Below are 115,343 nucleotides of genomic sequence, written 5' to 3' on the forward strand. Positions count from 1 at the left end.
AGAAGTATTCTGGCCACTGATCCTCATCGATGCGCAAATGCCGGACATGGATGGCATTTCGTTGGGCCTTGAGTTATCGGTTTTGCCACAGACGGCCCAGAGCAAGATTATTATGCTTAGCTCAATGAGCCGCCATTTTGACCCCAAAATGCTCAAACGAATCGGCATATCCCACTATTTGCACAAACCCGTCGCCCAGCACGAGTTGCATCAGGCAATTGCAAGCGCCCTTAAACCCGTCCCGATTGTCGAGCCGGTGCAGCCTTCTACCGTTTCACCGAACACCTCGCAGGGACTGCGTGTGTTGCTGGCTGAAGATAATCTGGTGAATCAGAAAGTCGCCAGACGTTTGCTTGAACGCCTGGGACATCACTGTGAAGTGGTTGGCGATGGACAGGCTGCACTTGACCGCTGGCGAGCAGAACGCTGGGACATTCTCTTTATTGATCTGCAGATGCCGGAAATGGATGGAGAAAAGGCGATCCAGCTGTTACGACAAGAGGAAGTATTGCTTGGCCGTCCCCGTCAGCCAGCCATCGTGATGACCGCGCATGCTATGCAGGGCGACAGAGAGCGCTGTCTGGCAATGGGGTTCGATGGCTATCTCGCCAAGCCTGTCAGTCAGGATGCGCTTCATGACGAAATTACCCGCATATATACGCGTGATCAGGAAGGTTTACCTGATGAGGCCCGACTGCTTAAACAGTGCGCCGATGACCCTGCTCTGGTTGAGGAATTACTGTCGCTGTTCAGGGAAGCAATCGAAGAAACCACCGAGACGCTGCGCAAGGCAATGGAAAACAATGATCGTGAGACGTTACGTCGGGCAGCACATAAACTTCGCGGTGAAGCCGTCACACTCGATTTCACCCGCCTGGCGCAGTTACTGCAATACCTTGAGAGTCAGGCCTCATCGCTGGAACAACATGCGCTCAAGTCCCTGCAAAACGACCTGAACGAGGAATTCCGTCGCATCACGTCCTGGCTACAACACAGGAAACAGGAGGACAGCCATGATCCGTAACCTTCTTCTTTTGCTCATCTGCCTCCCACAAGCGCAGGCAATGGATCTACCGGTCACCTGGTCACTTGCGGGAAACTGGCGAGTCCATGATGCGAACGACCGCACCTTCAGGGGCGCGGACGTGCCTGCCAGTGACTGGCGCAGGTTAAAGGTTCCGGCTAACTGGTATAGCGCGGGTTACGATCATCAGGGAGCATTGTGGTATCGACATGAGTTTGATCTTCCTGAATCCGAACCCGGTACCATGGCCACGCTCGTTTTCGACGGTATCGATTACTTTGCTGATGTGACGCTTAATGGAAAGCCATTGACCCACCACGAAGGCTATTTCCAGCGTTTTGCTGTTGATGTCAGCAGCACCCTGCGTCGTCATAACCAGCTCGCCATCCGGGTCGACAGTCCCTATGAAGATCCTCAAAAAGTGTGGCCGTTACATAAAACGCTTATAAAAGGGGTGCTTAATCAGCATGACACCCGACCTGGCGGTGCATGGTCTTTACAGGGACAGGATGCGAACTCTGGCGGTATCTGGGCACCGGTGAAGCTGCATATGAGCCGTGGTGTAACGATTGATGAAGTGATCCTGCGTCCGGACTGGCGTGAAGGACTGGAAAACCCGGCATTATCGGCGGAAATTCGTTACCGGGCCACCACTGCCGGACCTGCTACTGTGCGCCTGACAGCGGTACCCGATAACTTTAACGGCCAGACTTTTCAGCACGATTTTCCGATCACGCTGAATCACGCGACGGGTGAGCAACAGTCCTTGCGCATAACTCTGCCCATGAAAGGAGCAAAGTTATGGTGGCCGGTCGGCACCGGCAAGCCAAATCTGTACCGTGTTCGCGCCTCACTGCGTGACAGCCAGGGGCTGATGGATACCAGGGTCATCCGAACAGGGTTACGCAAACTGGAAGAGCAACCCGATAACAAAGGCTGGCTGATTAATGACAGGCGACTCTTTATAAAGGGAAGCAATTATATCGGTTCACCGTGGTTAGGAACCATGACACGGGAAAAGTATCGTCGGGATTTTGCGCTGGTACAGGCGATGAATGCCAACGCCATTCGCGTCCACGGACACGTAGCCGGCCGTCCGCTTTACGATGTCGCCGATGAAATGGGGCTGATGATCTGGCAGGATGTACCGCTGCAATGGGGATACGATGACAGCGTGGCATTTACGGACAATGCAGTACGTCAGACCCGTGAGATGGTCGAGCAGTTTGGTAATTCCCCGGCCATTATCGTCTGGGGCGGGCACAACGAGCCGCCGTGGAATTCGCCCTGGATGGAAAAGCGGTTCCCCGACTGGAATAAAACACTGAACCGCACGCTGACGCAGAAGGTCGCGGATACGCTGGCTGAAGATACCTCCCGTATTGTGCACCGTTTTTCCGCCGTGGAAGAACACTACTGGGCAGGATGGTATTTTGGTACGCTGCGCGATCTGCTTGCCCCGGCTAAAACCGCAGTGGTGACAGAGTTTGGTGCGCAGGCGCTACCGCAACTTTCAACGCTGAAAACGATTATCCCAGCCAGCTTGTTATGGCCAAAGACGACTGCTGCGGACGATCCGGGCTGGACGTTCTGGAAGTATCATAATTTCCAGCCTTTACAGACATTTAAGTTTGCCGGGATTTCACGCGGTTCGAATATTCAGGAGATGATAGCCAATACGCAACGCTATCAGGCAAAACTGGTCTCCCTGGCTGTAGAGAGCTATCGGCGACAGCGTTATCAACCGGTGACGGCCCTCTTCCATTTCATGTTTGTTGAAACCTGGCCCTCAATTAACTGGGGCGTGGTGGATTATCTGCGCCAGCCGAAAGCGGGTTATTACGCCTTGCAAACAGCCTATCAGCCTGTTCTCCCCTCTATCGAACCCGTTACCGCCACATGGCGTAAGGGAAGTGAGGCGATGGTGCGGCTCTGGGCAATTAATGATACCTGGAATGCCTGTACTGCATGTCAACTGAAGTGGCAGGTATCCCAAAAGGGAGAGGTGCTTGCCAAAGGGAGCGAAACGCTGACCCTGCCGCCTGATTCAGGTCAGATGGTGAAGGAAATAACGGTTACGCCTCAAAATTTTCATAACGTTAAGATCCGTTATCGCATTGAGAATCAAAACGGGAAAACGGTGGGCAGTAATGTCCATGAGGAAAGCATTCAACGTGACGACTGAGGTAAGTTGCCTGGAAACCCATGGTTTTTTGCGAAAACCTCTTATGGAGTTGGGCTGATGCTCCCCTGTACGGAGCACAGCCCTGTTTCACTGGCTTAGCCTCTTTGTTGCCTGCGCGATGGCAAGCAGGCGCTTTACCTCGGCGACTCCATTGTCTGTAAGCCGCGCATCTCCTGCATGATGCTTTACGGGTACGTAAAAAACACCCGGTTGTCGTTCCGGCCCGCTCCGCCCTTCCTGCTTCTCCGGCTGAGGAAAAGATCCCGGTTTACTCCTTCACCACCGCCTCCGTCTTCACCCCTGGCTGTGCGCTTGCCATTTTGCTTCGGCTCAAAAATGCATTCAGCAAAATCGCCCCGAAGGTCGCAGTGCCGATCCCGCCCATGCTGAAGCTGCCGAGCGTCAGGGTAAAATTGCCTGCGCCTAAAACCAGCGTGACCGCGACCATGATAAGGTTGCCGTTCAGCCCCAGGTCGACGTGGTTTTGTACCCAGATGCGGGCACCTGCCACGGCAATCAGCCCAAATACCACAATGGATGCGCCGCCGAGCACCGGGCCGGGAATGGTGTGGATCAGTGCGCCAAATTTAGGTGAGAAGCCCAGCACAATGGCAATAACCGCCGCGGCGACGAAAATCAGCGTGGAGTAAATTTTGGTGACAGCCATAACACCTATGTTTTCTGCATAGGTTGTCACGCCCGTTCCGCCTGCGGAGGCGGACAGCATCGTCGCCAGGCCATCACCGACAAACGCTCGGCCCATGTAGGGATCAAGGTTTTTACCGGTCATACCAGCCACCGCTTTAATATGGCCGAGATTTTCTGCGACAAGGATTACCGCGACCGGCGCGATCATCAGCATGGCATGCGCGCTGAATACCGGCGTCGTAACGGTTGGTGCGCCAAACCAGGTTGCCTGAGCGACCGCGCTAAAATCCACTGGCGTGCCCAGTCCAAGGCCGTTTGTGATGACCATATAAATCAGATAAGCGGCTACCAGCCCCAGTAACAGCAACAGGCGCTGCACCAGACCGCGGGTGAATACGGCTACCGAACCGATGCAAAGCACGGTCATTACGGCCATCCAGCTGTCAAACGAGGAGGCGGAGACGCTGTGAATCGCAATCGGCGCGAGGTTTAGCCCAATCGCCATGACCACGGCACCGGTCACGACGGGCGGCATCAGACGTTCAATCCACCGCGTGCCAACCGCCATTACGATAAAACCGATCACCATATAGAGCAGGCCGCAGGCAATTATCCCGCCAAGGGCCACACCGATATTGGGATTCGCACCCTGACCACTGTAGCCGGTTATCGCGATAACCAGTCCGACGAAGGCGGCACTGGACCCGAGGTAACTCGGTACGCGGCCGCCTACCACCAGGAAGAACAGTAAGGTACCGATCCCCGACATCAGGATGGCCATATTAGCGTCAAAACCCATCAGTAAGGGCATGAGGACCGTGGCGCCAAACATCGCTACCGTATGTTGCAATCCCATAACGATCGTCGTGCCTGACGGCAGCCGTTCATCCGGCGCGATGACGACGCCATCCAGATTGCCTTCTCTTTTACGCCATTGTGGAAACCAGGTATTTGCCATGCACGACCCTTACTAAGTTGAGAGGAGTGAGTTAACAGGCTGTCTGACGCATCAGTGGGTGATAGCGCCGGTCGAAATACACCAGTCCATGGCCGTTGTCGTTGCGCTGAATAGCAACGACTTCACAAAACAAAATATCGTGGGTGCCGACGCTGGTGATCTGCGTAATGTTGCAGTCAAACGACACCAGCGCATCGGTGAGGATCGGCGATCCGGTGGCAAGGCTGGCCCAGTCAGCGGCCGCGAAACGCGCATCCATCGGTGTCTTTCCGCCGAACAGATTGGACAGCGACGCATGACCGTCTGAGAGCGTGTTAACGCACAGCACCTGGTTTTGCGTAAACGCCGCATGGACAGAGGCCGCGCGGTTCAGACATACCAGCAACGTCGGTGGCGTATCGGTCACGCTGCATACCGCAGAGGCGGTAAAACCGGCCCGTCCACCTGCCCCGTCTGTGGTGATGATGTTGACGGCGGAACCCAGGTGCGCCATCGCATCGCGGAACTCTTGCTTTTCAACGGCAGCCTGTTTAGCAGCGGTTGCGGGCTGTGTGGCGTTCAGAGTGGATTGCATGCTCGTGTCCTCATAATGAAACAGGGTGCTTACAGCACGCGGCAGGCGCGGTCAAAGTCAAGACGCGGTGCGCGCGGATACAGTTTGCTGCTGTCGCCGTAACCGATGTTGATGAGAAAGTTGGATTTCCAGCCCGTCTGCGCCAGGAAGGTTTCATCCACTTTCGCATTGTCGAAACCAGACATCGGTCCGGTGTCCAGTCCGAGTGAGCGGCAGGCCATAATCAGATAGGCTGCCTGCAGACTGCTGTTGCGAAATGCCGTATCGTGCGCCAGCTGCGGGCTGGAGGTGAACCACGAACGCGCATCGCCGGAGGGAAACAGTTCGGGCAGTAATTCATAAAACGCAGGATCCCAGGCAATGATCGCCGTCACCGGTGCAGTCAGAGTTTTTTTCAGATTGCCGCTGGACAGCGCCGGTGCCAGTTTCTCTTTGGCTGCCTGACTCTGGATAAACACAATGCGCACCGGGCTGCAGTTTGCAGATGTTGGCCCCATACGCGCCAACGCGTAAATCGTTTCCAGCTGTTCATGGGTCACCGGTTTATCCAGCCAGCCGTTATGGGTGCGGGCGTCGGTGAACAGGGTTGCCAGGGCGCTGGCGGTTAAGGCTTCGGCCATGATATCTCCGTTGAAAAGGGCTCGGACACGATGTCAGCTGCATGAAAGGCATGCCGCCGCAGCCAGTCCAGTAAAATCGGGTTAAACGTATCGGGGTCGGTCACACTCATGGCGTGACCGCCATACTGCATTTGCTGGTGCTCCCCCAGAGGAAGACGGGCAGCGAGATCGGCCGAGCGCTGCCAGGGCACCAGCAAATCGTCTTTACAGCTCAGCGCCAGCGTCGGTGCGATCACCCCGTCGAGCGAGGCGGCCAGGTCAGACGTCATCAGCGCCTGTAAGCGATGCAGCAGATTTTCCATTCCCTGAAAATGCGCCACCTGATGCTGGCGCTCTTCCTGTAATAACGCCTCATGTTCAGAAAGCCAGTCGCCCGGATACAGAAACAGGGGCTGCGCCTGAACATACGCATCCACCCCGCTGTTAAGCAGCAGGTTCTGGCGGACCTCAAAGCAGCGACGCGTCTGGCTGTCGAGCGTTGCCCATCCGTTGATGACCACCAGACTTTGCAGTAAGGCCGGATAACGCAGTGCAAGATGCAGGCCAACGATGCCGCCGAGTGCGTGACCGACCAGATGGCAGCGGCGGATATCCAGCCCATTGAGCATGCCCGCCAGCTCATCGGCCATATCCTCCATGCGGTAACCGGCCGGAACGGTGCCCTGACTCAGGCCCGTGCCGTGCTGGTCATAAATCACCACGCGAAAATACTGTGTCAGTACAGGCAGTTGCGGCTGCCAGAAACTGCCGGAACCGCCCAGCCCTGAAGAGAGCACGACCGTGTCTGCATCGGCATTATCTTTACCTAATACCTTGTAATACATGCTGTTTCCTCAGGGTTATCAGAACAGATGCTGGTAAACCGATTACTTGCCGATGTGGGCAATCGTTGCAATCTCAATCAGGGCATCCGGCTTTACCAGCCCGCACTGAATACAGAAACGCGCGGGTTTTTCACCGGGAAAATACTCGGCGTAGACCTGATTGATTGCCCCGTAATTGGCCCAGTCGGTGATAAAGATGGAATTCATGGTGACGTCCTCCATTGTGCCGCCTGCGGTTTCAATCACGTTTTTGATGATCTCCAGAACGTGACGGGTTTGTGCCGCGGCATCGCCAACGTGCACCACGTTGTTGTCTTTATCAAACGGCAGCGTCCCGGAAACGTACACCACGCCATCGGCGAGCGTGCCCGGAACAAAAGGTGCCAGTGGCACTCCACTGCCAGCGGGAATAATGGCGCTTTTAGGCATCGTTGATTGTCCTTTGTAAAAGCGGTCAGGCCGCGTGTTGTTCAGTTTTGTAGCCAACAGCGTCACAGAACTGACGCACGTTAGAGACCCAGCCAAAAAAGGTTTCAATGTTATAAATTGCGGCTTTCTGTGCGAATTCCGGACCGGCCTGGTGCGTCGCGTCTTCCAGTACGACGCCAAAATATTCCAGGAAAAAGCCATCGCGCAGGGTGGATTCCACGCAGACATTCGTGGCGATGCCGGTAAACACCAGATGATGAATGCCATAGCTGCGCAGCAAACTGTCGAGCTGGGTATTAAAGAAGCCGCTGTAACGGGGTTTGGGCAGCACAATATCGCCCGGCTGCGGCTGAAGCTCATCGACCAGATCGTAATCCCAGTCGCCTTTTGCCAGCAGTTTGCCCATCAGCTCCGGGCGTTTGCGCATGGTTTTTAGCGCATTGGATTTATGGAAGTTCGGCGACCCCGCACCGCCGGCTTCGACATACTGATTATCCCAGCCGTTCTGGAAGAAAATCACTTTGATGCCCGCCGCGCGTGCGGCGGCAATCGCCACTTTAATATTGGCGATCACCGGCGCGGTGGCAGAGACATCAAAGCCCGCCAGATCCAGGTAACCGCCCTGTGACGCATAGGCATTTTGCATATCCACGACAATCAGCGCAGTTTGCTGCGGGGTAAAAGCGATGGCTTCAGGACGGGCTGTGAGGACCGTTTCCTCGCCGGTATTGTGGGGTTCGCGGCGGACCACTGACGGATTCTCAACAACGTTCATTATGCGACCTCTTTCTGCGCAATGCCGATGTGCTGGCGGGTTTTCATTAATGGCTGAATGTAGCGGCCAAAGTTTTCGATGCCCTCAACGAAGTCGTCAAAGGTCAGCAGGACGCCGCCAGCGCCGGGCACGGTGTCGATTTCATCGAGCATTCTGGCGACGCTGGCCCAGGAGCCGACCAGTGTGCCCATATTGATGTTGACCGCTGAGGTGGGATCCGCCATCTGACGGACATTGGTATCGCTGCCGGATTGGGTGTCCTTGCTGCTCTGATCGGTCAGCCACGCGAGCGCCTCGGCGTCAGCCCCGGCTTTATACCGCTCCCATTTGGCGCGCGCGGCCTCATCGGTTTCATCGGCGATGACCATGAACAGCACATAAGAAGATACGTCGCGGTTTTCAGCCTCTGCCGCTTTTTTCATGCGGGCGGCGGTTGGCGCGAAGGCCGTTGGTGTATTGACGCCCTTGCCGAAGCAGAAATTAAAGTCGGCATGTCTGGCAGAAAACGCCATGCCTGCATCACTTTGCCCGGCGCAGATCACTTTCATCTCGCTTTGCGGTCGCGGACTGACGCGGCAGTCGTCCATTTTGAAGAATTCGCCGTCGAGCGTGCAGTGGCCGGTGCCCCACAGATCGCGCAGCACGCTCACGTATTCGGTCAGGTAATCATAGCGGCGGGTAAAATAGTCATCGCCCGGCCACATGCCCATTTGCTCGTACTCGGGTTTTTGCCAGCCGGTGACAACGTTGACACCGAAACGGCCGTTAGAGATGGAATCAATGGTGGCGGCCATGCGCGCGACGATCGCCGGCGGCATCACCAGCGTAGCGGCCGTGGCGTAAAGTTGGATGCGAGAGGTCACGGCGGCCAGTCCGGCCATCAGCGTGAACGACTCCATATTGTGTTCCCAAAATTCGGTTTTACCACCGAAGCCGCGCAGTTTAATCATGGAAAGCGCAAAATCGAAATGGTAGTGCTCCGCTTTTTGCACGATGGTTTTGTTCAGGTCGAAAGTCGGTTTGTACTGCGGTGCAGTTTCTGAAATTAACCAACCGTTGTTGCCGATAGGAATAAAGACACCGATTTTCATCGCTCACCTCGATTAAAAGTAATACGTACCAATACAAGGGCTTACGAAAATCTCTGCGCGGCTTGAGTGCGTCCTGCGGGTTCCGAATTGCACCGTGCTGAAATCTCCAGACGCAAGAGTCTTTGCAAAGCGGGTGCCAGTTTTAAAATAAATAACCTTTTCATAGGGTTGAAAGTTTGAATGGAAGATAACTGGAGCAAACGGTCCGTTTCGGACCCGTTGTTCAAAAATAACTGCACAGATAACAGGCAAGATTGAGCAAAAAGGGTGCAAATCGCTCAACTGTTGATTTCAGAGCGCGTGAATAATGAGCGTTACGATAGTCGCCCCTGCCCCCATTTGTTATCATTCACGCCTTGCTGTTTGTCTCAGGAGATGTTGTGAAGCCATTGGTCGAACACCCGCACGCTGCCGCCGGAGAGCAAAAATCCGTTAGCCCAGGTTCCAAAACCACAACGCGACGCTCGCGGGCGGTTGCTGCCAAACGTGGCGCTATCATGACCGCCGCACTGGAATTTTTTTCACTCTATGGCTTTCACGGCACCCGGCTGGAGCAGGTTGCAGAACGGGCTGACGTCTCGAAAACCAACCTCTTTTATTACTTCCCGACAAAAGAAGCGCTCTATATTGATGTGCTGAAAGGACTGCTGGATATCTGGCTGGCACCGTTAAAGGCCTTACAGCCCGATCAGCATCCACTGGAAGCCATAAGAGAATATATTCGCCTGAAACTCTGTGTGTCCCGCGATCATCCGCAGGCTTCGCGACTTTTTTGCCTGGAGATGGTTCAGGGCGCGCCGTTGCTGAAACAGGAGCTGGGGGGCGGCCTGAAAACCCTGGTAGAAGAGAAATGCGATGTCATTCGGGGCTGGATTAAAGATGAGCGCATTGCCCCCGTCGATCCAATGCAGTTGATTTTTATGCTGTGGGCAACGACGCAGCATTACGCCGATTTTAGCGTGCAGGTTGAGGCAATCACCGGTAAAACGCTCAGCGATCCGGCGTTTTTCGACCAGACGGTAAAAAACCTTCAGCACATCATTACTGAAGGCATTCAGATGCGGGCTTAATCGCCTGTGCGGGGGCGTTTGTACCGACGCCTCAGCGAAAGATTGCCAGAGATTTTGCTCGACGCAGCGTCGGGTGACAGGCAGGGCCGCTCATCTCTGCTGAATGGCTAGCGAAGCCCGATCAAACGTTTCGTTTGAATTAGGTATTCATCAGACTCTGCACGCCTGTGTTGCCCAGTACGCGGCGCAGGAAATCCTGCGTGCGCGCTTCCTGAGGCCGCAGCAGCACCTCATCCGCATGACCCTGCTCTACAATCTGTCCACTGTGCAGGAAACACACGCGATCGGCGACCTCTCTTGCAAACTGCATCTCATGCGTTACCACGATCATGGTCATTCCCTGCTGGGCCAGGTTGCGCATAACCTGCAGCACTTCGCCGACCAGTTCTGGGTCCAGCGCGGATGTCGGCTCATCAAAAAGAATGGCTTTCGGCTGCAGGGCCAGCGTGCGGGCAATCGCTACGCGCTGCTGCTGACCACCGGAAAGCTGCGACGGCCAGGCGGAAACTTTGTCGCCCAGCCCTACTCTTTCCAGCAGCTCTTTGGCCATCTTTTCGGCTTTACTGCGTGTCTCGCCATTGACGTAAATCGGCCCTTCCATCACGTTTTCCAGCACGCTACGGTGAGGAAACAGATTAAAGCGTTGAAAAACCATACCGATCTGGCGACGCAGCGCGTTGATACGTTTGCTTTTACTGTCAACATGCTGATCAAGCACGCGGATGGTGCCGCTTTCATAGGTTTCCAGCCCGTTGATACAGCGCAGCACCGTCGATTTCCCGGAGCCTGAAGGCCCGACCAGGCACACCACTTCGCCCTCTTCGACGCGAAAACTCACCCCTTTCAGCACTTCAACTGCACCAAAGCGCTTATGGACATCAAGAATTTCAATCATCTCATGCTCCTTTTTTCTGGCGATTTTCAAGGTGCCTGGTAAAAGCCAGCAACGGCATGCATAACGTCAGGTAGAGCAACGCCACCAGCGTATACACTGTGGTGTTATCAAAGGTTGAAGCCGCCAGAAGCTGGCCCTGGCGGGTCATTTCGGTAACCGCGATCGTTGACGCCAGCGCTGAGTCTTTCAGCATCATGACCAGGGTATTGCTGTATGGCGGCAGCGCGACATGAAAAGCCTGAGGCAGAATGACGCGTCGCATCGCTTTAAAGAAGCTCATGCCCATAGAGCGCGCCGCCTCAAGCTGACCACGATCCACCGATTCAATACCGGAACGAAAAATCTCGGCCAGGAAGGTTGAAAAGCAAAACGCGATACCGATGACGCTGGCCTGAAAGGATGTCAGGGTAATACCGATATCGGGAAAAACGAAATAGATGTAGAACAGCACCACAATCATCGGCAGTGCGCGAGTGATATTAATGATGACGCTGACGGGCCAGGAAATGATTTTAAAAGGACACATTTTTGCGGCAGCGAAGATCAACCCCAGCGGCGTACTGATGAGCAAGGACAGTAGCGTGATATAAATCGTCATTTCAGCCCCTTGCAAAAGAAAGGGAAGGTAAACATGAATGCTGCTCCAGTCCATTATGCGCTCCCGCCGGTGTTGAGTGTCATGCTTCAAATTCATTTAAATGAATATGTTTATCAGTAAATACTGTCAAACTTTTCATCTGATGACGTCATAGCATTAACTTATTAGTGTAATAAAGTGCATTGAAAGCCCACTGAATGGGGAAATCAAAGGGTTTTGTGTTAATTTGTGAGGCGCAACATTTTTAGAAAAGAAAAGATTGACAGGCAGGAATTTAATTTCATTATAGTGAAATTAATTGTTCACATGTCAATCAGGAGTAAGTGATGTCTCTTCGGTCGCACGTTACCATGGCTTTATTCTCTGTTGCCCTTGGCCTCACTTGCAGTGCACAGGCAGCGCCACTGACGGCAGGTTCTCCGCCTTCCAGCGCGCCTACCACGTTTCTGGATACCAAAACCGGTAAAATTGAAGGCTTCATGCCGGACGTGGCCGCGGAAGTGGCCAAACGTCAGAAGCTTGACATCAACTTTACCGCGGTGCCTTTCTCGACGCTGATTCAGTCTGTAATTGCGGGCAAAATCGATATGATTGTGGCCGGGATGACACCCACGCCAGAGCGCGAAAAACGTATTGCGTTCTCGCAGCCAGTCACTGCGTTTGGACCGGGGCTGGTCGTGCGTGATGACAATAAAAAAGTCTATCGCTCGCAGCAGGATCTGAAAGGCGACATCGTCGGCACCATGGCGGGCACCGATTATACGCAGGCGCTGATTAAGAGCGGTATCGCGAAAGAGGTGAAAGTGTATGACAGTCCGGCAGATATGATGCGCGATCTGTCCCTGGGCCGTATCGCTGCGGGGATGAACGATTACCCGATTATGAAATACCAGGAAAAATCTGGCGCGTACAAAGGTATGCATGTGGTGGACGGTTACAAGCCTGAGCATATCGCACCTATGGCCTTTGGCGTGAAAAAAGGGAACGATAAGCTACTTGCCGATATTAATACTGCCCTGACGGCAATGAAGGCCGACGGCACATTGCAAAAAATCAAAGCGAAGTGGGGAATGCCTTAATCGCGTGTTGATGCACGGAGGCACGCAACCTTAAGGAACATGGTGATGAAAACAGCGTTAATGCACTCAGAGGATCTGAGTGCCGTCGAGATGACGATTGGCTTACGACTAAAGCAGATACGCAAGTCGCGCAATATGACCATAAAGGCACTGGCGGAACAGGCCAATGTGTCGGCGGGAGCCATCAGCCAGATTGAGCGCAATCTGGCTAACCCCACGGTACGGGTGCTTGAGCAACTTCGCGTGGTCCTGAATGTTCCACTGACCGCTTTTCTTGAACAAAATGAAGAGATGCGACCCGGTGCTGAACATTATGTCCGGCGCTGGCGTGAGCGGCCACATTTTGAAGTTGGCAGGCAGGGCATAACCAAGGCGATGTTATCGCCTTCTGGCGAACATGATATTCAGTTTATGTATATCAGCATCCCTCCCCGCACGCGTTCGGAAGAAATGCTGACAGGCATTGGTGAAAAAGCAGGTGTAGTTATGGAAGGCCGTCTCACGCTGGAGGTGAATGGTGAGGCGACCTTCATCGAAGCGGGCGACAGTTTTCAGTTTAAAAGTCATCTTCCGCATAACATTTTTAACGACAGCGACACTGAAGCCCGCGTGTTGTGGATTATGCATATTCCGCCCCGACATCATATTTGAAACAAGGTTAACCCATGCGAATTAAGGTCGATAGCGTCAGTGACAGTTCCGTCTTCCCCACCTCTGTTGATGTTGTTGTGATAGGCGGTGGGATTGTGGGGACGTCAACGGCATATGAACTGGCGAAGCAGGGGGTTTCTGTTGCGCTGTTTGAGAAAGGTGTGATTGCCGGTGAACAGTCAGGCCGAAACTGGGGCTGGGTTCGTCAACAGAACCGTGATTTGCATGAGTTACCAATGGCGATGCGAAGCCTGCAGCGCTGGGATGAGCTGAGTGGTGAAATCGGGATGGATTTGGGCTTCAGGCGCAGCGGTATCCTCTATGGCACGCTAAATGAAGCTGACCTGGCGCGCTGGGAAAAATGGGGACAGCAGGCAAAACAGATTGGCTTTACCAGCCAGTTGCTCTCCGCGCGTGAAGCACAGGAGCGCATTGGGGACAAAACTCCATGGCGAGGCGGTGTATGGTCACCGACAGATGGTCGTGCAGAACCGTCGCAGGCGGTACCGGCCATTGCGAAAGGCGCGCAAAAGCTGGGAGCCAGCATTTTTCAGCGTTGCGCGGTGCGCGCACTGGATATCAGCGCGGGCCGTGTTTCTGGCGTCTGGACAGAACGCGGACTGGTTAAAGCCAGCCGGGTAATTTGCTGCGGCGGTGCGTGGAGTTCGCGTTTCTGCAGACAATATGGCGTAGAACTCCCTGCCGCCAATATTCTGGGTACGGTATTTAAAACAACCGCCGCTCCTGAGGTCGTCAAAGGCTGTCTGAGCACGCCTAATCTTTGCCTTCGCCGCCGTCTGGACGGCAGTTACACCGTTGCCGTTCCGGGCCTTGGCCAGATTGATTTAGCACCGCAGAACATCCGTTATGCTGCGAAGTTTTATCCCATGTTCCGCAGCAAGGTCGCTAAAAAACTGAAAATCCGCCTGAACGGTTCATTCTTTTCTGGTCCTGAAGCGTCTGGAAGCTGGTCGCCCGACAGGCCCTCGCCGTTTGAAAAGATCCGGGTGCTTGATCCCACGCCGGACAAGCGCATCATTCACGATGGCCTGGCCGAGTTGATTCGCGTCTTCCCCGAACTGGAGGGCATCAAAGTCGATTATGCCTGGGCCGGCTGGATTGATACCACACCGGATTTGGTGCCGGTGATTGATCAGGTGAGTCAGCTCCCCGGCATGTTTATTGCCTCAGGCTTTAGTGGCCACGGTTTTGCCATCGGACCCGGTGCGGGACTGATGTGTGCACAGATGTTAACGAATAAGCCCGTTTATACGGACCTGACGCCCTACCGGCTCTCACGCTTCGAGAAAGGTAATGCGATTCGCCAACCGCAAATGATGTAACCGCGCTGATAACAGACAGGCCATGCGAACAGCGCATGGCCGTTATCGAATGCAGCCCGCTCAGGCATGTTTTTCGCGCTGTAGCGCCGCCTGATTTATCCGACGTGAAAACCCCTGCCCGGCCCTACTCAAGCCGCACCTGAATATGGCTGCGGGATTTCGCACAACCCTCCAGACTCAGCGCGGCCTTTTCTGCGTGTCCGTTACTGTGAATCCCGCTTGTGATGCATAGAAAAGTAACGGTTATCAATGCTTTCGCGGAAAAAACTATCGGGATCCACCGCGGCACAAAATCCCTGGTAAACCCGGGCAGGAACGGCCAGCCAGCGCCGGCAACTTCCGTTGCGATATTCAAGCTCGAGCACACCCGAAGTGGGATCGAATCCTGCGCTGCGAAATAAAGAAGAGTTAATATCGTGTCGTTTCATGAAAGATAGTCCGTATCGGTTAAGCCCAGGCCTGCATCATTGCCGCGCTGGCAGAGCGGCAATGTATCACAGACTTCCCCATTGTTGAGCAACCTTCAATGCGCTGACAAATAACAGTTATTGATGACACCGCGCGCTGACATGGCTTTTACCGGATCAAGCCCGTCTTCAGTAAAGGCTGGTCCTGCTAATATACACGAGCAATGTGGCAGTGATTTTTCACCAACCAGAACCACAGCTGAAAGGCGTTGACGACGTCTGACAAGATCGTTGTGCTACCTTATCTGAAACCGTCCCCTCAATTTATCCTCACCAGGGGGATGTAAATAAATATTTCAAACGTAAGCGTTAACGATTTTTAAAATTCTTTTTTGTTGAGTGAGCAGTACCGTAAAAATAAAAACTTTAGGGCTAAAAGAAAGATAAAAGGCAAATGCATCGATTAGGATTTAATGATTTTTTAATAAGAAATAATTTGAGTTAGCGCCCTATTTCCTTCTGGTCACGCCAGGGGGTTTTATTCACAGCAGGTTTCAGCTGCACGACCGTACTTGTCTTGTCAAAGTGCACAGGTTTAGCGACACCGCCAACACGACTGCAATTTAATTTCATGATTAGCAAAGGGTTAATTTGCCCGTTTACGAATACACTCAATAAAAAGACCTAAAAAAAATGACAATCTGTTTTGCTGTTAACATTTTTTTACCAGCTTAACGAAAAATTGATGGTCATGAAATGACCATAAACCGATTTGCAACGACGCGCAAAATCAGAAAAATGCCTGATTAATGCGTTGTATCTTCATGTCTGGTGTCACTTCATCAGGACAAGAAAATGGCAAGCATAAGCTCACTTGGCGCTGGTACTAACCTCGACCTCAACACGTTATATGATAATTTACAGTCAGCTGAAGAAGCGCAGTTGACCCCAATTACCACACAGCAGGCGTCATACAATGCGCAACTGACAGCCTGGGGCGTGGTACAAAGTTCAATGTCAAAATTGCAGACAGCCGCTGCGGCTTTGCAAAACGCATCAAGCATAGCGACCACGAAGGTCACCAGTACGAATACGGCGTTTACCGCCACGCTTGCCAGCAATGCCGCTGCCGGAAACTATTCCGTTGAAGTGGATCAGTTGGCCGCGTCACAGTCACTGCTCTCTAAATCAGCCAGTAGTGAAACAGCGCAGCTTGGCGACAGCAGCATGGCTTCCCGCACGATCACGATCAGCCAGCCTGGACAGAAATCCCCGCTGACCGTGACGTTAAACCAGAACCAGACAAGCCTGACTGCTATTCGTGACGCAATTAACCAGCAACAGGGCAGCGTAAACGCCAGCGTTATTATGGCGAACGACAATACCTATTATTTGTCCCTGACCGCACGTGACAGCGGGACGGCGAATGAAATGACCGTCAGTACCAACGACTCAACGTTGGCACAGTATGTCAATTACAGCAGTGGTGGCAGTAATAATGGTATGACAGAACAGGTTGCCGCTCAGGATGCGCAGATAAAAGTGAATGGTTTATCAATTACCCGCAGCAGCAACATTGTGACGGATGCACCGGAAGGTGTAACCCTGAATTTAAATAAAGTGAATACCGGCTCGCCGGAAACGTTATCCATCGCGTCAGATACATCGCCGATGTCGACAGCAATTCAGACGTATGTGGATGCGTATAATTCGCTGCAAAAGACCATTGCCGATCAAACAAACTATACGCCTGTACAAGCCGGACAGGCGCAGAGTGCTGACAATGGCGATCTGCTCGGTGATAACACGTTAATGAATATTCAGACCAGCCTGCGCAGTCAGTTTTCTGATCCTCAGTCGGGTAATATTCAGGAGCTGTCTCAACTGGGCATTACACAGGATGATAAAGGTGATCTGACCGTGGACAGTACGAAACTGAATAATGCGCTGACGAATCAGCCCGCCGATGTTTTAGCGTTTCTGACCGGCGATGGAAAGACAACCGGCTTTGCGACAGAGGTGACGAATAATCTCAACCAAATGCTGGCGAGTAATGGTACCGTTTCGAACGCCACAACAGGGATTAATACGTCGTTGAAGCAGCTCTCAGATCAATACAATACTGTTAACGACCAAATCACCACGATTATGGCGCAGTATAAAACGGAATTTACCAATCTGAGTACGCTGGTTTCTTCTATGACGCAGACCGGTAACTATCTGGCTGCACAATTCGCAAAAATGTAATAGCCGCCTTATCTTATTACTCTGCAGACAGATATCTTGTAAAAGATATCTGTCTGGTCATTATCTTCCCTTCATCGTTCTGCTTTACTGTTTCTGAATAGCGGTAACGCTTTACCACTCTCTTTCAGAGCTGAGTCATACGTAATACAGGTTTAGATTAATTTCTCCCGTTTCTGTGAAACCAGCAGCAGTGATTGGGCCGTGCTACCCTGCCCACTTGCTTTGCAATGCAATACCGCTCATCCTCTCTGACCACGTTGCGCCAGGACGTAAAACAATTTTCGCATAACTTTCATTATTTCAAAGTGTTACACGGGAGTAATGATATATCTTGGCGGGCTTTTTTAGACAGATTTAATACAGGTTTTCTTATCAATGCATAAACAGGAAGAAAATAAGGCAACCGCCTGGCATCAGGGACTTTTTCTGATATTTAATTATCCGTGCTATTTAATATTAAATGCTGTAACAAAAAGTTTTTAAGGTTAAGGAATTAAGTAATTTGGTTGTATTTGATGTGTGGTAATAATTCTTTTTTACAAGGATACCGCAGGCGTTTCCTTTCGCTTAAAACGGCACTTCTGCTATTCACGAATTAATCTTATCTGGCGTTTTTTAATTAAAGTTCTGTGGTTTCGTTTCGATAATAATAATGCGTAAATCATACGTTCTCCTTAGAAGGAATTTATCATGTCAGTGATTAACACTAACGTTCTGTCGCTCATCACTCAGAATAACCTGGATAAGTCTCAGTCTTCTCTGGGTACCGCTATTGAACGTCTGTCATCGGGCCTGCGTATTAACAGCGCAAAAGATGATGCCGCGGGTGAAGCGATTGCAAACCGTTTTACGTCAAACATCAACGGTCTGACCGTTGCTGCGCGTAACGCGAACGACGGTATTTCATTGTCTCAGACAGCGGAAGGTGCGCTGGATGAGATAAACAACAACCTGCAGCGCGTCCGCGATCTGACCGTTCAGGCGCAGAACAGCTCCAACTCTGCTTCGGATATCGATTCGATTCAGGCTGAAGTTAACCAGCGCATGCAGGAAATCGACCGCGATACCAAGCAGACCGACTTTAACGGACTCAAAGTACTGAACACCGGTTCAGGCAGCACCACCTACAACTTCCAGGTTGGTGCGCAGGATGGCCAAACGATCGGAATTACCATCAGTTCAAGTGACAGTTTTGACCTGGCCGCAGCAGGTAACGCCTCTTCTGGTAATGTGCAAAACACTAGTTCAACAACCGGTCAGACAGTGAATGGTACAGCCCGCAGCACCGCGGCTATCGGCTTTGACGTACTGAAAGGTGCCGTTACCGGTGGATCGGGCGGTACAGCATCTGGCAGCACACCGCTGGCAGATATTGATAAAGCGATTAAAGCCGTTGACAGTCAGCGTAGCCTGTTGGGTGCGTCTCAGAACCGTTTTGAGTCCACCATCAGCAACCTGAACAACACCGTCACCAACCTGACTGCTGCCCGCAGCCGTATTCAGGATGCGGACTACGCGACGGAAGTGTCGAATATGTCACGTGCTCAGATCCTCCAGCAGGCAGGTTCCTCGGTACTGGCGCAGGCCAACCAGGTGCCACAGACGATGCTGTCGTTACTGCGTTAAGAGCCAATTCAGGAACCACGCCTGTTACAGGCGTGGTTCTTATCACTCTGCGGCGGTTTGTCAGCTCACCTTTCGAATGAAGTCGCTAAATGCCGCTAACTGCTTAGCCAGATGCTCTCTTGTACCCTGTTCAATCACCTCTCCGGCCTGCTCATCCACTTTATTCTGGATAACGCCCCCCATGAATTCCGGTTTGTTTAACACCATCGCATCCAGAAAAACCAAAATCTGCCGCAGATGATACTGACAGCGAGCGCCACCGATAGCACCCATTGAACTCGTTTGAATCGCCACGGGCTTACCGGCTAAAGGCTGATTGGGCACGCGAGACAACCAGTCGATGGCATTTTTCAGTCCGCCAGGAACGGAGTAGTTGTATTCAGGGGTCACGATAATGACGCCATCAGCCTGGCGGATCTGTTCAGCCAGCGCCGTGACGGTATCTGGAATGCCTGCTTCCTGCTGGATATCCGCATCATAAAGTGGAATATCCCGGATTGACGGCAGCGCTTCTACCACCACGCCCTGCGGTGCCAGTTGCGGTAGCGCATGCGCAATCATCGCGTTGTACGATCCTTTTCTCAGGCTGCCCAGTAAGGTAACCATTTTTAACGGCTTGTCTGACATTGTCGTTCCTCTTTTCGATGGCTAAGTGCGTTTTCACGCCACGTCTGGAATATACTATGGCGTTTCTGACGGATTAAAAGTGAGTGGTTATGCGGCAATTTTTGTTGGTTTTAACATCAATTTTGGTCGTGGGCTGTGCGCCGGATCATCGCACCCGCACATCAGGCCTCGCCAATCCTGCCTCACAGCATTGTCTGGCCGTTGGCGGAAAAAGCGATATTGTAAAAACGCCAACGGGTGAAGTGGGCTACTGTATCCTGCCTTCGGGTGAACATATCGAGGAATGGACCTTGTACCGCCGTGACGAATCGAAGGGGTAAGCTGTGGTGAATTCTGACCGCTCGGTTATCAGACTGGCGACCCTGCACGATCTGGCCGGAATTACAGCCTTGCTTCAGGCAAACTCGGCCGGACGCGGCGGCACACTGAATGGGGATTTTCCTGCCGATAAAGTTGAAGGGATGCTGCGTCGCGCCGGTGCCAGGACAGTGGTTGCCCAGCGCGATGAGGCGATTACCGGCGTATTATTTAGCGCCATTCCCACTCAGCACGAATCCGAGATGATTAACGCGATGCTTCATGCGTGGCCACCGGGGTGGCACTGTTGGCTCTACGGCCCGGTTTGTATCAGTGAGGCTGAACGGGGAAAGGGATTACTAAAACGCCTTTATCACCACATGTGCCAGTATCAACAGGGCGCACCTGTGTTATTTATTCAGGCGCAAAACAGCCGTTCAATTCAGGCCCATCAACGCCTTGGCATGTACCCGGTGGCACAGTTTGCTATGCAAGATGAAGATTTTTTTGTCTATAGCCATCAGGGTTAGCAACCTCAAAACCGCCGCGCATAGCACAAAAGGAAACCTGCTTCCGATGCAGATTCTACAATGAATCTAAGACATTAACGGGGGAGAACAGGATGACAAAGATCTGTGTCACATGCGGAACCGCCTACTCGCAGATGGAAACAACCCACTGCATAATTTGCGAAGATGAACGTCAGTACGTGCCGGCTTCAGGGCAACAATGGACATCCAGTGAAGCGCTCCATGCCGCGCACAGCAATAAATGGCAGCAACCTGAAACGGGATTGTTTAGCCTGCAGTCTGTGCCTGATTTTGCCATCGGCCAGCGCGCGTTTTTGATTAAAGGACAACAGGGCAACGTGCTGTGGGACTGCATACCTAACCTTGATGCCGCCACCGTCGATATCATTCGTGCGCTGGGCGGTATCGACGCAATTGCGATTTCACATCCCCACTATTACAGCAACATGCAAGACTGGGCAGCAATATTTGATGCGCCATTGTATATCCACGCCAGCGACAGCGAATGGATTGTGCGTGACAGCCCACATCTGCAGTTATGGGATGGCGATGTCCTGACTATTCTCCCTGACATAAGTTTGTTGCGGCTGGGTGGCCACTTCGCGGGCGGCACGGTACTGCACTGGGCAAAAAATGAAGGCATCCTGTTGTCTGGCGATATTATTCAGGTTGCGCCGGGGGCAAATGCTGTGTCCTTCATGTGGAGTTATCCCAACATGCTGCCTTTACCGGCGGACAACATCAGGACAATAACCGAGCGTCTGACCCCCTTTGCCTTTGATCGACTTTATAGTGCGTTTGAAGGGCGCGATATTGCGTCTGACGCGAAGCAGGTGGTGAACCGCTCAGCACAAAAATATATAGACTGCCTGCAGTAAGACAGAGCAGTGACGGACGGTTAAGCGGCCAACGCCATCACCCGCTTAACCCACGTTTTTCATTCGTCGATATACCTCAGACAGGCTTTATGACTCACCCTTACGGCGATGAGGCCGCCTCATCATCTACGCTACGATCCCTGTCAGTGGCGCTATCAACGGATTCATCTGTTGGCCGCATTCAGCAAAAACGACAACGTCATCAACGCCTGCGCGCGGGCCGCATGAGCACCGTCGTTCCGGTCTGTAGCGGCACAGGAACGTCAGGGCGAGTTCAGTTGACTCACCCTTTCGCGCGGGATCAGGGTGCCAGCGATGCACCACTGGTGGCGATAACCTCTTTATACCACCAGAAACTTTTCTTGCGGCTGCGCGCCAGCGTGCCGTTCCCATTGTCATCGCGGTCAACATAAATAAAACCATAGCGCTTGGACAGCTCGGCTCTGGAGGCGCTGACCAGATCGATGGGCCCCCAGCTGGTATAGCCCATCACCTCTACACCGTCATCAATCGCCTCGCGCACCTGTACTAAATGGTCATTAAGGTAGCTGATGCGGTAGTCATCCTGCACTACGCCGTCCGCGTCAGGTTTATCCTTCGCACCCAGGCCGTTTTCCACGATAAACAGCGGTTTCTGATAACGATCCCAGAGCACGTTGAGCAGCGTACGCAGACCGACAGGATCTATCTGCCAGCCCCATTCGGAGCTTGCCAGATGCGGGTTTGGCACCATGCTCAGGATGTTGCTCCGTGCCTGCTGATTTAACGCCTCATCGGTGGTGACACAGCCGCTCATATAGTAGCTGAACGAGATAAAGTCGACCGTTGATGTCAGCGCCTCGCGGTCGGCATCGGTGATGTCAATCTGAATACCGTTGTCACGGAAGAAGCGCAGCATATAGCCCGGGTAGGCACCGCGGCACTGCACGTCACCGAAGAACTGCCAGCTGCGGTTCTCCTGTAGCGCTTCCAGCACGTCTTCTGGCTTGCAGGTCAGCGGGTATACCAGGCCGCCCAACAGCATATTGCCGATTCTGGCATCAGGAATAATGTCATGACAGGCTTTTACCGCCAGCGCGCTGGCGACCAGTTGATGATGGATTGCCTGGTACACTTCGCCTTTATTGCTGGTTTCCGGCAGACCAACGCCAGTCAGCGGCGCGTGCAAGGACATGTTGATCTCGTTGAAAGTCAGCCACAGCTTCACCTTCTCTTTGTAGCGCGCAAACACAGTGCAGGCGTAGCGTTCAAAAAAACCGATAGTCTGACGACTTCCCCAGCCGCCGTACTGCTTTACCAGCGCCCATGGCATTTCATAATGTGACAGCGTGACAAGCGGCTTGATACCGTGTGCGGCCAGTTCGTCAAACAGCATGTCGTAAAAAGCCAGCCCTGCCTCGTTCGGCTGCTGCTCATCACCGTTCGGGAAAATACGCGTCCAGGCAATCGAAACACGCAGGCATTTAAAACCCATTTCAGCAAAGAGTTTGATGTCTTCCGGATAGCGGTGATAGAAGTCGATAGCCACATCCTTGATACTGCTGTCTCCCGCGACGCGCTCTACCACCGGACCAAAAACCCCCTGTGGCTGAACGTCAGAAGTTGACAGCCCTTTTCCATCGTCCAGATAAGCGCCCTCTGTTTGGTTGGCGGCTAACGCCCCACCCCATAAAAAATCATCCGGGAAAGTCTTCATTATGTTCTCCTGTTATTGATGGCTTACGCAGATTAGCGGTACACCGGCATTGGCGAATGTTGCCGTCACGGTCGCTACCTCGCGATATTCGTCGCTGTTGCTGATAATAATCGGGGTCGTCAGGTCGTAACCGGCATCGATAATTGCCTGACGATCAAACTCCAGCAGCAGATCGCCCGGCTGCACGCTGTCACCTACCTTCACGTGAGCGGTAAAGGGGATGCCATTGAGCTTCACGGTGTCGATGCCCACGTGAATCAATACTTCAATGCCGCTGTCGCTGAGCAGGCCAATGGCATGTTTGGTCTGAAAAAGCGAGGCAACAACGCCGGTGAAAGGGGCAACGACGTTGTTATCAGACGGAATGATAGCGGCACCGCTGCCCAGCAGGCCGCTGGCGAAGGTGGTATCCGGCACCTGGTCAAGTGCCAGAACGGTGCCGGTCATCGGCGATAACACCGTGTTTTTGCCTGCTGATGCGTGCCCGTTAGGCGTTGCGCGCGCTGGCATCCCGGCGACCAACGTCAGGCCGCAACTCAGGACCAGTGCCACCATTGTGCCGAAAAGGCCGCCCCACAGCGTGGCATCCACGCCGCCCGGCGGTATCATCTGGGCGAGGGTAAAAATATTGGCAAAGCCAAACGAATAAACGTGGGTATCGCTGAAGCCAACAATAGCTCCACCGACAGCTCCCGCCACGCAGCCAAAGATAAAGGGGCGGCGCAGCGGCAGATTGACACCATAGACCGCGGGTTCGGTAATGCCGAAGATCCCTGCCGTCACGGACGATCCGGCCAGCATTTTTTGACGCGCATCGCGGGTGCGCAGGAAGACCCCTAACGCCGCACCCACCTGACCGAAGACCGCAGGCAGCAGCATCGGCAACATAGAGTCGTGGCCCAGCACCGCCACGTTGTTGATCATCAACGGTACCAGCCCCCAGTGCAGACCAAAGATGACGCAGACCTGCCAGAGCGCGCCCATTGCCGCGCCCGCCAGCCACGGTGCCAGTGCATAGATCCACTGATAACCGTTTGCCAGCATCTGGCTGAGCCAGGTTGCCAGTGGGCCAATCACCAGGAAAGTCAGGGGGACCGTCACGCCCAGGCAAATGAGCGGCGCGAAGAAATTTTTCATCGCGGATGGCAGCAGCTTCGTACTCTGTCTTTCCAGCCAGCAGCTTACCCACGCGGCAAGAATAATCGGGATTACGGACGAGCTGTAGTTAAACCAGGTCACCGGAATGCCGAGAAACGCCTCGGTCACCGCATCCGGCTGCTGGCTGGCGTTGAATGCAGCGATCATGATCGGATGGGTCAGCGCGCCGCCAATGACCATGGTGATAAAAGGATTACCGCCGAACTTTTTCCCAGCGGTGTAGCCCAGCACTAATGGAAAAAAGAAGAACAGCGCGTCGCTGGCGGCGAACCATATTTTATAGGTGCCGCTTTCCGTGGTGAGCCAACCGCAGACCACTGCCAGCGCCAGTAACCCTTTGAGGATACCAGAGGCCGCCAGGACGCCGATAAATGGCGTAAAAATTCCGGAGACAATGTCGATCAGGCGGCCAGATAAGGTGCCCTTGTCGCCCTTTTCCTCCACGACAGGCGCGTCATCAGTCAGCCCGGCCTCGTTGCGCACCGCCTGCCAGACGTCATGGACATGGTTCCCAATGACGACCTGAAATTGGCCGCCGCTTTCTACCACCATAATCACATCCGGGTTGTTCTTCAGCCCCTCGGCATCTGCTTTCTGCTTGTCTCTCAGTTTAAAACGAAGCCGGGTTGCGCAATGCACAAGGCTGATGATGTTCTCTTTTCCGCCAGCGTGGCTGAGAATATCCTTCGCTAAAGCCTGGTATTCCATCTCGTTTTCCTTACATCCGGTGCCTGTAGCCACCTGTTGAATTAAAAAAAAACCTGAGGGCGTCCTTCGTCAGAAGGCCGCACTCAGGTTTTGCCTGCGTAATGCAGTAACAATCCCGTGTTGAGGCTTAACGCCCCTCTTTTCTCACCCGCTCAATATGGAGGGTGAGAAACATGATTTCTTCGGTTGTCAGCTCGCGCTGATAGTTTTTATTCAGGTGCTGAGCGATTTTTCCGGCGCATTTCCAGGCCATGCCGTAATTGTCTTTCACCGCCGCATGCAAAGACACATCGTCATCCTGCACCACCGTGCGGGTCAGCATTCGCTGGGCAAAAAACTTCAGATGAGTAACGAAACGCTGATAGCTGAGCGACTCTTCGTCGTACTCCAGGTGCAGTTGATACTTCACCAGTTGCAGGATCTCCTGCATGATCCTGGTGACATGCATCACTTCAGGCATTTCACTGTCCAACTGGGCCGTAACCAGATGCAGAGCAATAAATCCCGCCTCATCCTCGGCCAAATCGACATGCAGACGTCGGGCAATAATGGCCCTCGCCTCCTGACCCAGCCCAAATTCTCTGGGATAGAGACGTTTAATTTCCCACAGCAACACATTTTTGATTGCCAGCCCTTTCTTTTGCCGTTCAATCGCAAAGTAGCAGTGGTCGGTTAAGGTGATATACAAACTATCCTGCAGCTTTCCCAGCCGTTGTCCTGCCAGCCTGATGATCTGATCACAGGTCGTCATCACCTCAAGTGGGATCTGACTCAGCAGTTCCCCTAGCCGACGCACCAGCACGTCATTCTGCAGCGCAAACACCTTTTCAATCAGTGCGGTTTCCAGCGTGTCCCCTGCGCGCTTCTGAAAGGCCAGCCCACGCCCCATGACAACCTGTTCGGACCCACGCTCATCCAGAGCAACCACCACATTGTTATTAAGAATTTTGGCGATTTTCATCGGAACCCCAGAAACAAAAAAACCTGACATCCGGCAGAAGCCAGAAAATCAGGTTTTGCCTGCTTTTAGCAGTCACAATCCAGTGAGGGAACTCTATCAGTTTCAATTGCAACCTATCCGTATCATGCGTAAAAAACGTGACACATATCGTACTTTTGCTGTGGGGTCAGAAAGTTACCGCGGTTTTCAGCGTGGTGACCCAGGCATCCTGCGTGTGCGATACGCCGCCCGGATGGTGCCAGTACTGTATGCCCGGCTGTAGCTCCAGCCACGACAGAGGACGGAAGCGATAGTAAAACTCCCCGTTCAGGGAATGGCCCGGTACCGGATGATACATCGGATTGTTATGATCACTCAGCCCGCTAAGTGTATTCATATAGCGCTGATTTCGGGCATAGCCAGTGCTCATATCAATCCAGCTGAGACCAAGACCCATCCAGTCTTCCGGTCGTGCGTCAAACAGTCCCCGATAGCGCACTGAGGCGGCATAAACCTGATGAATATAATTGGTACGCTGGTCGGCAAGGCTCATGCTGGCGGAGGCACTTAACCCACGATTCGAATCGTCCTTATGCTGCGTGAGTTGCTGATTCATTCCGGCGTACACAAACCAGGTACGATTGCGTTGTGTATAACCTTCTGGGTCTGTTGCCCCTGCCCCACCCGATCTTCCGTGATAAAGATCCGTTTGTGGCGCATTGGTGAATACCACGCCCAGGTTATACGCTCCGGGAAGATGATTGATCATCGGGCGCGCTTCAATTTCAACCGGAAGTAATATGCCTTTGCTGCCCTTCGTCGACCCGCTCCAGGCATGATGACGGCTGGAGGCATCCGGGTTCTGCTCCATCACTCCCCCCTTTAATGTGAGGGCCGGCGTCACGTTATACGCCAGCGTTGTGCCCCAGGTGTGGACGTTCCAGTTATGCCAGGTGAGCGCGTTAGCCGACTTGCCGCCGCACTGGGAAAGTAGCTGGAAGTCACAGGGAATGATCTGATCGAAGGTCTGGACTTTATTCATCATCCCGATTCGCCAGGTGATGCGGCGATCGTCAAAACTGCGCGCAAAGGTCAGCCAGCCCAAACGGGTAATGGACTGGCCGCCCCAGCTTTCCTGCGTCAGGTCGTTGATATTCACTCGCGGATCCTGCACGCGTCTGGTGGTGAGGTCATCATTGTGGTTACGATTGACGATATTCCCCTCAATTCGTGCATCGGGAATACCTGTCCAGCGCGCCAAATCCTGAGTGAAGGTCAACGCAAACTGATCGATATAAGCCACATGCGAGTCTTGATGGTAGCCCCCGCCAGCATTCCAGCCGATTTCGTTCAGATAACCCAGATTGTAGGTAAAACCGTTATCATTAAGGATGTTACGAATACCCAACATATCGCCCAGCATGGGAGCGGGAGAAGCGTCAAAACCTAATACCGTACCATTCCATTCCTGGCCAACTGATAGCGGTGAAACCAGCAAAAGCGCGAGTACATACTGCTTGTAGCGAGCATTTATCATCTTTCTTTACATCCTGATAAACATACATATGTGAAAATGGGGAATGTTCAGTTTGTTAGGGTGTTGCCTGTTCTTCAGGCCAAAAAAAACCTGAACGCTTAATGGGTTATCCCATATCGCGTTCAGGTTTTGCCTGTCGACCAGTAACAATCCTGAATTCAGTCGCCAAAAACCTTATCATCTGTAAGGTTTTCAGGAAGCATGTATTGGCTACGTATGTGATTCAGGTAGCAGTTTTGTCGGAAGAAACAGTCGTACGCCGAGCAGAATGAGTGCATTACCTGCGCGTATCAAAAGGGGATTTCCGGCAGAACAGCCAGGAAGTGAAAACAGCATCGCCCGCCTGACAGGACGGGCGTGATGTTGCAATGCAGATATAATGAGAAGTCGTTCGTTATTTAACGCGTGTGCGCTTGCGGCACGTTACCGCTTTAGTTTAATTTGCTCAAGTCCCTGTAAAACGTTATTAATATCATCCCCACTCAGATGTTGCACATCCAGTTGGTGATGAAGAGAGGTTAAATCGCCTTTCGAAAAACTGCTCTGCGACAGTTGCTGATGAATCGCTTGCAGAATTTGTTCATCTAACTGATTGATTTGCTTTCTCAACTCAGCCAGATCTTTAGCCGGTGGGACCGACTGAGGTTTGGCCAGCCAGTCCGCCATGTAGCGATACTGAATCGCTTTGCTGGCATCCATTAACGCCTGAAAGAAGACGGTAACAGATTGGGGATCCAGCCCGGCCTGAGCCGATTTTTCCTGCGCTTCTGCCAGCACATCCTTTTCCCTGGTCAGGTCTTCAACCGGCTTGTTATGCACTTTTTTGAACGCTGCGACGTCTTTCATCAGCAGCATTCTTTCATGCAGTGCGCGTGAGAGCAGAGAGACAGGTTGAGATGCTGCAGGCGCAGCAGCAGCGGAGCCGCTAAAAATAAGGGCGGCCAGCAGAAAGGTCATATATTGCATGTTTGGTTAGCCTGTTTCCAAATAGTTGAAAAAGATTAATCATATTAAACGCACCTCTCAATAATGAAGTGTCTGTGAAACATTAGTTAATCTCTGTAATTAACTAATACAAATTATAAACACACTCAGGGTTGAAGGTCATAAATCATTAGAATACATACACTATCATTATGGCCACCCTAACCGCGCCGCTTCAATGTTAATATTTAGTCAACAAGTTGAGCGGATAATCAGTGGAAAATCAATCAACTCACTAATTAAAGCATTGAATATAATTATAAAATTATAAATTTATGGAAGTTTGAAACAGTAAACTTTTTATTCTCATATCGCCATTAAAGATAAAAAACGTCAGACAGAACTCGCCTCTGATTATTCGCAAGCTAATTATCATGAGCTTTATTAATGACGCTTAAAGTTTAAATTTTCCTTTTAAAACAATGGAAATGCATCATCTCCTTATTTGTGAGGATTTATTTCAAAACGTCTTTAAAGTTTTCAACGTGACAGTCGATAAGTTTTATTAAGCAGTAGAAGCCTGTTTCTCGCTGCAAATTATTTCCCTTACCGGCTATCAGGGTGGAATTATGTTTATTACGCGTACGTTTTCCGATATGAAAATGGGGAAAAAGCTGGGGCTCAGTTTTGTTGTGCTGATAGTTGCAACCCTGACCATCGCACTGTTAGCGTTTAAAGGCTTTGAAACCATTAAGGAGAATGCGCAAAAACAGGACATTACTGTCGATTTTGTCAACACACTCGGTGAAGCACGAACCAGCCGGCTGCTTTATCAGTACACGAAAGACGAACACTATGCGCAGGTTAACGCAAAAGCGCTGAACGATTTAACAGCACAGGTAAACAGACTTAAGACGTTTAGCTGGGACAGTCAGGGCGAAAACACACTTACTACTGCCGCAAACGAACTGGAAAACTACAAGACGCACCGCGAGGTTTTTTATAATGCCTCGCAAAAAACGTTTGCTGCCGCCTCCCTCATTCAAAACAATGATCTGCTGGCTGTCGGTCAGCGGCTTGATGGTATCACGATTCCCGCTCAGCCTGAGGCCATGCTTCAGGTGTTGCGCTTAGCATCGATACTGAAAGAGATCGCCGGTGATGTAGAGCGTTTTGTCGACAAACCGACCGAATCCAGTAAAAGTGAAATCAGCGACAACATTTCCACCGTTACCCAGTTGCGCGCGCAGTTGTTCGCGCTGTCTGTCCCGGATATCCAGGCAGTGCTGGCGACGCAGAAAACGGATTTGGCGCAGCTCAGGCAGGCCTTTACTGACTATCTGTCAGCCGTGGCGGTAGAAACAACCGCGTCGAAACAACTGAACATCACCGCCGGAAAACTGAATACGTCCGTTGCGGAGCTTTTTAACTATCAGGCGTCCGAATCCGCAAATGCGTTACACAAAGCGGAAACGCAGATTGCGATTGTCGCCGCGATTTGTGTGCTGCTTAGTCTGCTGATCGCCTGGCGAATAACGCTTTCCATTACGGTTCCGTTGAAAGAAACGCTCAGCGTAGCCAAACGCATAGCGGAAGGCGATTTGACCGCCTCACTGTCCACGGCTCGTCGTGATGAACTGGGGCAATTGATGCAGGCCGTCAGCGTGATGAACGACAGCCTGCAAAACATCATTACCCATGTACGCGACGGCGTGAACGGCGTGGCTCGGGCTTCTTCAGAAATCGCTGCCGGCAATATGGATCTGTCTTCCCGGACCGAGCAACAGTCTGCCGCCGTGGTGCAAACTGCGGCCAGTATGGAAGAGTTAACCTCCACCGTGAAACAGAATGCGGAAAACGCGCATCACGCCAGCCAACTCGCTACTGAGGCTTCTGCCAATGCCGGACGCGGCGGTGAGATCATCCGAAGCGTTGTCACCACCATGCAAGGCATTACGACCAGTTCAGGTAAGATTGGCGAAATTATCAGTGTCATTAACGGTATTTCCTTCCAGACGAATATTCTGGCCCTGAACGCTGCCGTGGAGGCGGCCCGTGCCGGCGAACAAGGGCGTGGTTTTGCCGTTGTCGCTGGCGAAGTCAGAAACCTGGCGCAGCGCAGCGCTGTTGCGGCTAAGGAAATTGAGACGCTGATCCGCGATTCACTGAATCGCGTCAATGAAGGTTCGACCCTGGTGGATCAGGCGGGAACGACAATGGACGAGATCGTGCTGTCGGTGACCCAGGTTAAAGATATTATGAGCGAAATCGCGGCAGCCTCGGACGAGCAGAATCGTGGCATATCGCAGATCGCCCAGGCGATGACAGAGATGGACACCACGACGCAACAAAACGCCGCGCTGGTTGAAGAGTCCTCAGCCGCTGCCAGCTCACTGGAATCACAGGCAGAAGCGCTGGAAAAAACGGTTGCTGTATTCCGGGTACCCAGTAACAAGAAAAGTGTGGTGGCCAGTCAGGGTATATCGTCCGCAGCACCTAAAGTCGTGGTGTCTGCACGCCAGTCCAGCGTAACTGAAGCCAACTGGGAAACGTTCTGATACCGGAAACAGTGACGCCGGCAAGTTGCCGACGTCACTGTGGTTGGCTGAAAAGAGCGGTGCAACACGTATCCTGAACTGATTTTGTTGCCCTGCTTTGTAACGATGCCGGTTCCGGCCATGTCATTTCAGTCGGTTTTTTGCGGCTTAATGCACATACAGAGTAATCCTGCCAGCACCAACATGACGCCGACCATCGCGCCTGTATGAAAAGGCTCAGCGAACAGCGGCAGACTGATTGCCATCAACCAGACCAGTACATAGCTGATGCTCAGCAACGGATAGGCCCGGCTGAGCGGCAGATGGCGCAGTGCCAGGAACCAGCTCACCATCGAACAGGCGTAAGCAGTCAGTCCGCCACACAGAATCAGCAGCGGCAGCCAGTTCACGGGATGCTGCATCAATACGGCCTGCAAACTGGGCAACTGAAGCATCGCCCAGCGCAGCATTAACTGAGCGAGTGTCACCAGCAAAACGCTGCATAAGGCCAGCAAATAACCCTTCATGCGTAGCTCCCTATCAGGGCGACGCCTGCGACAATCAGTACCGTGCCAGCCCATTGCAGAGGCGTCATTTTTTCACGCCAGATAAACCGTGCGGCCAGGGCAACCAGAATAAAGTTAATACTCAGCATCGGGTAGGCCAGGCTTACCGGCAAACGCTGCAGCACCAGCAACCAGGCCACCATCCCCAGCGCTAACATGATAAGACTGGCCAGCAGCCAGCCGGCCAGGTTAGCCCTGTTTGTTTGCCGTGCCGCCTGTTTCTGACAGAGCTGACCTGCGCAGGTGAGTAAACTGGTCAGCAGCACCAATAATAAACTCACGATCAGTTAGCCGCATTGTATTGCAGTAACAGCATCCGACCGTTGCGATAGACCGCATCCGCTGGCGGTAAATCTGTGGGTGTCGCTTCACCGCGTTCCAGCATCATGATCAACGAGACATTGCCCTGCTTACGGTGCGCCTGAAGCCATTGCGGGAAATCCTCGCTGCTGACATAGGCAGACTGGGCATCGGGATAGCTAAGACCATACTGCAGCTCGCCCTTTTGACTGTAGGCAATGATATCGCTGCGTTTCAGCGTCCAGGCGATGGCTGACGACACGCCGGAATTATCACTTAAGATATAGCGGCTGTTCGCCAGGCTGTTTTCAATACTGCGGATGAAGACCTGGGGTTGCTTGGTATTCTCAACGCTTTCCGGAATTGCCGAACCGACACAGAGCGCCAGCGCCAAAGGGCAAAGCGCGGCGGCCAGCCAGTTGCGTTGTGGCGATTTCAGGCTGAAAGCCCCCGCGACAGCCCAGCCCGCAAACGCGATCACGGCCATAATGAGTGCAACCAGCTGATGTGCGCCATAGAGCGGACGATGGCTTAATCCCCAGGGTGCCAGCACGACCAGCAACGTAACCACACAGATCGCGCCAAACAGGATATTGATCCAGGCGTTGACTTTAAAGACGCGCGTGTTCTCACCCACTTTACGCCAGGCATAGTCAGCCATCAGCAGCGCCAGCGGCGCAAAGCAAGGCAGGATATACGTCGGCAGTTTCCCTTTCGCAATGCTGAAAAACACCAAGGGGATCACGACCCAGCTCAACAGATAAACACCACCTGAGGACTGCTGGCGTTGGGTCCAGCCTGAACGCAGTGCGCCCGGTAACAACGCCAGCCAGGGCAGCGCGCCGGCAATCAGCACTGGCAGGTAGTACCAGAAAGGGGCCTTATGCTGTGCGTTGTCTTCGGCAAAACGCTGGATATGCTCAACCCAGAAAAAGTAATGCCAGAAATCAGGTTGCTGCTGCTGAATGGCAATCGCCCAGGGTGCACTGATGGCTGCCGCACTGACAATCGCCAGTGGGCCATAAATAACCAGTTCCCGAAAACGCTGGTTCCAGATCGCCCATGGAAGGATCGCCAGTACAGGAACCGCCAGGGCAAGGAAACCTTTGGTCATAAAGCCCATGCCGCAGGCTAAGCCCAAAATCAGATAACGGAGGATACGTTGCCGCACATTTTGCGCTTCGCTGGCGAACCAGTAGCTGCACATCGCCGCAACCATCCATAACGTAAGCATCGGATCCAGCACGGCATAAGTACCAATACCGTAGACCAGAAGTGAGGTCATAAAGATAACGCTGGCCGTGAGAGCAACGTTACGGCGAGCAAACAGGCGACAACCCAGCCAGTAAATCAGGATGGCGCTCATCAGGGTTGAAAAGACCGAACCAATCCTGACGGCGAAGTTATTGTGACCAAAAATGGCCTGTCCAACAGTATTGAACCAGTAGCCGGCGATGGGTTTTTCGAAATAACGCAGACCGAAGAAGTGCGGCGTAATCCAGTTGCCGTTTTGCAGCATTTCACGGCTGATTTCGGCATAACGCGTTTCATCGGGCTGCCAGAGATTGCGGAACTCCAGAGGAAGTAAATAATAAAGAACGAAAAGTGAAACCAGTAGTACCGTCTTTTTGGTGGCAGTCATGGTGCTTACCTTGTTAAATTCTCACAACCCAACCAGCCTTCCCGGCCAGCAATGTGCCCACGAACAACCTTGCCGACAGGCAATGTATCGAGGTCGTCAGGCAAGAGGTCGCTCAGCGGGCAAAATTGTATTCCCTGCTCGCGGGCACGCTGTAACAACGTATCGAACGCATTGAGTTGACTGATACCTTCGACTTCAGCATGGATGGTATACACCGGGGTGCCCTTATCGGCGTGGATCTGTTCCAGGATGTAATCGTTGAACCGTTCAGCACTCAGCGTGGGACCGACCACTTCGTCCCAGGTGGGTAACGTCACGGGGATCTGTACCGTACCCGGCTCGCCATTTCTCAACAGTGGGCGAAAAGGCGCGGTACCGCGGCAATCGCTGTTGTACGCAAAACCAAATGTTTGCTTGGCCTGAATAACACGACCATCCGCGCGCCAGCCCGCCACGGCGGAACAGGTGACAGGTTTGCCGATAATGGCCTCCAGCGCATCCCGTCCTTTCGCAATCTGCTGAATAAGCTGTTCTTCATTCCAGACGCCTGCCCACGTTTGCCAGGCGAAGTGATCCCAGGCGTGCAGGCCAACTTCATGGTAATCGGCCGTCATGCGGATAATATCGCGCATCCCTGCCCCAATCTGTTTTCCTGGCCAGGCGGTCCCGGCTAACAGGATATCCCAGCCATAAAGCGATGCTGCGCGTGAGCGCAGCATTTTCCACAGAAAGCGCGGCTTCATCAGACGCCATAAATGGCGTCCCATGTTGTCAGGCCCGACACTGAAGAAAAAGGATGACTGGACATCGTGTTTTTTGAAGACCTCAATCAGCGCGGGCACGCCAAGTTTTGTCCCGCGCCAGGTATCGACATCGACACGTAGACCGACTTTCCTCATGCCTTATCGTCCTGAAGCTCAACGGTGCGCAGGAAGAAGTCGAGAGTGTTATCGATGGTCGTATTCATTTGCACTTCAGGTGTCCAGCCCAGCAGGCGTTTTGCATTACGGATCGAAGGCTTACGGTGCTCAACATCCTGATAGCCCTTGCCATAATAGCTGCTGCTTTCCACTTCACGGAAACCGGCAAACGGCGGGAAGCTGGCACGCAGCGGGTGACGCTCAAAGCTCTCCAGCAGACGTTCTGCCAGCTCTTTGATACTCGCTTCGTTGTCTGGATTACCGATGTTAATGATCTGCCCGTCGCAGTTATTGTTTTTGTTTTCAATAATTCTGAACAGGGCTTCAACACCATCACTGATATCTGTAAAGCAGCGCTTCTGACGGCCACCATCAAACAGCTTGATAGGCGAACCTTCCACCAGGTTTAAAATCAACTGGGTAATGGCACGCGAACTTCCGATGCGCGCGGCATTGAGGTTGTCCAGGCGCGGACCCATCCAGTTAAACGGACGGAACAGGGTGAAGCGCAGACCTTCTTTTTCACCGTAAGCCCAGATGACCCGGTCTAACAGCTGCTTGGAAACCGAGTAGATCCAGCGCTGTTTGTTAATCGGACCGACGACCAGGTTCGAGTGGTCTTCATCAAAGTTGCTGTCGGTACACATCCCATACACTTCGGACGTTGACGGGAAAATGATACGTTTGCCGTACTTCACACAGTCGCGAACAATTTTGAGGTTTTCTTCAAAATCCAGCTCAAAGACACGCAGCGGGTTGCGGGTATACTCAATCGGCGTGGCGATAGCGACCAACGGCAGAATGACGTCACATTTTTTAATGTGGTATTCGATCCACTCTGAGTGGATGCTGATATCGCCTTCAACAAACTGGAAGCGCGGATGACCAACAAAGCGGCTGATCGCGTCGGAACCAATATCCAGGCCAAACACTTCGAAGTTGTCGTCCTGCAGCAGGCGCTCGGTCAGATGGTTACCAATAAAGCCGTTAACACCCAGGATCAACACGCGGGTGCGACGCTTCACGGCGGCCACAGCCTGAGAATACAGCAGTGCGCCATTTACCATGCCCAGATGTTGCGCCAGCTGAACACCGTTCATGTAAACGCTGTTCGGGGTTTGCCCCGTCTGGATTTCCAGCGCGCCTTCACCACAAGCCACGACAAAAGGATCGGCTGACAGCACGGTTCCCGGACGAGCGTTGTGCGCGGTCGTTAAAACTTTGGCTTTCCAGACCACAAACTTTGTGGTGCCGGCAAACGCAAACGCGCCCGGCCATGGATCGGTAACGGCACGGACCAGATTATTGATTTGCTTAGCAGGCAGGCTCCAGTTGATGCGACCATCTTCTGGTGTTCTGCGACCCACAACCGTGGCTTCCGCTTCGTTTTGCGGCTTGCCGACGATATTGCCCTGTTTCATCGCGGGCAAGGTGCTTTCCAGCAGCTCACTGGCGCAGTCAACCAGTTTGCGGTGCAGAGTTAACGCGTTGTCTTCTTCAGCAATGGCGATGCGCTGTTGCGCGATGATTTCACCCGCATCGGCTTTTTTCACCATGCGGTGTAAGGTCACACCGGTTTCCGTTTCGCCATTCACCAGCGCCCAGTTTAATGGCGCACGACCGCGGTATTTTGGCAGCAGTGAACCGTGCAGGTTAAAAGCGCCCTGCTTCGCGCAGTTCAGAATGTCGTCACACAACAGGTTGCGGTAGTAGAAGGAGAAAATAACATCAGGTTCTGCTGATTTAATGCGATCGATCCACAGCGGATGGTTAACCTCATCCGGAGCATAAACCGGGATTGAATTTTCAGCCGCAATTCGCGCCACTGAGCCAAAAAAGTGATTTTCTGACGCCGTGTCGGCATGGGTGTAGATGGCGCTGATAGTGAAGCCTGCTTTCAACAGCGCATTAATGCCCGCACAACCCATGTCGTGATAAGCGAAGACGATAGTTTTCATTACTCGGTTTCCTGTACAGAACGGTCTTTCTGAGGATTGATAACACGTTGAATAAAATAGCGTGGACGGGCACGTACATCGTTGTAGATACGACCAATGTATTCACCCAGCAGTCCCATGCCGATAAATTGCGCGCCGATAAAGATAAACAGGACGGCAAACAACATAAAAACACCATCGCCAGCCCAGGCTGCGCCCAGAAACAGCCGCAGCAGAATCAGAATCACGGAGAACGCAAAACCTGCAATCGCAATCAGGCTGCCCAGTACACTTAGCATGCGTAGTGGTGTGGTTGTGAGACAGGTGACAAGGTCGTACATCAGGTTAATCAGGCGCATAAAGCTGTACTTCGAACTGCCGTGTTCACGTTCTGCGTGAGTAACCGGGAGTTCAATCGTACGACGCGCAAAGGTGTTAGCCAGGATCGGGATAAACGTGCTGCGCTCATGGCAGTTAAGCATGGCATCGATAATGTGACGGCGATAAGCCCGCAGCATACAACCGTAATCCCCCATCGATTTACCGGTCACACGTTGGATCATCTGGTTGATGGTGCGTGATGCCTGACGACGGAACCAGCTGTCCTGACGATTCTGGCGTACCGTGCCGACAACGTCATAGCCTTCCTGAGCGGCGGCCACCAGACGGGGAATTTCTTCGGGTGGGTTTTGCAAATCGGCATCCAGCGTGATGATGAGATCGCCGCTGACATTGCTGAATCCCGCCATAATCGCGGAGTGCTGACCATAGTTACGGTTGAGCAAAACGGCGACAATATGACTGCCGGGCAGTGAGGCTGCATCGGCGATCATCGTCGCGGACGCATCCTGGCTGCCGTCGTCGACCAGCAGAATTTCATAGTCCAGGTTCAGGCTCTTACAGGCATCATCGGTACGCTGAATCAATGCCGGTAAGCTTTCCTGCTCATTGTAAACCGGGATGACTACCGATACTTTTTCAATCTTTTTATCGTCGAACATTTAAACCCCAGCCAGTCCACGTAGTGCGCTGATAACGCGTTCAACGTCATCGTCAGTCATGTCGGGAAACAACGGAATGGAACAAATACGCTCGCTGTTCCACTCAGTGGCAGGCAGCGATAAATGCGGATAATGCTCACGGTAATATTTGTGCGTATGCGCTGCACGGAAATGCAGCCCCGTGCCGATGTCCTGCTCTTTCAGCGCCTGCATCAGTGCATCACGGGTCATACCGCACGCCTGCTCATCAACGCGAATAATGAAGAGATGCCAGGCGTGCTGATGCTGCCAGGCGGGCGGAACAAGAGGCTTAAACGGCGTATCTTTAAGGGCATCGAGGTAACGTTGCGCTATCGCCGCGCGACGCTGATTGATTTCGGGGAGCTTCTCCAGCTGAACCAGCGCAATGGCCGCGCTGATATCCGGCAGATTGTATTTAAAGCCCGGCATAATCACTTCTGCCTGCGGCTGACGACCGTGTGTTTGACGATCAAACGCGTCGACGCCCAGACCATGAAACTTCAGGCTGCGAATGCGATCGGCCAGAGCCGCGTCGTCGGTGACGACCAGACCACCTTCTGCGCAGGTCATGTTTTTGATGGCATGGAAGGAAAAAATAGCATTTCCCTGGCCACCCACGTGTTTACCTTTGTAGTGGGTACCGGCCGCATGCGCGGCATCTTCAATGACCGGAATGCCATGGCGTTGGCCGATAGCATAGATCGCGTCCATATCCGCAGGCGCACCCGCATAATGGACAGGGATAATCGCCCTGGTTTTCGGCGTAATCGCCGCTTCGATAGCTTCAGGGGTCACCATCAGATTATCGATATCCACATCGATCATCACCGGCGTCGCACCAAGTAACGTGATGATATTTAATGTAGAAACCCAGGTCAGGGAAGGTGTGATGACTTCATCACCGGCTTTGATGCCCAACGCCATTAACATGACGTGCATACCGGCAGTAGCAGACGTGACGGCAATAGCGTGTTGATTGCCGGTTAACTGGCAAAATGCGCGCTCAAGTTCAGCACACTTCGGCCCGGTCGTAATCCAGCCAGACGCAAAGACCTCACGCACTGCAGACAATTCAGTCTCGCCTAAAGAAGGACGAGAAAACGGAAGAAACGCCATTAAGTAATGTCCTTAAACTGTTTTGCCTTTTTTCCAGAAGAAAGAGGATAAGTTTGAAATATGAAAACAGCCAAAATGTAATCTTATGCTCATTTTTTTCCGTTAAAATCCGCGAAAAGAGGCAAAGTACACTGACCTCTGATCGTGAAGTCAAATATTAGAAAAATATTCACTTCATAACGATGCCAAATGATACGCTCGTAACCTTAACCAAACATTAAACGCTTCATTCAATTCACAAATTGACACGATCTTTATTAGGTTTACCAGATTAATCACATTAAATAAACAGATATGTTTGACAGTTTCATGAAGAGATTACCGCACATTCTGCAAATGCTGCCAGGCGGTATCTACATTGTTGACAGATAGCATTTTCTAAGGGAAAGTCGGAGTTTTGATACACGCGTTGCACTCATAAAGTGACGGTGATCACTTTTCTAACTTTTAGATTTTTTTCTTATGAACAAGGAATTACGCGTCACTACATCGTCAGTTGAACCTGCTGATTCTCGCTTCTGGAATTCGATGGTGCCGGAACTGACTGTCACTGATTTTGCCAGATCCTTTGCGTTTTATGTCGATGAACTGGGGTTTACTGTGAGAATAAGACGCATTCACCCAGACTTCGCTTATCTCTGTTATGGTGAAGCGCAATTAATGATTGAACAGCAGCATGACGCGGGCTGGCACACCGCAGAGATGCAGTATCCTTTGGGACGCGGTATTAACTTCCAGATAGAAGTCTCCAATATTCAGCAGCTTCACACGCGCCTGGTGAAAACGGGCACGCCCTTGTTCCGACCACTTAGCGAAAACGCCTACTATACGGGTGAGAAATATGAACGCCAGCAGGAGTTACTGGTTCAGGATCCAGATGGCTACCTGCTGCGTTTTTGTCAGGTCTTAGACTGAAAAAACATTACAGCGCGACCACCTCGCTGACCTTATGGTGAAAGACATAGGGATCGGAGATCAACCCAAACTGTTCGTCATCCGCATAGGTAACTGCCACCGGGTAATCCTCGCCAGCAAACGCTTTCACTGCCGCCAGATCCCGCCAGTATGTGGCCAGAAAGAAATGCTGCCACTCTCCCTGTGCAACCTGATGAATAAAAGCGCCTGTGTTACCGGGTACCGATTCTGCATGCTGCACGCCCGTCTTCTGTAGATGCGTAAAAAATGCCTCTGCGTGCTGCTGAGGGACACAACCATGCCAGGTTCTGACAATCATCGTTTTCTCCTTTTAATGACGTAATGTCATGGTAACACGCTGTTTTTATAAAAAATTAAGACTGGCAGTGAAAAATAATGTTGTCGGCTGGCACAAATCCGAATTTGTTCTACATTTAGTGGCCCGACCAGGGGAACGACATTCATCACAGCAAAAAACAAAAACGGTAAAAATTATGGAATTGAGCAAGTTTGAGGTCAGAACGGGCCTGTGGCCACACATGCATTTCACGGATATTGAATACGATCACCGTGGCGGAAGTTACGAAATTTATGCCACCGATGTGACCAATCAAACCAAGAGTAAACTGTTTATCTGTCGTACCACGGATGAACAACAGGCGAAGCAACTGGCGGAGCAATTTAAAATCTGGCTGCCCAAAGTTAACAGCAGAAAGCGTAAAGCGACGGCGAAATCCGCACTTACCGGTTACGATCGCGTCGCGTGCCATAAAGGGTAAATACGGATTCATGCTGGCCGCCCCGTAGCAGATGAAGGCTGCTGTGGGGCGGCCTTGCACAGAAGCGATAAATCACGCGACCGATCAGGTTTGCGCCAGACATTACGCGGCGGCGTTATTAAACCGGGCGGTTTTTCATCGTATCAGTCGGACAGCCTTGTATGAACGCCACCTGGCCTGCCCGTAACCACTTGCTGCCCGGCACCATGCCAGTCTTGCCTGAGCAAAACGCTCACCATAAAAGTGACAGTGTCATGTTTTCTGCCCGGCGCTAACGCATCGGCATCGCAGACATTCCCCACACTGAGCAACCCCCGTAATGCCTTAAACGTAAACGTCTGACTCCGCCTGGTCAGCCGTTTGATAACAACATGAAAAAGCGTCTGATGTCCGTTCATTATTTCTGATCGAGCCCTTTTTCATCACGTTTTTTTATTAGGCGTATTGTTTTTCTCTCTGGCATCCTGCGCATTCCCTTCTCTTCCTCCAGCCGACATTAAACTGACCATGTCTTGCCGATTTTTTCAGGTTATTATCGTTTTGCTTAATCACATTAAATGCAGACGACACGGCTGACATGCCAATAGAGCGGTGCGGGCACATACGGGAAATGAGGGAAAAAAAATCAAAGTGGCCCCAATGAAGTCTAAACGTGTACTGATTATCGAAGATGATGCCGATGCAGCCGGCGTACTTGAAGCCTATCTTAAACGTGAAGGCTACACGGTGATGATTGCTGGCGATGGAATGACAGGACTTGACCACGCGCAACGCTGGCAGCCCGATCTCATTCTGCTTGATGTGATGCTGCCCGTCATGAACGGCACGGAAGTTCTGGCGGCCCTTCGACGCAGGGGAAATACACCAGTGATTATGGTGACAGCGATGGGAGATGCCCCCGACAGGATCGGCGCATTACGCTATGGTGCAGATGATTATGTGGTGAAACCCTACCATCCTGGCGAGGTCGTCGCACGTGTTCAGGCCGTTTTACGTCGCACCCAACAAAGTACCGTCCCCGACAACACATTGTGTTGGGCGGGTCTGGAAGTCGATACTGAATCGCTGACAGCGGTAGTAAAAAATGAACAGGGCATTCAGCGGCTCGATCTGACCCCAACGGAGTTTTCGATTCTGGTGACGTTAATGCGCGCCCCAACCCGCCCGTTTAGTCGCTTATTCTTGCTTGAACACTGCCTGCCTGAAAGTGATGCGCTTGAGCGCGTGGTTGATACCCATGTTTATAACCTGCGACGCAAACTGGAAGCCGCAGGCATGTCAGATATTTTACCTGCGGTTCGCAGTGTGGGTTACAGGTTCAGACAACCATGAAACTAAAAACGCACGACTCAATGTGGCGCTGGATCTGCATCCGTATTTTGATAATCGGTCTGGGAAGCGTCATCCTTATCGCGTTTTGCATGTGGCTGCGTTTCGCGCTGCAAATGCTCTGGGTTTACTCTCGCATGCCTGCGGACGTCTGGGCGGAGTTTTCCCGCATACGGTTACACCCGGAGCAGGCACCGGCTCGCTTTCATCAGATTGTCGATCAGTGGTGGGGCGTCGGCTTTTCCGACCCGTCAATCGCCTCGGCTGACTGGCTGACGGTCGCCGTGCTGGTCGCCGTGGTGATTCCGTTCTTTATTGTAATGGGGCTGCGCTTCGCCCGACCGCTGGCGAAACAGTTTAGTCAGCTGGCGAATGCGGCACGCGATGTGGCACAGGGGAAATTCGGCACATCGGTCGGTCAGGTCGACGGCGCGCCACAGGAATTAGTGCGGTTTACGGAAGACTTTAATCTGATGACCCAGCAGTTAGCCCGTTACGAACGCGAACTTAAAGCTTCGCAGGTTGCCATTGCTCATGAACTACGATCGCCACTCACCGCAGCCATTGGCCGCTTACAAGGCATTGTAGACGGCGTATTTGCGCCGGAACCTCAGCAGTTCTCCATGATCATGAAGCAGCTGACGCAGCTGAGCCGCCTGACGGATGAACTGCACTTATTATCGTTAGCGGAAGCTGGCCAGCTTACGCTCAGCCTGAGCCGGTTTAACCTTACCGAACTGTTACGCGAACGTACGGCGTGGCTGGCGCCTCAGGCTGAAGCCGAACAGATGATGATTGAGGTGCAGTCACCCGGCCAACTCTCTTTCACTGGCGATGTCTCCCGGCTGGGCCAGGTGGTAACCATCTTAACGGAAAATGCACTGCGCTATGCCGCAGAGGGGAAACGGTTTTCTGTGACCGCTCATACCTCGCCCGCCGCTGTCACACTGCAGTTTCGTGACTATGGGCCGGGCGTGGATCCTCAGTTTCTGCCTGTCATTTTCGACCGTTTCACCCGGGCAGAATCGTCACGCGCACGGCATTCCGGCGGAAGCGGTCTCGGCATGTCTATTGCGAAGGCTATCGTGGAGGCGCACGGTGGGGAGATATTTGCACGTTTGCCTGCGGACGGCGGACTGCAGATTACGATCGCTTTGCCTTTATCTGACGACGCGCGCTCAATCTGAGTGCGTGCTGGCCTGGACAGGCTTTTTTGTCTGCCTTGACCATTTCTTGATAATTCATCGAAGGTTTCTGGACATAACCCGCTTTAAATGAGCCTGTCTCATTTCAGGAATACGGTTATGACAGATTTTATTCCCGCTTTTGCCCGTCAGGCGCTGCGTCATCTGAGCTTTCCGGGTTATGTGTTACCGTCACTGTTTGTCGTGGCAGGCATGCTTATCCTGTCAGGCTGCCGGGAGGAAGCGCCGCCTGCACGTGAAGCGCCTCGTCCCGTGCGGACAGTACTGGTTCCGCCCTTCTCCAGCGGTGGACTGATGACGCAGACGGGTGAAATTCGTGCCCATGAAGAAATTTCGCTGGCTTTCAGACTGGATGGCCGCGTCATTACCCGCACCACGGACATTGGACAGCATGTGAATGCCGGTCAGGTTCTGGCGACCTTAGACAGTAATGCCGCTCAAAACCAGCTCAGCAGTGCCACTGCCGATCTGGCGAGTGCGCGCGCCTCAGAACATGTTGCCGCACTTACGCTGCGTCGTATGCAGCAGCTGATGCCCGGTGGGGCCATTTCCCGTTCGCAGTTAGACAGTGCAAAAGGTGACTGGCAGGCGGCCGTTTCACGGCGTCAGAGCAGTGAAGCCGCGCTTAAAAATGCCCAGGATAATCTCAACTGGACGCAGCTTACCGCACCGCGCGCCGGTGTCATTACCGCCGTCAATGTCCAGCCGGGTCAGGTGGTAAGCGCCGCGCAGTCCGTAATGACGCTTGCTGCTGATGGCGATCGCGATGCTGTCTTTGACCTTGCTGAACCCTCGCTGGCGGAGTACGCCTCCTCCACGCCCTTCAGCATTACGCTGTTATCGAACCCTGCGATAAAGACACAAGGGCATTTTCGCGATATCAGTCCGCAGGCCGATCCGCAGACCCGCACCTGGCGGCTGCGTGTCATGCTGCCTCAACCGCCGGTCGCTATGGCGTTGGGGTCGACCGTCGTGGGGGCCTTTCCCGGTAAAACCGAACAGGTTGTCACCCTGCCCGCCAGCGCTCTCACGCGTGCCGGTGATCGTCCCGCCGTTTTTGTGGTGAACACCCAGTCCCATCAGCTTTCACTCAGGCCGGTCACGCTGGCGCGCTTCGATGCCCAACATATCTATCTCAGTGCCGGCGTGATACCGGGTGAGCGCGTAGTCACCGCAGGCGTGAAAACGCTCTTGCCGGGAGAGCGGGTACAGCCTGGGGAGGATGAAAAATGAGAAGATCGGCTGAAAGAGCCCGCTTTAATCTCTCTGCCTGGGCGTTAGCACATCAGCAACTGGTGGTGTTTTTCATGCTGTTGGTGATGACGACGGGTGTACTGAGTTACATCGATCTGCCCCGTAATGAAGATCCGGCGTTTACCATCAAAACGGCGGTCGTGTCCGCACAATGGCCCGGTGCCACTGTGGAAGACACGATGCAGTTAGTGACGGATACGCTGGAAAAAAAACTGCAGGAAACACCGTTCCTGGATTTTATCGAGAGTGAAACCCGGGCGGGAAAGGCCGTCATCTTTGTTAACTTGCGTGATGATACGCCGCCGGATCAGGTCCCGACTATCTGGTACCAGATTCGGAAAAAAATGCAGGATATCGCCTCATCGCTTCCACAAGGCGTTCAGGGTCCCGCTGTTAATGACGAATTTGGCGACACCTATGGCACGATTTATGGCTTTACGGCCGATGGCTTCAGTCCGCGAGAACTGCGGGATAAAGTCGATGAGATCCGTCGAAGCCTGATGGATGTGCCAGACATGGGTAAAATTACCCTGCCCGGCGAACAGGAAGAACACATTGTTATCGCGTTTTCGCCACGGCAGTTAGCGGGCATGGGCCTTACGCTTCGGGAGGTAAGTGATGCTCTGGCCGCGCAAAATGCCGTTGCGCCCGCAGGTGTAATACGCACTGATAAAGAAAATATTGCACTTCATGTCAGTGGTGCATTGACCTCGGCTGATAACCTTAAGGCCATTACCTTACATATCGGCCAGCGCTTTATCCCGCTGACCAGTATTGCCACGATAACGCTTCAGCCTGCTGAACCGCCGGCGTCAACCTTCCGGGTCAACGGCGAGCCTGGCATTGGCCTGGCCATCTCCATGGCCCCGACGGGTAATATGCTGAAATTTGGTCAGGCCATTCATGCGCGCATGGAGACGATTGCCGCCCAGCTCCCGCACGGCATCACGATGGTGAAGATCGCTGATCAATCCACCGTTGTTAAAACCGCCGTCAGTGGCTTTGTGCGGGTGCTGGCGGAAGCGGTACTGATCGTTCTGGCAATCTCGTTTTTCTCGCTGGGTTTCCGTGCCGGGCTGGTGGTCGCCGCTGCGATTCCCCTCGTTCTGGCCATGACATTCGTCGGCATGACAGTGGCCGGTATTGGCCTGCAACGCATTTCGCTGGGGGCTCTCATTATTGCGCTGGGTTTACTGGTCGATGATGCCATGATCACGGTTGAAACCATGGTTTCCCGCCTTGAGGCGGGAGACAGCAAAGCGCAGGCCGCAACCTTTGCGTTTAAAACCACCGCTTTTCCTATGCTGACGGGAACGCTGGTGATGATCGCCGGTTTTATTCCGGTCGGTTTTGCGGCCTCCAGCGCCGGTGAATATTGTTACTCCCTTTTTGCAGTCGTGCTGATCTCGCTGCTGTGCTCCTGGGTCGTGGCGATTCTGTTTTCCCCGGTTATCGGCACCTGGCTGTTAACTGAGCAGGTGACAGCCCCATCACCACCTCCCGGGCTGATGGCCCGCTGCTATCGTCGTCTGCTTGATCGGGTTTTACACTACCGCTGGACAACCGTGATAAGCGCCTTGTTATTGCTGGGAATGGGGATTGCAGGCACTACATTGATGCAGGGCGAATTCTTCCCCGCGTCCGATCGTCCCGAGCTGTTAGTGAATCTTTCGCTGGCGGCAAATGCCTCTCAAAGTGAAACGACACGGCGTACCGCACAGCTGGAAACCCTGTTGCGCGCCGATCACGATGTCGATCACTTCTCCAGCTATGTCGGCGCAGGTGCCGTGCGGTTTTATTTGCCCATGGAAGTCTTGCTGGACAATGAAAATGTGGCGCAACTGGTTGTGGTGACTAAGAACCTGGAAGCGCGCGATCGCGTTCGACGCCGCCTGGAGGCGACACTGGCGCGGGATTTCAGCGATCTGACTGCCCGTGTGGCCCCTCTCGAACTGGGCCCACCCGTCGGCTGGCCATTGAAATACCGCGTCACCGGCCCTGACTACAGCAAAGTACGGGACATCGCGGAAAAACTGGCTGCTCAACTTTCGCGTTCGCCGAATACGCGTGAGGTAAATATGACGGCTGGCGAGCCCGAGCGGGAAATCAATGTTGAGGTAAACCAGACTGCTGCACGCGCCGTCGGCGTCTCCTCAGAAAGCATTGCTTCCACACTGAATACTGTCATGTCCGGCAGTACCGTGACCACGGTTCGCGATCATAACCGGCTGATAGATGTGGTTCTGCGCGGCAACGATCGGGAACGACAGGACACAGCCATCTTAGACAGCCTGATGCTCAACACAGCTTCCGGGCAAAAAATTCCGCTTGGGCAGGTCGCCACACTGAAATGGCAGCTCGACGATCCGGTGATTTGGCGACGACAGCGTTTGCCCTATATCACCGTGCAAACCGATATTGCACCTGAGCAACGGGCCGAAACGGTGTCTGATCAACTGAGACCTGGCCTGGATACTCTGCGGGCAACCTTGCCCGCAGGTTACGCCATTGAAGAAGGTGGAACCGTCGCCGAGTCGAATAAAGGTAACAGTTCGGTGTTTGCCGTTTTGCCGGTCACCCTGTGCTGCATGCTTGTGTTATTGATGCTGCAGTTGAAGCGGTTCTCCAGAATGCTGCTTGCGCTGCTGATGGCACCTTTCGGCCTGCCGGGGATTGTCCTGGCAATGTTACCGGGTGGCACGCCGATGGGGTTTGTCGCACTGCTGGGCATCATTGCGCTGGCGGGCATGATTATCCGTAACGCCGTAATCATGATCAGCGAGGTAGACAGCCATGCGCAGGCTGGCATGGCACAGGGTGACGCCATCCGCCATGCCGCACTGCACCGGGCGCGTCCCATCCTGCTCACTGCCTGCGCGGCAATCTTCGGCATGTTACCTATTTCACATCAGGTTTTCTGGGGGCCAATGGCATTCGCGATCATCGGTGGGCTGATCACCGGCACATTGGTCACGCTGACCCTGCTGCCTGCCTCACTCAGCCTGATAATGGCATGGGAAAACCGCGGCGCGCCCCGATCGCGCACATGAGGGCGGCGAATATTGTCACTGGGTTACTGATCGCAGTGCGCAACGGAATGAGGCATACGGTCTTGGTATGGAGGGCATGAATGGCGCACAAGGCCTGCACAGTATCACTAGCGTGCATCGAAAGAGAGAAACGCGTCTTATGCGCCAAAAAGAAGGCTTTTCGCCACGCAAAACGCATATCAATAAGAAAGCGCTGCGATATCGCAGCGCTCGTGTTCTGGGCCTGAAGTGATCAGGCCCAGTGACAGCGCATCAGAAACTTTCCCAGTTAACCTTGTCTGCACCGGTGGCATTCAGTTGCGGTCTTTTTAACACAGGCGATGCATAGCTCACGGCTACAGGGGACGATACTGCCACCTGCGTGACGCTCTCGTTAACTTTGAACGTTGACACCAGTCTCGACAACGTTTCCGCCTGCTCCTGTAAAGATTTGGATGCAGATGAAGCTTCCTCAACCAGGGAGGCGTTCTGCTGCGTGACCTCATCCATCTGGCCGATAGCCTGGTGCACCTGCTCAATGCCTTTGCTTTGCTCGGCTGTAGCAGCGGCAATTTCATTAACCAGATCGGCAACCTGCTGAATAGCATGGCCCACGTTATCGGAGTTACTGCCTACGCTTGTTGCCTGCGTCAGCCCCTGTTCAACCTGCGAAACAGATGTGGTGATTAACTCTTTAATTTCACGAGCCGCGGATGACGAACGTTGTGCCAGATTGCGAACTTCTGATGCCACGACCGCAAAACCACGGCCATGCTCACCCGCACGGGCAGCTTCAACGGCGGCGTTAAGGGCCAGAATATTCGTCTGAAATGCAATACCTTCGATCAGCCCTGTGATATCAGATATTTTGGCTGAGCTACCGCGAATTTCATCCATCGTGGTCAGCATCTGACTCACGGCTTCGCCGTTCTGCCTGGACAGTTTATTGGCGTTATTGGCCAGGTTGCTGGCCTGGACTGCGCCCTCGGCATTTTGCCGTACGGTATCGCTGAGCGTAGCCATACTAACCGATGTCTCTTCCAGCGAGGCGGCCTGTTGCTCAGTGCGAGATGACAAATCTTCGTTGCCAGCCGCAATCTGCGTCGATCCTGTGCTGACGGATTGCGCCGCATGATTGACTGACAGCAGCGTAGTCGATACACGCTTAAGCAGATCATTAAACGCCATAGCCGTTTGACCAATCTCATCCTTTCTCAACACCGGCGCTAAGCGTGTCAGATCCAAATTGCTGCTCACTTCAGCCATGGTATCTTTGATGCTGGTAAGGCTACGTTTAATGCCAACAATAATATTTATTGAGAACGCACCGAGCAGCAAAATAACCAACAGTGATGCACAGGTCATCATCCAGACGGTCTTAGAATAAATCTGATTATTCTGTGCTCTGAGTGCATCACCAATCTGAATGTTCAGCTCAATTTGTTTAGTGAAATCAGACTCCATTTTACGTGCGGCAGCGCCAATGCCATTGTCACTTTGCAGGAGAGAAAGTGACAGTTCATTATTATGGCTACGTGACGCAGCAAGAAAAGCAGGTAACGCGCTGCGGACCGCATCGAGGTTACGATTGGCCCCAACGGTCATTTCTTTATCTTCATCACTGGAAATATCATTCGCCATATAATAATCATTTAATGACTTGATGTTATTAATAATGGTATTAATTTTTTGTTCTGCTTCAGCCTGCTTAGCGCTGTCTGTCGCCGTCTGATGGCGATACAGGGCCAGCCCCAGTTGGTTAGTTGCGCTAATTGACTTATTCAGATCTTTAATGCTGGGAATAGCATTAACCTGAACATATTCAAAGCGCGACTGAAAGCCCGAAATCACAGATAAAGAAACAGCAACAAGCGCACAAAGTGATAAAGCAAGCAAAGAAAATGCCAGCACTAAACGCTGCGTGATTGTCATAGAAAAAACTCCCCCGGATAGGTAAAAACTACAATTATTTTCACAGGCCTTTATCGGAAAATAACTAACCGGCTTTACAACGTAATTTTATTTCCAGAACCTTGAAAAAAAGAAAACAGCGACTATGACGGGATATTTTGTCACTAACAGAAACTATAGGGTTAAATGTGAACAGGTTGTTTCATTAAAATATAAATCCATGATAATAAGCGCATATTGCTACGCACCGCCTGTGCGTTAAAATAGAACGTTCTCCATAATGACAACCGCAGTTCGTGCAGCTAAGGTAGCGGTTTTTACACAGAGATAATGATGGAAAGGTTATTCGTTTATGGCACTTTGCGCCCGGGCCACAGTAATGCCCACATTCTCGACAGGGTCGGAGGCAACTGGCAGGCAGGTTTTGTAAGCGGCATTTTCTATCCTCAGGGGTGCGGGGCAGCCGCAGGCTTTCCTGGTCTGGTGCTGGATAGCCGAGGTCCGCGCGTTGAGGGTTACGTTTTTAGTTCTGATAATCTCTTATCATACTGGCCCATGCTGGACGAATTTGAAGACGGGTACGATCGCCTCAGGACGGAAGTGACCCTTGAAAACGGTGACACTGTCACCGCTTATGTCTATCAACTGCAACCGCAATGCACACCGCCGCGCGCATAAACAGCTAATGCGCGTTTGTCAGCGCTTTACGCCTGAACCACTGCATGGGGCGGGCAAACATTACCAGGTTACCGCTTAAAATCAGTAGCAAGCCGGCCACACTATGACTTTGCCAGGTATAGCCTTCAAAAAGTGTGGAGAACGATAACGCGACCAGAGGGAACATAAGTGTGGTGTAGGCGGCTTTGCCCGCACTTGTGCGTTTGATCAGGGTGAAATAAGCCCAGAAAGCAATGACGGAACCAAACACCGCCAGGTAAAGTAAGGCACCGAGATAAGTGAAGGTCCATTGCGGTGAGAAGCTGGCACCACGAATAATAGCGATAAGGCCCATAACGAGGGCACCATAAAACATGGCCCAGGCGTTGGTGGTCATCGTCTCAAGATGCCGACGCTGATGGCGCAGGCTGATCATATTGCCTAATGAAAAACCAAAGGTACCCAGTGCTGACAGCCCCATTCCCATGAGCGCGGTACTGTTCCAGTCGCTGATATGCAGATCGTGCCAGAACAGGACGACCATGCCGGTTAATCCCAGTGCGGCGGCAAACCAGAAACGGGGGAGTGGGCGCTGGCCAAAGAAAATATAACTGTTTACCGCGTTATAGAGCACGGCCATCGAAAAAATCACCGACTCCAGGCCTGTATTAATGTAAGCCGCAGCCGTGTAAAAACACCAAAAATTAAAGCAAAACACACAGCATCCCTGGATCAGACAAAACAGATGGTCCTGCCATGCCAGGCGGCGCAGGCGTCCCAGCAGCGTTAACAGGATCAGCATAATGACGCTGGCGATGGCAAACCGCCAGAATACCGAAACCGTGACATCTACAGGCCCCTGCTGTAAAAAAATAGCGATCCAGGTTGTTCCCCAAATCACGACCACAATGGCGTAAAGTATTGCGTTCATCGTTATCCCTCTGCCTCAGACTCTCTTCACTGTGACGTAATCGCGAGGGGTCGGCTTTCATCATGTTGCGGTCGGGTTGCAAAATCTTGCGCATTTTAGCGTGATACATCTGGCTACCTGACGTCTGTCATCCTAGACTGGACCTCTGTTTATCAAGCGGAAGCATGCCATGTCTCGCGTTTACGACACCTTTGAAACACTGCGTCAAAAAAAGGCCGTGCTGCGGGAATCGGTGATGCTTAATTCGGGCATCCGACTGGCCGCCTGGCACAACAAACAAGACCGCGTTACCGTTAACAGCAATCATCATACGCTCAGCCTGTATATTGCTGATGGTTATGAGAGTTACCACAAAACGGCAAACGGATGGCGCAACGGCGGCGGACCGAATAAATTTTGCCTGATGCCGCAGCACAGTGAATCGACCTGGGATGTACGCAGCGATCTCTCCTTCGTGCATCTCTACTGCACAGATGAGCACCTGCGAGAGGTCGGTGAAAAGATTTGGGATCGCAGCCCGGCCTCGTTATCCCTTGATGAAAAGATTTTTGCCAGTGATGACACGATTACGGCGTTGTATCGCCAGTTTTTACTTAGCTGCGACTGGCAGCAGCCAGCCAATCAGCTGATGCTGAGCACCGCCAGCACGTTGTTGTTAACCCATCTGATTCAACTCTATTCGTGTGTCCAGTGGCGGCTTCCCTCTGTCACGGGCGGACTTGCTCCCTATGTGTTGCGCAATACCCTGGCGTTTATTGATGCGCACCTGGCTCTGCCCCTTACTCTGAACGTTCTCGCCAGCCAGGCCAGTCTGAGTGAATATCATTTTGCCCGGATGTTTCGTCAGTCACTCGGCGTTGCACCTCACCAGTACGTGATGAAGCGCCGGATGGAAAACGCGCGTCAGATGATCGTATCGACATCATTGTCGTTAACCGAGATTGCACTGGAGAATGGTTTTAACTCACTGAGCCATTTCAGTAACCGGTTTAAGCAGGTGACCGGATCGACGCCGTCGCAGTTACGCATGGCCAGCGGCCCTCAATTGTTGTGAATCGTCTCAGTCATGGACGAAGCACCCCGCGAGTTAACCTAAACCAATCCTCACACATTGGCGGTTCGTGCTTTGACGCATTGTGTAACCTGATTACACTACGTGCAGATTCATTCGGACGCCCTGTGACGGGATAACCTTCGTTTTACCCTTCCGATGAGTAAAACGCTTTCGTGATGGTTTTGCTCGCCCTGGGGCGACAGCAGGCTTCCCGTCGCGATGACTGGCCTTTTGTCCGGTTAATCATGAATCAGACCATAAGGACCACCGTCATGTTTATGTTCAAAAATGCGCTATTCCCGCCTCCCGGATGGACGGCATCCTTGCTGTAAGGCATCCGTAAAGCGTTTTTAAACGCGGAACGGCAATGCGGCACCCCTGCCTTGCACAACGGAACCACACCACTGACGTACTGGCAGACCTCACGCTGTTCCTGTAACGCGCTAACCCCTTTTTGAGTGAGGCGGCTTTACGCCTTTACCGGAAACCGGTGAGCCCCTGCTCTGCCTGAAGCCACGAAACAGACCTGTCCTGCCCCGATTTGTTGCTTTCTGCACAGTAGGGTCAGGCGCTCATCATTAACCAGGGAGGAATACTATGAATCGTTCATCCGAAACCGCGATAACCCTGATCTTTCTTTTTGTCGGCTTTATCGTGATGTCGGCAGGTATTTGGCAAATACTGACGCAGTGAGGGAAGGCAATGCGCAAGTTCACGCTTAACCAGATTTTTATTCAGGTTGTTGCCATAGCGGCCATCCTCATCCTGCTGACGATCGTGATTCGTTAACCACTCAGGACCAGACATTACCTGCGTCTGGTCCGTCAGATACCGGACCCGGTGGGCGCAGCGTAATGCCCACGACGGTGCCTGAGAACCCATTAAATTTTCTGGTCAAACATCCACTTTCGCGGAACACACGTAACCACCCCCCTTAAAACCTTCGCTTTCATAATCTTGCTCAACACCGCGCTATGCCTTATGCGCTACCGTCTGCTGGCAAAGGCTGAACGCCCCTGCAACCTTTTAAAAACCCTTAACAATTCATACTTTCTTTCAACGTCTCAGGGAATAATTATGAATGTATGCCACACTTTTTTTATTGGGGGACTGGCCGTAATCATGACGATGAGTAACGCGATGGCAACGAAAAATACTGAACTGACCGGATACCGTGAAGGCGCAAAGGTGATTGAAGTCCAACCTGTGCGCAACCAGATTGATGCGATCACTGGCGTGGTTTATTCGCAGATTACAACGCTACGATCGGTCAGACCGCTTCACATGTCATTACTGGTGCCCCGCACCGATGCAGTCAAACCCGCAATTGTTTACTTTCCGGGCGGGGGGTTTACCAGTGCCGACCACGAGAAATTTATTCAGATGCGCATGGCGCTGGCAGAAGCGGGCTTTGTTGTGGCCGCAGCTGAATATCGTGTTGTACCGGATACCTTCCCTGCGCCGGTTGTTGACGGGAAAGCGGCCGTACGCTATCTGAGACAGCATGCAGAAACGTACGGTATCGATCCTCATCGTATTGGTGTTTTAGGCGATTCGGCAGGAGGCTGGCTGGCACAAATGCTGGGCATGACAAATGGTCAGACCGCTTTCGATCAGGGTGATTTTACAGAAACATCATCTGACGTCCAGGCCGCCGCCACGATTTACGGTATTTCAGATTTACGCAATATTGGCGAAGGCTTCTCTGAAGAGAATCAACAGGTGCATGCCTCACCGGCCGTCACTGAAGCCCTTTTGATTCATGGACCGGCCTTCCACGATTTTGCAGGCGCGTCTGTCATGGATGATCCTGATAAAGCCCGTCAGGCAAGTCCCATGGGCCATCTTGCGAACCCCAAACCGCCTTTCCTGATTATGCACGGTGACAAAGATTCACTCGTTTCACCGCATCAAAGTGCGCAACTCTTTGATGCGCTTAAAAAGGCAGGTGATCAGGTTGAGTACGTCGTGGTGAAAGGTGCAGAACATGGTGATGAGGTCTGGTATCAACCTGACGTCATCCGCCTGGTTGTGAACTGGTTTTCAGAGGTGCTGCACCCTGATACACGAACAGGCAGCAAGAGCACAGCCAATTTAAACGACAATTTGTAATGCACCAGGCAAACCACTTTATGTGGTTTGCCTGGTCATCAGTCTGCTGACACGTCAGCCATCAGGTCAGCGACAGTCTGTTTTGCCCCTTTGTCCAGTAGATGGAGATAGGACTTAACCACCTGCTGCACAAAACAGGGATTATCGGGCAGCGTGTGGCCGAATATAGCTTCCAGTCCTAACAGCGCTTTTACCCTCGCCTCCCCTTCTACGCTGCCGTCAACGGCGGTTCGTATAGACGCCAATAAAGGATCGCAGATCTCAATCTCTTTTCCCTGGTCATCCTTACCGCTGACATAGCGCATCCATGCGGCAATACCTAATGCAAGCAGATCAAAACGGCTGCCACGCTTGAGGTGCCAGCAAACGGAATGTAACCAACGTTGCGGTAACTTCTGGCTGCCATCCATCGCAATTTGCCAGGTACGATGCTGTAGCGCGTGATTTTCATAGCGTGCAATCAGCCGATCGGCATAATCGATCAAATCAACGTTCTTAACGGTTAGCGTCGGTGCCTGTTCTGTCAACATTAAGCGTCGTGCCGCAAGGCGAAAGTTCGGGTCCTGCATACAGTCATAAATATGCTCATAACCCGCAAGGTTGCCCAGGTAAGCCAGAAATGAATGGCTGCCGTTCAACATACGCAGTTTCATCTCTTCGTAAGGCAGCACGTCTTTGACTAACTCTGCACCGGCTTTTTCCCATGCCGGCCGCCCTGCGACGAAATTATCCTCAATAACCCACTGGCGAAAGGGCTCACAGGCTACCGCGACGGGATCGGCCACCTGAATAAGCGCCGCGATCGCGTCAAGACTCTGCGGATTCATCGCCGGTACGATACGGTCCACCATGGTTGAAGGGAACGTCACCTGCTGTTCAATCCAGTCTGCCAGGTCGTTGTCACGTTGTCGGGCAAAAGCACGCACGACCTGACCGATCACTTTTCCGTTTTCTGGAATATTGTCGCAGGACAACACAGTAAACGCAGGCAGACCAGCAGCCTTGCGACGCGCCAGTGCTTCAACGATGATCCCTGGCGCAGAAAGCGGCTGGTGAGGCTGAGCCAGATCAGCGACAATCTGAGGATGGTCGCGCATCAGCTCGCCCGTTGCCGGTGAATGACAATAGCCTTTCTCAGTAATCGTTAAGGAAACGATGGCAATTTCGGGCTGACACAGGGCGTGAAGTACGGCTTCGGTTCCATCGACCTGAGCGTGAAGCGCCTGCTTCACCACACCAATCACGCGCCCTTCCCAGCCATGAGCCGACATTTCTGCCACGCTGTACAGTAATCCCTGACGTTTCAGATCGGCAATCTGTCGTTCCCCGCCGATGAGATTAACTTCGACGTAGCCCCAGTCGCTGTTATGTTCTGCTGCAAGAACATCGGCATAGACCGCCTGATGAGCCCGATGAAAAGCACCGAATCCAAGATGGACAATACGCGGGACGAGCTTATTCCTGTTCCATTTTGGAACCGTCGCCTTCGCATTCAGTAGGGTAGTTTGCATTTCTTTCTCACCTTATTTTTTATTAGCTGCGTGGACACTGACGTTAAATAACGGCAGCACCAGGAGATCGCCTTGATGTTTTCCTGTGCGGCGCCGTTTGGATCAAGCGCCTGAGAACACCACGGCAAAAGGAAAGTTTTTAAAACAGAATTGGTGCGGGAAGCCTATCGTCAGCGGCAGAATTGTTCCACTACCATACCAGTTATAATTAAAAAATGTGATGAATGGCAATTATGTCTTTGGGTAAAATTGCATTAATTAACAAAGAAAATAAAAATCACAACTTCTTTATAACTATAAATATTGCTGGCACTACAGAAGAATTAACCTTCAAACAGGCTGATACGTATTAGCACGCTGTTTTGCGGTTCGGGTGAATAACCAAAATTTAAAAAAATCCGAAAGATTGCTTTTAAAAAGGGCCAACCTCATCAGGCGTCATGTATAAAAAGACTTAATCGCACCAATGGGTTTAAGAGCACTCGGGTTTGAGGATGAGCTATTTCGCTACGGACAAAACGGAAATCAGGCAGAAACTCAACGCCGTATTTGACTGGCGGGACATTAACGCTGAACGCTTTTTATTCCCCCATCTGGCGTCATTCGACGTGTACGTGGTAAGGCTGTCAGTTATGCCTCTGTGGAGCCGGAGCATTTTGGAAACCAGCCCGATACGGTGCTGTATTGATATTGCACCCGCATGCGATGACAGACACCCGTTTCCCGACGCGTCGCTGTATTAAGGTTATATCGGTTCAGGTGCCTGTTTTATCGCGAAGGTTTGCACAGCCGCCCAGAAGCCGTATGCAGGGCAACGCAATCATGTCACCCTGAGCCTCCCTTCCCGCACAACGCTATGCTTGCGTAATTTGCAGCGCCATATCAATCGAGATAGCCATACTTTCGGGATTCGCTTTACCGGTCCAGGCAATGTTAAAGGCCGTGCCATGATCGGCTGAGGTGCGCAGGAACGGTAAGCCTGCGGTAATGTTTACGCCGTCGTAGAAGCCCAACAACTTGAGCGGAATATGGCCTTGATCATGATACATAGCCACAACAATGTCATACATGCCCTCATTGCATTGCATAAATACGGTGTCCGGCGGGCACGGGCCATAGACGTTTATGCCCTGCGCCTTCATCGCGTCAATCGCCGGTGTCAGCACGCGAATTTCCTCATCTCCGAACAACCCATTTTCACCCGCGTGTGGGTTAACGCCCGCAACCGCAATACGCGGCTGGCTATAACCGACCCGGCGCAAAAACGTATCGGCAATTCTGATTACCGTTTCAACGCGCGCCTGGCTGAGCGTATCCAGGAATGTCCGCAGAGAAATATGCGTGCTGACGTGGATCACTTTGAGTTTATCAGTGTAGAGCACCATCGAATAATCTTTGGTGTCAGTTAATTTTGCCAGTAATTCCGTATGGCCTGGATAATGATGGCCGGCCATATGCAGCGCTTCTTTATTCAGCGGAGCCGTCGCAATCGCTTTCACGTCACCGCGCATCGCCATTTCTGTTGCACGTTTGATGCATCGATAAGCCACATCGCCCGCTTCAGGCTGCACAACCCCACACTGTAGTGCCTCCGGATGTGCCACTTTCTCATCGATAATATGAATAACGCCGGGCATAAAGGTGGCTTCGGACACGTTATTAATGACGTTTAATTCCGCCTGCGGCGTTATGTTCATTGCCAGTATGCGGCGGAACGTTTGTACACAACCGATAACCACAACGGGCGAACCCGCTAACGCGCCCTCGGTTAAGGCCTTAATAATAATTTCAGGACCGATCCCAGCCGGATCGCCCATCGTAATCGCCACAACATTCGTCACTTATTTTCTCCTCAACGACGCTCAAAATTTTTAAAGGGGGAGATTCATTACCCAAACACCGGCTTTCGTTAATACCGCCTGACGTCAGTCACAACCGGATGCATGCCCACCAGGAACATATTCCGCCGCCCTTCTGTGCCGCGTTGCGTCCGGGCCGAGACGGTTGCAGCAGCCCATTTAGCCATCCCTGACGCCTTGTCGCTAAAATCAGCCCAGCGTGCAAACCCGCATTGCCGTCGTTGAGCGATTTCACTCATCCGGTCAACGGTCAGAGATATGGCCCTCTTGTTTTGTCGCCCCATGTCGTCAAAAGCGCCTGAAGATCAGAGCCACAACGCACCTCATCAGTTTTACCCCTCACCTTAATGATTATATTCAATCACATTCGATTATATGTGAGCAAGATCAATTTAATAAAGCGCCATTTTATTTATAAATTTAGCCAGTGAGTGAGCGAAGTTAAGCGGAATGAAGAATTTCAGTCATTTATGGGGAGACAGACGTGGCATTAATTAACAGCACAATATTGAGCGGTTCCGACGCGATAAAGGCACTGACGCCGGTCGTCGCGGACAAACAACACCTGCTGGTTTTAACAGACAAGAACATTGTAAATTTGCCCGCGACCACGCAAATCATGACATTGCTCAGTCAGGATGGCCGTCACGTTAAACTGATCGATGATGTTCCGGCAGAACCCACGCATACCGATGTTGAAGCAGTGCTGTCGCGTACAGCAGGTAAAACGTTTGATTTAGTGGTGGGCATTGGCGGTGGAAGCGTACTGGATGTGGCGAAGCTGCTTTCTGTGTTATGTCACGTTGCGTCACCCTCCCTTAAGGCGCTGCTTGATGGCGGGAAAATTACAGCCCGTTTACCCTCACTGCTTATTCCCTCGACGGCGGGAACGGGTTCGGAAGCAACGCCCAATGCTATTCTGGCTATCCCTGAAAAAAACACCAAATCAGGCATCATTTCCCCTGTGATGCTGCCGGACTATGTCGCGTTAATTCCAGAACTGACCACCAGCATGCCTGCGCATATCGCCTCATCAACGGGCATTGATGCACTGTGCCATTTACTGGAATGTTATACCGCCACCATTTCGAACCCTATGGGTGACAACGTTGCGCTGATGGGCCTGCATAAGCTGTTCCGGAATCTGGAAACATCCGTCACTGAACCGCATAACCTGAACGCGAAGCTGGAAATGCTATGGGCTTCTTATTATGGCGGCGCGGCAATCGCGCACGCCGGCACCCATCTTGTTCATGCGCTTTCGTATCCTCTGGGAGGCACTTATCACCTGCCTCACGGCGTCGCCAATGCCATTCTGCTGGCACCCTGTATGAAAGTGGTGCGCCCGTTTGCCATCGACAAATTTGCCACTGTCTGGGACCTGATTCCGGGCGCCGATATCACATTGACCCCGGAAGAAAAATCGCACGCGCTGGTCGACTATCTCGCCAAATTAGTTAAACGGCTCAATCTGCCGGATAACCTGGAAACATTAGGTGTGCCGTCAGGTGATATTGATGCGCTGAGCGAATCTGCACTCAATGTGAAGCGTTTAATGAACAATTCACCCTGCGCTGTAAGTCATCAGGATGTGGCTGATATTTACCGGACCCTGTTCCCTAAAATTTAACCGCCGAAAGGAGTGGGTAAAGATGAAAAAAATAGAAGGTGTACTTACAGCGATTGTGACGCCTTTTACTCAGGAAGGTGATCTTTATCTTGATGAACTGAAACGCCAGGTTACCCGACAACTCAATGCCGGTAACGGTATTTTTTGCGGCGGCACAAATGGTGAGTTCTTTGTTCTCAACGAAAAAGAAAAGCTTACTGTTACAGAAACCTGTGTTAACGAAGTGTCGGGGCGGGCAAAGGTTGTTGCCCATATTGGTGAGATCTCGACCCGGGACACCCTTCGCCTGGGTAAACAAATTGAAAAGCTGGGCGTGGATGCGGTTTCAGTAATCACGCCCTATTTTGTGCCGTTAAATCAACGCGAACTGATTAACCATTACACGGCAGTTGCGGATGGCCTTTCCGTACCGGTTTTTCTGTACAACATTCCGGCCAGAACAGGCAATACGATTGAACCAGAAACCGCCCGCACCCTTGCTGCCCATCCCAATATCATTGGTGTAAAAGACAGTGCCGGAAGTTATGAAAGCCTGCGCGACTATCTGGACGCGGTAAAAGAATGCGATAACTTTGACGTGCTTAACGGCCCCGATTCACTTATCCATCAAGGCTTTGTTGAAGGGTGCTCTGCCTGTATATCAGGTCTGGCTAACGTTGCACCGCACCAGATAAATGCGATCTGGTCACGCTTTCATGCCGGCGATATTGACGGATCACGTCAGGCGCAGGAACAGGTCACAGGGTTACGCACCGATCTTTATAAGGTCGCCTTTTCACCTGCAGCAGTAAAAAAAGCGCTACAAATTTTAGGCCATAACGTGGGCGAGAGCCGTTATGCCATTCATTTTGACGCTGCGCAGAAAGAGGAAATTCGCAGAATCATTAACCTGTACCTGAAATGATAATAAGAATTTATAAATTTTAAATACCGGGAGCATAAAGCGCTCCCCGAATTTATCTTGCTCTATCTGAGGCTATAATGAAAACATTCAACGCTCAGGACACCCTGATAATTATCGGCATTGTATTGGCATATATTCTTTTTACCACCTGGCTGACATTCCGGTTACGTAGTAAAAACTCGGGCGATTTTATGGAAGGCTCAAGAGCCATGCCAGCCTTTATTGTAGGTATTCTGCTGATGTCAGAATATATCGGTGCAAAATCGACTATCGGCACGGCTCAGGCCGCCTTTGAAGGTGGGATTGCCGCGTCCTGGTCAGTCATTGGCGCCGCTATTGGCTTTCCCCTTTTTGGCATGATTCTGGTAAAACGCATTTATAATACGGGTAAAATTACCATCTCGGGTGCGATTGCTGAAAAGTACGGTAACAGCACCAAAAATATTATTTCACTGATCATGATTTATGCCCTGCTTTTGGTCAATGTGGGAAATTATGTCAGTGGTGCGGCGGCAATCGCCACTGTATTACACGTGACATTGCCGGTTGCCGCTTTTATTACGGCTGTAGTCAGTACGTTCTATTTTGCCTTCGGCGGTTTAAAAGGAATCGCCTGGGTCACCATGCTACACAGCGCGCTGAAATATTTTGGTATCCTGGCTATTCTTTGGTTTGCATTGTCACAAACGGGTGGCCTCAAGCCTATGATCAATGAAATGCCCGCTTATTACTGGACCTGGGACGGTAATATCGGCGCGTCAACCATTGTCGCCTGGCTTATCGGGACGATTGGCTCGATCTTCTGCACCCAGTTTGTCATTCAGGCTATCTCGTCGACCAGAAGTGTGAAGTCGGCGCAGCGCTCGACCTGGATTGCCTTTCTGTTCTGTATGCCGATTGCGTTGGCGATTGCCGTTATCGGTGTGGCAGCCAAATATCTCCACCCCAATATTGACAGCCTGTATGCATTGCCGGTGTTTCTGCAGGATATGAATCCCTGGCTGGCTGGTCTGGTAACGACCTCACTGGTTGCCTCTATATTTGTCAGCGTCAGTACCGTTGCCCTGGCTATCGCGTCGCTGGTGGTGAAGGATTTCTATGTGCCTTATTTCAAACCCACGACAGAGCAGGAATTTAAAACCACGCGCTGGTTGTCGCTGCTGATTGGCTTTCTGCCGCTGATCTTTGTCCTGTTTGTCCCTGAAGTTCTGAAACTGTCCTTTTTTACCCGAGCGATTCGCCTGTCTATTACCGTTGTCGCGGTCATTGCCTTCTATGCCCCGTTCTACAGAAGTACTCGCGGTGCCAATGCCGGCCTGATTGGTGCGTGTGTCGTGACCTCAGTCTGGTATCTGGCAGGCGATCCGTTCGGTATTAATAACATGTATATCGCGCTACTGACGCCCGCATTGATCATGGCGATTGACCATATGATCCCCAGCAAAGCCAGAACCGCAGCGGCTGAACACGCCAGAGCTGCCGCAGGAAAAGGAGAATAAAATGACTGTAACCGTAACGCGCGATGGCATCCTGACGCCATGGGAAAAAGATGACCGCGTACTGACCGCAATGCTGCCTTCGTCATGCCCACAGAACCACGCCGCCAATATTTTACCGCTGCACGATGGTTCCCTGCTCTGCGTCTGGTTTGGCGGCACACAGGAAGGCATAGCCGATATCTCTGTCTGGTGCTCGCGCTTACCTGCAGGCAGCCATATCTGGAGTGAGGCGGTAAAACTGTCTGACGATCCAACCCGTTCTGAGCAGAATCCCGTTCTGTTCCTCGCGCCCGACAACGTGCTGTGGCTGTTGTGGACCGCACAGCTGTCCGGTAATCAGGATACGGCGATTGTCCGCTACCGCCAGTCTGGCGATCTGGGTAAAACCTGGGGGCCCATTGACACGTTACTGGATAAACCTGGCACCTTTATTCGTCAGCCCATCACCGTGCTGGAAAACGGCAACTGGTTACTCCCGGTGTTTTACTGCCGCACACAGCCGGGTGAAAAGTGGGTGGGTAACGACGATATCAGTGCGGTGAAGATTTCATCCGACCAGGGTCAAAGCTGGCGGGATGTGGTTGTGCCGGAAAGCCTGGGGTGCGTGCATATGAATATCACTGCCCTGCAGGATGGTTCGCTGGTTGCCCTTTACCGCAGCCGTTGGGCAGACAATATCTATCTCAGCCGCTCCACCGATGGTGGTGAGAGCTGGTCAGCGCCTGAAGCCACGGTGTTACCTAACAACAATTCGTCAATTCAGGTGACGACGCTGCAAAGTGGCGAACTGGCGCTGGTGTTTAATAGCATGAGTGCAGCCGGGGCAACGGAACGTCGCGCGTCACTCTATGATGAGATCGATGACGGTGACGGCAGAAAGGAGCCAGAAGCAACCGGACGAAGCGCTTTCTGGGGGGCGCCACGCGCCCCAATGACTGTCGCAATTTCCGCCGATGGCGGCAAAACCTGGCCGTGGCAGAAAAACCTGGATGAAGGTGACGGTTACTGTATGACAAACAATTCTCAGGAAAAACTGAACCGTGAGTTTTCCTACCCGAGCATTAAACAGGATGCACAGGGTACCTTACATATCGCGTATACCTATTTCCGCCAGGCGATTAAATATGCGCGCGTCACACCCGACTGGGTGAAGGAGTAAGCAGATGATTATCGGCAATCTGAACGCCCTGCCGCTGGCAGGGTTACCCGAATCCTTACTGGCTCTGCTCCGGTTACCCGACTGTTCTCTTGAAGCACTGGCCGCAAGGGATATCGGTAGATGGCAGCCGGAAAATGCAGCGTGGTTTTGCACGATCCAACAGGCCACCACCCAGGACGCCACGCTGCGTCATACGGAATACCACCATCTTTGGACTGACATTCAGGTGATGCTGGAGGGTGAAGAGGTCATTTATGCTGGCACCCAGTCCATTGCCAGGGCCGGAGATGAAGAGCGCAAACCCGATTTGTATGTCGCGCAGCCAGAACCATTACCGGTTAACATCACTTTGCGTAAGGGAGACTTTGCGGTCTTTTTGCCCGGTGAACCCCATCAGGCCCTGTGTGCCGCAGGCGCGCCAGTAGCCGTTCGTAAAGCCGTCTTTAAGGTACCGAAATCGATGTCAGGAGGTTGAGATGCGTCACGCTATCGTTACAGGCTACAGTTCTGGCATCGGCAAAGCGATTACTCAGGATTTATTGCAAAAGGGCTGGAAAGTTACGGGGCTGAGCCGGACGCAGGGCGAGGCAGCCTTACCCAACCTCAACGGCATCGCCGTTGATCTCACTGATGCCGATCAACTCAGGTCGGCAATCAGCGGGCTTGATACGCCGGATGCGCTGATTCACACCGCAGGAATGATCGTCGCCGCCCCGCTGGGCGAACTGGACGGAGCGGCCAGCAAACGCTTGTGGTCGTTGCACGTTCACGCAGCCGAAGTGCTGATCAATCACTTTGCGCCAACGCTTAAGCCAGGCAGCAGGATCGTCGTTATCGGCAGTCGTACCTCGCGCGGTGCCGCCAATCGCTCGCAGTATGCGGCAACCAAAGCGGCGCTGGTTGGCATGGTCCGCTCATGGGGAATGGAACTGGCTCCTCGGCAGATTACGGTGAATGTTGTCGCTCCCGGCGCAACCGAAACGCCGATGCTGACCAAACCTGAACGGGCCTCATCCGCCCCCATCCTGCCGCCAATGGGACGCCTGATTCAGCCAGAAGAAGTGGCTTCACTGGTGAGTTATTTACTCAGTGAACGCGCTGCTCCCATCACAGGTCAGGAGCTGGTGATATGTGGAGGCGCTTCACTTAAAGCCTGATTCGCCGCGTGGTTAAACCCGCGTTTACCGGCTGGTTTAACCACGGCTGTCGCGCTTATTCCGGTGAAATGACGTGAGCCCTTCCCCTTTTTTATTCACATTACGTCACGGGCTTTGCCCGCATAGCGATCTAAAACTCTTCCGGCTCGCCGGGTAGCGGTTCGGTCAGTTCCTGCCCTTTCACACCCGCGTACGTGATAATCAGCTCAGCAGGACTTTCCAGCGTAAAACCACGATGCGCACTGTTGATGGTTTCATTCAACGCTTCACCAGCCTGAAAAGTTTGCTGCTCACCCGTTTCTTTATCCTCCACCACTAACGTCCCTGAAAGGACAAATGCTGCATTGGGCATCGGATGAGTATGCCAGGGCAAGGCGGTTTGCGCCGGAAGGGTTAAGCGTATGACTGTCAGTTCGGGTTGGCCCTGCGGATAAGCGTCAATATGTTGGCCATTCCATGCCTGGCAACTTTTGAGCAGCGTTACCGCCTTAATTTCTGATGCTGATGCGTTATCGCTGTTTTCACCTGACATCGTTTCTCCTGTTAATGACGCCCCGGGCCGGGCTGAGTGACTTGTTTAAAAATAGCTGATAATTCGCCAGCACACTTAATATCAGCAATTGAAAGGCGGCAGAGACAGCGATAACAGCGCTGATGTTTTTTTATCCCAATCAGAGCATGATGGTTATATCTTATAGCGACGCGTAAGTACGCAATACCGTGAATTTGTATTAGGCTTTCGGCATCAAATACTGACGGGAATCCCTACACATGAAAGGTTTATTGACGGCGCTAATCGCCAGTTCCGTATTATTATTGTCCGCCTGCTCGCCTGATAACGATCATAAAGTGAAAGTGGCTATTAATACGGGTCCTGATGAAGCTATCTGGAAAGAAGTACAGAAAGTAGCCAAAGATAAGTATCAGCTGGATGTTGAAGTGCTGAACTTCAATGATTATGTTTTGCCCAATGAAGCACTGAATAATAAAGAAGTGGATGCGAACGCCTTTCAAAGCCTGCCTTACCTTGAAGAGCAGTCAAAGGAGCGCGGCTATAAATTTGCCGTTGTGGGCAAAACGTTTGTTTTCCCTATCGCTGCCTATTCGCACAAAATTAAAAATATCAGTGAGCTGAAGGATGGCGATACCATTACGATATCAAATGAAGCCACCACGCTTGGACGCAGCCTGCTGCTATTACAGGCTCAGGGGCTGATTAAGCTAAAAGACGGTGTGGGTTATTTACCAACATCGCTGGATATTACCGATAATCCCAAACATCTGAAGCTGGTCGAAGTGGATACACCACAGCTTACCCGCACGCTGGACGACCCAAACGTCACCCTTTCCATTATTAATACCAACTTCTCTGCGCAGGCGGGGTTATCTGCTCATCGCGATGGTTTGTTTATGGAAAGCGCCTCTTCGCCGTACGTTAACGCCCTGGTTTCACGTCAGGACAATAAAGACAGCGATAAGATTCAAAAGCTGAAAGCTGCATTTCAGTCTCCTGAGGTCGCAGCAAAAGCAGAAGACGTTTATAAAGGCGATGCCATTAAAGGTTGGTAAATCCGCTAGCCTGGGGCAAGTCGCGCAGCAGGCGGCCTGTTCCAGGCATAACGTGCCGTCAGGCGGCAGCGCCTTTGGTTTGTGCGGACAGATGCCCGGCCCATAAGCTGGCAATCCACCGGACCCCTTTCGTGGTAAACCGCGCCTGTGAGAAGGTATGCTGATTTTCTGCCGTTCCTGCGTGCAGGGTAAAGTAACCCGCCTGCAGATGGTAATGCTGTGGTGTCAGTGCGCCCTTTTCACGGTACATGATATTGCGGTCAAGCAGAAACTGACGAAAATCCGTTTCTTTCACTTTCAGCATTTTACACAGCTGACGAAAACCGAGCGCGGTGTCCACATTCACGAAATCGTCGAAAAAGGCGGCTTTTGGCGCAGATTCGGCCAGTTGCTTTTCTGCAGCACGGCGCTGTTCAAACTGCTCCGCCCAGGCGCGGGCCGCCTCGGCGGGATTCGTGAAATCAGGGAGATGAATGCGTTCTTCACGCGCCTGCCAGCGATCAAGCGCTTCCGCGGTAAAGCCAGGCGAAAGCCGGGCCACCGCCAGAAGGGAATCGCGTTTATTCAGGTGATATTCCTGGCGCATTTCGCCCTGGTGTTCATAGAGATTGACCAAAAGTGGCTGGGACAGGCGCTGTGCCGTTTCAAGGCTTTTGATTAACCGTTTAACTTCACCATGTGTATTTCCGGTCATTTGAGCAATTTCCCGGCTACTCATTGTGATGGCATGATCCGTTGCGTTGAAAGTTTCTGTCGACATCATCATGGGCTTTACCCCCTAATCATTCCAGACAACACCCAGCGGGCAGTGGAATAATTATACAATTACCTGTTTAAATATCCAGTATTATTTTTAAGCAACATCATAAATGGAATGCGTTACACAATCGAACAGCGATCGCGATACCGGAGGCACGCAAAGCATGGCCCTGTGCTTTTCACCTTGCCAGGGAACCCAGGGCACACGCGGAAGACCGCAAAAGCGAGTGAAAGGTAAGCGCACGGGGTTTACATCGGTTTATACTGTCCGCTATTCATCACTGAATTCAGCCGGATACTGCTGTCCGGCAGCGTGATCGATGTCTTTATGATGTGTGACTGGCAATGGTACGCATCAGAGAATTTATAGTCATTCGGGAAGATGAGCGCGTCTGCCGATCTCTCAGGAACCGGATGTCACGTTGACTGGAGTAAGTTATGCAACCGTTAAGAGTCGCCTTTATCAAGGCAAACTGGCACAGCGAGATTGTTTCTCAAACCCTGGCTGGATTTCAGCAGGAAATGGACAACAGCAGCACGCCCTGTGAAATCAAAACCTGGGATGTGCCTGGCGCCTTCGAAATGCCGTTACTGGCACAACGCCTGGCACAAACTGGTAAGTTCGATGCAATCGTCTGTGCGGCTCTGGTCGTGGATGGTGGCATTTACCGCCACGATTTTGTCGCTCAGGCCGTCGTGAACGGACTCATGCAGGCACAACTGGCGACCAACGTGCCCGTGTTTTCCGTCTCACTGACACCACATAATTTTCAGCCTGCCGATGAATTCATTCGCTTCTACACCGAGCATTTTGTGAAAAAAGGCAAAGAAGCGGCACGCGCAGTCCGTCAAATTCACGCCATTTCACTGTAAACGCACGTGGTTTTGTCTGTTTAACAGTCTGTTTATCACAGCCAGGCGGCGCGCTTATCCAGAGTGCCGCTATTTCAGGAGACAGTATGGAAGCCCCACGCCAGCCTTTACCACCGTTTACCGATGTACAACAGGCCATAACGAAAGTGCGTCTGGCCGAAGATGCCTGGAACAGCCGCGACCCCGAACGCGTTTCACTGGCTTACTCGCCTGACAGCGTCTGGCGAAATCGCGATATCTTCCTGAGCGGACGTAGCGAAATCGTGGCGTTTTTGCGCGAGAAATGGCAGCGAGAAGCCGAGTATCGGCTGATAAAAGAGCTGTGGAGTTTTCACTCAAACCGCATTGCGGTTCGGTTTGCCTATGAATGGCATGACAGCGCGGCAAACTGGTTTCGTTCTTATGGCAATGAAAACTGGGAATTTGACGAGAATGGCTTCATGGTCAGGCGCCACGCCAGCATAAACGATGTGGCGATTGCCGAGAGTCAGCGTTTGTTTCACTGGCCTCAGGGCCGCCGACCGGACGACCATCCTTCACTCAGTGATCTGGGCCTGTAGGCAATTTCCGTGAAACATGTCTGAGATCCACCTGACGCACCTTCTCGCGTCGGGTGAGACAGAAAAGAACAGCACCATATTGTCTGAACCGTTCACCTTCAGGCCGTAAACAGCAGTCCTGACTTTTCCACTACCTGGGCATTTTAGTTCCGGCAAGGCTGTTCACGCCGACAATTCAGGTCAGTCACATCGGACTGACCCTCCCGCCTGATGCCTTAACCTTGTTCCTGCGCAGCGTCGTTTGATTTAGGCTGCTCAACAAAGGTCGCTTTATTGCGCGTCACCGTGTAGGCCACTTTTTTCACGTCGTTAGGTGACGTTGTCACCTCAAGGGGATCAATGGTTACGCGTCCCAGACCAAATAAGGTACGGACGTAACCGCCGACTTCATGTTTACCCGCCGGGACATGCAGGACTTTACTTTCGCCATTCGGCAATTCGCCAGCATCTTTACCATCCACGGTCAGGTAAATATGGGAACCGTCGTCAGCACGCGTAATCACATGAGAGACATCAATCTGCGTTTGTCCTTCGGCAAAGGCGTCAGCAGGATTGGCGGCAGGCTGCTTTTTGGCGCAGCCTGACAAGGCAGTGGCGACCGCGAGTGCGGCAAACAGATAACGATAACGCATTGTGGCTGTGTGACTCCCTGACAAATGAGCACGTTATTTTAGCGATTTCAGAGCATGATGGAAGCCCGCAGGCGCTCGGCATGCTCTGAATTTTGTCAGTAAGCAATGCGAAGGGTAACGAGAAACGGCCTGGCTGAACAGAGGTCGCCTGGCACAAGCGTGCCAGGCCTGATCGCGATCAGCTAAAGACCATTCCGCCATCAACCAGGATAGACTGGCCGGTAATATAATCCGAGTCCGGTCCTGCGAGGAAGGCTACACAGGCGGCCACATCGTCGGGCTCGGATAAACGGCCCAGTGTGATTCTTTTGGCGAAGGCCTCGGTACCATAACCTGCAGGCTGACCTGCGGCTTCGGAAATTTGCCGATCAATTTCTGCCCACATGGGGGTTTTGACAATGCCCGGACAAAAACCGTTTACGGTAATGCCCGCCGGGGCGAGATCCCGGGCTGCCGTTTGGGTCAGACCGCGCACGGCAAACTTACTCGAACTGTATATCGCCAGTTCAGGATTTCCGACGTGGCCAGCCTGGGAGCAGGCATTAATGATCTTTCCGCCGTGCCCCTCCGCTGCAAAGGCTTCAACCGCGGCCTGCATACCCCAAATCACGCCTTTCACGTTGACGTTGTAGACTTTATCAATGATGTCTTCCGTAATGTCCTGAACAGGCGTGGACGGCGCAATCCCGGCATTATTGACAATGACATTAAAGTCGCCCAGCACTTCACGTGCCTGCTCAACCGCGTGAAAAACCTGATCACGCTTTGATACATCAACCTTGATGGCTAATGCACTGCCCTGCGCTTTTTTAATTTTTTCCGCGACCTGAGAAGCGGTATCAAAATTAAAATCCGCTACCGCAACGGCAAAGCCATCTTTCGCCAGGCGTAACGCAATGGCCTCACCAATGCCCTGGCCCGCACCTGTTACCAGCGCCACTCGATTTTTCATCATCATGTCCTCCGTTCCTTCGTGATTAAAGAAGCTGACTCAGATGGAGTTGTCCCATCAAAAGGGGGTTATCCGCATAATCCACCGGTACAGCCACAACCGCCGGCCCCTGCACATCCATTGCTTTACGCAGTGTCGGCTCAAGTTCAGCTGCGCTGGTCACCGCAAACCCCGCGGCGCCAAACGCCTCGGCATAGGCTTTAAAATCAATGGGCCCAAAATTGACACCGGACACACGTTGATATTTTTTCTCTTCCTGCATCGCCACCATGTTGTAGGCATTGTCGACCCAGATAATGTGCAGGATATTGGCGTTGAGCCTGACCGCCGTTTCCAGCTCCATACTGGACTGGAGAAAACCGCCATCCCCTGATACCGACACCACTTTACGTGATGGATCGACGAGCCAGGCACCGATAGCCCAAGGCAGCGCAACGCCCATGGTTTGTTGTCCGTTAGAAATCATGATTTGACGCGCACGGAAGCTGTAGAGGTAGCGGGCAATCCAGATATGAAAACTGCCCATGTCCACGGTAAGACTGACGTCACTGTTGATGATGTCCTGCATCGCCCGGACAATACGCAGGGGATGAAGTGCAAACTGATTCAGACTGGCCCCCTGAAGCGCCAGTAACTGTCGCTGTTGTTGGCGATCGTCCAGTATGCTGGCAGCCTGCTGACTAAGTTGTAAGGGTGAGGTTATCCGTGTCGCCAGCTTGCCCACCGTTGCCGCGATATTCCCCACTAACTCAGCATCAGGTAAATAGCGGTTGTCGGTTTCCGCCGGGACGACATCAATATGAATTAACGTCGCATTACCGGTATTCCACATCGCCGGTTCGTACTCAACCGGGCTGTAGCCAATCGTGATAATCAGATCCGCCTGCTGGAGTAGTTTGTCACCGGCCTGGTTATTGAAAAGACCCACGCGGCCAGCAAAACGGGAAAAGTGCTCCTGACGTATCGCGCCTGCTGCCTGATAGGTGCTGGTAACAGGGATATGGCTGCGGTTTAACAGATCGTGAATGGCCTCGCTGTTCTCAGGCTGGCTTGCCATCAGGCCAAGCAGAATCACCGGATTTTTTGCTTTGGCTATTTCACGACTGACCGCATCAATCATGACGTCGGGTGCCGCCCCCAGGGTGATACCGCCTTTGCTGGCCAGGACTTTGCCCGTCACCGGCTGGTCGACAATATCCTGTGGCAGGCTGACAAACGCACCGCCTCCGCGACCATGCTCCGCATGGCGAAAGGCATTTGACACGCATTCAGCCAGGGCGGAGGGATCGGTCACCTCTACCGCATATTTTGTAACCGGGCGGAACATAGAGACGGTATCCAGGCTTTGGTGGACCTGCTTGGCGCTGTCAGAGCGTTTGACGGCGCCCCCCAGCGCCACAACCGGATCGCCTTCGCTGGTCGCGGTCGCCATACCGGTCACCAGATTGGAGCAACCAGGACCGGAGGTGACCAGCGCCACCCCTGCTTTTCCGGTCAGTCTGCCCACCGCAGCGGCCATAAACGCAGCATTGGCTTCATGCCGCACGGGAATGGTCTGAACAGACGAATCCAGCAATGAATCAAAGACTTTATCGATTTTTGCACCCGGAATACCAAACACATGGCTGACGCCCTGTGCTTCCAGTTGCGCGACAACCAGGTCGGCGCCGCAGGTCCAGAGGGTTGTATCTGAGAGGGTTTTCATATTCAGGCCTCGTTATTAGCTTTCGACAGAACGGATAGCGTCATCCAGGTTTTCGGGCGTCAAATTGGCGTGCAGGAAATCACTGTTTTCCGGCAGGTCAATGACCAGCTTGCTGATGGCGCCAAAGGTCAGCGTGCCCTCTTCAAGCACGTAGTCGAGAATGTGACCGCCTCCGGTTCTGTCGTCGGTGATAAAATGTTCGTGGTACCCGGCGACGTTAATGCCCTGCATGTACTGTGGCGTACGGAACCCGATAAGCTCACCGCTGCGATGAGAAAATTCAAAGATGGGCTGATTGCCGAGCACTTCTGGCATCGAGCGGTATGGGCGGCACTGACACGGAACGGTACGGGTTTGTACCGATGAAAAGTGGCCGCTGACACGTAAGGCACAGAACTGATTGTCTGAGGTGATTTCACTGTCAATTAACTGGTGCAGCTCATGACGTGGAACAGCACGTTCGAAAGTGTGTTTATGCTGAGGCTGGAAGAAGGTCATAACCGCAAAGGGCGTTTTCTGCTCAGGATGGGCAGGACGGGCGCTGCCATCCGCCCGTAACTGATAAACATTGCTGTCGAATGCAATCAATTCTCCGTCGAGCTGGTTGAACGTGCCCAGGCCAAAGTCGCCCTTACGCAGTAAATCTGCAATTCGGGTTTCACCTTCGTAAACACCGCTCAGAAGTGCACTCATCAAAGAGGTTTGATACATAACACTTTCTGGCATATTTTTTTGCAGTTTGTTCACCGTATCTTTAAGTTGATCCTCGCAGGAACAATCAGTTACAAAATTGCTCATTGGATGCCTCATGGGTTAACTGTTAAGCCGTGTTAACATTATGGTGGTCCCGTTTGCCGACAGAATCCAATAGCAAAACCTGTTAACTTTGAGACGTTTTTAATATGGAACTGCGCCATCTACGTTATTTTGTTGCGGTCGCACAGACTCAACACTTCACCCGAGCGGCTGAACTACTGGGCATTTCGCAGCCGCCGCTGAGTCAACAAATTCAGCGCCTGGAGCATGAAATTGGTACCCCGCTGTTGAAGCGGCTGACACGTGGTGTGGAACTGACAGAGGCTGGAAAGACTTTTCTGACAGATGCGATTGAAATTGTTCAGCTGGCCGATTATGCCCTGGAGAAAGCCAGAGGCGTTGCCCGTGGGATGAGCGGAAAAATGTCATTAGGTTTTGCGAGTTCGGTGGCGTTTAATCCTCGTGTGTTCGAAATCATTCGGCACTTTAAAGCCCGCTATCCTGCACTGGAATTAATGACCCGCGAAGAAAACATGTCTTTGCTGATACAGGATCTTCAGGAAGGATTACTGGACGCGGCGTTTATTCGTTTACCCTGTGAAAGCAGTCGGTCATTTAATTTGCGGGTTATTTCGACCGAGCGGATGGTGTTGGCACTGCCTGCCGACCATCATCTGAAACATAAAACGGCCATTGCGCTAAGTGAGTTGGCAGACGAAACGTTGATTATTTTTCCACGTGAAGTTTCGCCCAGTTTGTATGAGCTCATTGTCAGTGCCTGTTTACGGGCAGGTTTTTCATCTTCCTCTTTCCAGCAGGCCCCGCAAATCAGCTCTTCGCTGGGGATGGTCGGCGCGGGCTGCGGGATTGCGCTGATCCCTGAATCCATGATTTGCGTACAGAATCCTCACATTTGCTTTCGTGACATTGCAGAGAATACGCTCTTTACGGATGTCGCTTTTGCCTGGCGGCGTAATAATGCGTCCAAGGCCGTGAACCATTTATTAGCACTCATTCCTGCGCGTTAAACACTCACCGCTCACTCCTTTCGGTGGCAGAAACGAAGCGGGAAAATAAAAGATGCAGTATGAAAAGGGGAAATAACCGCTGCGAATATATCCCCTGATGCGTCACCGGGGCTATTTCATGTTGCCTTTGTGTTTTCACATAAATGAAATTTTCATTCGCATTAGCTGAATTAATGCACCGCGTTGGTGCAAAAAAGTCAATGCCATTTCTAACATTTAATTAACTTTTTGAACCTTCTCAAAGAACTGATAAATGGCTGATTTTTTAGTTTATGCATCTTTTATGCATTTCTTATGCAACCAGCACGGGGACTTTACCCGGTTTATCTGCACTATTATTCACTCTTGTTCAGCGTTAATCGAAATAGCATAGCGATAATGCGTGCCGGGCCGACATCATATTTTTTCTGGCAGTGATAAATTATATAGGCGCTGAAAAGCGTATTGTTTCCACGGCTCAACACAATAAATAACGTCGATAAGAAAGGTTTTGTATGGATAAGTTATCTTACGCGTCTGACAGTAGTACATCCGCCTGGTCTACCTACCTTCAACAAATCGATCGCGTTGCCCCTTATTTGGGCGCTCTCTCTCGCTGGATCGATACGTTACGTCATCCTAAACGTGCCTTAATCGTTGATATTCCTTTGCAAATGGATGACGGTACGATTCGTCATTTCGAGGGTTACCGTGTTCAACATAATCTGTCACGCGGCCCCGGCAAAGGCGGAATCCGCTATCATCCGGATGTTGACCTGAATGAAGTCATGGCACTCTCCGCCTGGATGACCATCAAATGTGCCGCTGTGAACCTGCCTTATGGTGGTGCTAAAGGCGGGATTCGTGTAGATCCCTTCAAATTGTCTGAAGGTGAGCTTGAGCGTTTAACCCGCCGCTATACCAGCGAAATTGGTATCATCATCGGTCCACAAAAAGACATTCCGGCACCCGATGTCGGTACCAACGGTAAAGTTATGGCCTGGATGATGGATACCTACTCCATGAATCTGGGCACCACCGTGACGGGCGTCGTGACAGGTAAACCTATTCACCTGGGTGGATCGCTGGGTCGCGAAAAAGCCACCGGTCGCGGCGTTTTTGTTACAGGTCGCGAAGTGGCGCGCCGTGCCGGTATTGAGATTGAAGGTGCGCGCGTCGCCGTTCAGGGTTTCGGTAACGTTGGCAGTGAAGCGGCACGTCTGTTCAGCCAGGCTGGCGCACGCGTCGTGGTGATTCAGGATCATACCGCTACCCTGTTCAATGCCGACGGTATTGATATGGATGCACTGACGCAATGGCAGGCCGAAAACAAACAGATTGCTGGCTTCAAAGGCGCACAAGTCATTGATAAAGAGGCCTTCTGGCACACGGAAATGGATATTCTCATTCCGGCAGCCCTTGAGGGTCAGATTACCCGTGAACGCGCTGAGACCCTGAGCTGTAAACTGGTACTTGAAGGTGCCAACGGTCCTACCTATCCCGATGCTGACGATGTGCTGGCAAACCGTGGCGTGATTGTGGTCCCAGACGTTATCTGTAACGCCGGCGGTGTGACGGTCAGTTACTTCGAATGGGTGCAGGATATGGCCAGTTTCTTCTGGAGTGAAGACGAGATTAATAAACGGTCTGATAAAATCATGACTGAAGCCATGATTCACGTTTGGGAAAAAGCCAAAGAGAAAGACTGCTCTCTGCGCACCGCAGCCTATATCGTTGCCTGTGAGCGTATTCTGATGGCCCGTAAAGATCGCGGTATCTATCCGGGCTAAGCCAGTAAAAAAACAACCCGCGATGTGCGCGGGTTGTTTTTATTCAGCGGCTTTCACTTAACGGAATTGCTGCACCGTCTGGGCCAGCTGTTGCGCCTGATCTTCAAGCGAACTGGCTGCCGCCGACATTTGTTGCACCAAAGCCGCGTTTTGCTGCGTGGTTCCGTCCATTTCATTTACCGCAATCGTCACCTGACTGATCCCTCGCGCCTGTTCATCTGACGCGGCAACGATTTCGTTGATGATACTTTGTACAGAGGAGACAGCCTGGGTCATTTCATGCATCGTTTTGCCTGCCTCATTGACCAGCGTGACGCCGCTTTGTACCCGGGCACTGGACTCCTCAATAAGCGCGGCAATGTCTTTGACCGCACCGGCACTGCGTTGCGCCAGGTTTCTGACCTCAGAGGCCACTACCGCAAATCCGCGCCCTTGCTCGCCCGCCCTGGCCGCCTCAACGGCTGCGTTGAGCGCCAGGATATTGGTCTGGAAGGCAATGCTGTTGATCATGGTCGTGATATCGCCAATTTTCTTTGAGCTGTCATCAATTTGCGACATGGTCTGTACCACCTGGCCCACCAGGTTTTCGCCCCGGCTGGCAATGGTTGTCGCATTTCCGGTCAGGTGCGTAGCCTGCTGGGCGTTATCCGCGTTCAGGCGAACCGTGGCGCTGATTTGTTCCATGCTGGCTGCTGTCTCTTCCAGTGCTGCCGCTTGTTGTTCGGTGCGCGAGGCTAAATCCAGGTTGCCGCTGGCTATCTCACTGGCCCCCTTTCTGACAGACGCGCTGGCATCTTTAATCTGGCCCACAATGGATTGCAACTGGCTCTGCATGGTGTGCAGGGCGTAAAACAGGCTGGCGTTGTCACCGTGCGCGACCTGAATATCATTGCTCAGTTTGCCTTCCGCAACGGCCAGCGCAATGCGGGCTGCTTCTGCGGGTTCGCCACCAAGCGGGCGCATTACTTTGCGATTAAACAATAACCCCAGTACGGCACCTACCAGCAGGATGCTCACAAGCATTAAACCGATAGCCCAATAGAGCTGGCGGTTCGCGGCGGCCATGACCTGGCTGACAGGTGCGACAATTCCCACATACCAGGGCTTATCGCTGTTGCCTGTCACCACCGGATACCAGGTGTACATGGCTCTTTCACCCAACACCGGATCATCATGTTCGACGATCTGACGGGTAAAATTGTCTTTGTCGCCTTTCCATTCCTTACCAGCGTCATTTTTGACAGGTGACGATACCACTTTGCCACTGTTCGAAAGCAACAGCGCATAACCCGTATCCTGCCAGGGTTTTATCTGGTTCACTTTTTGCTGTAATGACGCAAGCGAAATATCCGATGTGACCACCGCCATGAGCTTGCCTTGATCGATAATGGGTGAGGCAACCGAGGTCAGTAAGGTTGGCACGCCGTTGTACGGGTAGCTGTAGGGCTCTATCAGGGTATCTTTACGCGACTGTTGAGGGACCAGATAATAATCCCCCTGGCCAGGCGTCAAATAGGAGAGCAGCGGATGCATGGCATAGTTGCCGGACTGATCGCGGTCAACAAACCAGGCATAGCGGCCCTGAGGTGGCTGTCCTTTCTGACCAACAAACTCCGCATCGCGACCGTCAAACGCGTCAGGTTCAAAAATCACGGACATAGAGAGATAGTCAGGGTTGGCCCTGAGGGAATACTCCATAATTTTGTCGGCAATTTTCCGGTCATTAACGCCCGCTTTTGGTAAGGCAATCAGGCTTTGGCCAAGGCTGTGTGCCATATCGCGCGCGTAACTCAGCTCTTGCTGAATCTGCAGGCCGCGACTTTGTGCAATCTGTTGAAGATAATTTTCCGCTAAGTTTTTTTGCTCTTTTGCCGATTGCCAGCTCAGGACGCCAATAGTGACGGTAAAACCAAGCGTAATAGTCAGGCCACCGGCAAGCAGCATCTGGGTGCGGGTGGTCAGTGTTTTTTTTGCGGGTTGAGAAGTCATGCGGATTCCCCTGAAATCGATCGGCTTAATTGACTTCCCTGCCAGACAGACGCTTTTATGTTCCTTAAGGATCTATCGGCGCTCAATAAACGAACTTTAATTCTCATGACTCAAGTCAGACCTTAATCACAACGTTCATCATCAGGGGGAAAGCGCATGATTTCGAAAGAGAACACAGAACATTATTTCTGGGGTGAGCAGTGTGAGGGTTGGCATCTGCTTAAAAGACACGATCTGAGCATTATTTATGAGCAGATGCCGCCTGCAACACATGAAATACGGCATTATCATGTGCGATCGCGGCAGTTCTTTTTTGTGCTGGAAGGCCAGCTCAGCCTTGAGGTGGAAGGTGTGGTGCATCATCTGCAGACGCAACAGGGAATTGAAATTCCCCCCGGCGCAAAACATCAGGCTCGCAATATCAGCGATAACAGCGTCACTTTTTTAGTCATTTCTCATCCCACAACGCGTGGCGATCGTCACGATGTCGTCTGAACACCGGGCGGGAAAGTGAAATTTTGGTAACTTATCGCGATGATTTTGACCTGAAACAATAAACGGGCGAAAAAAATATGTCAGTTTGTGCCCTCTTTTTTGGCGGGATTAAAACCGGACTTATTCATGTGGAATCATACTGGCTGGCTTCACAGCTCTGCGCTTTGTTTTGGCTGGCTTGCCAGATATCTCCATCACTACGCTTTTGCCATCACACATTTGACTGGCTGATCGTAATGCAGGCAAGCACGGCGTAAACCAGTCAGTGCGCGCGAAGCGTTATGGGGAGAGCGTTGTGCGGGATAACAGGCAGGCAGTTCACAGGTAATGAACTGCCAGGAATGAACCATCAGGCCGCTTTAACGGCGCGGACTTTTTTCTCAGTTTGCGCAGTCGCGTCAGCTGTTTCTGACACATTTTGCGCCGTGCCAGGTAATTTGCTGGTGCGAAGAATATGCTGTACCGCGTCTTTTTGCTCTGCCAGCAACAACCCTAAGGTTTCAGCCTGAGATTCGTCCATATCGGCCTGGTGTGCCAGTAACCAGTCGGTGAACGCCTCTGCCATATCCAGCATTTTGTCGTAGGCATCGGCCTCTTTCTTATTGGCAAATGTCATCTTCTCTTCACCCTTTCTGACTACTACAAATTTGGTTTCGACAGCCATTTTATTGCCCTCACATACTGTTTATTTATACAGTATAACACAGTCGGCGACGTTTTCCAGTGAAGAAAAGACACAACGGTTTAACCTGCCCTGCTTACGCCATTCGGTGTGCATCAGGCCAGTAATTCTTCCATAAACTCAGCCAGCGCTTTACGGGGATCGTCCTCTTCCGACACGATCATTTCGATTCCCCATTGCCCCAATACTTCTTTTGCCACCGGGTTATTGCGATTGGTAAAAAGGTAAGATTTGGGTCGGGCGGTTGCCAGGCCTGTGCGCCCCCACATTTTTGTCAGCCGATAGAAGAGCAGACGAATATTAAAATCACTGATGCTGTAGCCAACAAACAAAACCGAATTGCCCATGACATCATGGGTCAGCTTGATATCTAACGGCGAATCAAAATAGAGGCGTTCAAAGTAGCTGCTTTCATCCAGTACGATAGAAGTATCGTCATCAAAGTCGCCATGAAGTTTGATGATATGACGTTTATCTTCGGTGAGTGAAACCAGATCGGCTGCATTCGCCACTTTTGAATAAGGCACGCCATGGGCCTCATGCGCGGCTTCCAGCCACCGATCGTAATTCGTGGTATAGATGCGTGAAAAGTTGCCCTGAGTGATCATGGTATGAATTTCAGAGCTGCGGACATCAATATCAGGCCGGTGCCATTCGCGATCCATCCAGCTTCGTAACGGTCCTAACGAACCTTTTTTCTGCTTGTAGTACTCAGCCAGAGAGAGGTGCGTACCGTAAGTATTAAAAATTTTCGGATCGTACCCCAGCTCATTAGCCAGATGAGCGATAAGCTCATGCCATTCAGGCAGGCCGAGATTACGGGAAAGACCGGCTCCGGCAAACAGAATGAGCTTGCCGGAATCGTATGCGCGTTTGAGCTCAGGTTTCATGCCACGCCTCGTGCAGTTTTTAAAAAGGCAGCAAAACGATCCAGCGCAATGCGACGGTTGGAAATTTCGTTTTTCTTCTCGCCCATCTCAGCGAAGGTTTGATCGTATCCTTCGGGAATAAAGATACAGTCCCACTGGAATCCATGGGGACCGGCAGGTTCAGGTGCAATAGTGCCGCGCAATTCGCCGAAAAACTGGTACATTTTGCGTCCGTCGCAATAACCCAGTACGGTTTTGGCGGTTACACCCTGACTGTCGAGGCCCTGTACCAGCGATGCAAAGCGATCGGCACCGAGGCGATTCCAGAAAATACGCGTCAGCCCCGCAGGCAAACCATTCAGGCCATCCAGATACAGCCCGGTGTGCTCAACAAAAAGCGGACGTCCGATAATAGAGAAGGCCTTCGTCAGTTTATCTCGCACTAAATCCAGTTCATTTTCCGTTTGAATTTCTTCAATGCGACGCGCGATGGGTACGACGTCCACGCCCACAGGTTCCAGTATTCCGCGGACCTCCGCCAGTTTTTGCTCATTGGCCGAAAGGAATCTGATTTTCATGCTTCTTCCACGTTGATTACGCTGCCTCAGTCAAATTTATCATTGAGACAGAACAAGAGGTTATCGCTGGTGAGTGTAGCGCAAATTCGCGCCTTTCTGGCGTGAACATTTGCGCAAAACGCGGGGTTACAGAGTAGAGCGGATAAAACAGAACAACGCAGGACGTGAATAAGTCCGAATAAGGCATGATGTAAAACACCGCTCCGTTTAATAAGCACCCGCTGCATTGGCTATTTAAAGACACACAATCTTTTGCGCATCGTCTGCGTTTTTGCACCTTTCCAAAGCGCGGAAATACCGTAAGCCACAGAGAAACCGGCCGCGAAGTTCTTTCAGGGGCTCTGTTCGCCAGCCAGACTGATGCAGGCGTCATCATAGTGCTGACAGTATCAAGTCACTGACGTTTTATTTTCCATCCAGTGCCTGACAGATGAATCGAAAATATTACGCATAGCATAAGCCGTTTATCCTGCGCTCTTTGTTCCGTTCGTCAAAGCCGCATCACTCGTCAGGGGCTGAACCTGTCTTTCACTGGCAGAGAGTGCTCTGGCGAGGCTGTATAAAAGAATCGGGAAGAAAGTCGGACGTGACGCCCTGACAAGGACCTGTGTATTTATCGGTGGCAAAGCTGTTTTGCAAACGGCAGCGATGAACGTTTATATCTTTTATTGCTAATGTACGGCATGTGCAGACCAGTGCCGCCCTTCACACCGACTGTTCACCCTTCCGGCATTTCAAAATTCATCCTGAGGAAAATGATAAAGACGCCGCACTACGCATGTTTATGTGAAAAGCGGTTTTGAATGGTTCCAGAAACCCCCTGCACGTTATTCTGTCAGACAGAGCGACTTACTTTTCAGACGTGGAATGAAAAGCATCCCATAGCGGAAAAGATGACAATATCCGCCTTAGCGAAAAGTGCAAGAATCTAATGGCAGCAATACGTTGTGTTTTCATAAGCAAACGGCATCACGTCCGCAGCCATATAAATGTTGTTGATCTGATAAATTCTTATAGCGACGATAACCTCCCGACTGGCTTTAAGTACAGTGACGGAGAGAGGCCATCAGGATGATATTAGCTACCCGTTTTTATTCTTGCCGTCACTTGTCAACGCTCCGCTTATAGCTCTGCTTTACAGCACGAAATGAGTGATTAAACCTTAAGACAGACAGGCGCGCGTACCCACAATGTTATCCATCATAGCGATCTATATTGCGCTGACTAACCGTGTTAAAAGAAGGATTTGTCCTGTAAGAAAAGTTGCAGACTTCAGTAATCGTCTGGCTTCACAAAAACTAATCCCGTGAACAGGAATGAACAAGACGGTTAACGCATTATCCGGCGATTAAGACACAACCATTTTGGAGCAGAATGAAGATAAGGACAATTTATCATGGGGAATTATTAACCTGACGTTATCATTTACCTGCGCTGGAATGAAGCGACTTTATTATGCCGTAATATCCCTGTAACTGGTAAGGAGGCAATGCATTACACACTGATTTTTATTGCTTTTTTAAGTAAATAAATGGGCGTTATTTTCAATACATCACCGTAATATGCTACCGTTTATCACCTGGACCTCAACGAAAAAGGCGCTGACAATGCGTCTGGCATTTAAATTTTATGTATGTTTAATGCGTTTAAAATGCCGTAATAATCCTAAGCGGTAACAAATTTGTACATTTCAGACAGAAGAGATATTTCTTTCCTTGATTATTTTTCGTAGAATGACCCTGTTTAAATATTCGCTGTAATTTAAGGATTAACCAATGGATGCGCTCAAAGCATTAAATAACCTTCGTATTCTACGCGCACAAGCCCGGGAAATTGAGCTTGATGTGTTAAATGAAATGCTCGAAAAGCTTTCTGTCGTTGTCGCTGAACGCCGTGAAGAAGAAGAAGCTGAGCAAGCTATGCTGCGCGAGAAAGCAGATAAGTTAGCTAAGTATAAAGAAATGCTGATGAATGACGGCATTGATATTTCTGAACTGGTTGATTTGCCCACAGAGACAAAAACAAAAGCTAAGCGCGCACCTCGCCCTGCTAAATATCGCTATACCGATGAAAACGGTGAAACTAAATCGTGGACAGGCCAGGGCCGTACACCATCGCCAATTAAAAAGGCGCTGGACGCTGGCGGTTCGCTTGACGATTTCCTGATCTGACAAAATGCGCGGTATTGATTTCGATACCGCGCATTTTATTGGAAACATTGTTTTAAGAGATTATCTGCTCATCATCATTATTGATGAACTGGCTAATTGTAGCGTCTCATTCTCATACCGATGAGGGAGATGATGGTAGCTGTCGCTTTCAGTAATACGCTCAACCGTTTCTGAATACCGCTCCAGCGCAGTCCGCATTTGCACAACATAATCATGCGTATCGTAAACCCGATCGATTCCCTCTAATGCATGATTCATAATTTTTCTTGCCACATCGTTTGGCGTGTCCAGCGCAGCGAGTTTCGAACGTGCCGTTCGACGTAAATCACGCGGCGTGAAAGGTTCCAGCCCTAATCCCCGAGGCGCACGTAACATCCGGCGCAGTGCCTGATTCAGCGCACCTTTCGAAAGCGGCTGCATAACATCACGCGGCGCAGGTACGAGCCAGGGAGAAGCCGGATCGCTGGCGGCAATTAAGGCCTCAATACAACGGCGCATTAACGCTGAAATGGGTAAAGTATGTTCGCGCTGGGACTTGTTACGTGTTCCCTGCTTCCATAATCCGGATTGCAGATTAAATTCTGATTTCCGCGCCTGAACAACTTCGTCAGGCCGACGGGCACTGACCAGACACAGACGTAAGGCCCAGCGTACCTGTTCTGACAACGACCAGTTATCCAGACCATGCCAGAAAACCCAAATCTCCGCGTCTGACAGTTGCCGGCTTCGTGGAGGTGACGCACGGCCCGCAATATCACGTTTCCTCAGTGAAGCCACGGGCGAATGCGCCAGGTAACCCTGCATTTCGGCCCAGGACAAAAACTGTTTAGTCAGAGCAAAAACGCGCCGGGCTTCCTCTTTTTTACCTTCAGAAATCAGGATGTTATAGAGCCTGTTTAATCGTAAACGCGTCAGGTTTTTTAGCGGTAAAGTGCCAATATTCGGCAACACATGCCTGAGTAGTGATGATATGGCAATTTCGGGACGACGTCGGGTGACAAGCAACGACAGTTTTACCCACACGCGGATAACCTGCTCCACTGTTCCTTCGTCGCCAAAATTATCCAGATCAGACAAGGAAGCATGTCTGATCTGATTGAGCCAACACATAACGTGACGGCCCACATGCGGCGATGTCATTTCTGTCAAAATTTCTGCCACTGCCTCTCCTGATCGTAAAACTGTCGGCCAGATTCTACCTTCCAACAATCTGTGACTCCAGACCTGTTAAGTCTGGAGTCACAACGGCAGCGCTGTGCGCTTTTTAAGAAAGTCATTAAGGAAAAGACTCTCATTCTTTTTGAATGGATTGGTTATTAAACCCGCAGAGAACAACGCGATAAATGATGGATTATTTCCACAATGGCGCTATCTCAGAAGATAAAGACGATGAATGGGATACGTCAGCTAACTGCAAAGTATGCGGTCAAAAATTAAGCGATGCGTTTTGTGTCTTCGACAGCTATTCGCTGAACATAGATCCGGGCAGGAAAGCTCTGCGCACGTTCAGATGAACAGGCGCTGTAATAGCAAGTGAGACAGCTTCACTAATATCAGGAGGCGCAGATAAATTACGGGATTCTGATCGTCGTGCTACCGCTTCATGAGTACGCCCCCTGCCATAAATTATGAGGCGCACCACCAGCAAGATCTCTGCAATACCTGGCTCGGGCTACGGGAGAGATTATCGATAACAAGGCACTCTCGGGTTGACCATGTGGTCAGAATGCATTTGATACAGCGGCACTGCACTCTAACATTGAAAATGAAACAATTGCGCGTAACACCAGCCGCTTCAGCTCTTGCTAAACGTATAGTTAAAAACTCGTCCGTTTTGAGTTTGCACAGTCAGCGTCTTTCCCGCCGATGTATCCAGGGCCCTGGCCTGACTGTATTTCCACATCATGACCTGCTGCCCGTTGGGATAAGGTGATTCTGTATCAGGCGGTCCAAACATACGAATGAGCTCCGCGCGTGTCGTCTGACCGGGTTTAATCTTCTGAATAGTCGCCGTATCGAAATTGTGTCCCACAGAGTTAGAACATGCAGCAAGAACCCACACCAGGCCCATGATAATTAGTGATCGCATTACGTTGTTCCCGGAGATGAGTTTGACATGCGTTGCATCGCGCTGTGTTACAAGGGTTGTACTATCTTCTTATGATATCGGCAAAATAAGCATTCACTGCAATAAATGTCCGAATGCGTATTATGGCCTACAGACCGCCCGATGGCGTACTAAAATTCCGTACTGGCATGTCGACATTATTAAAAACATTGCGTGATGAATTACCGCTGCTCTCTGTCAATACGATTTCCGCTTTCGCCACCGCGAGACAAAGGCTGAAGGTGACGGCTATGGCCGTGCTGCATGTGGACGACTCGCCTGTTCACCCTGACGACAGTCGTTAATTCTGCCGCCTGAATGACATCGATAAATCCCTATTTTTCAGGTGGTTATCCAGAAATCACCCTTTAAAACACCCATTCAATTTCGTGTGCAATACAGGATTGATCGCCACGTCATGCTGAACGCCAGCTTACCGGAAAAAAAATGCAGGCCGTTAACTGGCCTGCTCGCGTTATCCTGAAAATGGTTGGAACGATTTTTATGTCTGTAAAAAGGGGGACAACTGCCCCTTTGTACAGAATAAAAAAATCACTTACTAGTTACACTGTCACTTTTTTTTGGTCTGGCAGACAGTCGCTTCATTTTTTTCAGCGAAGGCCTTAGCACACAGGCGTTCTTATAGACTCTCCAGATTCAGTGAAAGCCAGTTACCCTGTGCATAGCGTGCCAGACCGGCCTCTTCAAAGCGCCAGAGATGGAGCCAGCCGTTATCGAGCAGTTTCCGGATAACCTCATGCTTACTAATCACTGTGTCAATGGCGCTTTGCGGCGCGTCGATAACAACGGTCAGGCGCAACGGCTCGTGCATCCAGTGCTCGCCGTCATGGAGCGACTGACGTGATAAACCGATCCGCAGATCGCCGCCATTGCCCTCAAAGACACCGATACGGCCCCCCACTACGTTGTGCAGCACCTTATTACCGCTCCCCAACCTTTGCGGATCGCATGTGGACGCGTGGTACTGCCAGTTGATCCAGTGTGTGACCAGCATGGGTGCGGTCATCAGGCCTTCCAGTAAAGTACCATCACTATCCTGACTCGCATCGTAGTCATGCAGAAAGCTGCGCCCGCCCAGGACTACGCCACGACTTCTGTGACGAGGGGCAATGAGAAAGGCTGCGTTGCCCGAAAGTCCCCATTCGGGACGGGTTTGCGCCCCGTCATTAGCGCGACGGCGTAGTTGTCCGAGCAACACATCTTCGGGCGCACGCGGGTCCAGCTTAAGGGCGGGTGCCCGCTCGCGGCGGACCTGATCACTGGCTTGATTAAAAATCGGTTGCAATCGCTCACAGCGGGCGCGGGCATCTTGCGGCAACAAATCAAGATCAAACCACTCGATTTCATCGGTAGTGGTGTTGTGCAGGGCGGCCACAAACGCCGTAGAGTCCGGAATCACTGTTCCTTGCGCTTGCAGCCCCTGGCGAACCTGTGGTTCATTAAGCAATTGCGCCAGGCTGCGTGCATTCACTTCACCGGTCTGGCCACAACAGGCACCACAGTCCAGTGCCGCTGCGTGGGCATTGTTAGCTGACTGGCTGCCATGTCCCACGAGGAGCACTATAGGTGCCAGATGCTGTTCCAGGCCCATGGCATGAAGAACCCCGGCAGCGAGCTTAACTTTAGCCTCAGTATCCAGCCCAACCAGTTGTGGGCGGCACGTCTCCCGAAACCGCGCAGGTAAGCCAGCAAGATCATCTCTGGCACGTGCTTTATTGCCCGGGCGTAACCAGTTTACCAGCTTGACCGAGTAGCCCAGTCCAACCGCTTCCACAAACGAGAAGGCAGCCCCCGGCCAGCGGCTAATCGCATTCCATTGATCGGCCATGGCAAATCGGGCGTGACGCGAACGACTGGCCTGGCTTTGCAGTGCCGCATCGTCTTTATATTGCGAACCCGCCTCCACGATACGGTCAGCGACCTCCAGGGAAGGCGCAAGTAAGCCGGGTAACTGGGGACGGCGGGCTTGCGTGCCCAGCGGTGTGTAGGCAACGGGAAGGCCAAAGAATCCTGCACAACCGATGGTCTGTATACCAGCACTCACGGTCTCAAGCGCACGGCGCAACGGTTCACTGCGCACATCAATGCAGAAAGCAGCCTGAGTTTCGATTGCCTGATGTTCCGTACCATGACCTTTTGCCAAGGCCAGCCGATGCGCCAACTCACGCTGATAGCCAATCTCCAGCGCCAGTTGCCATACTTCGTCAACCAGCATCGCATGTTCCGCCGTCTCCAGCACCTGGTGAGCCTGTTTCCAGGCGTGCTGAAGCGAAGCAAGCGCGTGCCGGGTTGCTGCATCATCTTTGCATTCCAACAGGATTACGCCCCAGGCTAAGCGAATCGTCAGCAACTCGCGCAGGTGTGGGTCCTTACCCCCCGCCAGTCCCGCCTGCCAGCTCAGACAGGCACACCAGGAAGCCCACCCATTCACGGTAAGCAGTACCGATTCCAGATAATCCGCCCATACAGCTTCAGGCAGGCCCAGACGTGCGATAAGCCAACGCTCCGCATCGGTAGCATTATCGGGTAAGGCATTGATAGCATTTGTGATATGGGGCAACCCCATTAACAAACCGATACCCTGATCGTGCCCCAGCGTATCCCGCCAGAAGGCATATAAGCCCTGCCGCTGAGGCTGCCAGTTCGCCTGATCTTCATCGAAGTAGGCGGCGCAGGTTTGACCAACCTGGTGCGTGATAGCCTGCCGCCAGGATAATCTCTGGTGCCGATCAGGATCGTTGTCGAGCACATCGATTAGCAGCGGCAATTGCACTGGTGAGGTTCTTGCCTGTAACGCATCCAGGCACTGTTCAGCCGTCAGACCGGTCGCTTGTGCTTCGGGCAGCTGATGTAGCGCCAGATTGAGATCGGCAAGGCTGATACGGCCCTCGCGCCAGGCCAGGAACTGCTGATCGCGCGATGGGAATACCCGGATACCGCCGAGTACCGCCATCCGGGCGGCCACCCTGCGTACCGGCATGCCAATACGCGACCAGTGAGGGTTGACAGCAATGGCGCGATCCAGCGGCCATGTTGGTGCAATCGCCTGGCAGGCCTGGCTGCAAGCCTGCTCAATTGCAGCATGCCGGGAACAGGCGTTTTGTGTCGATTGCGTCAGGCTCGCCGAACCGGTTTTTTCGTTATTGACTAAGGTATCCATCAGTAGGCTCTCCAGTTTATTCGTATGGTTCAGTTCAGCTCAGCCTGTCAGCAACAGGCGCGGTTGGCACTTCAGGTTCAACGTGTATGGAAACCCGGGATGTGAGGTTAGCTGGCCATAAGCGCAGCGCCAGACGTGTGAAGGCTTCGTCAAGGTAAAAACCCGCATAACTCCATTGACGCAAGCGCGACAGGTGTTGCGGCTGCTTTTGCAATAACACCTGACAGAGGTACAGGGCCGCCATCCCTGCCAGCGCGATCAGACCCAGACTGTCATCCGGCATATCCTGCAGGCCAAGCGGCAGCGCATGTGCTGACAGCGCAACTGTCGTCAGAGCGATCACCGTGACGCACCCGAAAAGAAGCTGCGCCGACTTTCCAGACCCGCCCTCTGAAGCCTCGGGTAACCACAGTAACGGTGCCCAGGCCATACCAAGCACCACACTCCACCACCAGGGCCAGGCAACAAGACCTGAGAGCATCAGCACCAGAAACACGGCGGTAATTGTCAGCACGGGGGCAAAAAACACGCTAAGGGTGCTGGGCAAAGCGGCCCGGTGCAAAGCCTGCAGGCGAGTGTCCCTTACACCTTCCGAGGCCGACAGGAAAGCATGGGCTTTATAGAGTGAATGGCCAATCAGATGCAGTGCCGCCAGCGTATAAAGGCCAAGCGCGCATTCGAGCAGCATGAAGCCCATCTGCGCAACGGTCGACCAGGCCAACCGCACTTTGATACTGATGCGAGTCAACATGACAATGCCTGCCAGCACAGCGGTCGCCAGCGCGAAAATCAGCAACAGGATGCGCGCAGCGTTTGCCTGATCTAACATGGGAGCGAAGCGCATAAGCACAAAGCCACCCAGATTGACGACGCCAGCATGCAAGAGCGCGGATACCGGTGTTGGCGCCTCCATCACCTGTATCAACCAGCCATGCACGGGTAGCAAGGCCGTACGAAAGATGACCGCCATTACGAGCAGAACGGCACTCGCCTGTAAGGACAGGGACATGCCATGCTGAGCGATATGCATCCCCAGAGCTGACAGCGAGAAACTACCTACATCCCACCAGGCGAGCGCGGCAGCGCCAAGCAACATCACGTCAGCCATGCGATCCGCAATGTGCTTTTTGTGTGCCGCAAGCCGCGCAAAAGGCCGATCGGGATAAAAGCAAAGCAAGTGCTGAAGTGCCACACCGACTGCGGCCCAGGCCGCGATGAGCAGCAGCCAGTTATCGGCGATCACGAGCAGATGCACGCTGCACAGCACAACGGCCAGCGCGCCAATATAGCCTCGCTGGTTGGCTTCCCCTTCAAGATAACGCGCAGAAAATGAAGCGATAACCTTACCCAGCACTTGTACCAGTAAAGCCAAAACCAGGCCAAAAGAGGTTGCCATTATTACGCCCGTCCATTGCGTGCCACTGATGCCCGCGGCAAGACACAGTCCGGTTAAGGCAATGGTACTCAACGAGACTCCCTGTAATACACGCCAAAGCATCGGCGTGGTAATCCAACTAAACCGCGTCAGCCCCGCTAATGCAGCCATTAAAAATGCAGGCGCCAAAAAACAGACCAGATGCAGAACATCAAGGATATTCATTGTATTTCCCTCATACGCTTAATTAGGCGTATGATCATTGACCTGAACTATTCTGTAAAATATATTTATTTGCACATTTCAATATTAAAAAACGAACAATGAACCTCAACCAGTTGAATTTTCATCACCTTTATTATTTCTGGCGCGTGGCCAGGCTTGGGCATCTGACGCGGGCTGCCGAAGAGCTGGCCACCTCGCAATCGGCCGTTTCGGTGCAAATTCGGCAACTGGAGGATCGACTTGGAGAAAGTTTGTTAATCCGTAAAGGTCGCCGTCTGATGCTGACAGACACAGGTCAGCTGGTTATGGCCTATGCCGACAACATCTTTGGTCTGAGCCAGGAGATGTTGGGACGGTTAAAAGGCACGTCAGCCGGTGTTACACGGTTACGCGTGGGCAGCGTGGCAACGCTGTCGCGAAATTATCAGGAAAACTGGATTCGGCCCGCGCTTACCGACCCTGCCATAGTACTGACACTGGAGTCCGGATTACTGGAGGGCCTGCTGGTCAGGCTGACGCAGCATAAGCTGGATGTGGTGCTGGCTAATGAGACAGTACCTGCCGATCCCGATCGTCCGTTGCGCTGCGTGTTCCTGGGCAGCCAGTCTATCTCCGTCGTCGGCCCCGCGAGCAAATGGGCGTCACAAAGCCTGCGCATCCCGGAAGACCTGGATGGCGTGGAGATTGCCCTGCCCGGCCCGCGCCATGCCCTGCGTGCGCAATTTGATGCTTTATGTTCTAAGGCCGGCGTGACGCCAAGACTGCGAGCCGAGGTGGACGACATGGCGATGCTGCGTCTGATCGCCCGCGACAGCGGCTGGCTCACCGTGTTGCCCGAGGTTGTGGTTCAGGATGAGCTACGCGCCGGCATTCTTGTCTCCGTGGGCCAGTCAGATGAACTGCAGGAGCGCTTCTTTGCCATCACAACACCACACCGGCATCGTATTGACGTGCTGGAGCAACTGCTGGCAGGGGCGCAAAAATTACAGGTGCCCAACTGAGTATCACGCCGATTGCAGGTTGCCTGGCAATGTATTGAATCGTCCAATAGCTAAAATTCTGAGGTTTCACACTAAAATATAAATAGGCGTTGGTGTAAAAAATACAGAAGAACGTCGCGTAAATTTCACACATTTTCAGATGCCCATGAATTTTCATTGCAATTTCCACTGCAGGCATTACCCTGTATATAAAACGCATTCATGAATTAATGATAAAAAATACATATTTATCAATCACCTAAACCTCGCCCTGGCGAATTTAAGGTCGCAATACTTACCAATCCACGCTATAACAATCAATTAGTTATCATCAATATCGAATCTATTCGGACAAATTTCGGACGTTAACCCGCTCAAAATACAAGTCGTTCAATCAAACTTCATTATTGTATTACCCGCCTGAGATCCGTTTTTCTAAACACCCATTTCATAAAATGAAATCAGGCCTCCATCCTGTAAAACAATGCCATTGTCATGAATTTCACTTATGAGAGTGCTATATGCGCTACTTTTTCGTTTTTATGAATCATGGTTAGAAAATAATGGGTATCTGTTTTGCGATATGCATACAGAAAAATGCCTATCAGTTGAGTTTTTCGAGGAGCTAATATGTTGTTCAGTAGAATTTTATTGTCACTCATCTCGGCAATCCTAATGTGTTCAACCGCGATTGCTCATGAATTCGATAGCAACCCCACCTTATCCTTAGGTTTTCAAAAGGGGGGACTGGGAACTTTTAGCAATCTCCATGGTTCCAATGTTAAATTACAGTATGAAACATCTTTGCTGTGGGGTGTCATGGGTTCATATACACAAATGAAAAATAACTGGCAAGATGAAAGTGATGTTTGCAGAATCCATGATAAAAAATGTAGCACAGATTACAATATCAATCACGAATATGATAAACATGCAGAGTATTACTCCTGGATGGCAGGTCCTACGTATCGCGTTTCGAATAATCTCAGTCTCTTCGCTCTTGCTGGTATTTCACATGCCGGGATTGGTAATCCTGTACCCTATACGAACAATGGTTTGTCGACGCAGACGATGCATTACAGCTCATCAAATCAGTTTTCTTACAGCGCTGGCTTGATGCTAAAAGCGTCCGATAAGCTCCTATTTACAGCAGGTTATGAAGGGTCACATGCTTCCTATGAGGGTGGTAAACTTGACATGAAAAGTCTGTTTATTGATATAGGCTATCAGTTCTGAATCAGTGTTAAATGGCTCCGGGCATTTGTGCCATATTATCCTTCCGTAAAAGTGACATCCTAAAAGATCACAAAACTGAACAGCGTGAGCTTCATTAATTCATTTTGGCCATTCAGGCCACACAGGGGAATTAGCAGCTTTGAGGTCAAGTGTATTGAGCTGGTCAAGATAATGCAGCTGTTTTTCCAGCAGTTCTGACTCTTCAGCGGAGAGCTGTTTTTTCAGCAACAGTTTTGCCATGCCTGGCATAATTTTCGTTACGGCCTTATCTATTAAATATTCCTTTTTATCTTCTAAAAACTTTAAATCTTCATCGGGCGAAAGCTTTATTACTTTTCCACCAATATATTTCCATAATCCGCTGTTATCAATCTGACGACTCTGATCATCATGCGCTATTTCGGCTACACTCAGATGAACTGGCCAGAGTTCTGATACATCGGTGCTCAAGCTCCATATTATACCCTCCTTATCGTATGCAATTTTCAAAGTACCATCAGCATATAAACGCTGACTTGCATACCATTCATGCCCGGCATCATCAAACAAAAACTTCATTCCATATTCTTTTTCGCTTGCAATATCATCAGCAGAAACCGGCTTTCCCGGTTTGAAGTTCTTCAAATCAATCATGGGTTTATCCTTGTTCGATTGTCTGCCATCGATTTCCAACAAAAATTTGTAAGGGCCGGGCTGTAAATTCATATCCTTTCTTCACCTTGCCCGGATTTTTGAACCCTGTCATGACATAACCCGCATCAAACGTAACAGCCTCCCCCTTTTTCCTGACCTCAGCTCCGAGTCTTACACGCTTAACGCAGTTTTTTGTAATCTCTTCTGTTGAAGGGAATGGAATGATCTTGTCGCTTATCTTTTTCAGTTCCGCCATCACCCAACTGGATAAATAGCCATTTGCCTGGGACTCTTCAGTTTTCCATCGGGGCCCATTGATATTTCCGTCCTCGCTGAATGTCATATTCCCCATGAAGATTTTCTCAGCCGTCAGTTTTCCCTTAATATCAAGTTCGCCCGTAACTACACCGCCCTTTTTCGACAGGAAATCTTTCGCTGCATCTTCCTTACTGTAGCCTTTATTGTTCTCCAGATAGCGTTTATCAGCCTGTGCAAGACTAATGGCATGATGAGGTTTTTGTGCCTCTGAAACCGGTGTTGCACCGCCTGTGTTTCCGCACATCAGCCAGGCGTTTAATGAACTGTTCCATTGGACCTCTATGAGCCCGCCATTAATTATTTCTCCACCCTGCAGCTCCTGGTGCGCATGCGAATACAACGGGTAGGCTTTGCCCCCGTTGGCCGAGAACGTACAGGCTCCTGTGTTTGCCTCTCTGGCTTTAAACGTGAGACGCATGCCGTCCGTCAGCTCGGCCAGCACAGGCTTGTAAGAGGCGGAATAGCGATTTACTGTGCCGCTATCGTGAGCAAATGTCGAGGCACACTGCTGAATGGACGGATAGATCCCACCTGACGGCAGAAACGGCGCCCCCTCAATCATGAAAATACTGGCTTCCGTAATCGCACTCATGCCCGCCGTAACAGTAATCCCCCATGCCGCGACGTATCCTGCATCAGGCTGAGGCGTAACCTGTGAACCTGTAGGCGACGACACTCCTGCTTTTAACACCAGGCGGCAGACACCTGACCGTTTCCCCGGCTGAGCTTTACCTGAGTTACCGGGCCCGCTGTAGGCCACTGCAGGGTTTGCCGCATTGTAATAAGGCAGTATGGTTTCGTCAGAATCCACATCCTCATACCCGACCTGCACCAGGTAATTCATGCTGTGACCAGCAGAAGCAGGCGCGGTGAGCGTGAGCGGGGTTGCTTCACAGATGAGTCCCTGCTTCAGGATGAGCTGCGACGTATCTGTGGGGAGTGAGGAATACGGTGAGTTATCCATATTCTGTAAACTATAAATCTGACCGGGGCCAACAATGACACGCAAGGACGCAGGACTGTCGGGTGTACAATGCAGGCCATAAAGACAGGTATCGGAACCCAGCACGGCCACAGCCAGCTTTGCCATACCTGTCATGGCGAATTTATTGGTGTTAAGCAGGTCAGTTTCGAGCGGAATAGCGCCCGGATAAACTATCTGACGGTCCATAGTTACCCTATAAAAAAACCCGCCGTAGCGGGTTTAGTGATTAGTTAAGGTTTAGTAATTTAAACAGTCATTAGCTCAGAGGTCTTTAAGCTTGTGACGTATAAATGATGCTCGATAATACTTTTTCTTGCGCTTAAATCGCGTATACATATCTGAATTAAACAATGATACCGATTCAATTTGGTCTCGTGGTATGACGTGTCGATATTGTGACAAACTCAGTGGAGAAGAGTCGTAAGTAATACCGCAATCGCTATAGTGTTCTGCGTAGTTAACTTCTTCAACAAAGCTGAGCGTGTCTTTATCACGATAACCGCTTAAAAATGGGATGATCACTATAGTATCAGTGTCATGGTCCTCTAGCCTGGCTTCGTGCACAATGCCAATGTAGACTTTGCGAGACTTCATTGATATTGAAACCATCAGATTTTGATTACTTGTCATTGATTCAAGCAGAATAGCCTCTATAGGGTTTGCGTTGGCTATCTCCTTGTATAACCTTAATCTTTCATCATTATTCCTCAGCTTTTTTTCTTCGTTTTTGGATTCCGCAAAGCTCAGTAAGGCTGTGGTGGCAACTAATAAAACGAATGGCAGACTCAGGCCAACAAACTTAACATTCAAAATGTCGTAGGCATAAGTGAAAGCTTTGTATTTGTCCGTGAATAACAGCGGCGTATTCAAAAGCCACATCATCGCAAGGAGAAGAACCCATGTAACGAAAAGAATGATGAAAGAGATGAAAACGTAATAAGAACCTTTAAGAGCGACCTGAAAATATGATTGCCAACCCGTAGATTTTTTAAATTTATGTTTTGATGGTATGTGACTATTGATATAAAGATAGCCACACACCAAAACAATAACGATGAGTGCCGCGCTCATGAGTCACCTTTACTATTTTTTCTCAGCAAGCACCCGCACGTTGTGTGCAATCGCGCTTTGTACATCCTTATTATTTAGGTTGATACGTAAGGCGCCACTACGGTCAAAGTAGTATCTCTCGCTGGTTTCTCCACCAGCAGGGTTTTCTCTCGTGTCCCAACGATTTTTTACAAACAAATCCATGATTCGATCGGGCTCAGATGCTGCTTTAATAAACTTTTTTAGATTCAACATATTACCTCCTTCCCAGAGCTCTGTATGCAGAGGTTAGGCATCCACTAACGACATCTGATCGAAATCAACATTGTTATGGGTATCTATACAGTGAATATAATACTATTAGGAATAAATGGGCAAGGTTGTTTTATCAACAATTATTGACAGAGCCTTATTCAGACAAATGCGAGTTGATCTGTTCATATCATTAGCAGCATGGATTACATCAACTTTACCCAGACGAGCGTCCCTTCCATTTTGACGGCAGCGATAGCTGCATAAATATTTGCATCTGTAACGCCGCCAGTGAACATGTACCTTGAGATATACTGGCCACGCGAGGCCTTGCTGTATCCAGATGATGAGATGTGGTAGCCAGCCACCCACGGGATGCCTTCACCTTTGGGGCGTCTGACCACGACAAATGCCTGATAAGGCAAAAAACGGGATCCATAGCCACCAGCTGCACCATACCCGATTGCTGGTCCGCCATATGCGCCCGTATCTTCAGGGCGTAAGGGCTCAAACACATCTGGGCGACTTCCGATTAATGTCTCAAGTACCTGGATAATCGCCTGGCGCGTGCCGCGCTCCCGCAGCAGATTTGTTCTGATCTGATTACGGAACTGCTCGTCGGTCATCCCTTCGCGCCTGATAAGGCTGCTGCCGAAAAAGTCACACGCGGCGAGGTCGAGCCAGCCATTACTGGCCGATGCCAGACGTGTCTGCGCCCGGGCGTAAAGATAAAGTGCGTAGCACCAGGAAAGCGATTTCGCGCACGCTGTCAGCGTGCCGTGCATAACCGGACTTTCGTCTGCAAACCAGCCAGCAGGAAGGAGGGCCTTAAGCCGTTTGTAAAAGTCGTGTTGATCGCCTTTGGCCATTCAGATCACCTTAACCGTTCCGGGACGAATAACCTGCCTGTGCGAAGCTGCCATATCGGCGATGCCGCCATTCAGCGTCAGTGAAGAAACATTTGTCACCAGCGGACTGGCACTGTAGGCCACCTTTACCAGTTGGGTGTATGCCAGCAGTTTTCCCAGCGCCAGCTTGCCGATGAACTTAACAATTGCTGTTCTGACCTGCGTGACAATGTCGCCATGATTAGCTGTGTCATCGGTAGTGATCACCAGAATGACATCGGCTTTGATTACATCTGGCGGAAATACACCAAACGTGACGGTAAATCCCCGGACTGTTTCAATGGCCATAGCTGCCCGCTGAACAAAGGTGGCATCCGGTGTGCCACTGCCATCGTCCACAACGGCATAAAAATAACCAGGCTGATACGAACCATCCCACGCGGCATTTTCCGTGAGGGTATAACTGACTCCATTCTGGAGATTACTGATAGCGAAGCCGATAGCCGCTTTAGTTGCTTTCGACAGTGAGTCGATCCACAGCACAAACCTCGCCCGGTAGCTGTCATCCCCCTCTGCATTCTTGCCGTTAGTAAATGCAGTAGTGTTGGTTACTGTGTCCACGTAGAGGATTGTCCCGGAAATGACCGTGACAGTTCCCGGCTGCGCATTACCCTCAGCACCCGCTATGTCCGCTTGCACAGGTACAACCAGAGAGCGGATGCCCGCAGCGATGACATAACCTGACTGCTCCGTATCCCAGGCATCACTCGACGTGTCAGCGATTACAGAATAGTGCTGGGTTCCGTCTGTTGTACTTACCTTCGCGCCTAAGGGAATCAGCGCCTGACTGGTTACCGTAAAGCGGCTAAAAGTCACCATTCCTGTGGCCTGCACGGAAGAAAGGCGGGGAAAGCTGAAATCCGCCATCCAACTGTCCAATTCTTCACCCGAACATGTTGCCGCGCGGGTCGTTACCAGAAGTTTCACAATCAACTGTTGTATCCACATGGTGACACCGGCATTCGATTCAGCAAGAGACCTGAGAATACTGCCGATGGAGAAGTCCACCAGGTTTAACGATCTCGCCTGGATAGCGGTGACCTGTTCCCGAACAAGCTCCGAAAACGATTTGATGTTCAGTAATGGCATAATCTCACCTTGTGATGTCAAAACTCAGTGTTTCCTGAGAACCGCTCAAAGCATCTGTGTAGGTTAAGGAAACGCTTACGCCTTCCTCAAAGCGTGTAAGTTTTACCTCTGGTGGCGGTTTGCTGGCTACGGCCTCTTCTAGCAACATCTGTCCAGTAATTAATGCCTTCCATTCCCCTGGTTTCACCGCTTCCCCAACCTTTTTACCCAACCCAGCACCATAAGTGGGATGGAAAACATAGTCGCCAGGATTGGTCAGAAGCCGGCGCAGGATCCTCTGCTTAGCGCGTTCACTGCCCGATGATGTCAGTAGTGACCCTGTAGATGAAACCTCTAGGTCTCCCCCAATAACGTGAAAGATGTCGTGCATGTGTTACTACCATTAGGTCGATGTGAATTGCTGATTAGGTGGCTGGGTATTAAGTCCTTTCCCTTTCTCCAGATGGGTGTGCCCCTCATAGACGGTCCGGATACGATGAACGTTGCCGTAGCGGTCATTGTTATCGCGAATATCCTTAGCGACGGTCAGATTTCCGTCCATTGTTACGTCGCCACCAGTGAAGTGATGTGCCGGAGCGTCATAGGTGAGTTTGTCTTTGGCACTCAGCAGGACTACACCGCTGTTGAGAAACTTCAGCATTGAGCCGCTCTGGTGCACCAGCCAGAATTCCCCAGAAGGCGGGCCCGGACAGCGGTCTGCATCGTTGTAAAATTGGCATGTAGCCATTCCCACACCCATCAGGCCAGAATCAAATTCCACCTCTACCACTGCACCCATCATTGGCCCGGCGGCCAGTCCCCATCCGTTACCAACCCAAAGAGAACTAAGTGGGATCCAGCCTGTTTCTTCTCCGGTCGGCTGAAGCTGGACTTTCACAGCGTAACAGTTCGGATCATAGGCGGTGATGACGCCCTGCCGTGTAGCATTTTTACCACTCTGCCGGGCTGTAGCCGCCATGGCATTCAGCAGAACTTTCATGTCTCCACTTCCAGTGCAGGGCTTTGGTTTTTGCCAGAAATATTCATCCTGTAACCCGCATCCCAGCTCAATGTGCGTCTTACCTTGTCGCAGAGATAAACCTGATCGAAAGGGCTTTGTGTCCCTTCAATTCGAATAAGTGTATCCGGCATGAGAAGATTATCGCCTGCTGTAGAACCCGTGAATTTCATCTCATGCTGGACGATTTGATGATAAACAGATTGAGCCAACGCCTGAGCGGCTTCAGGCGTTAATCCGTTCCGTATGAGGCGGTAGACTTGCGTTTCTGCAGTGGCTTTACCAGGTGAAATGCCTTTGGTTGCTTTTGGGTAGCAGACCCTAAACTGCTTATTTTTGAGCTTCACGTTCCAGCTCATTACTTCAACTGTCACCCCTTTCGAAATGGTTAGCGCACGTGAAAAAGAGAGATCATCAGAGATATTGCACTGTGGATATGCCTGCATACCCGGCGGCTGCCAGCGTATGACATAGCTGCCTTTGTCAATATGAGCACGTTTAGGTTCAAAGTGCAGGCAATCGCCGTTTACATAAACCGAGTAATTCTCGATACTTGCCAGTGTTGTAATGATGTCCCATTCGGTCTGCTCGCCTGTCAGGTGTGCCGTATCTATTTGGTAATATTCACCCACCCGTCTGTTTGTGGCGGTGATCACCGGCGTCAGGCCGTGACGCTGTGCCAGCGTGGTGACTATCTGAGAACTGGTGAGATTCTTGAAGCATTCACCAGACGTCTTTGCATCAATCAGCTTCGCAATGAAATCCCGGCCCTCAGCCACAATTTCAAAGCGTGCTGGATCGTAATGCCAGGTATCTATGTTTCCCGTCATGTGCTTTTTCTCATCGATACCGGAATTAGTGATAACCGAGATGAAAAGCTCTACCCGTATAGTCTTTTGTAAAGCCCACCAGTTCAGTAATCGCATGACTGGCGGCAGTGCTGAGATGGCAAGGGTAAGGTCGAAGGTTCCTGCCCCGCGAAAGCCATTGGCATCCACGTTAAACGAAACAAAGGGTGCGTTCTGGCCGTTTAAAAGACAACGCCCGCTGATTTGGCGGGCGAAAGATTCAACGATGGGATTGTTTATATGCACAACTAAGTCTTCGGGTTGGTGGGTATATTAAGGGTATGAATACCGCTCAATTGGGGATCGGTCAGATGATTGACTTCGGCGATGCTGATCCACTGTGAAGCGTCGCCATACTGCTCTGAAGCCACCTGATAGAGGTTACCGCCCGAGAGCGTTACTGCCCTGATACCTCCAGACATCTGCCCTGCGCTCACGTTTTTATTGAGTCGTCCCAGTACCTCTTGCAGACGATATAAATCAGGGATCCGCGTAACATGTTCTGACTGTAAAAGGAGGTTGCTGATGGTCTTAGATATGGGATGGCCTGGCACCAACCCACCCAGGGAGGTAATTTCTCCGGCAGCGGCTTCCACTAGGGCCAGTTCATGCTCAAGAATGTTGCGTGCAGCAATAAGTGGTCGGATAACCGACTGTACCTGAACAACCGTGGCATGTGCGAAATCTGTGACCTGTTTTACAGCCTGGTGAAGAGTTTTTACCCCTTCTTTTACCGCATCTACGTTAATAATATTTGCCAAACCCAGCGCACGACCAATGTCACTGTCAATAAGCCCTTGCAATGCGCCAGTCAGCGCATCTGTTTTATCCGGTGCCCCCTCGTTCCTGAGCACAGCAACTTCAATCGTATACGGTCTGCGCCAGACAAACTCATAAACAGAATTGAAGGCAGTGATGACAACCGTAAATCGATAGTCATCCAGTGTCAGCATCTGCGGGTTACCCATGTCCCGCATGCGCTCAAGCACACTCACCCTTGCACTTGCCTCTGGGCCGGTAATGACGCCAGACCAGGTTATGGGTTCGTATTCCGTACCCAACACATCAATGATCCGCCGTCCGCCTATAAGTTGATGCTGCACTGTCTTCTGACAGCCGCGAAAAGCAATACGCTCCGGAACTTCAAATTCCATGAATTCGAACTCGCCCAGTGTCAGTCTGGTGACAGTCGGATCAAAGCCTTGGGAGAACTGCGTCAGGTAATTCATAAATGGCAAGTGTGTCTTACACCTATGTTTGGAAACTGCAAATAAGGCAGAAAAGGCCAGTCCCGACTCTTTGCTTTATGGCGGTATTCCCATAATTCGGGGTTTTCTTGCCAGACGTTTAGCTAATGACCGGGATGCGAAGATGCATCACTGTGGCATAAAAAAACCCGCTTTCGCGGGTTTGGTTAAGCAGCTTTATTTTTACGCCACTCATCTACCATCTCTTTTGAAACTTCTTTCTTGTAGCAAATTGGTGAGTAACCACCCTGCTTACTCCACGCGCTTCTTCTTCCACAACTACTGCCATTCCGGGCGGTATTGAAAGGGCAGGCACAAACGCCTGGGTATGAAGCAATAGAATCTTCAATGATTAATTGACGAATTTGGTCGTCAGTTTGTCGAGCTGATTTAGCCTCAGAAGCGCCAACCCAAAGCAAACTCATGGCCATAACAAGTGAAACAGCAACAGTACGCATATCCATATTCCCCTTTTATTGATAAGAGGAATAAATTAATTCAAGACACTGAAAATCTATTGAATGAAAAGGGACCATTAACTGTGTTTATTTTGGACAGGTCAACATGTGCTTTTTATAAGCGGTATAAGAGCCTTTACCCCTTAATCAGGCTTGTCAAAATTGTTGATGCGCTGGATTTTTTGTAATGACGATACATAGAGACTTCCATCACCCTTGCTTATGAATTTCTTAACGCCTCATCCAAGGCCTTCTCAAGGATTTGATATGGCACCACCCCAGTAAGAACGTTGTCACCAATTATCGTCGTTGGCATATCTGTTAAATGCAATCGTCTGAACAAAGCCTTGTTCACGTCAATAATGTGCTGAGTATCCTGCCTGTATGTTTTCAGTTTAACTCCCGCATCGCTGACTGCAGAACGGATGCATGAATCGTCTGGCATTCCTCTGTAGAACATCAATGCATGGTGAAAGGCATAGAATTTCTCGGGTTGCTCAATCCAGACAGAAAGGGCAGTCCGAGTAGCCGCGGTGGTCATGTCAGAACCATAGGATAGCAGCTTGTATGTGATAGCAATGTCGATATGATTTTTCAGAAGCCTTTCCTGGTTTTTCTCGAGCTTTTTGCAATCCATACAGTCATAGTTCGTGAAGGTGACAATCTTCAACGTAGGGTACTTTGCCCCTACAACTGGAGACATCGGGTCATTCAGCAGTTTAGCGCGAATCAAAGCTTCGGTCTGATCACCCCCGTCCAGTAATGGAGCATGGAGCTTCGATTTTGCACCCTCCTCCTCTGCCGGGCGATTTGGCAAGCCAGCCGAAACGGACATAGCGCCAGAGCCCATTAAAACAAGAGCAACGACAAGACGACTCTTAAGCATAATCCCATCCGATAACTGCTGTTAAATACCAGCTCAAGTGATTTCACAATCACCCCTGTAGTGAACAGCATGGCGATATCAAGATTCAGAATCCTAAGAAAGCGGGAACAGGTTGTGAGCACCCTCAGTTTTGGTCGCGCCGTATGACGTTACGGTATTGAGAGTTCACCTGGCTGCCCGGGATAGACCATCAGCATTGATGGGTCGAAGGTGCTGGTGGATGAAGGCGCTCTGGATGCCTGCTGACTTAATCCATTGATGACCGTCGCGACCAGTATCTGCCGGCCTTCATGTGTCATAAGGAGGTTGACTGGCTGCGATGTTCTCGGAACTTCCACAGGCGGTATGTTGGGATAGATACCGGTTTTACGATAAGTCTGCGCGCGCAATCTTTGATTATCGAAATCAGCCTGCGTTGGTATCCATGGTCTGTATGTGACACCATGCTCTCTCGCATTCTGCCTGGCAAGTCTTTCACGTTCGGCCATTTCCCGGCTCTGAGTCACCGTTCTTGCTGGATACAGCGCTGCGAGCGTGACGGCTGATAGGATGCCCGGAAGGCCTGAGAGAGCAGCCGCAAGGCCAGTCAGGCCCGTTGTGGCACTCCGGCCAATTAACAGGTCAATGCCGGTATTCACAAGCTTAAAGGGTGTGATTAACGCCCCTGCCGCATGTTTAAGTGCCCAGAACCCACCGCTGAGGGTCGCCAGACCCGCAATGGCCAGTGCAGCATGCCCGGCAAACTTGGCCATGTCTGGATGGTGGCGCGCAATTGCCGTCATCATTTGAACAGAATGGGTAAGGCTTTCAAGCCAGTGCGTGAACGTGTCCAGCAGCCCCCCGTCTTTACCCATGACCAGTTGCAGATTTTGCCATTTTTTATGAAAGTCGATGAGCTTACCGTTGTAGGTCCCGCTGACCGCGTCATAGGCCTCGTTAAGTCCGCGCGCCATTGCGTACGCATCAACACGGTGATGAATGGTCTCAAGCTGTTTATCGATGAGGCTGAACATCTTGCCGCCAGTCCGCCCGAATATCATGGCATTCATGCGTTGCGTCTGTTCTTGCGTGAACTGATGATTGCGGTAAATGGGCAGGATGACGTTTTCATAGTATTCAACCGGTGACTGGCTGAATAGCTTTGGGTTGATAAGCGGATTGCCGCGAAAGCGCTTCACTCCGCCCAGGCTGTTGAGTTCAATTTTGCTGGCATCCCATATGCCCAGAGTAATCATGTCGTGCGTGACCTGATTAGGTAGCTTCACAATACCGTTTAACCGGTTATAAGCCGTCATCAGCGCATCACCCGCTGAACTGCCCTTAAGCTCGCCGATAATCGGCTCAAGCTCAGCAAACAAGGCTTTGTTGGTGAGGTTAAACGCTGAGGTGCCCGCTTTTGCCATGAATTGACGGTACTGGGTGAAGTCAACATTTCCACCAGAAGACTGAATGGCACGGAAAGCCGAATCCATTAGCTCATTAAAACGCTCTGGACTTTTAAGTCCGCCAGCGGTTTCCGTGAAGCGTAACATGTCCATTTGCTTAGCGGTCGTGGCTTCGCGCTGATGTTCATCCAGCCCTCTGGACGCGAAATTGATACGCGCTAACACCGGTGCCGCTATTTTTGCGGCGCGCAGCTGCTCATCGAGCGTTTTAGCACCGGACTCGCTGAATACCCCCTGAGCCTCCATGAGATATTTCAGCATGTCGGTTGTTGATGCTCCTCGGATTCGCGATGTTTCCGCGAAATGCTGAGCTTCACGCGTAGCAGCCGGACCCATACCGAACTGCCTGAACTTTTCATTCATAGTCTGGTACCGGGCAGCTTCATCCACAAAGCCTTTTAGCAGTTTCAGACTCAGATATCCGGTAGCCAGATTAGTCATGCCGTCTGAAAAGGAGCTCCCGCCAGCCACACGTCCATTGCCACCGCCACTCCCGCCGCCCCAGCCCCCAGGTGGTACACCATTTTTCCAGCCATGCCATCCCGCGCCCGAACCCGGAGGGGGAGGAAGACCAAGTGCGCCACCATTATTGCCGTATCCACCACCGCGCCCACCTGCTCCTGCAGTTGCTGCGCCAGCGGCCAGAAGCGGTAGCGTCATCGCTGCACTGTAGCTTCCAGCAACCAAAGGCAGATTACTTGTAACGTGGTTCATGCGCTGTGCCTGTTCGGTCACTGAACGGATAGCACCGGCATATTCTCTTGCACCTCGGGCGGCAGCACAGAATTGATTATTCAGAGAGCGGTTGAGTCCCCGCAGCGCTGACGACGCCTCTCGGGCTGCGCTGCTCAGCGCTTTGATGTTTTTAGTGATAGTTACGAACTTCTTGTTGAGCTCGATTGTATCACGGCTGACCTTCAGCATTTGGCGCGTAATCTGGTCATCCAGCGCCAGACGCACTACTACACGGTAAGCCTGAACATCCATGAGGACCTCGTTTTATAAGCATAAAAAAACCCAGCGTCAGCTGGGTCTTATCAAATTGACCTGTTTATTGGATTTCATTTAACCAGTAAACCCATACCAGAACTCACCTGAGCCAAGTTTGTAAATCAAGGGGTTGTGAAATTTAGCTTAAGAGAATTTTTTAGTGACCGAAAAAATGCGTCTTATAATTCTCGATATCAACCATCCTAGAAACAACACCGCTAACAGAGCCACGAAAAAAGTAACGGGATCTTCTCCCCACTGGTAATCACTTCCAACCCAGCCCAGTCCTCCCGGGCCGAGCTTGAAGAAAAGCCATGAACCAAAGGTGAAAATAAGATTGTTGAGTGGTGTGATGTACTTTATGAGAAGCACAGCTGAAACCAGCGAAACAACACTTACGGCGATCTTTTTAATCAACGCATTTTGCATAATCAGCTTTGCCCATCACATCTACGTAGCCATAAGCCATTAACCCACTACGTGAGCCAGGCACTGTCATTTTACTTGTTCGCAACAGGGCTTGTCTTATCTGCTCAAAATCACTCACCCTGAACAGCGTTATGCAGCCCCATGATTCACCTGTACCGTCCGGGCGCAAAGGGTGCAGCCGAAAACCAGTACGTTTTACACCATTGACATAGGTGTAATCATTCATAGTTTGGGTGTTATAGAGACCGAACCACTCTGAGTGATTAGTGTTATGCAGAAAATCGAGGAAAGCCCGCCTGGCTTGGGTGTAAACGCCACCCTGCGGTGCATCAACAATCCAGTAGCGGCCTACGGGAATTGAACCCTCGTCGGCAAGATATTCACAGTTAGGATCGTTAATGTGCTGTTTGCGGCCGCTGAGCACAGGGAACCTTCCGATTCCATAGACAATCAACTCCCCTTTCCCGCTCTTACGAGACTCATCGTCGTAAACCATTCGCATCTTGAGCATAAGGCGAAATCCGTTCGTTAAGATACTGAAATGTTAACGCGGAACGCTAAGATTTTTAACTGTTGTTTTGAACAGTAATACTGAAGCAAAAAGATGAAAAAACACTAGCTCAGTCAGAATTAGAAAAACTTACTAAACACTTGAAAGCAGCCATCGAAAGCGTTTTTACGGTGCAGAACCCAGCAACAAATAACGATATTTAAAACTCCGCAACTCACGTGTGCAAACATATAAAGCCAGTATACATCTGGTTTTTCGCTCCGGTAAACATATTCACGACGTGTTGTGCCTTTAAATCGTCGAGTGAAAATTCCTCGGCGATAAAAGAGTAATGCTTCTGCGAAAAAACATGTGCCGCCTATTAGGGCGATGGCCGCTACAATCCAGTCTACGGTACTCATGAGCTTCAGATATTAGAAAAGTTACCTCTATACTATCAAATTCGAGAGATAAAATCGTAAGCCTTGTTGAGCATTGCTAAATAATAATCAACAGTTGCCGATATAAACTGGTATGAATTTTATGGAGAACGCTCAATGGAACAACCAAACCCTTTCGCAGCCCTGTCGCTGATTATCTGGTTTTTAATGTTTATCCCCTGCTTTCGCATGGCTCAGAAAGCTGGTTTCGGATGGAAGATGGCCCTACTGCTCTCCTGCCCGGGCATACATTTCATTATGCTTTACGTCTTCGCTTATAAAAAGTGGCCAAAGGTGCCATATCGATAAGCACTGATCATCTGTCAGGATGGCTCCTACGAAGGATCTGGAGTAGGATAAATCTGATAATACTCTAATTTCACCTAAAGCTCAAAATAGGGCTTTGAGATGTCTCATCAACAAAAGGAGTTGAAATGCGAATCCTTGGAGTTAGGGCTGCCCCTAAAGCAGCATCCTTCATAGTATATTGCACTACTGAAAAATGTTTAAAATGTGCAGATGTTGTAGTTATTCCAGCAACATTAGACACGCCTGAAAAGTTAAAATATGTTCGCAATAACATTTTAGACATATTGAGGACTTATGACGTCCAGCTGGCAGCTATAAGAGTAGCAGAGTCAAACTCTAAAAATTTATCTATCGATAGGCTTTATATTGAAGCCGTGATACAAGAAGCCTTCTCTAGTAGCGAAATCTTAGATTACTCAGTAGTCAGAAAGACAGGCATTAAGGCATCGTTAAAATTAAATGAAAAACAATACAAGGACTTCATTAACTCCCATGTAATCTTTGAGAATATAAACAACACAACTTTCTCTCAAGAGACAAATGAGGCAGTACTGGCTGCTTTATCTGTGGAGGCGAGATTATGCTAAACCCTTACAAAAAAGCAGATGTATCATTCGACTGGCTAAAAGATCTAGATGAGCAAGGTTGTTTTTCAAGAGTTTATCTGGCTCATGATAATCACTTAGCTCATGATCTTATTATTAAAGAAATACCAAAAGATCCGACCAGCCAACCCGATGAATATTTCAGAGAGGCAAGGACTGTTTATAAAAACGCCCATCCAAACATCGTCCAAATACAGTATGCTGCTCAATGCCAAGAAAATGTTTATATAGCAATGCCATTTTATAAAAATGGAAGCCTTAATGGATTAATGAAAACTAAGAATCTCTCACCCCGAGAAATAATAAGATATTCGCTACATTTTTTAAGTGCATTGAATCATATTCATTCTAAAAACCTAGTTCATTTCGATATAAAACCTAATAACATCCTAATTTCTGACAGAAATGAGGCGTTGCTTTCAGATTTTGGCTTAGCTCAGCTGCTTGACATAGCCGGAAGGGCAACGCCGGATAATGGCTATTTCTTTCATTCTCCACCTGAGTTTTATACTGTTGGAGCTAACTACAATCTAACTTTCGATATTTATCAAGCAGGCATGACAATCCACAGAATGTGTGTCGGACATACAAGCTTTGAGCAGGAACGAGGCAAATACACCACCGCTAAACAATTGGCTGAAGATATTATTTCTGGGGATTTTCCTAGTAAAACATATTCTCCTATTATACCAAAGAAACTCTCTAACATCGTAAAAAACTGCTTGAAGATCGATCCTAATGAAAGGTATCAGTCTGTTCAGGACATCCTAAATGCTCTCAGTGAGATAAGTGATGGAGCCTTGGATTGGTTTGAAATCAATAGATTAGACACTCCAAACTTAAAAGAATGGAACAAAAAAGTTGACGGTGCTACATTAAAAGTGGTTTATAACACAGATACTAAAGATGCTACTGGTCAAAGAGTGTATGATGACGGCCGTTCTCGCAAAGAGTCTAAACTAAGCTCATCCAATTGTAGTAATCAGAAGCTTTATGGAATCCTTAAGGATAATTAATTATGAAAAAAAACGAGGGAGTGGTGTTGCTGCCTCGTAGAAGGGATGCTGCGTTGGCAACCCCATATACCAAAAATGAAGTTAAAAAGCTTAACAATGAAGATATTAATGAAAGATTGAATAAGATATTTTCAACTCCCTTAAGCAAAAAACGCTTCATAGGCTAACCCGGTGAATGCCGGGTTTTCTAATTTTCAACCCATCGTTACCGCTTCGCATGCAATTCTCTAAATAGCTTATGCTACCGAATTATTTCTTTCATCTAATTGATTAATAGCCCTTTCTTTAAATTCCCTTTAGAAGAGAATGCCATCTCATTTAGCCATTCCGAGTCTTTTTTAATGAGCTTTCAACCCGCGAGATAAAGCCTCATAAATCGACCCCATCAGCGGGTCAATCTTCCTGACATACGCAGGTCCCATGAACGGCCGCGGCGGAATGTGACTTGTACCGACCTCCTGCCAGAGACCGATTTCTTTTTTGGTGCCGACGATGGCCGCAAGTCCCACAATTTCACTCTCGATTGAGTCTCTTAACTGGGCTGAGCGCAGCAGCGGTTCGTCTTCACTATATCCCCGGCGAACGCGATCGGCTTTCGTTGCTTCAGCAAGCGGGGCCCAGGCATCAAAGGGCCCGTAAGCAGGCTGGTACACGCCAATTTCTTCCTTCGCAGTTTCCTCTATCTCTTTCACGATGACGCGGAAACTGGCTTCGAGCCCGGTGGCGATGCTGGCTGATGCAGACGACAGTTCCATTGCAAACTGTTCAAGGTCCATCACTTACCCTCCTCCCACCTGCGTGTGTGCCAGTTGTAGGTACCGCCATCGAGCTCGCCAATAACGACACCCATGGCAATGCGCTCATGGGGCATCAGCTCTGTCAGGGCAGGGAAAATCACGCTGAACGGAACCCCGGCTTTCATCAGCCAGCACTGGTTAATAAACTCGGGGTTCTGCGCTAGTTTTTTGCGGCAGTTTCCGTAGCCTCGTCATCAGCTTTCGACTTTTCGCGCAGCGCGGCAGTCACCGCCTTGAGGCCGCTTTTACCAAGAATGGCCAACATGCTCTCAATCTGTTTGGGAGTTTGCGGGACTGGGTATTCTTCACCATCAATGTCAGCAACCGCCGCAACCGGGAAGGCATACATGTTCATGTACATGACGTTGATAGCCATTTCCGGGCCAACGGCGACAGTAAGACGGGATTCCTGAACGGGGTCCAACTCCCGCAAGGTGATAATTCGACCAGTGGCATCTTTGAGCTGGTTTGGTTTGACCTCTTGCTCAGTCATGGGAGCCGGAGGTGTTTCATGAACTTTTACGTGAACCACATTTCACTCCTCAGTTAACTTTTTTACGGCGGCTTGCTGTCCATGACAGCGTCTGGTTGACCGTTTTCTCACCCTGCTTGTTACCGGCATCGGTGAGGTGAAACGACACGCCTTCATAGCGATACACACTCAATGTTCCGCTGGCTTCTGTAATGGTTTCGGTGATGGTGCCACGGGGCTGGTCGATGCCGTTGTAATAGTTGTCTTCCCACTTTGCCCAGAAGTCGTCAAGCGTGGCATCCATTCGCTCAGCGGTGATGGTGCCATGCCAGCCAGTCGGGATTTGCAGTTCGTCGGTAATGCCGTTGAGCGGCGTAATCTTCTGCGTCGAGACCTGCGGCTTTGAATCAAAACTGATGATTTTGGGAATGCGCAGCCTGCCCATCGGCGTATTGATGTCGACAGCAATGTCGCGACCTACTGTATAGCCAAGGGTTGGCATGATTTATCTCCGGATTGATTGACGTATTATGCGTTAGTGAGTTAGGTCGTTTGCGACGGAGATGGATACGCTGCCACCGCCTTCCAGATTTACAAGGAAGTAGCGCACCACGTTCAGGTATTTCACCTGCACATCGGCGGTCATGTAGCCCAGGTCAACGCGGGAATCAGGGTTATTTGCCGCATCAAGGCGCACAGCAAACGCGGGCCCGCCATTTGGGTCGCCAATCATCTTCAGGTTCTCAAGATTGGACAGGAATGATTCAAGAGTGCTCTTGGTTTCGCGGCGCAGATCAGCCGTCTGATTGTCACCGACCACGCTGCCAAAGCTCGCCGCAATAGTGAGTGACAAGAAGTTGGTCATTCGGGTATAGGTGTCGTCGTTCTGGGTCGGACAGGAAGATGTATTTCGCCCCGATCGCATGCCGAAATAATTTCCGCCCGGACAGGGATTGGTAATGACATCAAGTCGTGCTGAGTTAATGTTGCCAATTTCGGCGACTGAATAAGGGCGGCCAGCGAGCTGACGCTCGGTCGCAATGATGCCCGGTATACGTTTGTTAAGGGTGGAGATATGAGGTGATCGGGCTGCAATATTCGCTGCCTCGAACGTTGCAGGTGCGATCATGCGGTTAGTGCCGTTAGCCGTGTCCTTCCAGAATGGCCAGTCACCTACCATTAGTTTGAAATGCCAGTCATCCACGCCTGAACTACTGAGTGCATCGGATATGGCCTTGCAGTCGGTTGAAGCCGCTCCCTGAGCGACGGCATACGCCCCTTCTGAACAAGCAAATTTGGCCATGGCTGGCCAGCATTCTTTTGCAGTGACATCCACCAGATTAATAACCTGCGAGTTGGTGCCTCTCAGGGCATACATCCCCTTGCGGGGCATATCTGTGCCATCATTACCAAGTAAAATGGAATCTGCAATGTCGGTCGCGCCATCCGTGCCGCCGCTGAGCGTGACCTCTGTTACAGGTTTCTGAGCAGTTGCATCAGACTCAATTACTTTTGCGCGCACCAGTTGGCTTGGGCCCCGGATGTTTAATTGCCCCTGATTAACCGCTTCGACCATAGCCTTCCAGAGTCCATCGCCTTCACCTTTGAGGTTATCGAACACCTCAGCGCTCACACCCGGCAGACTGACTGTAAGCTTTTTGGTGTTTACCGCGGTACCGGGGCTTATTCCAGCGCTGATATTATTTCCGCGTGTACCACTGTAAACAGCCGTCAACAAGAGCGCTTTCTTAAGGGTGTTATCAGAGAGTTTGCCACTGGCCGATTTATCCTGGCCATTGGTCACACGCACACAGTTGAGATTAGAGGCACCCAGTTGAAGTGAAATCGTAGTTGCGGTGGCCAGGTCATATTGCCGGTCTTTAGGTGGGCCAAGGAGAAACGCCATGTCATTATCTGATCCTATCTTAAAGACGCTGTTAACTGGCCCCCAGCTTGCAACGCCCACTAACCCCAGACCGTCGGTGGCGATGCCATTAATGAAGCGTGTTTTAGGCGGAACCACCTGAACATAAAGGTCAGGTGCGGTAAGTGCAGATGTGTTGAGGTCGCCGGTTGAATAAATCGGCATGAAGAAGTACTCCGTGTTTTGCGTGATTCGGATGGTTCGTGCTTTAGGGCTTAACAGGCTGGCCATTAACGCTGACAACAGCGTGGATAATCTCGGGTGCAGTCATGGTCTGAGTAGTGGCAAAATTCACGCTAAAAAACAGGTCTCGCCGGTAAACATGCCAGCTTTCTGCCTTATCAGAATCAAACTGTCGAAGGTAGAGCAATTGAGCGGGCACCCCATCATTGAGGTCGATATGACACTGCTCTGACAGCGTACCATCGATGGCACTGCCGATTCGTTCTCTGAGGACGGGCGAAGGCGCCCAGACCGTAACCTGAAAATCTTTAACTTGCCTGTGCAGCTCTCTGACGGCTAAACCCGCCGTAGTGACCGTGACTGAAATGTTTTCAGCGTTTAAGACGTACAGACTTCTGCCCACAGTGAATATGTGAGGAAAAGCTCCCGAGAGGATTTTAACGGCCTCTTCAGCTGTAGTTTGTGGCCTGAACTGGAAGCTGTAGTCTTTCCCGTCAAGTCTTAACCCCACGTTTGTCAATGCCGATGAGACACCTGAAAAGCTTATAACATTGCCATTCACTGTAATCTGCAAGGACGGTTCGCATTCAGGCAGAATGCGCCAGGGCCTGCCCAGTGCGCAGCTGAGTTTGCGTTCTGCAGGCAACGGCCAGACAGAAATGTGCACACCACCGGCATCAATGTCTGACTCTAAGCTGCCCGGCACTGGCCAGCCTGGATAGATTTTTACTGCTGCATTAATGATGCCGGGCAAGCGATTACCCCCCGGATAAATCGTATCTTCCACCTGCTTCGCAATAAAGAGGCAGACATCACCTACGCTTGCCACGTTACACCGTCATCTTCATAGCAGTCAGACGCCAGCCTTTGTCAGTCAGCTCTGTCCCGGTAAGGACGTAACGCTGACCGGTATCATCTGTTATAGAATCGCCGCTATGTACGGCAATGTCTCTGAAAGCCGGCATCAGAATCGTATGCCACGCGCTGCTGGTTTCACCGGGGATTTTCAGCGGCGAGTGTGCACCCATTCGGGTCATCAGAATACTCGCAGGCCAGTCCGACATGATAAGTTTTTCATTGGCGGCAGTGATACCGCTGTAATCCTGAATACCCGTTCTGTGGACATTATCGCCGGTTCGCCTGAGACTAATCAGGCGTTCGGCTTTGACGCAGAGAACAGGTTGCAGCAATGGCATTGCGGCAACGTAATACGTCCCCTCTGATGAGACCAGAACATCACCTACTTCAACACCGGCTGCATCAAAAATCCCGATTCGCGCCGCCTCCCCAAATCGCGCAGAGCGCATATAACCGTAATCTTTAGTGAATGAAGCGTGCAGATGCTTGAGAGGTTCTGCTTTAAGTGGACTAAAGGCTGTTGTGGCACGGTAATGAATTGTCTTGCTGCCAAGGCGTTTTGCTGCTTTACCATTCCCCTGATTCACCTTAGAGGCAAGTTGTATTGCATCCATATCAGTTCCTGGATATGTGGACAATGCCATTGCCCAGTGACGGACCCGGCGCAATACCGAGTAAACCGCACAGCTGACGCCTCCACTGATTATAGAGGCGCGTGCGGTCTGACACTTCTGAGCGATTGCGCTGCCAGACGGCTGCTTTATCGGTATCGAGGTTATCTGCTGCGCTTGCAATGCCGCTTTCAAGGCCTGAAAGCGTGATGAGAAAACTGGACACTATCGCTTCCTCTTCATCCCGTAACGTATTCAGGCGATGAGCCAGCGTCTGAAACCGGCCTGACGTGACCTGGGCATAAGCCGCATCACTGCGATCATCAGGCAATGTGTCACCTGTCATGGGATAGCCCATATAGCGACGAGCATCGACCAACTGCTGATCAGTAAGCATCGTTCATCACCTGTTAGCTCTTACCCAATACCCAGCCACCGGAGTAGTAATTCTACACTTCATCAGGAGTGACCTGAGCAGAGTGCGTTGCCGTGTGCGTGGCTTCATCACAAACCATCTTGAAGAACTGAATGCAGCCATCATCAGCCTGAGTCTGCGCTTCAGGCTCAGCGCGCAGTTTCCGGGTAAGTCCTGCCATTTTTGTCTCCGAAAATAAAAAAGAGCCGAAGCCCTTATTTTTTATTCATCACCTTTTCAACCGGCTATCTATCCTAACAACAAACAGCTGTGCTCCGGCTTGATGTTCTGACAGCCCCATGCTGCGGCGATTTCGTAGCGTACACGGCGGTACTGTTTGTACATGGAGACTTCGAACGACATATTGGTGCGCGGGTCGGTGATCATGATACGGTCATCAGCCATATCGCCTTCCTCCGGCAGCGCGGGCGCGCGGGTGGCCAGGATAATGGCGGAACGGCTGAAGGCGAAGTTGGCGGTAAATTCATTCATAACGTCGAATTTTTCTCCTGCCTTAACATCATCCATCAAGCCGGGCGATTGAATGTAAAAGGCTCCGTCGCCAAGTTTCTCTACAACATATTGATACTTGCCCAACTGCACAATGCTTCCCGGTTTAATGGATTCCGGAATTTTTGGTTTACCTTCACCCCCCGTTCCTGCAACAGTGATGATAAACGTTCCCGCCTCAAGGTCGTCTCCAACAGACAATTTTTCTGATTTAGGGCCTGTGCTTTCCGCAACCCCCGCAGATTCACGCAGTGTAAAGCCATGCAGTTCCAGAAGTGTGCCCTGAGAACGCAGCGCAGTAGTACCTGCCTCATTGGCTTTGGTCAACTGGGCCATGGTTCGCAGTGCCGCTCCTGCTGTGGTATCAATGACGCACTGCAGATCGCTCAGCGGTGCACCATTGTCGGTGAGAATTTTACGCACCTGCGCCGTGTCGGAAAGAGTGTCTTTAAATGGCGTTTTACCCGCCTCTCCCGCTGCGCGTGATGCGCGACGGAACAGCATGCCCAAATCCTCTTCGATTTCATTGACCAGCGTGCGCATTGCCTGAGTCACCTGGTCGCGACGAATACCGTGATAACCCGGACCGGATTTAATGCCCTTCTGTTGTTCGCCTTCCCAGCGGAACGGCACCATGCGGGATTTGGTGATGACCAGGGGCACGTTACCAATATCCTGGTCGCCATCATCCGGCGGAAGCTGCCCGGGCTTGACGTCTTTAGCATCCGATTCCGGCGTGACCGGAATGCGGATAGGCTGGTTCAGCGCAGCACGTTCCGCCGTGGCGTCAAGCGTGATAGAGGGAATGAACCCGCAGAGTTCACGAGATACGATATCCAGCGACTGGTACAGGTCAGGAATGAGTTGAGTCAGGGTATTAGACATGCAGGGTTATCCTGTTAATCGGTAATCTGTACACCCGCGCACGCTCTTTCACTCTGCTCATGAGGGCTGAGAGATTCAAACTGTTCACGGGTAAGCGTGTTAGGGTTGATATTTCCATTTCCTCCGCTGGAACCGCCGCCTGATGCACCGGTGCCTTTGAGGATCTGGTCTTTATAGGGGTAATGTTCAACGAGAATGCTCAGCGCCTCATCAAATTCGGCAGCTTCGCCGGGTTTGATTGCGCTGAAGATTTTATTCCCCTGCCTGTCGAAAGCCGTGACAACGTCACCCTCGATTTTGAAGTTATTTCCAAAGCGTGCTTCAACTATGTCAGCGGGAATGCTGAGTTTTTCAGCAATGAATTTTGAGCGGGCAAAACTGCCGCCAATTTTCTCAGCAGTAAGTTTGTGGCTAAGGTCATCACGTTCCTGGACGATGGGCGCATACTTTTCTTCCAGTGCACGTACGGCTTCTGCGCGAACCTTTTCAACCTCACCAGCATCCACCAGTGTTTTGTCTTCCAGATTCTTTACCGTATCCAGTGCAGCAAGGGCTGCGGCCGGGTCGGTAATACCTTCAAACGTTTTAAGTTGCGTCTCTGCCGCCTCCGCACGCTCGCGATGCGACTTTGCCTCACCGTTGAGACGTGCGATGGTGTGCAGCGTGCCGGGGGCATCAAACGCGACTTCTTTACCGTCATCGCGAACATACACAGGCATGCCTTCGTTCAGGACAACATGTCCATTCTCATCAAGTTTCAGTTTCATAAAGGTCATCCAACCAGGTAAGAGCCATCCGGCCCATGGCGCCGCGCTGCATCTGCAGCGGCCGGCAATAAAAAAGGCCCATGCATCTGCACGAGCCTGAAGAGAGAGTTATACCGGAACGGTTTTTGCCAATGAGCTTTGCAAAGGAGGCGGCATATCGCGGATACGAACCTGTTCTTCCGCCCAGCGGAGTTCGCTGTTGATGAGGCCCCGGCGCTGTATTTCGTTGAACAGCGTCTCGTCAGACAGCGCACGCGTTTTATACATGTCTACCAGGAAGTCAGCCGATGCTTCAGCCAGGGTGGTGGCACCAAAGTCACTGAAGATGGTGACGTGACCACCTTCAGATTCACCCATCCACTCCGCCATATACTGCAGCGCCAGTCGGGCCGCATCGGTAAGGTCACACACCATACGCTGAAGAGCACTGGTGCTCGCTTCATTATCTGTCAGTGTCTGCACCACGGTACGATGTCCGGGCTTAACCACCAGCAACTCGGCCCCCACCTGACGCATCTTTTCTTCAAGGTCGATGATGTCTGTGCGCCCGGCTTCGATGGCTTTACCGCTGTGTTCGACATAGCGCAGGTCTGCATCGTCTTCATCTGACATAATTGCCGATGCCGCACCCACTGAAATAGGACCATCACCGAGCTTTTTTCCGAAGAGCACCGGTACGCGGGCGACATGCAGGATGGTCTGCTGATCACTGCGGGACTGCCAGTGTTCGACGTTGAGCCAGGCCAGTTCAGCCAGCGGCGGCCGGCCGTTCATAAAGCCGCGTTTGTCGCCGTAGACCGGGACAAAAGTGATTTTTTTCAGGCTGGTGGTTCCTTCGTCATGCAGCTGCCATGACAGTACACCGGTTATGGCATCAGGCTTTTCGCGATAAACCCGCCAGCGGCCGGGATTCAGTACCCTGACCTGCTCAATGTTTTTCACGACAAACTCATTCTGCGGGTCACGCTCACTGATCGTTTCGACAAAGCGCAGCAGCGTAAAGGTCTCCTGCCCGTTGATCCGTTCTGAGTCGTAGTCCAGCAGGCTAGTGGCATTCACCCTGACGAAATATGGCCGTAGTCCGCGCTGGCGCTCTTCAGCCAGAGAGAGCTTTTTATCCGCAGGTGGATGTTCGACAAGGATGCCGCAGAGGCCATAGGCCATCGCCTCTTCAAAGGTGTCAGCCAGAAAGGAGTGCAGATTGGTGCCCTGCAGGTCCACGTCCCCGAACATCTCACGTATGCGTGCAGGCACAACTTCCTCATTCCAGGTCACTGGTCGGGAAAAAGGTTTTCCGCTTAACACCTCGACCGTACGGGAAAATGCCGGAAACAACGTGGCGACCGACAGTCTGTTCTGATAGAAGGCCTCCTCCTCGTTTGGCCATTTGGGCAGGTATGTTTTGCCTGCCTGCCGCATAGAAGACGTACCGCCCAGCAGTGCTGTAATCATTGGCCAGCATCCGGCCATCAACTCAATTTTAGGCGATCGCTTCCGGACGTCTTTGCTCATAGAGTTTCAGTTACGCATTGAATGGTCGCACTGTCGTGCCTTTTGGCTGGAACAGTTCAGTGATGGCCCAGACCAGTGCATCCAGGCGGTCCGGAGATTTTTTTGCTGTTGCGGGCACATACTCCAGCAATTGGTTCTCGAGCTGGTAAAGGTTTCCGCGATGCGCCACCCGCCCCTGTTCATACAGCGCTGAAATCGGCTCTGCACGGGCAAACTTGCCCTTACTGGCATGGACACGGATGATGCGCCCGCGAAATCCAGCATTACGCAGCGTGTCTTCTGCCATATCTCCGCCCTGGTTGGTTTCAATCACAATCGCTTCAGCCCGATGTTCTTCGTAAGCCCGCATTGCCCGTTTAGCCCAGCCATTAGGTGTGAACTTGCCGGAGTAATCAGCATTAGCAGAAAAAAGCCGGTCATTACCTCGCCCGTAACTGCTTGCGACAACAATACCGGTTTCATCACTGTCTTCATTGTTAGTCGCCTGCGGGTCAATGGCGACAACCGTGCGGGATGGCTCTAGTGCAATCTCAAGCGTCCGAGCGTCGGACACCAATGCCTCAGTCCAGAGCGCACCCTCAGCGTTAAACCGTCTCGGGCGCTGCATGTACTGCGCTTCAGCAGTGCGTCGGTGCGAAAACAAAGAGATTCGATGCGATTCGTTGTGCTTATAAGGCCACAGCCAGCCGTCAGGCAGACCATGTTCGATCGGAATCGCGTGCGAGTTTTCCGGATACAGCGATGAATACGGCTCGCTGTTATCAATCACTACCGGCAAGTTGAGATGATGCCAGTGCTCACCACTACCGCCGCGCAACAGGTAACCGCTCAGGTCTTGGTAGTGGATACGCTGCATGATGACCACGATAGGCGTGGTCTCGATGGCCAGTCGGGAACGGATGGTCTCGTTAAAGCGGGTATTAACCCCGTTCCGTACCGTCTCACTAAAGGCGTCGTCAGGTTTGACCGGGTCATCCAAAACCAGACAGTTGTGGACTAGAACCTTACCATTCGAAAGAATAAAATTATGATTGGACCTAACTGACAAGCAATAGGTTTTACTGATATGACCGACGCTGCGAACGAACAATGGGCTCCTGCCAATGGATATGAGAGGATTTACGAAGTCAGCACTTATGGTCGCGTCCGCAGTTTGGACAGGCTGATAGTTTCCTCCACCGGGCAGAAGTACATGCTTCCTGGAGTTATGCTTAAGCTTCAATTGGACAGAAGGGGATATTATTGGGTG

At 51.4% G+C, this 115,343-nt stretch carries 109 protein-coding genes and 2 pseudogenes (2 of these 111 running past the window's edge); 40 read left to right on the forward strand and 71 right to left on the reverse strand.

The window, feature by feature from the left end; all coding sequences use genetic code 11:
• Positions 1-1,024: the end of a response regulator gene (locus C7434_RS17780; protein WP_133745742.1), read on the forward strand. The gene continues 1,649 nt to the left of window position 1, outside the view; the window shows 1,024 of its 2,673 coding nt (coding positions 1,650-2,673); the start codon falls outside the window, past its left edge; its stop codon occupies positions 1,022-1,024.
• Positions 1,014-3,209 (forward strand): glycoside hydrolase family 2 TIM barrel-domain containing protein, encoded by a 2,196-nt coding sequence (locus C7434_RS17785; protein ID WP_133745743.1) that lies wholly within the window; start codon positions 1,014-1,016, stop codon positions 3,207-3,209. The genes C7434_RS17780 and C7434_RS17785 overlap by 11 nt, the downstream gene beginning before the upstream one ends.
• 268 nt (positions 3,210-3,477) lie before the next feature.
• On the opposite strand, the gene rutG is transcribed toward C7434_RS17785, so the two are convergent.
• The 7 genes from rutG to rutA are packed head-to-tail and all read right to left on the reverse strand — an operon-like array spanning position 3,478 to position 9,128.
• Positions 3,478-4,815 carry a pyrimidine utilization transport protein G gene (gene rutG / locus C7434_RS17790; RefSeq protein WP_133745744.1) on the reverse strand — a complete coding sequence of 446 codons (1,338 nt, stop codon included), beginning with the start codon at positions 4,813-4,815 and terminating at the stop codon, positions 3,478-3,480.
• Between the two features lie 31 nt (positions 4,816-4,846).
• A complete protein-coding gene (gene rutF / locus C7434_RS17795) occupies positions 4,847-5,389 on the reverse strand; it encodes an NADH-dependent FMN reductase RutF (protein WP_039339420.1) in 543 nt (180 codons plus the stop codon).
• Positions 5,390-5,418: 29 nt separating this feature from the next.
• Complete coding sequence (locus C7434_RS17800) at positions 5,419-6,009, reverse strand: malonic semialdehyde reductase (RefSeq protein WP_006121913.1); 591 nt, start codon at positions 6,007-6,009, stop codon at positions 5,419-5,421.
• Positions 5,994-6,833, reverse strand: coding sequence for a pyrimidine utilization protein D (rutD, locus tag C7434_RS17805; RefSeq protein WP_033742500.1), 840 nt, complete (start codon positions 6,831-6,833; stop codon positions 5,994-5,996). The genes C7434_RS17800 and rutD overlap by 16 nt, the downstream gene beginning before the upstream one ends.
• 42 nt (positions 6,834-6,875) lie before the next feature.
• Entirely contained in the window at positions 6,876-7,262 is a 387-nt protein-coding gene (rutC, locus tag C7434_RS17810; protein ID WP_006121916.1) for a pyrimidine utilization protein C, read from the reverse strand.
• A 25-nt stretch (positions 7,263-7,287) separates the two neighbouring features.
• Positions 7,288-8,037, reverse strand: a complete 750-nt coding sequence (rutB, locus tag C7434_RS17815) for a pyrimidine utilization protein B (protein WP_006121917.1) — start codon at positions 8,035-8,037, stop codon at positions 7,288-7,290.
• Positions 8,037-9,128 carry a pyrimidine utilization protein A gene (gene rutA / locus C7434_RS17820; RefSeq protein WP_033742497.1) on the reverse strand — a complete coding sequence of 364 codons (1,092 nt, stop codon included), beginning with the start codon at positions 9,126-9,128 and terminating at the stop codon, positions 8,037-8,039. The genes rutB and rutA overlap by 1 nt, the downstream gene beginning before the upstream one ends.
• Positions 9,129-9,508: 380 nt before the next feature.
• Between rutA and rutR the strand changes: the two genes are divergently transcribed.
• A complete protein-coding gene (gene rutR, locus C7434_RS17825) occupies positions 9,509-10,198 on the forward strand; it encodes an HTH-type transcriptional regulator RutR (RefSeq protein ID WP_006121919.1) in 690 nt (229 codons plus the stop codon).
• A 139-nt stretch (positions 10,199-10,337) separates the two neighbouring features.
• Here the strand turns inward: rutR and C7434_RS17830 are convergent, their stop codons facing one another.
• A complete protein-coding gene (locus C7434_RS17830; RefSeq protein ID WP_006121920.1) occupies positions 10,338-11,093 on the reverse strand; it encodes an amino acid ABC transporter ATP-binding protein in 756 nt (251 codons plus the stop codon).
• Between the two features lies 1 nt (position 11,094).
• Positions 11,095-11,745 carry an amino acid ABC transporter permease gene (locus C7434_RS17835; protein WP_006121921.1) on the reverse strand — a complete coding sequence of 217 codons (651 nt, stop codon included), beginning with the start codon at positions 11,743-11,745 and terminating at the stop codon, positions 11,095-11,097.
• A 272-nt stretch (positions 11,746-12,017) separates the two neighbouring features.
• Between C7434_RS17835 and C7434_RS17840 the strand changes: the two genes are divergently transcribed.
• From C7434_RS17840 to C7434_RS17850, 3 genes are read left to right on the forward strand one after another with little or no spacing between them, the layout of a single operon-like run.
• Positions 12,018-12,770 carry an ABC transporter substrate-binding protein gene (locus C7434_RS17840; RefSeq protein ID WP_006121922.1) on the forward strand — a complete coding sequence of 251 codons (753 nt, stop codon included), beginning with the start codon at positions 12,018-12,020 and terminating at the stop codon, positions 12,768-12,770.
• 45 nt (positions 12,771-12,815) lie between these two features.
• Positions 12,816-13,421, forward strand: coding sequence for a cupin domain-containing protein (locus C7434_RS17845; RefSeq protein WP_006121924.1), 606 nt, complete (start codon positions 12,816-12,818; stop codon positions 13,419-13,421).
• A 14-nt stretch (positions 13,422-13,435) separates the two neighbouring features.
• Positions 13,436-14,764: an FAD-binding oxidoreductase gene (locus tag C7434_RS17850; RefSeq protein WP_033742493.1), complete on the forward strand. Its 1,329-nt coding sequence runs from the start codon at positions 13,436-13,438 to the stop codon at positions 14,762-14,764.
• A gap of 203 nt (positions 14,765-14,967) precedes the next feature.
• Here C7434_RS17850 and C7434_RS17855 read toward each other — a convergent pair whose 3' ends face one another.
• Entirely contained in the window at positions 14,968-15,192 is a 225-nt protein-coding gene (locus tag C7434_RS17855; RefSeq protein WP_006121926.1) for a KTSC domain-containing protein, read from the reverse strand.
• A gap of 834 nt (positions 15,193-16,026) precedes the next feature.
• Here C7434_RS17855 and fliD point away from each other — a divergent pair.
• Positions 16,027-17,418: a flagellar filament capping protein FliD gene (gene fliD, locus C7434_RS17860; protein ID WP_033742492.1), complete on the forward strand. Its 1,392-nt coding sequence runs from the start codon at positions 16,027-16,029 to the stop codon at positions 17,416-17,418.
• Positions 17,419-18,108: 690 nt separating this feature from the next.
• A complete protein-coding gene (locus C7434_RS17865; RefSeq protein WP_006121927.1) occupies positions 18,109-19,044 on the forward strand; it encodes a flagellin in 936 nt (311 codons plus the stop codon).
• Between the two features lie 60 nt (positions 19,045-19,104).
• Here the strand turns inward: C7434_RS17865 and C7434_RS17870 are convergent, their stop codons facing one another.
• The gene (locus tag C7434_RS17870; RefSeq protein ID WP_033742489.1) at positions 19,105-19,671 is read right to left on the reverse strand and encodes an NADPH-dependent FMN reductase; all 567 of its coding nucleotides are present in this window, start codon (positions 19,669-19,671) and stop codon (positions 19,105-19,107) included.
• Positions 19,672-19,772: 101 nt separating this feature from the next.
• Here C7434_RS17870 and C7434_RS17875 point away from each other — a divergent pair, with 101 nt between their 5' ends.
• The 3 genes from C7434_RS17875 to C7434_RS17885 all read left to right on the forward strand — a co-directional run bounded on the left by C7434_RS17875 (position 19,773) and on the right by C7434_RS17885 (position 21,376).
• Positions 19,773-19,991: a DUF333 domain-containing protein gene (locus tag C7434_RS17875; protein WP_226374665.1), complete on the forward strand. Its 219-nt coding sequence runs from the start codon at positions 19,773-19,775 to the stop codon at positions 19,989-19,991.
• A 3-nt stretch (positions 19,992-19,994) separates the two neighbouring features.
• Positions 19,995-20,498, forward strand: a complete 504-nt coding sequence (locus C7434_RS17880) for a GNAT family N-acetyltransferase (RefSeq protein WP_033742488.1) — start codon at positions 19,995-19,997, stop codon at positions 20,496-20,498.
• Positions 20,499-20,590: 92 nt separating this feature from the next.
• Complete coding sequence (locus C7434_RS17885; protein ID WP_033742487.1) at positions 20,591-21,376, forward strand: MBL fold metallo-hydrolase; 786 nt, start codon at positions 20,591-20,593, stop codon at positions 21,374-21,376.
• Between the two features lie 301 nt (positions 21,377-21,677).
• On the opposite strand, the gene ascB is transcribed toward C7434_RS17885, so the two are convergent.
• From ascB to C7434_RS17910, 5 genes are all read right to left on the reverse strand, one after another.
• Positions 21,678-23,072, reverse strand: coding sequence for a 6-phospho-beta-glucosidase (gene ascB, locus C7434_RS17890; RefSeq protein ID WP_033742485.1), 1,395 nt, complete (start codon positions 23,070-23,072; stop codon positions 21,678-21,680).
• Between the two features lie 12 nt (positions 23,073-23,084).
• Positions 23,085-24,938, reverse strand: a complete 1,854-nt coding sequence (gene bglF / locus C7434_RS17895) for a PTS beta-glucoside transporter subunit IIABC (RefSeq protein WP_033742482.1) — start codon at positions 24,936-24,938, stop codon at positions 23,085-23,087.
• A gap of 127 nt (positions 24,939-25,065) precedes the next feature.
• Positions 25,066-25,899 (reverse strand): transcriptional antiterminator BglG, encoded by an 834-nt coding sequence (gene bglG / locus C7434_RS17900; RefSeq protein WP_033742480.1) that lies wholly within the window; start codon positions 25,897-25,899, stop codon positions 25,066-25,068.
• Between the two features lie 166 nt (positions 25,900-26,065).
• A complete protein-coding gene (locus C7434_RS17905; RefSeq protein ID WP_226374678.1) occupies positions 26,066-27,301 on the reverse strand; it encodes a carbohydrate porin in 1,236 nt (411 codons plus the stop codon).
• 537 nt (positions 27,302-27,838) lie between these two features.
• Positions 27,839-28,381 (reverse strand): chorismate mutase, encoded by a 543-nt coding sequence (locus tag C7434_RS17910; protein ID WP_033742476.1) that lies wholly within the window; start codon positions 28,379-28,381, stop codon positions 27,839-27,841.
• 587 nt (positions 28,382-28,968) lie between these two features.
• On the opposite strand from C7434_RS17910, the gene C7434_RS17915 reads away from it, so the two are divergent.
• Entirely contained in the window at positions 28,969-30,897 is a 1,929-nt protein-coding gene (locus C7434_RS17915) for a methyl-accepting chemotaxis protein (RefSeq protein WP_033742473.1), read from the forward strand.
• 128 nt (positions 30,898-31,025) lie between these two features.
• On the opposite strand, the gene arnF is transcribed toward C7434_RS17915, so the two are convergent.
• Genes arnF through arnB form a run of 7 tightly spaced genes read right to left on the reverse strand, consistent with a single transcriptional unit; the run spans position 31,026 to position 38,379 of the window.
• Entirely contained in the window at positions 31,026-31,403 is a 378-nt protein-coding gene (arnF, locus tag C7434_RS17920) for a 4-amino-4-deoxy-L-arabinose-phosphoundecaprenol flippase subunit ArnF (RefSeq protein WP_006121942.1), read from the reverse strand.
• On the reverse strand, positions 31,400-31,723 hold the full coding sequence (gene arnE, locus C7434_RS17925) for a 4-amino-4-deoxy-L-arabinose-phosphoundecaprenol flippase subunit ArnE (RefSeq protein WP_033742470.1): 324 nt from the start codon (positions 31,721-31,723) through the stop codon (positions 31,400-31,402). Before arnE ends, arnF begins: the two co-directional genes overlap by 4 nt.
• A 2-nt stretch (positions 31,724-31,725) precedes the next feature.
• On the reverse strand, positions 31,726-33,384 hold the full coding sequence (gene arnT / locus C7434_RS17930; RefSeq protein ID WP_033742468.1) for a lipid IV(A) 4-amino-4-deoxy-L-arabinosyltransferase: 1,659 nt from the start codon (positions 33,382-33,384) through the stop codon (positions 31,726-31,728).
• A 5-nt stretch (positions 33,385-33,389) separates the two neighbouring features.
• Positions 33,390-34,283, reverse strand: coding sequence for a 4-deoxy-4-formamido-L-arabinose-phosphoundecaprenol deformylase (arnD, locus tag C7434_RS17935; RefSeq protein WP_033742466.1), 894 nt, complete (start codon positions 34,281-34,283; stop codon positions 33,390-33,392).
• Positions 34,280-36,262, reverse strand: a complete 1,983-nt coding sequence (gene arnA / locus C7434_RS17940; RefSeq protein WP_006121946.1) for a bifunctional UDP-4-amino-4-deoxy-L-arabinose formyltransferase/UDP-glucuronic acid oxidase ArnA — start codon at positions 36,260-36,262, stop codon at positions 34,280-34,282. Before arnA ends, arnD begins: the two co-directional genes overlap by 4 nt.
• On the reverse strand, positions 36,262-37,242 hold the full coding sequence (arnC, locus tag C7434_RS17945; protein ID WP_033742463.1) for an undecaprenyl-phosphate 4-deoxy-4-formamido-L-arabinose transferase: 981 nt from the start codon (positions 37,240-37,242) through the stop codon (positions 36,262-36,264). The genes arnA and arnC overlap by 1 nt, the downstream gene beginning before the upstream one ends.
• Complete coding sequence (gene arnB / locus C7434_RS17950) at positions 37,243-38,379, reverse strand: UDP-4-amino-4-deoxy-L-arabinose aminotransferase (protein ID WP_006121948.1); 1,137 nt, start codon at positions 38,377-38,379, stop codon at positions 37,243-37,245.
• 528 nt (positions 38,380-38,907) lie between these two features.
• Here arnB and C7434_RS17955 point away from each other — a divergent pair.
• Complete coding sequence (locus C7434_RS17955; protein ID WP_033742461.1) at positions 38,908-39,294, forward strand: VOC family protein; 387 nt, start codon at positions 38,908-38,910, stop codon at positions 39,292-39,294.
• A gap of 7 nt (positions 39,295-39,301) precedes the next feature.
• Here C7434_RS17955 and C7434_RS17960 read toward each other — a convergent pair whose 3' ends face one another.
• Positions 39,302-39,613 (reverse strand): hypothetical protein, encoded by a 312-nt coding sequence (locus C7434_RS17960; protein ID WP_033742459.1) that lies wholly within the window; start codon positions 39,611-39,613, stop codon positions 39,302-39,304.
• A 175-nt stretch (positions 39,614-39,788) separates the two neighbouring features.
• Between C7434_RS17960 and C7434_RS17965 the strand changes: the two genes are divergently transcribed.
• From C7434_RS17965 to C7434_RS17985, 5 genes are all read left to right on the forward strand, one after another.
• Positions 39,789-40,073 carry a hypothetical protein gene (locus C7434_RS17965; RefSeq protein WP_006121951.1) on the forward strand — a complete coding sequence of 95 codons (285 nt, stop codon included), beginning with the start codon at positions 39,789-39,791 and terminating at the stop codon, positions 40,071-40,073.
• Between the two features lie 639 nt (positions 40,074-40,712).
• Positions 40,713-41,405, forward strand: coding sequence for a response regulator (locus C7434_RS17970; RefSeq protein WP_033742457.1), 693 nt, complete (start codon positions 40,713-40,715; stop codon positions 41,403-41,405).
• Positions 41,402-42,589, forward strand: coding sequence for an ATP-binding protein (locus tag C7434_RS17975; protein ID WP_033742456.1), 1,188 nt, complete (start codon positions 41,402-41,404; stop codon positions 42,587-42,589). Before C7434_RS17970 ends, C7434_RS17975 begins: the two co-directional genes overlap by 4 nt.
• 117 nt (positions 42,590-42,706) lie before the next feature.
• Positions 42,707-43,840, forward strand: coding sequence for an efflux RND transporter periplasmic adaptor subunit (locus C7434_RS17980; protein WP_110268489.1), 1,134 nt, complete (start codon positions 42,707-42,709; stop codon positions 43,838-43,840).
• A complete protein-coding gene (locus C7434_RS17985) occupies positions 43,837-46,911 on the forward strand; it encodes an efflux RND transporter permease subunit (RefSeq protein WP_033742453.1) in 3,075 nt (1,024 codons plus the stop codon). Before C7434_RS17980 ends, C7434_RS17985 begins: the two co-directional genes overlap by 4 nt.
• A gap of 252 nt (positions 46,912-47,163) precedes the next feature.
• Here C7434_RS17985 and C7434_RS17990 read toward each other — a convergent pair whose 3' ends face one another.
• Positions 47,164-48,822, reverse strand: a complete 1,659-nt coding sequence (locus C7434_RS17990) for a methyl-accepting chemotaxis protein (protein WP_033742450.1) — start codon at positions 48,820-48,822, stop codon at positions 47,164-47,166.
• A gap of 312 nt (positions 48,823-49,134) precedes the next feature.
• On the opposite strand from C7434_RS17990, the gene C7434_RS17995 reads away from it, so the two are divergent.
• Positions 49,135-49,479 carry a gamma-glutamylcyclotransferase family protein gene (locus C7434_RS17995; RefSeq protein ID WP_033742448.1) on the forward strand — a complete coding sequence of 115 codons (345 nt, stop codon included), beginning with the start codon at positions 49,135-49,137 and terminating at the stop codon, positions 49,477-49,479.
• A gap of 4 nt (positions 49,480-49,483) precedes the next feature.
• Here C7434_RS17995 and C7434_RS18000 read toward each other — a convergent pair whose 3' ends face one another.
• Entirely contained in the window at positions 49,484-50,389 is a 906-nt protein-coding gene (locus C7434_RS18000; RefSeq protein WP_033742446.1) for a DMT family transporter, read from the reverse strand.
• Between the two features lie 169 nt (positions 50,390-50,558).
• Between C7434_RS18000 and C7434_RS18005 the strand changes: the two genes are divergently transcribed.
• Entirely contained in the window at positions 50,559-51,443 is an 885-nt protein-coding gene (locus C7434_RS18005; RefSeq protein ID WP_033742444.1) for an AraC family transcriptional regulator, read from the forward strand.
• A 606-nt stretch (positions 51,444-52,049) separates the two neighbouring features.
• Here C7434_RS18005 and C7434_RS22245 read toward each other — a convergent pair.
• A complete protein-coding gene (locus C7434_RS22245) occupies positions 52,050-52,250 on the reverse strand; it encodes a hypothetical protein (RefSeq protein WP_232368668.1) in 201 nt (66 codons plus the stop codon).
• A gap of 270 nt (positions 52,251-52,520) precedes the next feature.
• Here C7434_RS22245 and C7434_RS18015 point away from each other — a divergent pair, with 270 nt between their 5' ends.
• Positions 52,521-53,555, forward strand: coding sequence for an alpha/beta hydrolase (locus C7434_RS18015; RefSeq protein WP_033742440.1), 1,035 nt, complete (start codon positions 52,521-52,523; stop codon positions 53,553-53,555).
• A 38-nt stretch (positions 53,556-53,593) separates the two neighbouring features.
• Here C7434_RS18015 and C7434_RS18020 read toward each other — a convergent pair whose 3' ends face one another.
• The gene (locus tag C7434_RS18020) at positions 53,594-55,066 is read right to left on the reverse strand and encodes a mannitol dehydrogenase family protein (RefSeq protein WP_033742438.1); all 1,473 of its coding nucleotides are present in this window, start codon (positions 55,064-55,066) and stop codon (positions 53,594-53,596) included.
• A gap of 854 nt (positions 55,067-55,920) precedes the next feature.
• Positions 55,921-56,907, reverse strand: coding sequence for a D-threonate 4-phosphate dehydrogenase (locus C7434_RS18025; RefSeq protein WP_006121964.1), 987 nt, complete (start codon positions 56,905-56,907; stop codon positions 55,921-55,923).
• Between the two features lie 502 nt (positions 56,908-57,409).
• On the opposite strand from C7434_RS18025, the gene C7434_RS18030 reads away from it, so the two are divergent.
• The 6 genes from C7434_RS18030 to C7434_RS18055 all read left to right on the forward strand — a co-directional run bounded on the left by C7434_RS18030 (position 57,410) and on the right by C7434_RS18055 (position 63,274).
• Positions 57,410-58,555: an iron-containing alcohol dehydrogenase gene (locus C7434_RS18030; protein ID WP_033742434.1), complete on the forward strand. Its 1,146-nt coding sequence runs from the start codon at positions 57,410-57,412 to the stop codon at positions 58,553-58,555.
• Positions 58,556-58,577: 22 nt separating this feature from the next.
• Positions 58,578-59,459, forward strand: coding sequence for a dihydrodipicolinate synthase family protein (locus C7434_RS18035; RefSeq protein WP_033742431.1), 882 nt, complete (start codon positions 58,578-58,580; stop codon positions 59,457-59,459).
• Between the two features lie 77 nt (positions 59,460-59,536).
• A complete protein-coding gene (locus C7434_RS18040; RefSeq protein ID WP_006121967.1) occupies positions 59,537-60,958 on the forward strand; it encodes a sodium:solute symporter family protein in 1,422 nt (473 codons plus the stop codon).
• A gap of 1 nt (position 60,959) precedes the next feature.
• Positions 60,960-62,117, forward strand: coding sequence for an exo-alpha-sialidase (locus tag C7434_RS18045; RefSeq protein ID WP_006121968.1), 1,158 nt, complete (start codon positions 60,960-60,962; stop codon positions 62,115-62,117).
• Positions 62,118-62,121: 4 nt separating this feature from the next.
• A complete protein-coding gene (locus C7434_RS18050) occupies positions 62,122-62,592 on the forward strand; it encodes a YhcH/YjgK/YiaL family protein (RefSeq protein WP_033742426.1) in 471 nt (156 codons plus the stop codon).
• A 1-nt stretch (position 62,593) separates the two neighbouring features.
• Positions 62,594-63,274, forward strand: coding sequence for an SDR family oxidoreductase (locus C7434_RS18055; protein ID WP_133745745.1), 681 nt, complete (start codon positions 62,594-62,596; stop codon positions 63,272-63,274).
• 130 nt (positions 63,275-63,404) lie between these two features.
• Here C7434_RS18055 and C7434_RS18060 read toward each other — a convergent pair whose 3' ends face one another.
• On the reverse strand, positions 63,405-63,806 hold the full coding sequence (locus C7434_RS18060; protein ID WP_006121972.1) for a cupin domain-containing protein: 402 nt from the start codon (positions 63,804-63,806) through the stop codon (positions 63,405-63,407).
• A 239-nt stretch (positions 63,807-64,045) separates the two neighbouring features.
• On the opposite strand from C7434_RS18060, the gene C7434_RS18065 reads away from it, so the two are divergent.
• Positions 64,046-64,843, forward strand: coding sequence for a MetQ/NlpA family ABC transporter substrate-binding protein (locus C7434_RS18065; protein ID WP_033742422.1), 798 nt, complete (start codon positions 64,046-64,048; stop codon positions 64,841-64,843).
• Between the two features lie 58 nt (positions 64,844-64,901).
• On the opposite strand, the gene C7434_RS18070 is transcribed toward C7434_RS18065, so the two are convergent.
• Positions 64,902-65,609: a phage antirepressor KilAC domain-containing protein gene (locus C7434_RS18070; protein WP_033742419.1), complete on the reverse strand. Its 708-nt coding sequence runs from the start codon at positions 65,607-65,609 to the stop codon at positions 64,902-64,904.
• A gap of 431 nt (positions 65,610-66,040) precedes the next feature.
• On the opposite strand from C7434_RS18070, the gene C7434_RS18075 reads away from it, so the two are divergent.
• Positions 66,041-66,475, forward strand: a complete 435-nt coding sequence (locus C7434_RS18075) for a 6,7-dimethyl-8-ribityllumazine synthase (RefSeq protein ID WP_006121974.1) — start codon at positions 66,041-66,043, stop codon at positions 66,473-66,475.
• A gap of 86 nt (positions 66,476-66,561) precedes the next feature.
• Positions 66,562-67,035: a nuclear transport factor 2 family protein gene (locus C7434_RS18080; RefSeq protein WP_033742417.1), complete on the forward strand. Its 474-nt coding sequence runs from the start codon at positions 66,562-66,564 to the stop codon at positions 67,033-67,035.
• A gap of 215 nt (positions 67,036-67,250) precedes the next feature.
• On the opposite strand, the gene C7434_RS18085 is transcribed toward C7434_RS18080, so the two are convergent.
• The 4 genes from C7434_RS18085 to budA form a co-directional block, all read right to left on the reverse strand.
• Positions 67,251-67,667: a hypothetical protein gene (locus C7434_RS18085; RefSeq protein ID WP_006121976.1), complete on the reverse strand. Its 417-nt coding sequence runs from the start codon at positions 67,665-67,667 to the stop codon at positions 67,251-67,253.
• A 178-nt stretch (positions 67,668-67,845) separates the two neighbouring features.
• Positions 67,846-68,619 carry a (S)-acetoin forming diacetyl reductase gene (locus C7434_RS18090; RefSeq protein WP_033742618.1) on the reverse strand — a complete coding sequence of 258 codons (774 nt, stop codon included), beginning with the start codon at positions 68,617-68,619 and terminating at the stop codon, positions 67,846-67,848.
• A gap of 25 nt (positions 68,620-68,644) precedes the next feature.
• Positions 68,645-70,324 carry an acetolactate synthase AlsS gene (gene alsS, locus C7434_RS18095; RefSeq protein ID WP_033742415.1) on the reverse strand — a complete coding sequence of 560 codons (1,680 nt, stop codon included), beginning with the start codon at positions 70,322-70,324 and terminating at the stop codon, positions 68,645-68,647.
• 15 nt (positions 70,325-70,339) lie between these two features.
• The gene (budA, locus tag C7434_RS18100) at positions 70,340-71,122 is read right to left on the reverse strand and encodes an acetolactate decarboxylase (protein ID WP_033742414.1); all 783 of its coding nucleotides are present in this window, start codon (positions 71,120-71,122) and stop codon (positions 70,340-70,342) included.
• Between the two features lie 104 nt (positions 71,123-71,226).
• Between budA and C7434_RS18105 the strand changes: the two genes are divergently transcribed.
• The gene (locus C7434_RS18105) at positions 71,227-72,108 is read left to right on the forward strand and encodes a LysR family transcriptional regulator (protein WP_033742412.1); all 882 of its coding nucleotides are present in this window, start codon (positions 71,227-71,229) and stop codon (positions 72,106-72,108) included.
• A 494-nt stretch (positions 72,109-72,602) separates the two neighbouring features.
• Positions 72,603-73,877, forward strand: coding sequence for a Glu/Leu/Phe/Val dehydrogenase (locus C7434_RS18110; protein ID WP_133745746.1), 1,275 nt, complete (start codon positions 72,603-72,605; stop codon positions 73,875-73,877).
• Between the two features lie 57 nt (positions 73,878-73,934).
• On the opposite strand, the gene C7434_RS18115 is transcribed toward C7434_RS18110, so the two are convergent.
• A complete protein-coding gene (locus C7434_RS18115) occupies positions 73,935-75,866 on the reverse strand; it encodes a methyl-accepting chemotaxis protein (RefSeq protein ID WP_033742407.1) in 1,932 nt (643 codons plus the stop codon).
• A 156-nt stretch (positions 75,867-76,022) separates the two neighbouring features.
• Here C7434_RS18115 and C7434_RS18120 point away from each other — a divergent pair, with 156 nt between their 5' ends.
• Positions 76,023-76,361: a cupin domain-containing protein gene (locus C7434_RS18120; protein WP_033742406.1), complete on the forward strand. Its 339-nt coding sequence runs from the start codon at positions 76,023-76,025 to the stop codon at positions 76,359-76,361.
• 349 nt (positions 76,362-76,710) lie between these two features.
• Here the strand turns inward: C7434_RS18120 and C7434_RS18125 are convergent, their stop codons facing one another.
• The 3 genes from C7434_RS18125 to C7434_RS18135 all read right to left on the reverse strand — a co-directional run bounded on the left by C7434_RS18125 (position 76,711) and on the right by C7434_RS18135 (position 78,490).
• Positions 76,711-77,025 carry a YebG family protein gene (locus tag C7434_RS18125; RefSeq protein ID WP_033742405.1) on the reverse strand — a complete coding sequence of 105 codons (315 nt, stop codon included), beginning with the start codon at positions 77,023-77,025 and terminating at the stop codon, positions 76,711-76,713.
• A gap of 113 nt (positions 77,026-77,138) precedes the next feature.
• Complete coding sequence (locus C7434_RS18130; RefSeq protein WP_033742404.1) at positions 77,139-77,933, reverse strand: SIR2 family protein; 795 nt, start codon at positions 77,931-77,933, stop codon at positions 77,139-77,141.
• Positions 77,930-78,490 (reverse strand): non-canonical purine NTP pyrophosphatase, encoded by a 561-nt coding sequence (locus C7434_RS18135; RefSeq protein WP_033742402.1) that lies wholly within the window; start codon positions 78,488-78,490, stop codon positions 77,930-77,932. Before C7434_RS18135 ends, C7434_RS18130 begins: the two co-directional genes overlap by 4 nt.
• Before the next feature lie 1,775 nt (positions 78,491-80,265).
• Between C7434_RS18135 and C7434_RS18140 the strand changes: the two genes are divergently transcribed.
• Positions 80,266-80,661 carry an H-NS family nucleoid-associated regulatory protein gene (locus C7434_RS18140; protein ID WP_006121986.1) on the forward strand — a complete coding sequence of 132 codons (396 nt, stop codon included), beginning with the start codon at positions 80,266-80,268 and terminating at the stop codon, positions 80,659-80,661.
• A 60-nt stretch (positions 80,662-80,721) separates the two neighbouring features.
• On the opposite strand, the gene C7434_RS18145 is transcribed toward C7434_RS18140, so the two are convergent.
• Entirely contained in the window at positions 80,722-81,801 is a 1,080-nt protein-coding gene (locus C7434_RS18145; RefSeq protein WP_033742617.1) for a site-specific integrase, read from the reverse strand.
• Positions 81,802-82,872: 1,071 nt separating this feature from the next.
• Here C7434_RS18145 and C7434_RS18155 point away from each other — a divergent pair.
• A complete protein-coding gene (locus C7434_RS18155) occupies positions 82,873-83,073 on the forward strand; it encodes a hypothetical protein (protein WP_133745747.1) in 201 nt (66 codons plus the stop codon).
• A 335-nt stretch (positions 83,074-83,408) separates the two neighbouring features.
• On the opposite strand, the gene C7434_RS18160 is transcribed toward C7434_RS18155, so the two are convergent.
• Together C7434_RS18160 and C7434_RS18165 are read right to left on the reverse strand one after the other, a co-directional pair.
• Complete coding sequence (locus tag C7434_RS18160) at positions 83,409-85,949, reverse strand: DUF2309 domain-containing protein (RefSeq protein ID WP_133745748.1); 2,541 nt, start codon at positions 85,947-85,949, stop codon at positions 83,409-83,411.
• 34 nt (positions 85,950-85,983) lie between these two features.
• A complete protein-coding gene (locus C7434_RS18165) occupies positions 85,984-87,549 on the reverse strand; it encodes an NADH-quinone oxidoreductase subunit L (RefSeq protein ID WP_133745749.1) in 1,566 nt (521 codons plus the stop codon).
• A gap of 98 nt (positions 87,550-87,647) precedes the next feature.
• Between C7434_RS18165 and C7434_RS18170 the strand changes: the two genes are divergently transcribed.
• Positions 87,648-88,550, forward strand: a complete 903-nt coding sequence (locus C7434_RS18170; protein WP_006121992.1) for a LysR family transcriptional regulator — start codon at positions 87,648-87,650, stop codon at positions 88,548-88,550.
• 609 nt (positions 88,551-89,159) lie between these two features.
• The gene (locus C7434_RS18175) at positions 89,160-89,765 is read left to right on the forward strand and encodes an Ail/Lom family outer membrane beta-barrel protein (protein ID WP_133745750.1); all 606 of its coding nucleotides are present in this window, start codon (positions 89,160-89,162) and stop codon (positions 89,763-89,765) included.
• 99 nt (positions 89,766-89,864) lie between these two features.
• On the opposite strand, the gene C7434_RS18180 is transcribed toward C7434_RS18175, so the two are convergent.
• From C7434_RS18180 to C7434_RS18250, 15 genes are all read right to left on the reverse strand, one after another.
• Complete coding sequence (locus C7434_RS18180; protein ID WP_166649064.1) at positions 89,865-90,398, reverse strand: tail fiber assembly protein; 534 nt, start codon at positions 90,396-90,398, stop codon at positions 89,865-89,867.
• A gap of 4 nt (positions 90,399-90,402) precedes the next feature.
• Positions 90,403-91,887 (reverse strand): hypothetical protein, encoded by a 1,485-nt coding sequence (locus C7434_RS18185; protein WP_133745752.1) that lies wholly within the window; start codon positions 91,885-91,887, stop codon positions 90,403-90,405.
• A gap of 75 nt (positions 91,888-91,962) precedes the next feature.
• Positions 91,963-92,772: a hypothetical protein gene (locus C7434_RS18190; RefSeq protein ID WP_133745753.1), complete on the reverse strand. Its 810-nt coding sequence runs from the start codon at positions 92,770-92,772 to the stop codon at positions 91,963-91,965.
• A 12-nt stretch (positions 92,773-92,784) separates the two neighbouring features.
• On the reverse strand, positions 92,785-93,006 hold the full coding sequence (locus C7434_RS18195; protein WP_029569556.1) for a hypothetical protein: 222 nt from the start codon (positions 93,004-93,006) through the stop codon (positions 92,785-92,787).
• Positions 93,007-93,209: 203 nt separating this feature from the next.
• Entirely contained in the window at positions 93,210-93,872 is a 663-nt protein-coding gene (locus C7434_RS18200; protein WP_029569557.1) for a hypothetical protein, read from the reverse strand.
• Positions 93,873-95,000, reverse strand: a complete 1,128-nt coding sequence (locus C7434_RS18205) for a baseplate J/gp47 family protein (RefSeq protein WP_116584916.1) — start codon at positions 94,998-95,000, stop codon at positions 93,873-93,875.
• A 4-nt stretch (positions 95,001-95,004) separates the two neighbouring features.
• Entirely contained in the window at positions 95,005-95,370 is a 366-nt protein-coding gene (locus C7434_RS18210) for a phage tail protein (RefSeq protein ID WP_133745754.1), read from the reverse strand.
• 12 nt (positions 95,371-95,382) lie between these two features.
• Positions 95,383-95,979, reverse strand: a complete 597-nt coding sequence (locus C7434_RS18215; RefSeq protein WP_133745755.1) for a baseplate assembly protein — start codon at positions 95,977-95,979, stop codon at positions 95,383-95,385.
• Positions 95,976-97,091 carry a type IV secretion protein Rhs gene (locus C7434_RS18220; RefSeq protein WP_133745756.1) on the reverse strand — a complete coding sequence of 372 codons (1,116 nt, stop codon included), beginning with the start codon at positions 97,089-97,091 and terminating at the stop codon, positions 95,976-95,978. The genes C7434_RS18215 and C7434_RS18220 overlap by 4 nt, the downstream gene beginning before the upstream one ends.
• 2 nt (positions 97,092-97,093) lie before the next feature.
• Entirely contained in the window at positions 97,094-98,074 is a 981-nt protein-coding gene (locus tag C7434_RS18225) for a phage tail protein (RefSeq protein ID WP_226374666.1), read from the reverse strand.
• Between the two features lie 185 nt (positions 98,075-98,259).
• Entirely contained in the window at positions 98,260-98,556 is a 297-nt protein-coding gene (locus C7434_RS18230) for a hypothetical protein (protein ID WP_133745758.1), read from the reverse strand.
• Positions 98,557-98,770: 214 nt separating this feature from the next.
• Positions 98,771-99,436: a thioredoxin domain-containing protein gene (locus C7434_RS18235; protein ID WP_133745759.1), complete on the reverse strand. Its 666-nt coding sequence runs from the start codon at positions 99,434-99,436 to the stop codon at positions 98,771-98,773.
• A gap of 149 nt (positions 99,437-99,585) precedes the next feature.
• Entirely contained in the window at positions 99,586-101,868 is a 2,283-nt protein-coding gene (locus C7434_RS18240; protein WP_133745760.1) for a hypothetical protein, read from the reverse strand.
• A gap of 147 nt (positions 101,869-102,015) precedes the next feature.
• Positions 102,016-102,300, reverse strand: coding sequence for a hypothetical protein (locus C7434_RS18245; protein WP_029569565.1), 285 nt, complete (start codon positions 102,298-102,300; stop codon positions 102,016-102,018).
• Positions 102,281-102,811: a DUF2778 domain-containing protein gene (locus C7434_RS18250; protein ID WP_029569566.1), complete on the reverse strand. Its 531-nt coding sequence runs from the start codon at positions 102,809-102,811 to the stop codon at positions 102,281-102,283. Before C7434_RS18250 ends, C7434_RS18245 begins: the two co-directional genes overlap by 20 nt.
• Positions 102,812-103,664: 853 nt before the next feature.
• Here C7434_RS18250 and C7434_RS18265 point away from each other — a divergent pair.
• Genes C7434_RS18265 through C7434_RS22005 form a run of 3 tightly spaced genes read left to right on the forward strand, consistent with a single transcriptional unit; the run spans position 103,665 to position 105,327 of the window.
• Entirely contained in the window at positions 103,665-104,126 is a 462-nt protein-coding gene (locus C7434_RS18265) for a hypothetical protein (RefSeq protein ID WP_116584907.1), read from the forward strand.
• Positions 104,120-105,160 carry a serine/threonine-protein kinase gene (locus C7434_RS18270; RefSeq protein ID WP_133745761.1) on the forward strand — a complete coding sequence of 347 codons (1,041 nt, stop codon included), beginning with the start codon at positions 104,120-104,122 and terminating at the stop codon, positions 105,158-105,160. The genes C7434_RS18265 and C7434_RS18270 overlap by 7 nt, the downstream gene beginning before the upstream one ends.
• Before the next feature lie 2 nt (positions 105,161-105,162).
• Complete coding sequence (locus C7434_RS22005) at positions 105,163-105,327, forward strand: hypothetical protein (RefSeq protein ID WP_165836205.1); 165 nt, start codon at positions 105,163-105,165, stop codon at positions 105,325-105,327.
• A gap of 171 nt (positions 105,328-105,498) precedes the next feature.
• Here the strand turns inward: C7434_RS22005 and C7434_RS18275 are convergent, their stop codons facing one another.
• The 14 genes and pseudogenes from C7434_RS18275 to C7434_RS22255 form a co-directional block, all read right to left on the reverse strand.
• Positions 105,499-105,936 carry a hypothetical protein gene (locus C7434_RS18275; RefSeq protein ID WP_116584905.1) on the reverse strand — a complete coding sequence of 146 codons (438 nt, stop codon included), beginning with the start codon at positions 105,934-105,936 and terminating at the stop codon, positions 105,499-105,501.
• Entirely contained in the window at positions 105,936-106,082 is a 147-nt protein-coding gene (locus tag C7434_RS22010) for a hypothetical protein (RefSeq protein WP_165836204.1), read from the reverse strand. The genes C7434_RS18275 and C7434_RS22010 overlap by 1 nt, the downstream gene beginning before the upstream one ends.
• Positions 106,083-106,117: 35 nt before the next feature.
• A complete protein-coding gene (locus C7434_RS18280) occupies positions 106,118-106,489 on the reverse strand; it encodes a hypothetical protein (RefSeq protein ID WP_133745762.1) in 372 nt (123 codons plus the stop codon).
• Positions 106,490-106,499: 10 nt separating this feature from the next.
• Entirely contained in the window at positions 106,500-106,931 is a 432-nt protein-coding gene (locus tag C7434_RS18285) for a hypothetical protein (RefSeq protein ID WP_133745763.1), read from the reverse strand.
• Between the two features lie 33 nt (positions 106,932-106,964).
• On the reverse strand, positions 106,965-108,518 hold the full coding sequence (locus C7434_RS18290; protein WP_133745764.1) for a phage tail protein: 1,554 nt from the start codon (positions 108,516-108,518) through the stop codon (positions 106,965-106,967).
• 43 nt (positions 108,519-108,561) lie between these two features.
• Positions 108,562-109,365 (reverse strand): hypothetical protein, encoded by an 804-nt coding sequence (locus C7434_RS18295; protein WP_133745765.1) that lies wholly within the window; start codon positions 109,363-109,365, stop codon positions 108,562-108,564.
• A gap of 1 nt (position 109,366) precedes the next feature.
• Complete coding sequence (locus C7434_RS18300; protein WP_029569577.1) at positions 109,367-110,008, reverse strand: hypothetical protein; 642 nt, start codon at positions 110,006-110,008, stop codon at positions 109,367-109,369.
• 1 nt (position 110,009) lies between these two features.
• A complete protein-coding gene (locus tag C7434_RS18305) occupies positions 110,010-110,402 on the reverse strand; it encodes a hypothetical protein (RefSeq protein WP_133745766.1) in 393 nt (130 codons plus the stop codon).
• A gap of 52 nt (positions 110,403-110,454) precedes the next feature.
• Positions 110,455-110,601: a hypothetical protein gene (locus C7434_RS22015; protein WP_166649065.1), complete on the reverse strand. Its 147-nt coding sequence runs from the start codon at positions 110,599-110,601 to the stop codon at positions 110,455-110,457.
• 68 nt (positions 110,602-110,669) lie between these two features.
• Entirely contained in the window at positions 110,670-111,815 is a 1,146-nt protein-coding gene (locus tag C7434_RS18310; protein ID WP_133745767.1) for a P22 phage major capsid protein family protein, read from the reverse strand.
• Positions 111,816-111,829: 14 nt separating this feature from the next.
• The gene (locus C7434_RS18315) at positions 111,830-112,582 is read right to left on the reverse strand and encodes a DUF6651 domain-containing protein (RefSeq protein WP_029569580.1); all 753 of its coding nucleotides are present in this window, start codon (positions 112,580-112,582) and stop codon (positions 111,830-111,832) included.
• 108 nt (positions 112,583-112,690) lie between these two features.
• Complete coding sequence (locus C7434_RS18320; RefSeq protein ID WP_133745768.1) at positions 112,691-114,034, reverse strand: DUF4055 domain-containing protein; 1,344 nt, start codon at positions 114,032-114,034, stop codon at positions 112,691-112,693.
• Positions 114,035-114,104: 70 nt separating this feature from the next.
• Positions 114,105-115,079 (reverse strand): annotated as a pseudogene (locus tag C7434_RS22250) (DNA-packaging protein); the annotation flags it as partial.
• Between the two features lie 15 nt (positions 115,080-115,094).
• Positions 115,095-115,343, reverse strand: a pseudogene (locus C7434_RS22255) (Hint domain-containing protein); its annotated part runs 804 nt beyond the window's last position; the annotation flags it as partial.

It is taken from the genome of Pantoea sp. PNA 14-12 (assembly GCF_004364735.1).
In the GTDB taxonomy this organism is placed as follows: Bacteria; Pseudomonadota; Gammaproteobacteria; order Enterobacterales; family Enterobacteriaceae; genus Pantoea; species Pantoea stewartii.

Coding starts and splice junctions, on each gene's coding strand:
- C7434_RS17785 (WP_133745743.1), top strand. CDS start 1,014: ATGATCCGTAACCTTCTTCTTTTGCTCATCTGCCTCCCACAAGCGCAG.
- rutG (WP_133745744.1), bottom strand. CDS start 4,815: ATGGCAAATACCTGGTTTCCACAATGGCGTAAAAGAGAAGGCAATCTG.
- rutF (WP_039339420.1), bottom strand. CDS start 5,389: ATGCAATCCACTCTGAACGCCACACAGCCCGCAACCGCTGCTAAACAG.
- C7434_RS17800 (WP_006121913.1), bottom strand. CDS start 6,009: ATGGCCGAAGCCTTAACCGCCAGCGCCCTGGCAACCCTGTTCACCGAC.
- rutD (WP_033742500.1), bottom strand. CDS start 6,833: ATGTATTACAAGGTATTAGGTAAAGATAATGCCGATGCAGACACGGTC.
- rutC (WP_006121916.1), bottom strand. CDS start 7,262: ATGCCTAAAAGCGCCATTATTCCCGCTGGCAGTGGAGTGCCACTGGCA.
- rutB (WP_006121917.1), bottom strand. CDS start 8,037: ATGAACGTTGTTGAGAATCCGTCAGTGGTCCGCCGCGAACCCCACAAT.
- rutA (WP_033742497.1), bottom strand. CDS start 9,128: ATGAAAATCGGTGTCTTTATTCCTATCGGCAACAACGGTTGGTTAATT.
- C7434_RS17830 (WP_006121920.1), bottom strand. CDS start 11,093: ATGATTGAAATTCTTGATGTCCATAAGCGCTTTGGTGCAGTTGAAGTG.
- C7434_RS17835 (WP_006121921.1), bottom strand. CDS start 11,745: ATGGACTGGAGCAGCATTCATGTTTACCTTCCCTTTCTTTTGCAAGGG.
- C7434_RS17840 (WP_006121922.1), top strand. CDS start 12,018: ATGTCTCTTCGGTCGCACGTTACCATGGCTTTATTCTCTGTTGCCCTT.
- C7434_RS17845 (WP_006121924.1), top strand. CDS start 12,816: ATGAAAACAGCGTTAATGCACTCAGAGGATCTGAGTGCCGTCGAGATG.
- C7434_RS17850 (WP_033742493.1), top strand. CDS start 13,436: ATGCGAATTAAGGTCGATAGCGTCAGTGACAGTTCCGTCTTCCCCACC.
- C7434_RS17855 (WP_006121926.1), bottom strand. CDS start 15,192: ATGAAACGACACGATATTAACTCTTCTTTATTTCGCAGCGCAGGATTC.
- fliD (WP_033742492.1), top strand. CDS start 16,027: ATGGCAAGCATAAGCTCACTTGGCGCTGGTACTAACCTCGACCTCAAC.
- C7434_RS17865 (WP_006121927.1), top strand. CDS start 18,109: ATGTCAGTGATTAACACTAACGTTCTGTCGCTCATCACTCAGAATAAC.
- C7434_RS17870 (WP_033742489.1), bottom strand. CDS start 19,671: ATGTCAGACAAGCCGTTAAAAATGGTTACCTTACTGGGCAGCCTGAGA.
- C7434_RS17885 (WP_033742487.1), top strand. CDS start 20,591: ATGACAAAGATCTGTGTCACATGCGGAACCGCCTACTCGCAGATGGAA.
- ascB (WP_033742485.1), bottom strand. CDS start 23,072: ATGAAGACTTTCCCGGATGATTTTTTATGGGGTGGGGCGTTAGCCGCC.
- bglF (WP_033742482.1), bottom strand. CDS start 24,938: ATGGAATACCAGGCTTTAGCGAAGGATATTCTCAGCCACGCTGGCGGA.
- bglG (WP_033742480.1), bottom strand. CDS start 25,899: ATGAAAATCGCCAAAATTCTTAATAACAATGTGGTGGTTGCTCTGGAT.
- C7434_RS17905 (WP_226374678.1), bottom strand. CDS start 27,301: ATGCTGGGCGATATGTTGGGTATTCGTAACATCCTTAATGATAACGGT.
- C7434_RS17910 (WP_033742476.1), bottom strand. CDS start 28,381: ATGCAATATATGACCTTTCTGCTGGCCGCCCTTATTTTTAGCGGCTCC.
- C7434_RS17915 (WP_033742473.1), top strand. CDS start 28,969: ATGTTTATTACGCGTACGTTTTCCGATATGAAAATGGGGAAAAAGCTG.
- arnF (WP_006121942.1), bottom strand. CDS start 31,403: ATGAAGGGTTATTTGCTGGCCTTATGCAGCGTTTTGCTGGTGACACTC.
- arnT (WP_033742468.1), bottom strand. CDS start 33,384: ATGACTGCCACCAAAAAGACGGTACTACTGGTTTCACTTTTCGTTCTT.
- arnD (WP_033742466.1), bottom strand. CDS start 34,283: ATGAGGAAAGTCGGTCTACGTGTCGATGTCGATACCTGGCGCGGGACA.
- arnA (WP_006121946.1), bottom strand. CDS start 36,262: ATGAAAACTATCGTCTTCGCTTATCACGACATGGGTTGTGCGGGCATT.
- arnC (WP_033742463.1), bottom strand. CDS start 37,242: ATGTTCGACGATAAAAAGATTGAAAAAGTATCGGTAGTCATCCCGGTT.
- arnB (WP_006121948.1), bottom strand. CDS start 38,379: ATGGCGTTTCTTCCGTTTTCTCGTCCTTCTTTAGGCGAGACTGAATTG.
- C7434_RS17955 (WP_033742461.1), top strand. CDS start 38,908: ATGGTGCCGGAACTGACTGTCACTGATTTTGCCAGATCCTTTGCGTTT.
- C7434_RS17960 (WP_033742459.1), bottom strand. CDS start 39,613: ATGATTGTCAGAACCTGGCATGGTTGTGTCCCTCAGCAGCACGCAGAG.
- C7434_RS17965 (WP_006121951.1), top strand. CDS start 39,789: ATGGAATTGAGCAAGTTTGAGGTCAGAACGGGCCTGTGGCCACACATG.
- C7434_RS17970 (WP_033742457.1), top strand. CDS start 40,713: ATGAAGTCTAAACGTGTACTGATTATCGAAGATGATGCCGATGCAGCC.
- C7434_RS17975 (WP_033742456.1), top strand. CDS start 41,402: ATGAAACTAAAAACGCACGACTCAATGTGGCGCTGGATCTGCATCCGT.
- C7434_RS17980 (WP_110268489.1), top strand. CDS start 42,707: ATGACAGATTTTATTCCCGCTTTTGCCCGTCAGGCGCTGCGTCATCTG.
- C7434_RS17985 (WP_033742453.1), top strand. CDS start 43,837: ATGAGAAGATCGGCTGAAAGAGCCCGCTTTAATCTCTCTGCCTGGGCG.
- C7434_RS17990 (WP_033742450.1), bottom strand. CDS start 48,822: ATGACAATCACGCAGCGTTTAGTGCTGGCATTTTCTTTGCTTGCTTTA.
- C7434_RS17995 (WP_033742448.1), top strand. CDS start 49,135: ATGGAAAGGTTATTCGTTTATGGCACTTTGCGCCCGGGCCACAGTAAT.
- C7434_RS18000 (WP_033742446.1), bottom strand. CDS start 50,389: ATGAACGCAATACTTTACGCCATTGTGGTCGTGATTTGGGGAACAACC.
- C7434_RS18005 (WP_033742444.1), top strand. CDS start 50,559: ATGTCTCGCGTTTACGACACCTTTGAAACACTGCGTCAAAAAAAGGCC.
- C7434_RS22245 (WP_232368668.1), bottom strand. CDS start 52,250: ATGTCTGGTCCTGAGTGGTTAACGAATCACGATCGTCAGCAGGATGAG.
- C7434_RS18015 (WP_033742440.1), top strand. CDS start 52,521: ATGAATGTATGCCACACTTTTTTTATTGGGGGACTGGCCGTAATCATG.
- C7434_RS18020 (WP_033742438.1), bottom strand. CDS start 55,066: ATGCAAACTACCCTACTGAATGCGAAGGCGACGGTTCCAAAATGGAAC.
- C7434_RS18035 (WP_033742431.1), top strand. CDS start 58,578: ATGAAAAAAATAGAAGGTGTACTTACAGCGATTGTGACGCCTTTTACT.
- C7434_RS18040 (WP_006121967.1), top strand. CDS start 59,537: ATGAAAACATTCAACGCTCAGGACACCCTGATAATTATCGGCATTGTA.
- C7434_RS18045 (WP_006121968.1), top strand. CDS start 60,960: ATGACTGTAACCGTAACGCGCGATGGCATCCTGACGCCATGGGAAAAA.
- C7434_RS18050 (WP_033742426.1), top strand. CDS start 62,122: ATGATTATCGGCAATCTGAACGCCCTGCCGCTGGCAGGGTTACCCGAA.
- C7434_RS18055 (WP_133745745.1), top strand. CDS start 62,594: ATGCGTCACGCTATCGTTACAGGCTACAGTTCTGGCATCGGCAAAGCG.
- C7434_RS18060 (WP_006121972.1), bottom strand. CDS start 63,806: ATGTCAGGTGAAAACAGCGATAACGCATCAGCATCAGAAATTAAGGCG.
- C7434_RS18065 (WP_033742422.1), top strand. CDS start 64,046: ATGAAAGGTTTATTGACGGCGCTAATCGCCAGTTCCGTATTATTATTG.
- C7434_RS18070 (WP_033742419.1), bottom strand. CDS start 65,609: ATGATGATGTCGACAGAAACTTTCAACGCAACGGATCATGCCATCACA.
- C7434_RS18075 (WP_006121974.1), top strand. CDS start 66,041: ATGCAACCGTTAAGAGTCGCCTTTATCAAGGCAAACTGGCACAGCGAG.
- C7434_RS18080 (WP_033742417.1), top strand. CDS start 66,562: ATGGAAGCCCCACGCCAGCCTTTACCACCGTTTACCGATGTACAACAG.
- C7434_RS18085 (WP_006121976.1), bottom strand. CDS start 67,667: ATGCGTTATCGTTATCTGTTTGCCGCACTCGCGGTCGCCACTGCCTTG.
- C7434_RS18090 (WP_033742618.1), bottom strand. CDS start 68,619: ATGAAAAATCGAGTGGCGCTGGTAACAGGTGCGGGCCAGGGCATTGGT.
- alsS (WP_033742415.1), bottom strand. CDS start 70,324: ATGAAAACCCTCTCAGATACAACCCTCTGGACCTGCGGCGCCGACCTG.
- budA (WP_033742414.1), bottom strand. CDS start 71,122: ATGAGCAATTTTGTAACTGATTGTTCCTGCGAGGATCAACTTAAAGAT.
- C7434_RS18105 (WP_033742412.1), top strand. CDS start 71,227: ATGGAACTGCGCCATCTACGTTATTTTGTTGCGGTCGCACAGACTCAA.
- C7434_RS18110 (WP_133745746.1), top strand. CDS start 72,603: ATGGATAAGTTATCTTACGCGTCTGACAGTAGTACATCCGCCTGGTCT.
- C7434_RS18115 (WP_033742407.1), bottom strand. CDS start 75,866: ATGACTTCTCAACCCGCAAAAAAAACACTGACCACCCGCACCCAGATG.
- C7434_RS18120 (WP_033742406.1), top strand. CDS start 76,023: ATGATTTCGAAAGAGAACACAGAACATTATTTCTGGGGTGAGCAGTGT.
- C7434_RS18125 (WP_033742405.1), bottom strand. CDS start 77,025: ATGGCTGTCGAAACCAAATTTGTAGTAGTCAGAAAGGGTGAAGAGAAG.
- C7434_RS18130 (WP_033742404.1), bottom strand. CDS start 77,933: ATGAAACCTGAGCTCAAACGCGCATACGATTCCGGCAAGCTCATTCTG.
- C7434_RS18135 (WP_033742402.1), bottom strand. CDS start 78,490: ATGAAAATCAGATTCCTTTCGGCCAATGAGCAAAAACTGGCGGAGGTC.
- C7434_RS18140 (WP_006121986.1), top strand. CDS start 80,266: ATGGATGCGCTCAAAGCATTAAATAACCTTCGTATTCTACGCGCACAA.
- C7434_RS18145 (WP_033742617.1), bottom strand. CDS start 81,801: ATGACATCGCCGCATGTGGGCCGTCACGTTATGTGTTGGCTCAATCAG.
- C7434_RS18155 (WP_133745747.1), top strand. CDS start 82,873: ATGGCCTACAGACCGCCCGATGGCGTACTAAAATTCCGTACTGGCATG.
- C7434_RS18160 (WP_133745748.1), bottom strand. CDS start 85,949: ATGGATACCTTAGTCAATAACGAAAAAACCGGTTCGGCGAGCCTGACG.
- C7434_RS18165 (WP_133745749.1), bottom strand. CDS start 87,549: ATGAATATCCTTGATGTTCTGCATCTGGTCTGTTTTTTGGCGCCTGCA.
- C7434_RS18170 (WP_006121992.1), top strand. CDS start 87,648: ATGAACCTCAACCAGTTGAATTTTCATCACCTTTATTATTTCTGGCGC.
- C7434_RS18175 (WP_133745750.1), top strand. CDS start 89,160: ATGTTGTTCAGTAGAATTTTATTGTCACTCATCTCGGCAATCCTAATG.
- C7434_RS18180 (WP_166649064.1), bottom strand. CDS start 90,398: ATGATTGATTTGAAGAACTTCAAACCGGGAAAGCCGGTTTCTGCTGAT.
- C7434_RS18185 (WP_133745752.1), bottom strand. CDS start 91,887: ATGGACCGTCAGATAGTTTATCCGGGCGCTATTCCGCTCGAAACTGAC.
- C7434_RS18190 (WP_133745753.1), bottom strand. CDS start 92,772: ATGAGCGCGGCACTCATCGTTATTGTTTTGGTGTGTGGCTATCTTTAT.
- C7434_RS18195 (WP_029569556.1), bottom strand. CDS start 93,006: ATGTTGAATCTAAAAAAGTTTATTAAAGCAGCATCTGAGCCCGATCGA.
- C7434_RS18200 (WP_029569557.1), bottom strand. CDS start 93,872: ATGGCCAAAGGCGATCAACACGACTTTTACAAACGGCTTAAGGCCCTC.
- C7434_RS18205 (WP_116584916.1), bottom strand. CDS start 95,000: ATGCCATTACTGAACATCAAATCGTTTTCGGAGCTTGTTCGGGAACAG.
- C7434_RS18210 (WP_133745754.1), bottom strand. CDS start 95,370: ATGCACGACATCTTTCACGTTATTGGGGGAGACCTAGAGGTTTCATCT.
- C7434_RS18215 (WP_133745755.1), bottom strand. CDS start 95,979: ATGAAAGTTCTGCTGAATGCCATGGCGGCTACAGCCCGGCAGAGTGGT.
- C7434_RS18225 (WP_226374666.1), bottom strand. CDS start 98,074: ATGAATTACCTGACGCAGTTCTCCCAAGGCTTTGATCCGACTGTCACC.
- C7434_RS18230 (WP_133745758.1), bottom strand. CDS start 98,556: ATGGATATGCGTACTGTTGCTGTTTCACTTGTTATGGCCATGAGTTTG.
- C7434_RS18235 (WP_133745759.1), bottom strand. CDS start 99,436: ATGCTTAAGAGTCGTCTTGTCGTTGCTCTTGTTTTAATGGGCTCTGGC.
- C7434_RS18240 (WP_133745760.1), bottom strand. CDS start 101,868: ATGGATGTTCAGGCTTACCGTGTAGTAGTGCGTCTGGCGCTGGATGAC.
- C7434_RS18245 (WP_029569565.1), bottom strand. CDS start 102,300: ATGCAAAATGCGTTGATTAAAAAGATCGCCGTAAGTGTTGTTTCGCTG.
- C7434_RS18250 (WP_029569566.1), bottom strand. CDS start 102,811: ATGCTCAAGATGCGAATGGTTTACGACGATGAGTCTCGTAAGAGCGGG.
- C7434_RS18265 (WP_116584907.1), top strand. CDS start 103,665: ATGCGAATCCTTGGAGTTAGGGCTGCCCCTAAAGCAGCATCCTTCATA.
- C7434_RS18270 (WP_133745761.1), top strand. CDS start 104,120: ATGCTAAACCCTTACAAAAAAGCAGATGTATCATTCGACTGGCTAAAA.
- C7434_RS22005 (WP_165836205.1), top strand. CDS start 105,163: ATGAAAAAAAACGAGGGAGTGGTGTTGCTGCCTCGTAGAAGGGATGCT.
- C7434_RS18275 (WP_116584905.1), bottom strand. CDS start 105,936: ATGGACCTTGAACAGTTTGCAATGGAACTGTCGTCTGCATCAGCCAGC.
- C7434_RS22010 (WP_165836204.1), bottom strand. CDS start 106,082: ATGAAAGCCGGGGTTCCGTTCAGCGTGATTTTCCCTGCCCTGACAGAG.
- C7434_RS18285 (WP_133745763.1), bottom strand. CDS start 106,931: ATGCCAACCCTTGGCTATACAGTAGGTCGCGACATTGCTGTCGACATC.
- C7434_RS18290 (WP_133745764.1), bottom strand. CDS start 108,518: ATGCCGATTTATTCAACCGGCGACCTCAACACATCTGCACTTACCGCA.
- C7434_RS18300 (WP_029569577.1), bottom strand. CDS start 110,008: ATGGATGCAATACAACTTGCCTCTAAGGTGAATCAGGGGAATGGTAAA.
- C7434_RS18305 (WP_133745766.1), bottom strand. CDS start 110,402: ATGCTTACTGATCAGCAGTTGGTCGATGCTCGTCGCTATATGGGCTAT.
- C7434_RS22015 (WP_166649065.1), bottom strand. CDS start 110,601: ATGGCAGGACTTACCCGGAAACTGCGCGCTGAGCCTGAAGCGCAGACT.
- C7434_RS18310 (WP_133745767.1), bottom strand. CDS start 111,815: ATGTCTAATACCCTGACTCAACTCATTCCTGACCTGTACCAGTCGCTG.
- C7434_RS18315 (WP_029569580.1), bottom strand. CDS start 112,582: ATGAAACTGAAACTTGATGAGAATGGACATGTTGTCCTGAACGAAGGC.
- C7434_RS18320 (WP_133745768.1), bottom strand. CDS start 114,034: ATGATTACAGCACTGCTGGGCGGTACGTCTTCTATGCGGCAGGCAGGC.